This is a genomic window from Paenibacillus arenilitoris, assembly GCF_014705655.1.
Taxonomy (GTDB): Bacteria; Bacillota; Bacilli; order Paenibacillales; family Paenibacillaceae; genus Pristimantibacillus; species Pristimantibacillus arenilitoris.
Map to the genome: position 1 here is coordinate 173,014 of NZ_JACXIY010000010.1, position 115,343 is coordinate 288,356.

Annotated in this window: 90 protein-coding genes (1 of these 90 running past the window's edge); 70 read left to right on the forward strand and 20 right to left on the reverse strand. The window is 56.1% G+C overall.

Going from position 1 to position 115,343, the window contains the following annotated elements; translation table 11 throughout:
- Nucleotides 1-179: 179 nt before the first annotated feature.
- From IDH41_RS08280 to IDH41_RS08300, 5 genes are all read left to right on the forward strand, one after another.
- Nucleotides 180-1,166, forward strand: coding sequence for an ABC transporter permease (locus tag IDH41_RS08280; RefSeq protein WP_190859961.1), 987 nt, complete (start codon nt 180-182; stop codon nt 1,164-1,166).
- Nucleotides 1,167-1,194: 28 nt separating this feature from the next.
- Complete coding sequence (locus tag IDH41_RS08285; RefSeq protein ID WP_190859962.1) at nt 1,195-2,076, forward strand: carbohydrate ABC transporter permease; 882 nt, start codon at nt 1,195-1,197, stop codon at nt 2,074-2,076.
- 93 nt (nt 2,077-2,169) lie between these two features.
- Complete coding sequence (locus tag IDH41_RS08290; protein WP_190859963.1) at nt 2,170-3,756, forward strand: extracellular solute-binding protein; 1,587 nt, start codon at nt 2,170-2,172, stop codon at nt 3,754-3,756.
- 152 nt (nt 3,757-3,908) lie between these two features.
- On the forward strand, nt 3,909-5,678 hold the full coding sequence (locus IDH41_RS08295) for a sensor histidine kinase (protein ID WP_190859964.1): 1,770 nt from the start codon (nt 3,909-3,911) through the stop codon (nt 5,676-5,678).
- 4 nt (nt 5,679-5,682) lie between these two features.
- The gene (locus IDH41_RS08300) at nt 5,683-6,453 is read left to right on the forward strand and encodes a response regulator transcription factor (RefSeq protein WP_190859965.1); all 771 of its coding nucleotides are present in this window, start codon (nt 5,683-5,685) and stop codon (nt 6,451-6,453) included.
- A 192-nt stretch (nt 6,454-6,645) separates the two neighbouring features.
- Here IDH41_RS08300 and IDH41_RS08305 read toward each other — a convergent pair whose 3' ends face one another.
- Nucleotides 6,646-7,230: an NAD(P)H-dependent oxidoreductase gene (locus IDH41_RS08305; protein ID WP_190859966.1), complete on the reverse strand. Its 585-nt coding sequence runs from the start codon at nt 7,228-7,230 to the stop codon at nt 6,646-6,648.
- A gap of 167 nt (nt 7,231-7,397) precedes the next feature.
- Here IDH41_RS08305 and IDH41_RS08310 point away from each other — a divergent pair, with 167 nt between their 5' ends.
- Entirely contained in the window at nt 7,398-8,417 is a 1,020-nt protein-coding gene (locus IDH41_RS08310) for an AraC family transcriptional regulator (RefSeq protein WP_223829571.1), read from the forward strand.
- A 56-nt stretch (nt 8,418-8,473) separates the two neighbouring features.
- On the opposite strand, the gene IDH41_RS08315 is transcribed toward IDH41_RS08310, so the two are convergent.
- A complete protein-coding gene (locus IDH41_RS08315) occupies nt 8,474-9,325 on the reverse strand; it encodes an AraC family transcriptional regulator (RefSeq protein WP_190859969.1) in 852 nt (283 codons plus the stop codon).
- A 121-nt stretch (nt 9,326-9,446) separates the two neighbouring features.
- On the opposite strand from IDH41_RS08315, the gene IDH41_RS08320 reads away from it, so the two are divergent.
- The 4 genes from IDH41_RS08320 to IDH41_RS08335 all read left to right on the forward strand — a co-directional run bounded on the left by IDH41_RS08320 (nt 9,447) and on the right by IDH41_RS08335 (nt 16,343).
- Nucleotides 9,447-11,501, forward strand: a complete 2,055-nt coding sequence (locus IDH41_RS08320; protein WP_190859970.1) for a beta-galactosidase — start codon at nt 9,447-9,449, stop codon at nt 11,499-11,501.
- Nucleotides 11,502-11,571: 70 nt separating this feature from the next.
- A complete protein-coding gene (locus IDH41_RS08325) occupies nt 11,572-12,669 on the forward strand; it encodes a glycoside hydrolase family 88/105 protein (protein ID WP_190859971.1) in 1,098 nt (365 codons plus the stop codon).
- Between the two features lie 485 nt (nt 12,670-13,154).
- On the forward strand, nt 13,155-15,629 hold the full coding sequence (locus IDH41_RS08330) for a glycosylhydrolase-like jelly roll fold domain-containing protein (RefSeq protein WP_317890706.1): 2,475 nt from the start codon (nt 13,155-13,157) through the stop codon (nt 15,627-15,629).
- A gap of 90 nt (nt 15,630-15,719) precedes the next feature.
- Nucleotides 15,720-16,343, forward strand: coding sequence for a polysaccharide deacetylase family protein (locus IDH41_RS08335; RefSeq protein ID WP_223829554.1), 624 nt, complete (start codon nt 15,720-15,722; stop codon nt 16,341-16,343).
- Between the two features lie 36 nt (nt 16,344-16,379).
- Here the strand turns inward: IDH41_RS08335 and spoVB are convergent, their stop codons facing one another.
- From spoVB to IDH41_RS08355, 4 genes are all read right to left on the reverse strand, one after another.
- Nucleotides 16,380-17,930 carry a stage V sporulation protein B gene (gene spoVB / locus IDH41_RS08340; protein WP_190859972.1) on the reverse strand — a complete coding sequence of 517 codons (1,551 nt, stop codon included), beginning with the start codon at nt 17,928-17,930 and terminating at the stop codon, nt 16,380-16,382.
- 179 nt (nt 17,931-18,109) lie between these two features.
- A complete protein-coding gene (locus tag IDH41_RS08345) occupies nt 18,110-18,274 on the reverse strand; it encodes a hypothetical protein (RefSeq protein ID WP_190859973.1) in 165 nt (54 codons plus the stop codon).
- A gap of 75 nt (nt 18,275-18,349) precedes the next feature.
- Nucleotides 18,350-19,243, reverse strand: coding sequence for an SDR family oxidoreductase (locus tag IDH41_RS08350; protein WP_190859974.1), 894 nt, complete (start codon nt 19,241-19,243; stop codon nt 18,350-18,352).
- A 215-nt stretch (nt 19,244-19,458) separates the two neighbouring features.
- Entirely contained in the window at nt 19,459-20,346 is an 888-nt protein-coding gene (locus tag IDH41_RS08355; protein ID WP_190859976.1) for a helix-turn-helix domain-containing protein, read from the reverse strand.
- Between the two features lie 112 nt (nt 20,347-20,458).
- Between IDH41_RS08355 and IDH41_RS08360 the strand changes: the two genes are divergently transcribed.
- From IDH41_RS08360 to IDH41_RS08390, 7 genes are all read left to right on the forward strand, one after another.
- Nucleotides 20,459-21,589 carry a glycoside hydrolase family 88 protein gene (locus tag IDH41_RS08360; RefSeq protein ID WP_190859977.1) on the forward strand — a complete coding sequence of 377 codons (1,131 nt, stop codon included), beginning with the start codon at nt 20,459-20,461 and terminating at the stop codon, nt 21,587-21,589.
- A 201-nt stretch (nt 21,590-21,790) separates the two neighbouring features.
- A complete protein-coding gene (locus IDH41_RS08365) occupies nt 21,791-22,696 on the forward strand; it encodes an ABC transporter permease (protein WP_190859978.1) in 906 nt (301 codons plus the stop codon).
- A 10-nt stretch (nt 22,697-22,706) separates the two neighbouring features.
- Nucleotides 22,707-23,570 (forward strand): carbohydrate ABC transporter permease, encoded by an 864-nt coding sequence (locus IDH41_RS08370; RefSeq protein ID WP_190859979.1) that lies wholly within the window; start codon nt 22,707-22,709, stop codon nt 23,568-23,570.
- Between the two features lie 85 nt (nt 23,571-23,655).
- Complete coding sequence (locus IDH41_RS08375; protein ID WP_190859980.1) at nt 23,656-25,263, forward strand: extracellular solute-binding protein; 1,608 nt, start codon at nt 23,656-23,658, stop codon at nt 25,261-25,263.
- Between the two features lie 107 nt (nt 25,264-25,370).
- Complete coding sequence (locus IDH41_RS08380) at nt 25,371-27,140, forward strand: sensor histidine kinase (protein ID WP_190859981.1); 1,770 nt, start codon at nt 25,371-25,373, stop codon at nt 27,138-27,140.
- Between the two features lie 19 nt (nt 27,141-27,159).
- Nucleotides 27,160-28,776: a response regulator gene (locus tag IDH41_RS08385; RefSeq protein WP_190859983.1), complete on the forward strand. Its 1,617-nt coding sequence runs from the start codon at nt 27,160-27,162 to the stop codon at nt 28,774-28,776.
- 100 nt (nt 28,777-28,876) lie between these two features.
- Nucleotides 28,877-34,522 (forward strand): S-layer homology domain-containing protein, encoded by a 5,646-nt coding sequence (locus tag IDH41_RS08390; protein WP_190859985.1) that lies wholly within the window; start codon nt 28,877-28,879, stop codon nt 34,520-34,522.
- A gap of 58 nt (nt 34,523-34,580) precedes the next feature.
- On the opposite strand, the gene IDH41_RS08395 is transcribed toward IDH41_RS08390, so the two are convergent.
- Both IDH41_RS08395 and IDH41_RS08400 read right to left on the reverse strand, forming a co-directional pair.
- Nucleotides 34,581-34,739 (reverse strand): hypothetical protein, encoded by a 159-nt coding sequence (locus tag IDH41_RS08395; protein ID WP_190859988.1) that lies wholly within the window; start codon nt 34,737-34,739, stop codon nt 34,581-34,583.
- A gap of 25 nt (nt 34,740-34,764) precedes the next feature.
- On the reverse strand, nt 34,765-35,241 hold the full coding sequence (locus tag IDH41_RS08400; protein WP_190859990.1) for a YqeG family HAD IIIA-type phosphatase: 477 nt from the start codon (nt 35,239-35,241) through the stop codon (nt 34,765-34,767).
- Between the two features lie 255 nt (nt 35,242-35,496).
- On the opposite strand from IDH41_RS08400, the gene IDH41_RS08405 reads away from it, so the two are divergent.
- Both IDH41_RS08405 and IDH41_RS08410 read left to right on the forward strand, forming a co-directional pair.
- Nucleotides 35,497-36,972: an FAD-dependent oxidoreductase gene (locus tag IDH41_RS08405; RefSeq protein WP_190859991.1), complete on the forward strand. Its 1,476-nt coding sequence runs from the start codon at nt 35,497-35,499 to the stop codon at nt 36,970-36,972.
- Between the two features lie 70 nt (nt 36,973-37,042).
- Complete coding sequence (locus IDH41_RS08410; RefSeq protein ID WP_190859993.1) at nt 37,043-37,648, forward strand: TetR/AcrR family transcriptional regulator; 606 nt, start codon at nt 37,043-37,045, stop codon at nt 37,646-37,648.
- A 371-nt stretch (nt 37,649-38,019) separates the two neighbouring features.
- Here IDH41_RS08410 and IDH41_RS08415 read toward each other — a convergent pair whose 3' ends face one another.
- A complete protein-coding gene (locus IDH41_RS08415; protein WP_190859995.1) occupies nt 38,020-39,054 on the reverse strand; it encodes a LacI family DNA-binding transcriptional regulator in 1,035 nt (344 codons plus the stop codon).
- A 497-nt stretch (nt 39,055-39,551) separates the two neighbouring features.
- On the opposite strand from IDH41_RS08415, the gene IDH41_RS08420 reads away from it, so the two are divergent.
- From IDH41_RS08420 to IDH41_RS08445, 6 genes are all read left to right on the forward strand, one after another.
- A complete protein-coding gene (locus IDH41_RS08420) occupies nt 39,552-40,475 on the forward strand; it encodes an ABC transporter permease (RefSeq protein WP_190860166.1) in 924 nt (307 codons plus the stop codon).
- A gap of 16 nt (nt 40,476-40,491) precedes the next feature.
- Nucleotides 40,492-41,373, forward strand: coding sequence for a carbohydrate ABC transporter permease (locus IDH41_RS08425; RefSeq protein WP_190859997.1), 882 nt, complete (start codon nt 40,492-40,494; stop codon nt 41,371-41,373).
- An 88-nt stretch (nt 41,374-41,461) separates the two neighbouring features.
- Nucleotides 41,462-43,015, forward strand: coding sequence for an ABC transporter substrate-binding protein (locus IDH41_RS08430; protein ID WP_190860169.1), 1,554 nt, complete (start codon nt 41,462-41,464; stop codon nt 43,013-43,015).
- A 91-nt stretch (nt 43,016-43,106) separates the two neighbouring features.
- Entirely contained in the window at nt 43,107-44,591 is a 1,485-nt protein-coding gene (locus IDH41_RS08435) for a glycoside hydrolase family 32 protein (RefSeq protein ID WP_190859999.1), read from the forward strand.
- Between the two features lie 39 nt (nt 44,592-44,630).
- Entirely contained in the window at nt 44,631-45,524 is an 894-nt protein-coding gene (locus IDH41_RS08440) for an ROK family protein (RefSeq protein WP_317890707.1), read from the forward strand.
- Nucleotides 45,525-45,530: 6 nt separating this feature from the next.
- Nucleotides 45,531-46,409, forward strand: coding sequence for a phosphotransferase (locus tag IDH41_RS08445; protein WP_190860001.1), 879 nt, complete (start codon nt 45,531-45,533; stop codon nt 46,407-46,409).
- 68 nt (nt 46,410-46,477) lie between these two features.
- Here the strand turns inward: IDH41_RS08445 and IDH41_RS08450 are convergent, their stop codons facing one another.
- From IDH41_RS08450 to IDH41_RS08465, 4 genes are all read right to left on the reverse strand, one after another.
- The gene (locus tag IDH41_RS08450; protein WP_190860003.1) at nt 46,478-47,686 is read right to left on the reverse strand and encodes an MFS transporter; all 1,209 of its coding nucleotides are present in this window, start codon (nt 47,684-47,686) and stop codon (nt 46,478-46,480) included.
- 66 nt (nt 47,687-47,752) lie between these two features.
- Nucleotides 47,753-48,352: a TetR/AcrR family transcriptional regulator gene (locus tag IDH41_RS08455; RefSeq protein WP_190860005.1), complete on the reverse strand. Its 600-nt coding sequence runs from the start codon at nt 48,350-48,352 to the stop codon at nt 47,753-47,755.
- Nucleotides 48,353-48,769: 417 nt separating this feature from the next.
- Nucleotides 48,770-50,356, reverse strand: a complete 1,587-nt coding sequence (locus IDH41_RS08460; protein WP_190860007.1) for a response regulator — start codon at nt 50,354-50,356, stop codon at nt 48,770-48,772.
- Complete coding sequence (locus IDH41_RS08465) at nt 50,353-52,092, reverse strand: sensor histidine kinase (protein ID WP_190860009.1); 1,740 nt, start codon at nt 52,090-52,092, stop codon at nt 50,353-50,355. The genes IDH41_RS08460 and IDH41_RS08465 overlap by 4 nt, the downstream gene beginning before the upstream one ends.
- A gap of 276 nt (nt 52,093-52,368) precedes the next feature.
- Here IDH41_RS08465 and IDH41_RS08470 point away from each other — a divergent pair, with 276 nt between their 5' ends.
- From IDH41_RS08470 to IDH41_RS08510, 9 genes are all read left to right on the forward strand, one after another.
- The gene (locus IDH41_RS08470; RefSeq protein ID WP_397327646.1) at nt 52,369-53,304 is read left to right on the forward strand and encodes an ABC transporter permease; all 936 of its coding nucleotides are present in this window, start codon (nt 52,369-52,371) and stop codon (nt 53,302-53,304) included.
- A gap of 17 nt (nt 53,305-53,321) precedes the next feature.
- Nucleotides 53,322-54,224, forward strand: coding sequence for a carbohydrate ABC transporter permease (locus tag IDH41_RS08475; RefSeq protein ID WP_190860010.1), 903 nt, complete (start codon nt 53,322-53,324; stop codon nt 54,222-54,224).
- A gap of 59 nt (nt 54,225-54,283) precedes the next feature.
- Entirely contained in the window at nt 54,284-55,885 is a 1,602-nt protein-coding gene (locus IDH41_RS08480; RefSeq protein WP_223829576.1) for an extracellular solute-binding protein, read from the forward strand.
- 28 nt (nt 55,886-55,913) lie between these two features.
- Nucleotides 55,914-56,654 (forward strand): ThuA domain-containing protein, encoded by a 741-nt coding sequence (locus IDH41_RS08485; RefSeq protein WP_190860012.1) that lies wholly within the window; start codon nt 55,914-55,916, stop codon nt 56,652-56,654.
- On the forward strand, nt 56,651-57,700 hold the full coding sequence (locus tag IDH41_RS08490) for a Gfo/Idh/MocA family protein (RefSeq protein ID WP_190860015.1): 1,050 nt from the start codon (nt 56,651-56,653) through the stop codon (nt 57,698-57,700). Before IDH41_RS08485 ends, IDH41_RS08490 begins: the two co-directional genes overlap by 4 nt.
- A 681-nt stretch (nt 57,701-58,381) precedes the next feature.
- Nucleotides 58,382-58,732, forward strand: a complete 351-nt coding sequence (locus IDH41_RS08495) for a metal-sensitive transcriptional regulator (protein ID WP_190860017.1) — start codon at nt 58,382-58,384, stop codon at nt 58,730-58,732.
- A gap of 177 nt (nt 58,733-58,909) precedes the next feature.
- Entirely contained in the window at nt 58,910-59,110 is a 201-nt protein-coding gene (locus IDH41_RS08500) for a copper ion binding protein (RefSeq protein WP_190860019.1), read from the forward strand.
- A 26-nt stretch (nt 59,111-59,136) separates the two neighbouring features.
- Nucleotides 59,137-61,575: a heavy metal translocating P-type ATPase gene (locus IDH41_RS08505; protein ID WP_190860021.1), complete on the forward strand. Its 2,439-nt coding sequence runs from the start codon at nt 59,137-59,139 to the stop codon at nt 61,573-61,575.
- A gap of 28 nt (nt 61,576-61,603) precedes the next feature.
- The gene (locus IDH41_RS08510) at nt 61,604-62,515 is read left to right on the forward strand and encodes a hypothetical protein (RefSeq protein ID WP_190860023.1); all 912 of its coding nucleotides are present in this window, start codon (nt 61,604-61,606) and stop codon (nt 62,513-62,515) included.
- A gap of 44 nt (nt 62,516-62,559) precedes the next feature.
- Here the strand turns inward: IDH41_RS08510 and IDH41_RS08515 are convergent, their stop codons facing one another.
- Nucleotides 62,560-62,907: a hypothetical protein gene (locus IDH41_RS08515; protein WP_190860025.1), complete on the reverse strand. Its 348-nt coding sequence runs from the start codon at nt 62,905-62,907 to the stop codon at nt 62,560-62,562.
- A gap of 175 nt (nt 62,908-63,082) precedes the next feature.
- Nucleotides 63,083-63,238, reverse strand: a complete 156-nt coding sequence (locus IDH41_RS08520) for a hypothetical protein (RefSeq protein WP_190860027.1) — start codon at nt 63,236-63,238, stop codon at nt 63,083-63,085.
- Between the two features lie 112 nt (nt 63,239-63,350).
- On the opposite strand from IDH41_RS08520, the gene IDH41_RS08525 reads away from it, so the two are divergent.
- Nucleotides 63,351-63,725, forward strand: a complete 375-nt coding sequence (locus tag IDH41_RS08525; RefSeq protein WP_190860029.1) for a hypothetical protein — start codon at nt 63,351-63,353, stop codon at nt 63,723-63,725.
- Nucleotides 63,726-63,788: 63 nt separating this feature from the next.
- Here the strand turns inward: IDH41_RS08525 and IDH41_RS08530 are convergent, their stop codons facing one another.
- Nucleotides 63,789-65,087 carry an MFS transporter gene (locus IDH41_RS08530; protein WP_190860031.1) on the reverse strand — a complete coding sequence of 433 codons (1,299 nt, stop codon included), beginning with the start codon at nt 65,085-65,087 and terminating at the stop codon, nt 63,789-63,791.
- A 159-nt stretch (nt 65,088-65,246) separates the two neighbouring features.
- On the opposite strand from IDH41_RS08530, the gene IDH41_RS08535 reads away from it, so the two are divergent.
- On the forward strand, nt 65,247-66,122 hold the full coding sequence (locus IDH41_RS08535; protein WP_190860033.1) for an alpha/beta fold hydrolase: 876 nt from the start codon (nt 65,247-65,249) through the stop codon (nt 66,120-66,122).
- Nucleotides 66,123-66,199: 77 nt separating this feature from the next.
- Here IDH41_RS08535 and IDH41_RS08540 read toward each other — a convergent pair whose 3' ends face one another.
- Together IDH41_RS08540 and IDH41_RS08545 are read right to left on the reverse strand one after the other, a co-directional pair.
- Nucleotides 66,200-67,096, reverse strand: coding sequence for an RCC1 domain-containing protein (locus IDH41_RS08540; RefSeq protein WP_190860034.1), 897 nt, complete (start codon nt 67,094-67,096; stop codon nt 66,200-66,202).
- Between the two features lie 43 nt (nt 67,097-67,139).
- Complete coding sequence (locus tag IDH41_RS08545) at nt 67,140-67,958, reverse strand: helix-turn-helix domain-containing protein (RefSeq protein WP_190860036.1); 819 nt, start codon at nt 67,956-67,958, stop codon at nt 67,140-67,142.
- Nucleotides 67,959-68,158: 200 nt separating this feature from the next.
- On the opposite strand from IDH41_RS08545, the gene IDH41_RS08550 reads away from it, so the two are divergent.
- The 24 genes from IDH41_RS08550 (at nt 68,159) to IDH41_RS08665 (ending at nt 100,656) form a co-directional block, all read left to right on the forward strand.
- Nucleotides 68,159-69,226, forward strand: coding sequence for a Gfo/Idh/MocA family protein (locus IDH41_RS08550; protein WP_190860038.1), 1,068 nt, complete (start codon nt 68,159-68,161; stop codon nt 69,224-69,226).
- Between the two features lie 194 nt (nt 69,227-69,420).
- Nucleotides 69,421-71,178, forward strand: a complete 1,758-nt coding sequence (locus IDH41_RS08555) for a sensor histidine kinase (protein WP_190860040.1) — start codon at nt 69,421-69,423, stop codon at nt 71,176-71,178.
- Nucleotide 71,179: 1 nt separating this feature from the next.
- A complete protein-coding gene (locus tag IDH41_RS08560; RefSeq protein ID WP_190860042.1) occupies nt 71,180-72,634 on the forward strand; it encodes a response regulator transcription factor in 1,455 nt (484 codons plus the stop codon).
- A 154-nt stretch (nt 72,635-72,788) separates the two neighbouring features.
- Nucleotides 72,789-74,489, forward strand: a complete 1,701-nt coding sequence (locus IDH41_RS08565; protein ID WP_190860044.1) for a type 2 periplasmic-binding domain-containing protein — start codon at nt 72,789-72,791, stop codon at nt 74,487-74,489.
- 91 nt (nt 74,490-74,580) lie between these two features.
- Nucleotides 74,581-75,519 (forward strand): ABC transporter permease, encoded by a 939-nt coding sequence (locus tag IDH41_RS08570; protein WP_190860045.1) that lies wholly within the window; start codon nt 74,581-74,583, stop codon nt 75,517-75,519.
- Between the two features lie 12 nt (nt 75,520-75,531).
- Nucleotides 75,532-76,455 carry a carbohydrate ABC transporter permease gene (locus IDH41_RS08575; protein WP_190860047.1) on the forward strand — a complete coding sequence of 308 codons (924 nt, stop codon included), beginning with the start codon at nt 75,532-75,534 and terminating at the stop codon, nt 76,453-76,455.
- Between the two features lie 213 nt (nt 76,456-76,668).
- Nucleotides 76,669-77,052: a DoxX family protein gene (locus tag IDH41_RS08580; RefSeq protein WP_190860049.1), complete on the forward strand. Its 384-nt coding sequence runs from the start codon at nt 76,669-76,671 to the stop codon at nt 77,050-77,052.
- Nucleotides 77,053-77,175: 123 nt separating this feature from the next.
- The gene (locus IDH41_RS08585) at nt 77,176-78,363 is read left to right on the forward strand and encodes an NAD(P)/FAD-dependent oxidoreductase (RefSeq protein ID WP_190860051.1); all 1,188 of its coding nucleotides are present in this window, start codon (nt 77,176-77,178) and stop codon (nt 78,361-78,363) included.
- Nucleotides 78,364-78,420: 57 nt separating this feature from the next.
- The gene (locus tag IDH41_RS08590) at nt 78,421-79,284 is read left to right on the forward strand and encodes a sigma-70 family RNA polymerase sigma factor (protein WP_190860052.1); all 864 of its coding nucleotides are present in this window, start codon (nt 78,421-78,423) and stop codon (nt 79,282-79,284) included.
- A 320-nt stretch (nt 79,285-79,604) separates the two neighbouring features.
- Nucleotides 79,605-80,579, forward strand: coding sequence for an ABC transporter permease (locus tag IDH41_RS08595; protein WP_190860054.1), 975 nt, complete (start codon nt 79,605-79,607; stop codon nt 80,577-80,579).
- Between the two features lie 27 nt (nt 80,580-80,606).
- Nucleotides 80,607-81,476: a carbohydrate ABC transporter permease gene (locus IDH41_RS08600; protein ID WP_223829555.1), complete on the forward strand. Its 870-nt coding sequence runs from the start codon at nt 80,607-80,609 to the stop codon at nt 81,474-81,476.
- 76 nt (nt 81,477-81,552) lie between these two features.
- A complete protein-coding gene (locus tag IDH41_RS08605) occupies nt 81,553-83,133 on the forward strand; it encodes an extracellular solute-binding protein (RefSeq protein WP_190860056.1) in 1,581 nt (526 codons plus the stop codon).
- 181 nt (nt 83,134-83,314) lie between these two features.
- Nucleotides 83,315-84,823, forward strand: a complete 1,509-nt coding sequence (locus tag IDH41_RS08610) for a response regulator (protein WP_190860058.1) — start codon at nt 83,315-83,317, stop codon at nt 84,821-84,823.
- Nucleotides 84,824-84,826: 3 nt separating this feature from the next.
- A complete protein-coding gene (locus IDH41_RS08615; RefSeq protein ID WP_190860060.1) occupies nt 84,827-86,563 on the forward strand; it encodes a sensor histidine kinase in 1,737 nt (578 codons plus the stop codon).
- Nucleotides 86,564-86,585: 22 nt separating this feature from the next.
- Nucleotides 86,586-88,157: a DUF3502 domain-containing protein gene (locus IDH41_RS08620; RefSeq protein ID WP_223829556.1), complete on the forward strand. Its 1,572-nt coding sequence runs from the start codon at nt 86,586-86,588 to the stop codon at nt 88,155-88,157.
- Between the two features lie 94 nt (nt 88,158-88,251).
- Nucleotides 88,252-89,694 (forward strand): glycosyl hydrolase family 28 protein, encoded by a 1,443-nt coding sequence (locus IDH41_RS08625; protein ID WP_190860062.1) that lies wholly within the window; start codon nt 88,252-88,254, stop codon nt 89,692-89,694.
- A 149-nt stretch (nt 89,695-89,843) separates the two neighbouring features.
- Nucleotides 89,844-90,860 carry a response regulator transcription factor gene (locus IDH41_RS08630; protein ID WP_190860063.1) on the forward strand — a complete coding sequence of 339 codons (1,017 nt, stop codon included), beginning with the start codon at nt 89,844-89,846 and terminating at the stop codon, nt 90,858-90,860.
- Nucleotides 90,857-92,707 (forward strand): sensor histidine kinase, encoded by a 1,851-nt coding sequence (locus IDH41_RS08635; RefSeq protein ID WP_190860064.1) that lies wholly within the window; start codon nt 90,857-90,859, stop codon nt 92,705-92,707. Before IDH41_RS08630 ends, IDH41_RS08635 begins: the two co-directional genes overlap by 4 nt.
- A 91-nt stretch (nt 92,708-92,798) precedes the next feature.
- Nucleotides 92,799-94,361 carry an extracellular solute-binding protein gene (locus tag IDH41_RS08640; RefSeq protein WP_190860065.1) on the forward strand — a complete coding sequence of 521 codons (1,563 nt, stop codon included), beginning with the start codon at nt 92,799-92,801 and terminating at the stop codon, nt 94,359-94,361.
- Nucleotides 94,362-94,517: 156 nt separating this feature from the next.
- Entirely contained in the window at nt 94,518-95,471 is a 954-nt protein-coding gene (locus IDH41_RS08645; protein WP_190860066.1) for an ABC transporter permease, read from the forward strand.
- Entirely contained in the window at nt 95,471-96,349 is an 879-nt protein-coding gene (locus tag IDH41_RS08650; RefSeq protein WP_190860068.1) for a carbohydrate ABC transporter permease, read from the forward strand. Before IDH41_RS08645 ends, IDH41_RS08650 begins: the two co-directional genes overlap by 1 nt.
- A gap of 33 nt (nt 96,350-96,382) precedes the next feature.
- On the forward strand, nt 96,383-98,440 hold the full coding sequence (locus tag IDH41_RS08655) for a glycosyl hydrolase 115 family protein (protein WP_317890708.1): 2,058 nt from the start codon (nt 96,383-96,385) through the stop codon (nt 98,438-98,440).
- A 90-nt stretch (nt 98,441-98,530) separates the two neighbouring features.
- A complete protein-coding gene (locus IDH41_RS08660) occupies nt 98,531-99,955 on the forward strand; it encodes a family 43 glycosylhydrolase (RefSeq protein WP_190860070.1) in 1,425 nt (474 codons plus the stop codon).
- A gap of 35 nt (nt 99,956-99,990) precedes the next feature.
- Nucleotides 99,991-100,656, forward strand: a complete 666-nt coding sequence (locus tag IDH41_RS08665) for a rhamnogalacturonan acetylesterase (protein WP_190860071.1) — start codon at nt 99,991-99,993, stop codon at nt 100,654-100,656.
- Nucleotides 100,657-100,678: 22 nt separating this feature from the next.
- Here the strand turns inward: IDH41_RS08665 and IDH41_RS08670 are convergent, their stop codons facing one another.
- On the reverse strand, nt 100,679-101,572 hold the full coding sequence (locus IDH41_RS08670; protein ID WP_190860072.1) for an AraC family transcriptional regulator: 894 nt from the start codon (nt 101,570-101,572) through the stop codon (nt 100,679-100,681).
- Between the two features lie 146 nt (nt 101,573-101,718).
- Between IDH41_RS08670 and IDH41_RS08675 the strand changes: the two genes are divergently transcribed.
- Together IDH41_RS08675 and hisJ are read left to right on the forward strand one after the other, a co-directional pair.
- A complete protein-coding gene (locus IDH41_RS08675) occupies nt 101,719-102,873 on the forward strand; it encodes a Gfo/Idh/MocA family protein (RefSeq protein ID WP_190860073.1) in 1,155 nt (384 codons plus the stop codon).
- 332 nt (nt 102,874-103,205) lie between these two features.
- Nucleotides 103,206-104,042, forward strand: a complete 837-nt coding sequence (gene hisJ, locus IDH41_RS08680) for a histidinol-phosphatase HisJ (protein WP_223829557.1) — start codon at nt 103,206-103,208, stop codon at nt 104,040-104,042.
- A 68-nt stretch (nt 104,043-104,110) separates the two neighbouring features.
- Here the strand turns inward: hisJ and IDH41_RS08685 are convergent, their stop codons facing one another.
- Complete coding sequence (locus IDH41_RS08685) at nt 104,111-104,893, reverse strand: aminoglycoside adenylyltransferase domain-containing protein (RefSeq protein WP_190860074.1); 783 nt, start codon at nt 104,891-104,893, stop codon at nt 104,111-104,113.
- 185 nt (nt 104,894-105,078) lie between these two features.
- Between IDH41_RS08685 and IDH41_RS08690 the strand changes: the two genes are divergently transcribed.
- The 8 genes from IDH41_RS08690 to IDH41_RS08725 all read left to right on the forward strand — a co-directional run.
- Nucleotides 105,079-105,696, forward strand: coding sequence for a DNA-3-methyladenine glycosylase family protein (locus IDH41_RS08690; RefSeq protein WP_190860075.1), 618 nt, complete (start codon nt 105,079-105,081; stop codon nt 105,694-105,696).
- Nucleotides 105,697-105,717: 21 nt separating this feature from the next.
- The gene (locus IDH41_RS08695; RefSeq protein WP_190860077.1) at nt 105,718-106,386 is read left to right on the forward strand and encodes a DNA alkylation repair protein; all 669 of its coding nucleotides are present in this window, start codon (nt 105,718-105,720) and stop codon (nt 106,384-106,386) included.
- A 131-nt stretch (nt 106,387-106,517) separates the two neighbouring features.
- Nucleotides 106,518-107,915, forward strand: a complete 1,398-nt coding sequence (gene hemG, locus IDH41_RS08700) for a protoporphyrinogen oxidase (RefSeq protein WP_190860078.1) — start codon at nt 106,518-106,520, stop codon at nt 107,913-107,915.
- Between the two features lie 143 nt (nt 107,916-108,058).
- Nucleotides 108,059-109,270, forward strand: a complete 1,212-nt coding sequence (locus IDH41_RS08705; protein ID WP_223829579.1) for a serine hydrolase domain-containing protein — start codon at nt 108,059-108,061, stop codon at nt 109,268-109,270.
- A 1,521-nt stretch (nt 109,271-110,791) separates the two neighbouring features.
- Nucleotides 110,792-112,528 carry a CocE/NonD family hydrolase gene (locus IDH41_RS08710; RefSeq protein ID WP_190860080.1) on the forward strand — a complete coding sequence of 579 codons (1,737 nt, stop codon included), beginning with the start codon at nt 110,792-110,794 and terminating at the stop codon, nt 112,526-112,528.
- The gene (locus tag IDH41_RS08715; protein WP_190860082.1) at nt 112,489-113,703 is read left to right on the forward strand and encodes an isochorismatase family protein; all 1,215 of its coding nucleotides are present in this window, start codon (nt 112,489-112,491) and stop codon (nt 113,701-113,703) included. The genes IDH41_RS08710 and IDH41_RS08715 overlap by 40 nt, the downstream gene beginning before the upstream one ends.
- A gap of 71 nt (nt 113,704-113,774) precedes the next feature.
- The gene (locus IDH41_RS08720) at nt 113,775-114,578 is read left to right on the forward strand and encodes a creatininase family protein (protein ID WP_190860084.1); all 804 of its coding nucleotides are present in this window, start codon (nt 113,775-113,777) and stop codon (nt 114,576-114,578) included.
- Between the two features lie 13 nt (nt 114,579-114,591).
- Nucleotides 114,592-115,343, forward strand: partial view of an ABC transporter ATP-binding protein gene (locus IDH41_RS08725; protein ID WP_223829558.1) — the 5' portion only. The gene runs 52 nt beyond the window's last position; the window shows 752 of its 804 coding nt (coding positions 1-752); its start codon is at nt 114,592-114,594; its stop codon lies beyond the right edge, outside the window.

Genomic DNA, 115,343 nt, shown 5'->3' on the forward strand with positions numbered 1-115,343 from the left:
GTGGAAGGAGCTCGATGCTCCTTCCTCTTTTTTTTTGCCCATGAACCGTTCTTCCGCATGGAAACTTCAGAGCCTTAATGAAAACGATCTTAAAATCGAACAGTCTTAATCCGATTTATGATCAGTTTTCAGGTTGTGTAACCGCTTTTATAATGAGATTCAACAGGAGGTGCTGCTACATGAAAGAGGCAATAACCGTTAATCGGATAAATTCCGCAGCCGTACCTACGCAGGATACGCTTGCGCGTAGATTCCGCAAACAGATTTCCCTGCAGACCTTCGTCCTGCTGGGGATGGCGTTCCTGCTCGTATTCTCCTTCGCTCCGCTATTCGGCATTCTGATGGCGTTTAAAGATTACAGCATCAGCACCGGAATCAAAGGCATCTTCACGAGCGAATGGGTCGGGCTTCGTTATTTCCACGAGATGACGGGCGACTACATGTTTCCGACCTTGGTGCGGAATACGATCGTGATCAGCTTGCTGAAGCTCGTCATCTCGTTTCCCGTTCCGATTCTGCTCGCCATCATGATCAACGAGGTACGGAATTCGATATTGAAGAGGTTCGTTCAGACGGTCAGTTATTTGCCCCATTTTATTTCGTGGGTCGTCGTCGTCGGTATGTCTTACGCGTTCTTCTCGACCGAATACGGACTCTTGAACAATGCCCTGATGTCGCTCGGTCTTATCGGTCAACCGCTCGACATCCTTACCGACCCGAATTCGTTCTGGGGTCTTGTGGTCGGCTCCGCGATCTGGAAGGAAGCCGGATGGTGGACGATTATTTTCCTTGCCGCCATCGCGGGCGTCGATCCGATGCTCTATGAAGCGGCCGAAATGGATGGAGCAGGACGTCTTAAGCGGATTTGGCATGTGACGCTTCCGGGGATGAAAAGCGCCATTATCGTCGTTCTGATTCTCTCGATCGGCAGCATGCTGGGCGGCGGCATGGTCGGTTCGAACTTCGAGCAGTCGATGCTGCTCGGCAACAGCATTAACAGCGAGAAGTCGCAGATCATCCAGACTTACGCGTTCAACGCGGGACTGGCGGAAGGCCGATTCGCGTTCGCGACGATGATCGACCTCGTCCAGTCGGTCATCTCGGTCATCCTGATCCTGTCAAGCAACTTTATTGCCCGGCGCGTGTCCGGCACAGGTCTCTATTAATGGAATTTTGCAATAGGAGGTTCACGCCATGAGGAAACGGAGAAGCAAGGAAGATGTTATAGTGGACGCCGTTAACTATACGCTTCTGACGATCATTGCCTTGGCTATGTTATACCCGTTCTACTATGTTCTGATCGCTTCCCTTAATCTGGGCAGCGACACGGCGCGAGGCGGACTCTATCTGCTGCCCAGAGCGTTTACCTGGAACAATTACGCCTTTTTCTTCAAAGATCCGAATTGGACGAATGCCTTCTGGATTACGATTCTTCGGACGGTCTCCGGCACATTGCTCAGCATCGTGTTCACCTGCGTGGTTGCCTATGGGTTGTCCAAGCCCTATCTGTTGTTCCGGAAAGCGTATTTCCTGATTATCGTCATCGCGATGAACGTAACCGGCGGATTGGTTGCCTATTACGTGGTCCTGCGCAGCATCGGGCTGTTGAATACATTCGCGGTTTATATTATCCCGACGATGCTGAACCTATTCTTCCTGCTGATCGCCGTTTCGTTCTTTCGGGAAATTCCGGAGGAATTGGCGGAATCGGCACGGATGGACGGCGCTTCCGAAACGACCATTTTCGCCCGCATCATTATGCCGGTCTCGCTGCCTTTGCTTGCAACGATGAGCTTGTTTATCGGCTCCGGCCAGTGGAACTCCTGGCTTGATTCGGCTTATTTCGTTCAGGGACAGACGCTGCGGACGCTGTCTTACCGCATGATCGAAGTCATGAACCAAACGCTCGTCAGCTCCGATACGGCGGCGGCGCAGTTCATGACCAATCTACAGCTGACCCAGTTTTCCGTACAGGCTACCGCGATGATTATTTCCGTATTCCCGATCATGTGCGTGTATCCGTTTATTCAGAAGTATTTCGTGCAAGGCATGATGCTTGGTTCCGTAAAGGGTTAAGTTGACGATAGTGACCGGTCCGGCAGGAAGGGCTTGAATAGAACCGCCGGCTGTCATATATGCTAAACTTACAATAAAGGGGATGGATTCAGCATGAATAAGAAAGCGCTTAAAAAACCGTCGATTCTCGCGACGACCTTGCTGGCGACAACATTGCTCGTATCGGCATGCAGCGGCAATAACGGAGGTTCGAGCAGCAACACCGGCAATTCCACGGCAACACCGACCAATACCGCCGAAAACACAGGCAGCGGCAGCACAACGGAACCGGTCACGCTGGATCTGTTCGTCGACCAGACCTGGTGGCCGCTCAAGGATTGGTCCGGACAAGTGCCGGAGGAAATTACGAAACGAACCGGCGTCAAGCTCAACATCACGGTGGCGACCGACGACAAGCAGCTGCCGCTGATGATTGCTTCGGGCGATCTGCCGGACCTGGTAGCGACTGCTGCCCAGCATGCTCGCATGGCGGATTCGAAGCTTTCATTCGACTGGAACGGCCTGATCGAGAAGTACGCTCCGGACTTTAAGATCGATTCGGAGAATGTCGCCGTGAACACCGCTTCGGACGGCAAAATTTATACGGTCAGAAACAATTTCTCGACGAAAGAAGAATGGGCGGCCAATAAAGAAACGGCGCTCCTGATGGGTGCGGGCATCTCCGTCCGCGAAGACATCTTAAACGAACTGGGCAATCCGCAGCTCAAGACGCTTGACGATTTGACGAATCTGTTCCAATCGGTGAAGGATAAATATCCGGATATGATTCCGCTTGTCTTGAATCCTCCGAACTGGCATCGCGGCTATTTCGAACAAAATTTCGGGGCCGCTTCCGGCCTGAATGACGTCGACGGCAAGCTGGTGCACGGCCTGCATCTTCCGGCCAATAAGGAGATGTACCTTTACATGAACGGGCTGTATCGCAAAGGCTTCATCAAAGCGGAAAACTATGCGTATAAGAGCGAGGATCAAGGCAAGCAGCTGATGTACAGCGGCAAGGGCTTCGCGTACGCTTGGACGACCCAGGGCTCAGACCGGTTGACGCTGGACGCCAAGGACAGCGGCTACAAGTTCATTAACCTTCCGATGAAATTGAGCGACAACTACAAGTCCGTCAACACGGGGGTAGGCTGGCAGGGCGTATATATTACGAAAAACAATAAAGATCCGGAAGCTTCCATTAAACTGATGCAGTTCCTCCGCTCGGAGGAAGGCCAACGATTGGCGATGTGGGGGATCGAAGGCAAGAATTGGAACATGTCGGCGGATAACAAGTATCCGGAATTTACGTACAATCATCTAGACGACAGCCAGCGCAAGGAAAAAGGCGTTTACTATTGGGGGCTGCTGGCGGGCAGCGCCACGACGGAATTGACGGGCAGCTTCGTGCCGGGTACCGATTCGACGAAGACCGGTCAGGAGTATACGGCATTGACCACCTTCAATTCGGCGATCGGCCTCGTCGTTCCGGGAGCCGATTCCCAGGAGCAGGTTATTAAGAACAACATCGATAATCTGGTCAAAAACGAAGAAGCGAAAGTATTGCTTGCTACGTCGGAGGAAGCCGCTTCCAAAGCTTACGATACCATGGTTGCCCAGGCGGACAAGATGGGACTCGGCAAGTATGAGGAGTGGGCGAATTCGAAATACGAAGAAGTGAAGAAGAACTTCCAGCAATAAGGATCGCAAGGCTGCGAACGATCGAGTGGGACGTCGGAGAAGATCATCCGGCGGCCCGTTCGTTTTGTACCGGCAAACGGCAATCGGGAGTCGGCGGAGGACGGGGGAATGCTATACTTAAAACGAAAACGCTTTTTTAGCAGGAGGCAAGCATGAGATTGCTTCGTAAAGCCACCGACGGCATCCGACATATGCGGATCGTGCCAAAGCTGATCATCGGCTATATTGTTCTCATTTTTATTCCGTTTACGCTGTTCGGCTTTTTCTTCTATAGGCAAATGTACAGCAATTTGCTCGTCCAGTATCAAGCTGATCGCGTGAAATTGATGGATCAGTCGCTTGCCAGTCTTGGAATCGAGCTGTCCAAAGCAGAGTCGACGTTTCCGTTGTTTCAGAACAACGATCAGCTTCTTGAGTATCTCGACGGCCAATATAGGGATGACTGGGAGATGGTATACAACTATCGCAAAGGCATCAGCCCGACGTTCCAGTTCATTGCGACGGGGAATCCGAATATCGCTTCCGCCTCCATCTATAGCTTGAATCCGGCTGTGCTCAGTTTAGAGCCGGATATTCGAAAGGCGGACGATTATTCGGGAGAGTTCGACCGGAATCAAATCGATGCTCTCGCGCCAAACGAAGGGGCATGGTTTTTCGAAAATGCGGATGCGGATAACCGGCCAATCATACACTATACGCGTATGTTCTACAACGATACCTATACCCGCGAGCTAGGATTTTTGCAAATCGAGATAAAAACCAGCGTTTTCGATTCCGTGTTCGATATCCTGCCGGCAGAGACAGGAACGTGGAACTATCTGGCCGATGGCGCAGGCAGGATATTCTCCGTCGAATCGTCTTCCGAATGGACGGAAACGGAGCTCGAATCGTTTGCCGGCCGTGCGCCGGCATCCGGCGTCAATAGCTTTTACACGGACAACAATCGCTATCTCGTGCACGTCATCGCGGTTCCGAAGCTCGGCGCCACGATGATCAAGATCGGGAAAGTGGGTCCGATTCTGACGCTTCAAGCAAGCGAAGGCTGGTCGATTGCGGGGGGAGTGCTGCTGCTTGCGCTTCTGTCGGTTTTATACTTTATGATCGCTTCCTCGCTGGGCAACCGGCTGCTGCGTTTCATGCGCCATCTCAAGCGCGTCGACCATCCCAAGCTCGCCGTTTACGACGGCCCGAGCGGAACGGACGAGATCGGCTTCGTGATCAATTCGTACAATGCCATGATCAAGCGGATGGACGAGCTGACAGAGGACATGCATCAGACGGAGATGCTCAAGAAGGAAGCCGAGATCAAGATGCTCCACGCGCAGATCAAGCCCCACTTTTTGTACAATACGTTGGAAACGATGCGGATGATGGCTCTCGTCAAGGAAGAGAAGGAGCTGGCGGAAGTGGCATCGTCGCTCGGAAATTTGCTGCGCTACAGTCTGGTCAAGAACGCGGATGAAGCGACTCTGTCGCAAGAGCTCGAGAATGTTCTCCATTATATTGAAATTCACAAAGTACGCATGGGCGAGAGGCTATCGTTCACGATGGACATTCAGGGGGAGACAGGCGGTTATGTCACGCCGCGCTTTATCCTCCAACCGATCGTCGAGAACTGCATTCTCCATGGTCTCGGTCAAATCCGGGGCAAGGGCATCATCGAACTTTCGGTGCGCGAAGAGAGGAATGTCGTGCTGATTCGGGTGATCGACAATGGCGCAGGCATGTCGCCGGAGAGGCTTCAAGCCGTGCGTACGGCCCTGACGACGGGCCAGCCGGTTGACGAATCGGCCGGCATTGGACTACGCAACGTCAATGAACGGATCAAATCGTTCTGCGGGGGAGAATCCGGCATCACGGTCGACAGCACGCCGGGCAAAGGCACTACATTTGCGATTAGGCTGGAGAAGGAAAGGAGGTAACCGCATGCTTAAGCTGTTGATTGTGGATGACGAACCGATCATACTCGCGGGACTCGAACATTTGATACGCGGCGAGCGCTCGGCGTTCACCGATATCGAACGGGCTTCCGACGCTTTCGAAGCGCTGGACTTACTGGATACCTTCCGACCGGATCTGATCATTACCGATATTCAAATGCCGGCCATGGACGGTCTCGCTTTCATTCACGAGGCACAGCAGAAGGGAGCGAAGCGCTTTGTCATTCTGTCCGGGTACGATCATTTCGACTATGCCAGACAGGCGCTTCGTTTGCAGGTTAACGACTATTTGCTTAAGCCGATTCAGAAGAAAGAGCTGTCCGAGATTCTGAACCGCCTTACGTTAGAGATTATGGAAGAGCGGAAAGAGATGCCGAAGCCGGCTGACGCTCCGTCCTCTCCCGAACAGGAAACGAGCGTCCCGATCCGCAAATTTCAGGCGTATGTGCGAACCCATTTCATGCGGGATATCGCGCTTGACGAGGTCGCGGAACATCTGAACCTGCACCCGAATTATTTTTGCACGGTGCTTAAGAAAGAGACGGGCATGACGTTCCTGCAATATCTGCATACCGTTCGGATCGAGAATGCGAAAGAATTACTGGCGAATCCGGACCCGCTGACGATGGAGCAGATCGCCAAGAGCGTGGGCTTTGAGAGCCCGAGGCATTTCTATAAAGTGTTCAAGCAGTTCACCGGTCAGACGCCCGGCGCCTATAAGCAGCTCGTTATCGGTGAAACGACGCCTGAACCATGATCACTCCGAACACGCAAGGCAGAGGAGCGAATGACATAAATCCACAACGGATATACGTTATCCAGGCCGGCGGCCTAGTTTGTATGGTCGCGAGATGTCTAATAAGGAGCTAATTTGGCGAAAATAAACCCAAGCCGGAGCCAGGCTTGGGTTTTCGCATTGCATCTATTGATGCTCATCCGTTTACTACGATTAACCCCTGTTAGCACCGAGTCCCTCCGCTTTCCGTAACCATTTTTCCAGCACATCTTTCTTCTTAAACTTAAGCATGGCGAACTCGGTGATTTTCACGGGTTTGATCCCGATGTATTGCAGAATGTTGCGCTTCATAATAATGTGGTTGGCCCTATTTAAAAATAGTTTGTAGTACCAGAGCGGAGTATCCATCGTCACGATGAGGCGCGCCGTTTTCCCCTTAAGCAGCTGCTTGGGCACTAAAGAAGTAGGCGTATCGTATTTGAAAGCGAAGCCCGGCAGCAGCACCCGGTCGAAGAAGCCCTTCAAGATCGCCGGCACCGAGCCCCACCAATTCGGATAGACGAATACAAGATGATCTGCCCAGCGGATCGTCTCCTGCGCAGCTACCAAATCAGGCTCTAACTCCGTCCGCTTATGGTAACCGTACTTCAGAATGGGATCGAATTGGATTTTTCCGAGATCGATGACTCGTACATTCGCTCCACTGCTTACTGCACCCTTCTTATAGGCTTGTGCCAGCGAATTGCAATAGCTTTCCGGATTTGGGTGCCCGATAATTACAGCAATGTTATTCTTCATTTTAACTCCTCCGTGGTATGATGGTTATATGGCAATGATACATCCTGAAGAGGTTGCAAAAAATGACGAAAAACGCGAATAAAGTGATCATTCGCGCAATGGAAGGAAGAAGTTGAATGAACAGGGACGACGTATCCGTGTCTCTTTTGTTGCCAATATTGAAGACGATGGCGCTAGGCGGGTACGATTGGGATTCCTTTTGCGCTTACGCGGGGATGGATGCCGGTTTGCTCCGGACCCCGGAAGCTCGCATCGTTCAGGATGACTTTGAACGTATTGTTGTGGCAGCTGCCCGTTATACCGGCGACGAGATGTTCGGGCTTCATCAGAGCCAGCGCTTGAGCCTTTCTGATTTAGGTGTTCTTGGCTATGTCATGCTGCATTCCAAAACTTTGGGAAAAGCGCTGTCGGCTTATCAGAAGTATAACTTCATCGATTGCAGCGGATTCAACATCAATGTTGAGGTACAAGGCGAGGATGTCGTTATTTCCATATTTCTCGGCAACTCGCCGGAAGCTCCCGGCCGGCACTTCATAGAGTGCATGACGGCCTCCTTCTATCGGACGCTGCTTGCGTTAAGCTGTCGGCCTCTCCCCGTTAAAGCGATTAGTTTCATGCACGCCCCGCCGTCGCAGATCGAAGAGTACGAGGCTGTTTTTGGGATGATGCCGCTATTCCATCAGCAAGTGAATTCGCTGCGGTTAAGCAAAGAGATACTTGACTATTCGATTATTGGTTCGGATACGCGGCTATTCAATGTCTTTCAAGCGATGGCCGAGGAGGTTAGAGCCAAGCTTGCCTCAAGTTACTCCGAACTGACGAGCAATCTGAACAAGTGGATCATCGAATGCATGCCGTCCCATTTTCCGAACCTGCAGGAAGCGGCCAAGGAGTTCTTGATGAGCCCTAGAACTTTGCAATCGCGGCTTAAGGCGGAGAATACTTCGTATAACCGATTGGCCAATGAGGTTCGCAAGGAGCTCGCTATCCGTTATTTGGCACAGACGGAGTATACGATCGGAGAGATTGCCTATTTGCTGCATTTCTCCGAGCCCAGTGCATTCCAGACGGCTTTCCGGAAATGGACGAATTTGACGCCCGGAGAATACCGTCAGCGCGAGCGCGAGGAAGTAAGCCCGGGGGAGGGGCTGAGGCGTGGAATGAGTGTTGACTTCGCTTTGCGATAGGGCTTGCCCGTTCCGTTTCGAAATCGTTCAACCCCGGAGAGATCCTTATTTTCATGTTAATTGTGCGGGCGCTCCGAAGCGGCCCCCTCGCCGTACAGCTTCCGGTACGCGTCCGGCGTCATGCCTTCCTTCTGGCGGAACGTGGCCACGAAGTGGCTCGCGTCGCGGAACCCGACCGCTTCTCCGATGCGGCGCACGGTCCAATCCGGAAGGGAAGGCAGCAATTCCTTCGCCTTGCGGAGCCGCAGCTGAATCAAATAGGCGTACGCCGTCTGGCCGAACAGCTCGCGAAATCTTTCGTTCAGCTGCCTCTCGCCGATGCCGAGCTGCGCAGCCATCTCCGCCAACCCGATTCCCGGGTTGGCGAATTCTTTTTCAAGCCAATCCAGCAGCGCTTGAACACGCTCCAGCCGTTTCGATATGGACGGCCGGTTATCCGTGCGGGCATCGGTCCTAAGCAGCGTCAGAAACCGGTACAAATCCGCGGAGTACCGCCATCCCGACGGATCGCCGCCCGATTCGGCGAACGTCAGCAAGCTTTCCAGCTGGCCGGTGATCGGATCATGGCCGGCTTCCCACTGAAAGCGCTCGGCGACGCTCCAGCCGAACGATTGGACGATGCTCGCGGCCGAGCTTCCGTGAAAGGTGATGAAGCCGGTCCGCCAACGGCCGCCTCTGGCCTCGTATCGATGGGGCGTCCCCGGGGCGAGCAGGACGCCCGTCCGCTCCGTCATCCTCCAGGTGCGTCCGTTCATCGACAGCTCTCCTTCTCCTTCCAGCGTCTGAAGCCAGTGGTAGTAGGGATAGCCGTGCGGCCTTGCCATCGTCTCCTGATCGGGTTTGATGCCAATCGACTCCAGCTGCAGGGGCAGCAACTCCGCCGGGGAGGCGGGGACTACTCGGCGCATCGCATTGAACCTCCATATTCTTATATGCTATTTCTATTTTTTTATATTGGATACAGTCATTATAAGCCATAAAATGAAGTTATCCAATGCTGTTTTACCATATAAAATGAGGTGTGACCGAATGATTAACCCGAAAAAACCGAAAATTTGGTACGGCGGCGATTACAATCCCGATCAATGGGAGAAGCCGATTTGGGACGAAGATATACGCATGTTCAAGCTGGCCGGCATCGACGTGGCGACGCTGAACGTATTCGCTTGGGCAAAGAATCAGCCCGACGAGGACACCTACGATTTCGGCTGGCTCGACGAGATGATGGACAAGCTTCACGCGAACGGCATCGGCGTCTGCCTCGCGACGAGCACGGCGGCGCATCCCGCCTGGATGGCGCGCAAATACCCCGACGTGCTTCAAGTCGACTTCCACGGCCGCAAACGCAAGTTCGGCGGACGCCACAACTCCTGTCCGAACAGCCCGACCTATCGCAAGTACGCATCGCGCATGGCGGAGAAGCTGGCGGAGCGCTACAAGGACCATCCCGCCTTGCTGATCTGGCATATCAACAACGAATACGGCGGCGCGGGGAACTGCTACTGCGACAACTGCGAGGCGGCTTTCCGCGAATGGGCGAGGGCGCGTTACGGCACGCTGGACGAGCTGAACCGCGCCTGGAATACCGGGTTCTGGGGCCATACGTTCCACGACTGGGAAGACATCGTCCTGCCGAGCGGCCTCAGCGAGGAATGGGCCGGCGCGAACGGGCGGACGGAGACGAACTTCCAGGGCATCTCCCTCGACTACATCCGCTTCCATTCCGACAGCTTGCTCGACTGCTACAAGCTGGAGTATGAAGCGGTCAAGAAGCATACGCCGGACATTCCCGTCACGACGAATTTGATGGGCGCCTTCAAGAAGCTCGATTACCATAAATGGGCGAAGCACATGGACGTCGTGTCATGGGACAACTACCCCCGGTTCGATACGCCGCACAGCTACACGGGCATGATGCACGATCTGATGCGGGGGCTGAAGGACGGTCAGCCGTTCATGCTCATGGAGCAGACGCCGAGCCAGCAGAACTGGCAGCCTTACAACTCGCTCAAGCGTCCGGGCGTCATGCGGCTGTGGAGCTATCAAGCGGTGGCCAGAGGCGCGGATACGATTCTGTTCTTCCAGCTTCGCCGGTCGATCGGCGCCTGCGAGAAATATCACGGAGCCGTCATCGAGCATGCCGGCCACGAGCATACGCGCGTATTCCGCGAATGCGCCCGGCTCGGCGAGGAGCTCGGGAAGCTCGGCGATACGCTTCTGGATGCCCGGGTTCGGGCCAAAGCCGCGATTCTATTCGACTGGGAAAACTGGTGGGCGGTCGAAATGTCCAGCGGTCCGACGATCGCCCTTCGCTACGTGGACGAAGCGCATAAGTTCTACGATGCGCTGTACCGCTTGGGTATAGCGGCGGACGTTGTAAGCGTGGAAGCCGATCTGAGCGGCTACGACCTCGTTATTGCGCCCGTTATGTATATGGTGAAGCAGGGCGTAGCGGACAAGCTGGAGAAATACGTTCAGGCCGGCGGCGCGCTTATTACGACCTTCTTCAGCGGCATCGTGGGCGAAAGCGATCTTGTCCAAACGGGCGGATATCCCGGCGAGCTGCGGAAGCTGCTCGGCATTTGGGCGGAAGAAATCGACGCCTTGCTGCCGAGCCAGCGCAACCGGATTGTCGTACCGGACGGCGCCCCGGGCCTTCGGGCGGAATACGAATGCGGCATGCTCTGCGATCTGATCCACTCGGAAGGGGCCGAAGTGAAGGCGGTGTACGGCGACGATTTCTATCGCGGCATGCCGGCGCTTACCGTCAACAAGTTCGGGGCGGGCGAAGCCTGGTATTTGGCGACGAGCCCGGAGACGTCGTTCCTCCAGGATTGGCTGTCGCAGCTGTGCGCCTCCCGCGGCATCCGGCCTCTCGTTCGCACCGCGCCGGAAGGCGTGGAGACGACGCTCCGTTCCAAGGACGGCCAAGATTACTTGTTCGTGCTCAACCATAACGAGGATGCCGTTAGCGTCGAGCTGGGCGATCGTTCCGGCGTTGACTTGTTGACCGGCCGCCCGATCGATGGCGGCAAGGCGGAGCTTGCGGGCCGCGACGTATGGATTGTCAAGCTTCACTCGTAGATTTGTAATCCGTTCCACGGCCCCTGCTTCCGGCGGGGGCTTTGGACATGATGATGAGGAGATGAACGGGATGAAAATTCACGCTGATGCAAGCGATTTGAAGCAGGCCGTCGGACGCGTCGCGGCGTACACGTTCGACATGGATCTGACTTGGGATTGGCCGGGCGGAGTCGCCTACTACGGCGTCAGCCGGGCGTTCGAGGTAACGGGCGAGCAAGCCTACCTCGACCGGATGATCGCCTGGGTGGACGAATACATCGAAGCGGGCCTGCCGGGCTGGACGGTCAATACATGCGCGATGGGGCATATGCTGCTCACCCTCTACGAACAGACGAAGGACGAGAAGTATGCCGAGCTTATTTTCAGCAAAATCGACTACCTGGAAAATAAAGCGCTTCGATTCGGCGACCGGGTGCTGCAGCATACGGTATCGGCCAAAAACGATTTCCCCGAGCAGTGCTGGGCGGACACGCTGTTCATGGCGGCGTATTTCATGCTGCGCACAGGCATCCTGTTCGACAAAAAACATCTCGTGGAAGACGCGCTGCATCAATTTTTCTGGCATATCAATTACTTGCAGGACGAGAACGACGGGCTGTGGTACCACGGCTACAACCATATCAAGCAGGATCATATGTCCGGCATCTACTGGGCGCGCGCCAACGCTTGGGCGGCGTATACGATGTCCCGCGCGGCGAAGATCCTGCCGGAAGCTTATTTGTATCCGCCGATGATGCATATATGGAGTTCGTTGCGCGATCAGCTGGCGGCGATCAAGAAGCTGCAGAAGGAAGACGGCCTCTGGGGCACCGTGCTCGACTACCCGGAAGCCTACGGCGAAGTGTCGGCTACGGCGGGCATCGCGGCGGCGATGGTCACGCAAGGCAACCCGCTGCACGCGAAGTACGTGCAGAAGGCGCTTGACGGCTTGCTGGCGAACATCGCGGACAACGGCCGCGTGCTGAACGTATCCGGCGGCACCGCCGTCATGAACGATATCGCCGGCTACCTCGGCATCGACAGGAAGTGGGCCCAGGGCTGGGGGCAGGGGCTGGCGCTTGCGTTTTTGGCAGCTGTCCTGGAGAAGGTGAAGGGGAACGAGACGGAGTTAGAGAAGGAGACAGAGCAAGCGACAGCGAAGGAGACGGAACCTTCGATCGAGAATTGATCGCGTCTCTCCCGCCGGCTTAACCGATAACGCAGCCGATTCGGGCTGCGTTATTTTGTTATATTGACCGGATGGTCTATTAGGCAAAACTCCCTTTTTGTCTGATTGATCGAACAATCGCCCGCGCTTCTCTGTTACGCCCGCCTTCTTCGGCGATAACCGCGAAAGAGCAATGTTAATATCAAAAAATGAAACTAAATCGATCAAAACTTCGGTTGATTGCTGCTTAGTTTCAGTATTTGAAATTAAACGGTACAAATCGAGTGTTCGAGTTCGATACGATCCGTTGTTGTTTAAAATTTTGAAACTAATCTTACGCTCAGCTTCATTGTTTTTCGGTTAGTTTCACCTTTTGAAATTAATCCCGCCTCGACCGACGAGCGACAATAAAAAGAGCGGCTTTTATGCGAATCGGGCAAGGTTATGATCGAATGCAACCAAGGCTTGCGCTGTAGGATAAGAAGTTGGGAAGCGAGGTGTGCGACGTGAACAAACTGGCGTCCTTGAGAGAGAGGTTTGCCGATCCTCCCGCCGAATTCGGCCCGATTCCGTTCTGGTTTTGGAACGACGAATTGTCCATGGAAGAAATCGTTCGTCAAATACAAGATTTTCACGCGAAAGAAATTAGCGGGTTCGTCATTCATCCCCGAATGGGCCTGCCGCGCTCGATGCCGTACTTGTCCGACGCTTATTTTGATCTTGTGGAAGCTGCCGTCGCGGAAGCCGCCCGCCTTGGCATGAGCGTCATTTTGTATGACGAGGCCATGTATCCGTCCGGCGCCGCCGGCGGGCTGGTCGCGGGTCGCAATCCCGGCTATGCCAGCCGCGGGCTGAAGCTCGTCGAGTATCCGTGCGGGCAGGACGGGGGCCGCATACAGCTGGAGACGGGAGACGGAGATCGAATCGTCTCGGTCCAGGCGGCGCGCAAAATAACCGAGACGGCGATCGACCCGGACAGCGTGGCCTTGCTTGACTTCGACCAAGGCATCGCGGAATTCGTACCGCCAGATGACGGGAACTGGTCGGTGCTTCTCTTCGCGGAGACGGACTCGAAAGGTACGATTCGCGGCATCCACCGCGGCCAGGACGACGGGGAGCCGGGCGCTCCCCGGGCCGCGGATCTGCTTAATCCCGATGCGGTGGACACCTTCATTTCGCTTACGCACGATCGCTATTACAAAAGACTGAAGGACTACTTCGGAACCACCGTCATCGCCATGTTTACCGACGAGCCGGATTTGCTTGGCCGCAGACACCTTCGGGGCTTAAAGCCTTGGACGAGAGGATTCTTGGACGAATTCGTAAGCGGCGGCAACCGGGAACGCGATTTGCCCGCCCTATGGTTCGAAGCGGGGGAGGGGACGAGAGCGTGCCGGGACCGGTACGAATCCGCGATCCGCAGCCGTCTGTCCCGAACGTATTACAAACGTCTTGCCGATTGGTGCGAATCGCACGGCATCGGACTGACCGGGCATCCGGCGGCGAGCGACGACATCGGGCTTCTCGAGCATTTTCATATCCCGGGCCAGGATGTCGTATGGCGTTTTATCGCGCCCGATAACGGGAGCTCGCTGACGGGACCGCACAGCACGCTCGGCAAATGCTCGTCCGATGCGGCGCGCCACCGCGGCAGGAGACGGAATTTGAACGAATGCTTCGGCGTCTGCGGCAAAGAGAGCGGGTGGGCGCTCACCGCCGATAACATGAAGTGGTATTTGGACTGGCTGTTCGTCAGAGGCGTCAACCTGATCAGTCCGCACGCCTTCTACTACTCGATCCGGGAGGAGCGGAGAGACGAACGACCGCCGGATGTGGGGCCGCATAACATTTGGTGGCCGCATTTCCATGAATTCTCCCGCTATATCAAGCGGATGAGCTGGCTGATGACCGATAGCGCGAACGCCGCTCAGGTTGCCGTGCTTGCGCAGGCCGCGTACTTGCCTTGGCATATCGCGAAGCCGCTGTACGAGAATCAGATCGAATTCAATTACTTGGAAGAAGACCTTCTGGTCGACGCTTGCGAGTCGAAGGCAGGGACGGTCCGCATTGCCGGACAAGCCTATAAAGCGATTCTGGTCGAAGACGGAAGCCGATTCGGCCCCGCATGCCGGCAGGCGCTTGAAGCGTTCATCCGTGAAGGCGGATTGGTGATCGAGCTGCCTTCCGGTCGCGAAGGAATAGACGGGATCGGCGCTCGCCGCGTCGATGCGGCGGAAGAAATTCCCCGCCTTCTGGATCAGGTCATCGGACGCGATGTCGTGCTGCAGCCCGCAGCGCCCTCGATTCGAGTCAGCCGCGTGACGAAGGATGGCGCGAGCTTCCTGGTCGTGGCGAACGAAGGGGAAAGCCGATTCGAAGGAACGCTGCGCACGACATGGCTTGGAAGGGCGGAAATATGGCATCCTTGGTCGGGCGCGTGGGAACCGGCCTATAGCGAAGAGGCGACGGATGGCCATAGGATACCTGTGATCGTCGAACGCAGGGAATGCGTCATTATCGCCATCGACCCCAGCGAACGCGGCGTCTCGCGCCCGTACATTCCGGCCGCGCCGCCGGTAACGATCGATCTGTCGGAACGCTGGCAAACGGCGGAAGGCGCGCCAGGTACGGATCCGCAGCCTTTGACCTCTTGGACGGAATGGGCAGGAGGGGAGCGCTATTCGGGCACGGTTCGGTACGAAACAAGCTTCGAACTCGAGGCGTTCGATAACGGGCGCGAGTACGAGCTGAATCTTGGGCAGGTGCACGAAATGGCCCGGTTATGGGTGAATGGCCGGGAAGCGGGCGTACGGATGTGGCAGCCGTATTCGTACCGTATCGGCGCTCTCCTGCGGCAAGGAAGGAACGTGCTGACGGTGGCGGTTACGAACAGCTTGGCCAACCGTTACGACGGCCTGTCGCTGCCATCGGGATTGCTCGGGCCCGTGACGCTGACGGCAACCAAGCCTTCGAACGAATAAGCAATCGACGCGGGGACCATGCATTTGGTCCCTTGCCCGTTCGAGCCTGACGGATATGATTGACTAACATTTATGCAGGGGGGATGCAGGATGAACGGCGATAACATGTTTCATGAAGTTCCAACGTCCCGCAAAGCGATCGCGATGACATTCGATGACGGCCCTAATCCGATATACACGCCGCAAGTTTTGGACATTTTTCGGGAGGTGTCCGGCCGGGCCACCTTCTACATGATCGGGGAGCAGATGCTGAAGGCGCCCGAGACGGTGAAGGCGGTCGCGGCGGAAGGACATGAGATCGGAAACCATACGTACAGCCATCCCGCGTTGACCGACTTAAGCCCGGACGATGCCTGGCAGGAGCTTGAGAGGACCGAGCGGCTCATCGAGACGTTGACCGGCAGGAAGCCGTTAACCTTCCGGCCTCCGTACCTGCGTCATAACGAAGACACGCAAACCGTCGTCGACCGGTTCGGCTACAGCGTGGCGGGGGCTTTGAACGGGGAGTCGAAGGACTGGGAGATGCCCGGCGCGGAGCATATCGTTGACACGAGTCTGCGTCATGCCCGGCCGGGGAGCGTCTTGCTCTATCACGACGGCTTCGGCGACCGCTCCCAGACGATCGAGGCCGTGCGGCGGCTGGTACGAACGCTTACGGACCGGGGCTATCTGCTCGTGACGGTGAGCGAGCTGCTCGAGCTGGCGGAACGATGAAGAGCGTTGCAATAAATTAAAGGCCGCCTCCGCAGCCTACCAAGGGATCGCGATGCGAAGGCGCATGCTCCTCCACTTCAGCGTGCCGGTCAGCACGAGCGCGGCGAAATAGAGGAGCAAGGCGGCGACGATGGAAGCGGGCGTGCTCCAAAGCAGCGGCAGCCCTTGTTCGGTCAAATAGCCGAAGGTCCAGTGACCGCCAATCCCCATCACCGCCATGCTGACGCCGACCTGGAGGTAAGGACGGATATTCCAATAGAACCCGATCGAGCCCGAAATCGACAGGAAGTTGAGCAGCGCCTGCATGACGATGCCGATGCCGATGCCGTACGCGACGCCCTTGATGCCGAACTGGCTGCCGAACACGAAGATGGAGACGGCCTTGAACAGCGAGGCGATCACGTAGTTCACGAGCGTGTCCTTCGCCCGGCCGAGCCCGAGCAGGATCGCGTGCAGCGGTGCGTCGAAATAGTGCAGGAAGAACATCGGCGCCAAAATTTTGAGCAGCATGCCCGCATCCGGCGCGTCGTAGACAAGTGTCGTCAGCGGCGTCGCCCATTCGAACAGGATGACGGTCGCCGGCGCTCCGATCAACAGCCCGAGGCCCATCGCCTGGTTCATCCGCTCATGCATGAGAAGGCCGTTCTTGTTCGCCGCCGCCTCGCCGATCGCGGGCACGAGAGCGGTGGACAACGATTGCGTGATGAAGCTCGGCATAAAAAGCAGCGGGAACGCATAGCCGGCCAGCAGGCCGAATTGCTGCGTGGCCACCGCCGTGCTGATGCCGGCCAGCGCCAGGCTCGACGTGATGAGCAGCGGCTGGAACGAGAAGTACAGCGATTGAATGACGCCGTGACCGGTCGTCGGTAATCCGATCTTGAGCAGCTCGGAGAGCGTGCTTCTTCCATGCTTCAGGTGGTTCGCCCATGTCTCCCCGGGCGCCTTCGCTTCGCCGCGCAGCTTGTAGCTTGCTAGCAGGAACGAGAGGCTGATCGCCTCGCTGACGACGGAGGCCGCCATCGCGCCCGCGGCGGCATACGCGATGCCGTAGGGCAGCAGCAGGTGCACCATAGCGAGCACGCAGGCGATCTGCACCGTATGCTCGAGCACGTCGGAAGCGGCGATCGTCTTCATCTGCTGAATGCCGCGGAAATACCCCTTCAGCACCGCGGAGACGGCGACGATCGGCGCGATCGGCGTTATCGCGAGCATGGCGTAGTACGCGCGCTGGTCGCTCAGCAGGATGGAGGCGATCCACTCGGACCCGATCAGCGTCACGCTCGTCAGCGTCACGCTGAGGACGCCGGTGATGGCTAGCGAGACGTGCAGGATGCGCCGCACCTTCAACCGCTCGTCGCGGGCGTAAGCCTCGGCGACCAATTTCGAGATCGCGACCGGCAAGCCAAGCTCCGTTATCGTAATGACGAGCGGCACGAGCGGGTGCGCCATCATAAGCAGGCCGATTCCTTCCGCGCCCAGCACGCGGGCGATATACATGCCGCTGACGAAGCCGAGAATGCGGTTGATGAAAGCGGCGACCGACAGGACGAGCGTGCCTCGCATAAACGATTGCCCTTGTTGTGCCATTTCTTAAATCCTCCCGTTATCGAATACTTAAGTGTATTCAATAATTGGAAAAGAATGCGAACAAGCCCGAGGGCGGGGCGGGGGCAGGCATGGCCGGGCGCAGGCGCAGGCGCGGATTTGCAAATGAAAAGAACCGTCGACGGGACGGTTCTTTTGATAAAATACAAGAATTTATAAAGTTACTTTGGCTTTGCCGATTGCAGCAGATCTAATGCTTCCAGAAGCGTTGGCTTCGGTTTCTTCCCGGGATGGAAGTCCAGATGCTTCAACTCATTGTAGGAGCTGTTGATGACCTCTCCATGCAAGCGGAAGCTGGATTTTGCCCGCTTTGATCTCTTTTTCATGCCGCGCGTAGGCCTCCTGTATTTATTAGATATAAGAGTATATGTCCGTGCGGCAATGTTGGCCTGTATATTCGTCTAATGACCGGATGCCGGCCGCGAGCCGGCCGAGGCGATTTCGCCCGCGAGCCGGGCCAGCGCTTCGCGGATCGGCACGGCCGGACGGCCGAGCAGCTTGTCGAAATCGCCGCTTTCGATCTCAAGCGCGCCTTCGCGGATGCCCTGCTGAATGCCGACAAGAATAGGGAGGACGAATTCGGGCACGCCCGCGCCCTTCATGATGTCGGCGTAAGCGTCGTCGTCGACCTGCCGCACGGGCACTTCCTTGCCCAGCACGTCGCCAAGGGCGGACGCCAGCTGCTCTTGCGTAAGCAGCTTGCCGGACAGCTCGTATATGGTGTTCTCGTGCCCGACGCCGGCCAATACGGCCGCGGCCGCTTCGGCGTAGTCCTGCTGCAAGGCCCAGCCCACTTTTCCCGATCCGGCGGACGTTACCCATGGAGCGCCGGCGATGACGCCTTGAATGCCGCCGAGCTCGTTCTCCAGGTACCAGTTGTTGCGCAGGAAGGAGTAGGGGATGCCCGTCTTCGCGATAGCCTCTTCCGTGGCGCGGTGCACCGGAGCCAGAAAAATGCTGCTCTCGCCGGCATCGGCGAGGCTCGTATACGCGATAAACCGAACGCCGGCGCGCGCGGCGGCGGCTACGGCATTGCCGTGCTGCCGGATTCTCGTATCGTTGTCGCCGTCCGCCGAAATGATCAATAAGCGGTCGATGCCGGCAAAGGCGGCATCCAGCGTTTCCGGCCGGTCGAAATCCCCGTGCCGAACGTCGACGCCGCGGGCGCGGAGCCTTTCCGCTTTGTCCGGATTGCGGACGCTGACGGCCAACTGGCTCGCCGGTACCGATTTTAACAGCGCCTCTACGATTTTCGTTCCTAATTTCCCTGTCGCGCCCGTAACTAGCATTTTCATTCTTTGTTCCTCCCAATCGTTTTTTTGCCAACCTATAACTGTATAAGTTACAAGTTGGTTGAAAATAAAAGCTATCGGACTTGCTCCGCTAGCTTCCGTGAAAAGTTATTCTTATGATGCATCCGGTATCCTGTAACTATTATAGTTACTACTTAGGCGTAAGTCAATATGCGTGGTTATACCGTGGTTATACCGTCGTACCGCCGAAAGTCCGGTCAATTCTCTTCCTCGTTCGTCTCCTGACGGCTGCGAATCGCCTTGCGATAGTTTTCGGGCGTGACGCCTTTGTTTTTTTTGAACATTTGGCAGAAGTAAGCCGGGCTCAGCCCGCCGACCTCCCGCGCGATTTCCCGGACGGGCATGGAGGTGTTCGCCAGCAGCTTGCACGCTTCCCGGATCCGGCGAAACGTCAGATGGTCCGACAACGAAATGCCCGTGCAGGCTTTGAACACGTGAGACAGATGATAGGGAGAGAGGAACAGGTCGCTTGCGAGCTCTTCCAAGCGGAAGGGGCGCTTATAGTTGGTCTCGAGCCAATCCGTTATGTTCTCCACATGCTTCAGCGCCCGCGGATTCGCTTGGGACCCGGGCGGGCTTTCCGGAAATACGCGGCGCTGCAGGAACTGAAGCAATCGAAGCATATGCAGGCCGAAGCCCTCCTCCCGTTCCTCGGAAGGCTCGCCGCGAAGTCGATGCATGTCCAGCAGGATGGCGGAGAGCTCGTCTTCCGCATCGCGAATCGAAAACACCTGAATCGGCAGATTTCCCTTCCACAGCCGTTCGTAGAACCGCCGGAGACCGGGGAACGGGGTCAAATAAGCGGCTGGCAGATGCGGATCGAACGTCAGATTCGTGCGCACGTATACCGAAGCGGGACCGGACGGCACGTCGACGAGATGCAGCTGGTAAGGCTGGACCCAGATCAGCGTCCCGCCGGATAACGGATACGATTTGCCCTCCAGCATCGCTTCGCCTTCGCCTTCGTAAATATACAGCATTTCAATGCCCCGATGGGCATGAAACCAGTGGGCGCCCTCGGACATCAGCTTGTGCGTGCAGAAAAAAGAGTGATGCCCGAATTCAACCCGATCGAACGCAGCCATGCGGCCGTTCCCTCCCCGAATCGCAATTTACCTATATAATAACACAACAAATCAACGTTCGTTTGCTCCTATAATAGAGGCAGATAGCAAAACAAAACAATAGGAGGCAATCATGAACTGGTCATCCGCCATCGAGCAAGCGATTGAAACGACAAAGGCGAATCTATCCCGCTTTAAGGACAAGTTTCCTCACGTCAGCAACGGGGACGGCAAGTACCGGCTTGTCGATCATACCGATTGGACGGAAGGCTTCTGGGCGGGGATATTATGGCTGAGCTACGAGTACGGCAAGGACCCCGCCATTCGCGAGGCGGCCGTTCGAAGCGCGGCTTCTTTCCAGAAGAGGGTTGCGCAGCATAGTCATCTGGAGCATCACGATATCGGGTTTCTCTATTCCCTGTCGGCCAAAGCGCAGTGGATATTGGAGAAGGACGAGACGGCGAAGGCGGTTGCGCTGCAAGCCGCGAACGTCCTGATGAAGCGGTGGAGGGAGAGCTCGCAGCTGATCCAGGCATGGGGGCCGAAGGGCGATCCGGACAACGGCGGCCGCATCATCATCGATTGTCTTATGAATCTTCCTCTGCTCTACTGGGCGGCCGAGCAGACCGGCGACCGCAAATACGCGGACGCCGCCCGCATCCACGCGGAGAAGAGCAGACGCTTCCTGGTGCGGGGGGACGACTCCTCCTACCATACGTTTTATTTCGACCAGGAGACGGGCGATGCCGTACGCGGCGGGACGCATCAAGGGTTCAGGGACGGATCGACGTGGACCCGCGGGCAAGCATGGGGCATTTACGGCTTTGCGCTCGCTTACCGCTATTTCAAGGAACCGCAATTCATGGAAGCGTCGAAGCGGCTGGCGCGCTACTTCATCGCCCATCTGCCGGAGGACCATGTCGCCTATTGGGATTTCGACGCCCCTCAGGCCGAAGGCACGCCGAGAGACAGCTCGGCTTCCGCGATTGCCGCCTGCGGCATGCTCGAGCTTCTTGAGCATTTGCCGGACGGGGATCCGGATCGCGAATGGCTGGATACGGCCGTCCGGCAGTCGATGTCCTCCCTGGTCGACCGCTATTTTACGGCCGGCGACGCATCCGAGGAAGGTTTCCTGCGGCACGGCTCGTATTCCGTAAGGGGCGGCATATCGCCCGACGATTTCGTCATTTGGGGCGATTACTTCTTCCTTGAAGCGCTGCTTCGGCTCGAAGCCGGCATTCCCGGATACTGGTACGAGCGTTAACATCGACAATTGCAGGACGAAAAGCCGGGAAAGCGTACTTCCGCTTTAAGCCCCCTCTCAGGAGGGGGTTATTTTGGTTGCCTTGGAAGCGGTCGATCGCAGTAGAATTTCCCCCCTCGGATGCTAGGATTTCGGGTACCTTTGCCGGCGCGCTTCCTATACGATGAAGACACGCCAAGAATTCAGCAATTGGAGGTTGTTATGAAAAGGGCTCTATCATCCTTGAAGCGGGACAAATTTTTGTATGCGCTGCTCGTTCCGTTCCTGCTCTGGTACGCCGTGTTTATGTTCAAGCCGATGTACGGGCTGCAAATCGCCTTTTTGGACTATAGCGTGTTCAAAGGAATCGATGGCAGTCCATGGGCAGGACTGCATCATTTCGAATTGTTTCTGCAAAGCGATTATTTCATCCGGGTGCTGAGGAACACGCTGTTGATCAGCTTGTACAGCTTGCTGTTCGCCTTTCCCGCTCCGATCCTTCTGGCGCTGCTGCTGAACGAAGTGAAGAACGCGGTATTCAAGAAATCGGTGCAAACGCTCACTTACTTGCCGCATTTCATCTCGATCGTGGTCGTTTGCGGGATCGTTACGAATTTCCTGTCGCCTTCAAGCGGATTGGTAAATCTCGTGATGGAGAAGCTGGGCTTGGAGAAAATTTACTTTTTGGCGGTTCCCGAATATTTCCGGACGATTTTCGTGTCGATGAACATTTGGAAGGAAGCGGGGTTTGCGGCCATCATCTATATCGCCGCGCTGGCGGGCATCAATCCCGAATTGTACGAAGCCGCGGTCATGGACGGCGCGAGCAAATGGAAACGAACGCTTCATATTACGCTGCCGGGCATTCTGCCCACGATTATGATCATGCTTATTTTGCGAATCGGAGACTTGCTGGAGGTCGGTTACGAAGCGATCATTCTGCTCTATCAGCCGGCGACGTATAACGCGGCCGACGTTATCAGCACTTACGTTTACCGGGAAGGCATCCTGAACGGAAGGCACGATATGGCGACGGCGGTCGGACTGTTTAATTCGCTCGTGGGACTCGTTCTGATTATAGCCGCCAATCGGCTCAGCAAGAAATATACCGGAAACGGATTATGGTAGGTGATTACAGATGACCGAAAGCCGCGGAGAAAAAATTTTTTATGCCGTCAACTACGTCGTTTTGTCGATTTGCGCGCTCGCCGCGTTGTATCCTTTCTTATATGTCCTGTTCGCCTCGATCAGCTCGCCGGAGGCGGTGGTCACGGGCGAAGTCGTTTTTCTTCCCCAGGATCTGACATGGGACGCCTACGCGGCCGTCTTTAAGGAGCAGGCGATTTGGACGGGCTATGCCAACACGGTCTATTACACGGTCATAGGCACGCTCGCAAGCATGGCCTTTACGATTTGCGGCGCTTACGCCCTTTCGAAGAGGAGACTGCTCGGCCGCAAGCTATTCAATATGCTGATCGCCTTTACGTTGATCTTTCAAGCCGGAATGATTCCGACCTATTTGAATTTCAGGTCGATGGATATGCTGGATACGCGTCTTGCCATCGTTCTCGGATTCGCGATTACGACCTTCAACGTCATCATATTGCGAACCTTTTTCCAGGAGATCCCCGAAGAGATGGAGGAAGCCGCCCGCATGGACGGGGCCGGCGAGGCAAGCGTGTTGTGGAGAATCGTGCTTCCACTTTCCAGGGCGGCGCTCGCGACGATTGCGTTATTTTATGCGGTTGCCAGGTGGAACGGTTATTTATGGGCGATGATCCTGCTGAAGGACCCCGATAAAATTCCGCTGCAGGTACTGCTGAACCGGCTGGTCGTACAGATGAAGCCGACCGATACGATGCTGGCCGATTCGGCCTTCACCGTGGGGGAGACGATCGTCTATGCGACGATTATCGTTGCCGTCGTTCCGATCGTGGCGGTATACCCGTTTATTCAGAAATATTTCGTAAAAGGCGTCATGATCGGTTCCTTAAAGGGCTAGCCCTGCCGGTGATAGCGGGGCGGCGAGAGCTGCCCGACGATCACATAGAGTAATGCGCGAACGACATAAAAGGGAGGAAATGCATGTGAAAAAGAGATTTAAGCCGTCCATTGCGGCAATCGCGCTGCTTGCGGCGCTGATGGCCGGTTGTTCAAACGGCAGCGGACAAGGCGAAGCGGAGCCAAACGCCCCGGCGCAAACGGACGAAGCGCGGAACGCGGCGAATTCGGAAGAGGCGGGGAGCTCCGCCAAACTAAGCGGCGAGCCGGTTGCGTTAAGCCTGTTCTATTATGACAAAAGGTTTCAGATAACCGGCGACATGCCGGTGTTCAAGAAGGCCGCGGAGCTGACGAACGTCAGCGTGCAAAATGTAGCGCCTCCCGGCGGCGAGGATCAGCAGGCCTACAATTTGATGCTCTCTTCGGGCGAGCTGCCCGACATTATCGCTTACAAAACGGCGGATCTTAACACGGTCGCGCTGGAAGGGGCGCTTCACCCGCTGAACGAGCTGATTGAAAGCCATGCGCCGAATTTCAACAAGTTTCTGGAGGAGCGGCCGGATATCAAGAAAGCGATTACCGCGGCCGACGGCAATATTTACGTCGTTCCGTTCGTTCAGGACGGAACCGGCAAGGAAGGCTGGTTCATCCGCAAGGACTGGCTGGACAAGCTGAAGCTTGCCGAGCCGAAGTCGGTGGACGACTATTATGAAGCGTTGACCGCCTTCAAGGAAAAGGACCCGAACGGCAACGGCAAAAAGGACGAAATCCCGTTCTTCTCGAGAAATCCGTTGATCGGCGTGTACGCCCTGCTGCCTCTGTGGGACTCCTTCCACGATTTCTACCTTCAGGACGGCGCCGTACATTACGGACCTTATGACCCGGCTTACAAGGACGGCATGGCCAACATCGCCAAGTGGTATGCGGAAGGGCTGATCGACAAGGAGATTTTCACGCGCGGAAATACGGCAAGGGACGTTCTGTTCGCCGGCAATTCGGGCGGCTCCGTTCACGACTGGTTCGCGAGCACCTCCAATTTCAATACGACGATGAGCGGAAGCATCCCCGGCTTCAGTCTGCTTCCGATCGCCCCGCCCGCAAGCTCCTCCGGGAAAGTGCAGGAGGTTACGAAGCGGGATACGATGAACGGCTCCGGCTGGGCGATCTCGGCCGAAGCGAAGGATGCGGAGCTGGTTATGAAATATCTCGACTTCTGGTGGTCGGCGGAAGGCCGCACTCTGTTCAACTTCGGCGTCGAAGACGAGACGTACACCATGGTAGACGGCAAGCCGGTGTTCAAGGAGGAAGTGCTGAAGCAGCCTTCGGTCGTCGACTATCTGATTTCCGACTACGGCGCCCAGCTGAATATCGGAGCATGGCAGGACTTCGCTTACGAGGAGCAGTGGTCCAATAAAATTGCGATCGAAGGCATTAAGCTGTATCAGGACAATGGCTACATCAATACGGAGTTCCAGCTTCCCATACTAAGCTACACGGCGGAGGAGCAGAACCGGCTGAAGGAAATTCTTCCTCCGATTCAGACCTATGTGAGCGAGACGTCCCAGAAATGGGTAATGGGCGGCGAGCCGGTCGAGGCAAGCTTCAACGCCTTCCGGGCCCGGTTGAAAGAAATGAAAATGGATGAATTGCTGAGCATTTACCAGGCCGCATACGACAGATACAAGAACGGGTAATCCAGGTTCCTGTTCCAAGGGGGGAGCCAGGCAGCAGGCTTCCCCGCTTTCCTTCTGCTGTCTCCTATTATATGATACAGAAAAATCAGGCATCGGGAGCGATTGAATTGAAGTCCTGGCTATACGCAAGCTCGTTCAAAAACCGGATATGGCTGTCGTTCGTGTTATTCGTGTCCGCCTCCGTCACGATCGCGGGGGTGACTTCCTATTATGCCGCCTCCCGCATTCTGGAGAACAAGGCGATGGCGTTAAGCCAGAGCATGATCAACAAGTCGGCGCAAGCGCTGGAGGAGAAGCTGAGGAAGGTTCGGACTTCCGTGTCCACGTTCACGATGAGCGAGCCGTTCAACCGGCTGACCGATATTGTCCGCAACGGCGCAAGCTTATCCTCTTACGAACGTTTCGAGCTTAATACTTCGCTGCAGAACGCCATCTACCAAATGAAGCTGATAGAGCCCGCCATCGCCGCCGTCCTCGTCCATTCCCCGATCGGGGAATTTTACGTCGAAGCGGACAAGCGGATCGCCGGCGCCGCATTGGACGAAGGGATGACCGAGCTTGTAAGCCGCACCCGGACGCCCGTATGGATCGAATCGCATGAGGACCCTTACTTCGCCGGCAAAGCGAAAGTATTGACCCTGCTGTCAAGACCGGTGTCGTCATCGGTCTACGACGGCATATACGTCATGGCCAATGTGAAGGAAGAGTACTTGCGGAGCTATCTGTTGGACAATATCGGGGATGACAGCGGCGAAATCATCCTGCTCGACGCGCAAGGCGATCCGGTCATCGATCATGACACGCCGCTTGAAGCGCTCGCGATGCAAGCGGAATTCCAATCAAAGCTGGCGGCCGACCGGGACCATTTCGAAATCCGGTACCAAGGCGGCTCCTATCTGGTCAATTATGCGCGGATTTCCTTTCCCGACAATTGGATGGTCGTTAACGTGCAATCGATCGGGGAGCTGCGCAAGGAGATTCATCTGATCCAATGGATAACCGCGGGGACGGTCGTTCTGTTCGTGCTGCTTGCCGCCTTCCTCTCCAAAAAAATGACGTTGCTGCTGCTCCGTCCGCTGATCAAGCTGCAAAATCTGATGAAGCGGGCGGAGCAAAACGATCTGACGGTCCGGTATGAGAGCGCGTACAAGGATGAATTCGCGCAGGTCGGACAGCGGTTCAACCGGATGCTCGAGGAAATCGGCACGCTGATTCACGATGTGAAGCTTGCGGAAACGAACAAACGGAAAGCGGAGATCAAGGCGCTTCAATCGCAAATCGATCCCCATTTTCTGTACAATACGTTAAACACGATTTTGTGGAAGTCGGAGGTTGGCGAGCATGAGGACGTGAGGGAAATGATCGTGTCCCTCTCGCTGCTGTTCAGGCTCGGCCTGAACAACGGCAAGGAGCTGACGACCGTAAGGCAGGAAATCGACCACGTGACGCAATATTTGCGGCTTCAGCAGCAGTGCTACGAGGATGTGTTCGATTTTACCGTGATCGTTCCGAATGATGACATGCTGAGCCGTCCGATCCTAAAGCTTCTCTTGCAGCCCTTGGTCGAAAATTCAATTCTCCACGGGTTTAAGGATGCCGTCGGCAACGGAAGCTTACGGATTGAGGTCGGCGCGTCGGCCACCCATCTCGAGCTGATCGTCGAGGACAACGGCAAGGGCTTCGACGCGGCGGCGGTCATGCGCGAATTGACCGTCGGCCCGTCAAGATCCGGCGGTTACGCCTTGAGAAACGTGTATAACCGATTGCTGCTGTATTACGGGAACGACGCGCGAATGACGATGGAAAGCGAACCTTTCGAGAGGACCGCAATCAAGCTGTTCCTTCCGCTGGAAACCGGTATTGACCGTCATGAATAAAAAGGAGAGTGCTTCAAAGATGGACCAAACCTGCTCCATGGTTGTCATTGACGACATCAAGACGGTGGTGAACGGGATCGTCAATCAATTGAATTGGGCGGAGCATGGCATTGAAATTGCCGGCACGGCAACCGACGGCGAGGGCGGACTTGCGCTGCTTAGGAGGACGAAGCCGGACATTATCGTAACGGATATTCGGATGCCGAAGCTGAGCGGCATCGAGATGACCCGGCAAATAACCGAGCTGCTGCCCGGAAGTAAAATTATTTTCATCAGCGGGTACAGCGACTTCGACAATGCGCAGCAAGCGGTCAAGCTCGGCGCCTTCGATTACGTGCTCAAGCCGTTTACCTCCAAGCAATTTCTGAACATTGTGCTGCAAGCCAGAGATTCGGTCCTGAAGGAGAGGGCGGATCAAGTCAGGCTGGGCGACATGGAGCGCAAGCTGAAGGAAAGCATACCGCTGCTCAGGCAGGAATATTTGAACCTGCTCGTCCGTTATGCAGCCGATCCGTCTACGCTGGCGCAGCGTTGGGATTTTTTGCAAATCGACCTGGACGATCGTCCCTTCGCGGTGTTTGCGATCGAAATCGACCGCCCGCCCGGCGCCAGCAACGAGCAGACGATTAAGGAAATCGAGCTGAACCGGTTCGCGGTGCAAAATATTGCGGAAGAAACGATACTCGCGTCTACGAAAGGCATCGTATTCCGGGACGGCGTAAACCGGTTTATCGCTATCGTCAACGTTCAAGACCCGGACGAGCCTTTGGCCGTCGCGGAAAGATGCCTCCGTAACGTCGCTCGGTTTTCCAAATGCACCATTTCGATCGGCGTCGGCCAAGTCGCGCGCGCGAAATCGGAAATTCCGCTCGCATACCGGCAATCCGTGGAAGCCTTGTCTTATAACTTCTATACCGGCGGCAACAGCGTATTCGATTTCAGGGACATCGAGCACGGGAAGCATCAGGCGCCTCCCGTCTATTCGGAGCATAAGGAAAAAGAGCTGCTCTACAGCATCCGTTCCGGAAATTCGGATAAAGCGGAACAAGCATTGGAGCAGATTTTTATGGAATGGGACGGCATGCACGGCTATCCGAGCCCCGACCAAACGAAGGTGCTCTATTTCGAGCTGGCCCTTGCGATACAGAAAGCGGCAGCGGACAGGATCGCCAGACCGGAGAAGCTGCCGTTCGAGGACAAAATAAACCGCCTGACGCATCATGCCTTGACGATTCGGGACATGCAGCGGCTGATCAAGGAATTGTGCAGCCTGGGCTGCGGGATCGTCGAATCGCGGCAGCGGGAGGAAGCGCAGCGCATTATCGACGAATCGAAGCGATACATGAAGGAGCACCTGCATGTGAACGAATCGGTCGCCGATTATGCCAAGCGGGTGCACCTCAGCCCAAGCTACTTCGCCAATCTGTTCAAAAAAGTGACGGGCCAGGCCGTCATGCAATTCGTATTGAACGAGAGGATGGAAAGAGCGAAGCTGCTATTGGCGGGGAACGATTCGATTCAAGAGGTGGCGGAAGCGGTCGGCTACGAGGACCGCTCCTACTTCAGCGAGGTGTTCAAGAAGCAGACGGGGATGACGCCGAAGGACTTCAAGCTGCGGTATGCCAAGAACGGATGAGCGGGTATTGGCTTGACCTGTCGGGCGAGCCAGTAGCCGCCCGAGTATAACCAATTAAAAGTAAGCGCTATCAAAATCGCGAGAGGAGCCGTTTTATACAATGATAAAGCATTGGCGTAAATCATTTGCTTTTTTGCTCACGGTTAGCTTGATTATGATCTCCTTGATGTCCCCGCTAGGGTCCTCTGCAGTCAATGGGGCCGGGAATGCCGGGACGTCCGAAAGATTCCCGCTTGCTTCCATACCGGGCTGGAAGGGACAGACCAGCGGTTCGATCAAAGCCGCGGCACGCGTTGACGAGAGCGTATCTGCGGAAGGGGAACGGTCGCTGTACGTAACGAACGGCACGGCGAAATCCGCCAACACCTATTACGTCATCCGGCAGGAGATGGCTGTCGAGCCGGATACGGACTATGTCGTGTCGGCACAGGCGAAGGGCTCGAACGTCGGCGATAACTGGTTTGGCCTGTCCGGCAAAAGCAATCGCGTCTACCTGCCGAAGGGCAATTACGATTGGACGCAGAAATCGATGACGATCCGTACGAATCAGGATCAGCATACTGCGGATTTTGTTTTTTACACGGAAAGTCCGACAGAGGAGCTTTGGATCGACGACTTGACGGTCATCAAGGCCGGGGACCACGTCAATTTGCTGCAAAACGCCGGGTTCGAGCAGGGCGAAAAGCCTGTGCATACTTCGTTCGAGTATGCGGCGCCCTGGACCGGAAGCCGGAGCGGATCTCCGGACATTAACGTGTCCGTCGTCGACAGCGTCTATGACGAAGGCAGCCGTTCGCTATACGTGACGAACAACACTTCCAAAACGGCCCATACGTTTTATGTGATCAGGCAGTCTCTTGCGCTCGAAGGGGATACGGAATATACGCTTTCCGCAAGCGTAAAAGGAGAGAACGTAGGAGATAATTGGTTCGGTATAAGCGGCAAAGGCGACCGTGCTTACGTGCCTAAAGGCAGCTATGATTGGAAGTCGAAATCGATGACGATCCGAACGAATCCCGGCCAAACGTCGGCGGATTTTGTTTTTTATTTCGAGGATTTTACGGCGGATTTATGGGTTGACCGGCTTTCGGTAACGAAGGCTGGAAGTACGGAAAATCTGCTGCAAAACGCGGGGTTTGAAGAGGGGGAGCCGCCGGGTTCGGAACCCGAGCCGGAGCCCGTCGGCGAAGCTCCCGTCGATATTAATCGTTTGATCGAATCATTGGGCGAAAAAAGCTATTTGCCGATATCCGAGGTTGCCGCAATAACCGTGGACGGCGATCTGGGCGAATGGGCGGCGATTCCGGCCATTTCACTCCCCGTTAATGCCGATAAGCACCTGCGTCTGCCCGGCTGGAACGGCGAGAATGACTTGTCGCTGAATGCCAAATTTGCTTATGACGACGAAAATTTGTATGCGAATTTTGTCGTTAAGGATCAGACGCATAGAGGTATCGCGGATGCCGCGATGTGGAACGGCGACAGCATACAGCTCGGGTTCAGCAGCGATGGCGTAACGTATGAAACGGAATACGGCCTGACCGTTCTCGAATCCGAAACGCCTAACGTATGGCGGTGGCTGAGCGGCTCCGCGACATTGCCGGCAAGCTCGGTAACGCTTAGAGCGGAACGGGACGAGTCCGCCAAAGAGACGGTGTACGAGGCCAAGTTTCCTTGGAAAGCGATATTTGACGAGAAGCCGGCGGATGATTTTCGGTTCACGATTCTTCTGAACGATAACGACAGCAGCGTAAGGAGAGGATATGTTCAGTGGACGGACGGCATCGGCATGGGAAAGGATGCAACGAAAATGGGGACGGGCCGTCTCGTTGCCGAAGACGCTGCCTGGCTCTCATGGCTGGACAAGCAGGAAATATTCCGAAGCAATGAATTATATAAAACGACATTGGATCTCATGAATTTCGGCGATTCGGACGTTAATTTGCAAATCGAGTCGCCTGAGCTTGACTTACGGCGAGAAATCGCAGTGCCGGCAGGCAAAGCCGTAAGGATAGCGCTCGAGAAGGCTTTTCCGGTTCCCGGCGAGCATGCGGTTGCCGTCACGGTTAAGAACATGGAAACGGGCGAATCGGCAACGCACGTGAACAGCTTCACGGTCTATGAATCCAATGACCAATTGAACAGCAGATTCGATGCCATTGCCTCACAGCTTCCTCAGCTTGATGCCAGGTTGGCGGAGGCTGCGGCGAAGGGGATAACGACGGACTATGAGACGGTTAACGCTACCGTAATCCGGCATTTTATCCAATACGGCAAAGACGATGTCAGTCATAATCTGATTGACCGTGCCGCTTATGTCGCCAATGAGCTCGAGCGGTTGTACGCCGAATCCATGACAAAGCTGAGCGGTTATTTGAACGGTTCTCTGGAACCGCAGCCGGTACCGCGTTATCGTACGGGAACGGAGCGGATCGGCATTAAGGATTACGGGTTTGAAGCGGATAAATTCGATCCTTCTACGGGAGGAACGACCCGCGGACCGGTCATCTTTACCGGTTACGGCCATTTCGACTCCGCACGAAGGGATATACCGGTTTTCCAGAATTACGGAACAAATGTGATCCAGGTCGAAATCGGTCCTAATTCGGTCATCGTGCCTTCGGAAGCATGGTCGGCTTGGTCGGCCAATAAAGTAAACGGGGTCAAAGCGAACCTCACGGTCGACCGCGAAGTGAAGCGCAGCGGCAAAGGATCGCTGCTTATCGAGAACAAGACTCCGATGGCGCCGAATACGTTTGCAACGGTTTCGCAAAACGTGCCTGTCGCCCCCAATACGCCATATATCATTAAAGCGTGGGTAAAAGGCGATCAAGCGGGCAAGGTGTGGTTCCCGGGAGGCCGCGGTTGGAGCAAGCGGCAGCCGGTTCCTGCCGGAACCTTTGATTGGACGGAGGTCACGGTCGAATATACGACCGGCGCGAACGAGACGTCGATGCCGTTCTTGATTCTGTCGGAAGATGCCGGAAAGGTATGGTTCGACGACTTGACGATGACGAAGGCCGGCGACACGGAAAATCTGCTCAAGTTCCCGGGCTTCGACGACGATGCGCCGGACGAATCGAAGGGATACGTCACGTCGGCAAGCAAAATCGAGAACGACATCCTGCAGGTGCTGGAGAGGTCGAAGCAGCATAACATTGCGGTTAATTTGCTGCTGTCGCCGCATTACTTCCCGGATTGGGCGAAGGAGAAGTGGCCGGAGCTCGACAGTAACGCGACGGAATTCATCCAGTTTAATTTCGATCATCCGAAGGCCAGAGAAATCATCGAAGACTATTTAAGGACGATTATTCCTCTGATCAAAGATTATCCCTCACTCCACAGCATTACGATGACCAACGAGCCGGTTTACGCCACGAGCGAGGATCGGGATTATCATACGCCGAAGTTTCGTCTTTATTTGAGAGAGCTATACCATAACGATATCGGGAAGCTGAACCAGGTGTACGGTGCGGGCTATGCCTCGTTCGATGAGGTCATCATGCCGACGGAATATGCCTCGACGCCTGAGTATTACGATTGGTTTATTTATAATAATCAGGTGTTCACGGGATGGCATCAATGGATGGCGGATATTATCCATGACGTCGCGCCGAACTTGCCCGTCCAGTCTAAGGTCATGAACGGCATACTGGGCGGCGACAGATGGGGCGTCGATTTCGAGAGGATGTCGGAGCTAAGTCAAATCAACGGCAACGACGCCTCCAGCTATTTGGATAACGGGAAGAAGGATTATATCAGAGAGTTCATGTTCTACGATTTCCAGACTTCCCTGAAGAAAGCCCCGGTGTTCAACTCCGAACACCATGTCATTCCGGACGGCGACGATTATTATGGGCCGGAGCAAGCGATGCACGTGAACACGCAGCTATGGCAGAGCTCTATTCACGGACGTTCGGGCTCGACGGTGTGGGTATGGGACCGCACTTACGACACAAGCAGCGTAATTGCAGGCAGCGTCATGCATCGGCCCGACGTTGCGGCAATTGTGGGCAAGACGAATCTCGATCTTAACCGTTTGGTCGACGAGGTGTCGGCTTTCCAGAACGACGATGCCGAGATTGCGATTTTGTACAGTCTGCCCGCCGTCCTCTACAATGTTCGGGACGATTACCCGGAATCCGTAAGGAAGCTTTACGAGGCGATCAGCCTAAGCGGGGTAAAGACGGGCTTTATTACGGAAAAACAGCTGAAAGAGGGAAAGACCGGATCGTATAAAGCAATAGTCGTCCCCCATATGCAGTATGCAGACGGAGAGACTTTGGAGCGTCTTAAAGCGTTTGGGGCTGCAGGAGGCGAATTGGTCATAGTCGGCGACGATTCCGTCGTGATGGACGAACACGGCCAATCGCTTGAGGGGGCAACCCGCGATGCCGTGTTCGGGATGGCGACGGTCTTGGAGGAGGCGTTGACAACCGATCAGCTCAAGGAATGGTTCATGGGCACCGGCCTTTACGACCGCCTGAACGAAGTGGTTGTGTTCGACGAAGAAACGAATAAGCCGGTGGCCGATGTCGAGTGGCGAAGCGTGCTCCATAATGGGAAATGGCTGCTTAACTTGGCAAACTACGGATCGGCTTCCCGGACGGTATCCATCTCTTGGAACGGGAAGAAGGTTGAGCAAGCGGTCGACTTGATCAACGGGTCGTTGTTGGAAGACGGCAAGCTGACGCTTCCTCAGCGGCTTCCGGTACTATTGCAATGGGAAATCGAAGATGGCCCGGATAGCCCGGGAAATCCGGGGAACCAGGGCGATACGGGCAATCCGCCGGCGCTTGACGGTCGGCTGTCCGTCGCGGCCGGAAGCGCGGGAACCGCAAACTTGAACAACGAAGCAAAAGTGGAGCTGCCGGCAGGCGCGATGCCAGGCAAGTACACGATTTCCATAACCAAGGTGGAAGACGAAGAAGCGCTAAATGAATGGACGCCAAAGGCGGGCTTCGTCTTAGCCAGCGAAGTATATGAGTTTTTGAAGGATGTACCGGGCAAGTTCCGGCAAGCCGTTACGGTAACGCTAACGATTAATCCGTCGCTGCATGAGGGGAAGAAGCTTGCTATCCATTACTACGATGAAGCGAAGAAAGTATGGGTCGAGCTTGGCGGCGAGGTAAACGGGAGCCGGATTTCGGTCATGACGGACCACTTCACGAAGTTCGCCGTACTCGCATCGGACGGCACAGAGATCAGCTTCAACGACATAACGGGACATTGGGCGGCGGAAGCGATCAAGCAGGCAGCCGCAAGCGGCATCGCGAGCGGTTTTCCGGATGGAACCTTTAAGCCGAATCGTGCGGTGACGCGGGCGGAGTTCTCCGTCATGCTCTCGCAAGCGCTGCAAACGGAAGAGAATGCCGAGGAGCTTCGATTCGCAGACGCCGATGCGATCCCTGCATGGGCGAAGGATGCAGTTGCGGGCTTATCGAAGGCGGAAATCATTGTAGGTTACTCGGATAATAACTTCGGAGCGAATCGGCCGATCAGCCGCTCCGAAATCGCGGTCATGATTGTCAGAGCGGCCAAGCTTTCGATCGATCATGCCGCGACAACCGATTTTGCCGACGATCGCGATATCCCCGCATGGGCGAAGGGGGCCATAGCCGCTGCCGCTCGCGAGAAGCTGATTCAAGGCCGCGACGGCAACCTGTTTGCTCCGAACGCCCTGGCAACGCGGGCGGAAGCAATCGCGCTGATTATGAGGCTGCGGAACGAGTTCAAAGCGCAATAATATCGAGGAGGGGGCTCTTAAGGAGCCTCCTCGAATTGCCTGTTGAAGCCTGGATATGTCAGCTTTGATTGCGGTTCACGAACGGAACCGTCGTCTCTTCCGGATGCTCGATGTCCGGATCCCCGTAAAACTCGCGATCCATTCGAATGTTTGCTTGTTCAATCTCCGATTTGTCCGAAAGCGGACGTTCGCTTACGGTTTCTTTCTCGCTATCCATCTTCATCAATCCTTCCTGCCGCCGTTTATATTCGAAGCGCTTTTACCAGTATCCGTTTCATTGCACCTACAAACCGGGGCTTCGTCCATGAAGGAGAAACAAAAATCGTATACATCCCGAGCCGGTTTCCGCCCCATAAATCGGTAATAATCCCATTGCCGATAACCGCCGTCTCGTTTTTTCGCGTTCCGAGTATATCCAATGCGGCCATAAATGCCTTTCTTTTCGGTTTACCCGCTTCGAACAAAGCCGGAATCTCATTGACCAGTTCGTTTCCTTGCGCGGGAGGCTTGCTGTTCGAGACGATAACCAGCCTCATCGCGTACCGGGACTTGAGGTCGTTTAGCCATTTTATCATCGAATCCGATGCGGACGCGGCATTCGACGGAATTAAAGTGTTGGACCAGTCTATGATTATTCCTTTAATCCCCGCCCTGCGCAGCGAATTCACGTCTATCTCATGGATGGAACGCGCAATTTGCGAAGGCTTGAATATGGTCACAAGGCTCCCCTCCTTACTTTTCGTAAAAAACATGTCCAAGTCGTAAATAGGTTTCCTTTATTTTCATTTTTCATTCCTTTTCTGTTGGATTGAGTTTGTAAAAATAGAGTTGACAGCGACGCGGAGACGTTATAGAATTACATTGACTGAACGAGTCAATCTAAAATCTAACGCAAATGAGCAACTCCTATCGGAACATTTTTTTGTACGATCATTGACTGACTCGATCAATCTATTATAAGGAGGAATCATGACATGACAACTTATTCCAATATGCGCAAGGCTATCGTAATCGGCGGAGGCATGGCCGGTTTAATGACGGCAAGAGTCCTCTCGGATCATGCGGAAGAGGTGCTTATCGTCGAGAAGGACGACTTCCCGGACGGGCCGGAGCTTCGCTCCGGAACCCCGCAGGCTTTCCATCCGCATCGCTTCACGGCTCGAGGCAAATCGATCACGGAGCGGCTCTTTCCGGGATACGAGGATGATTTGGCGACGCAAGGTTCTCCGTCTTCGCTGAACAAAGCCATTTATTTCATGAACGAGTACCGAACCCTGGAGATGAAGTATGACCGGGACGATCGGAAATTCAGCAGAGCCATGCTGGAGTGGGTCATACGCCAACGGGTGAGAGCGATCCCTAACGTGCGCTTCTTGCCGAGGCATGAAGTGATCCGGTTGACGACGACCGCGGACCGTTCGGCCGTTATCGGCGTTCAGGTTAGAAATCGCGACCGATCCGGAACCGGAGAGGCTGTAACGGCCGATCTGGTCATCGATGCGAGCGGACGCTCCTCGAAGCTTGCCGCTTGGCTTGCGGATTTGGGATACGAGGTGCCGAAGCCGGATCTGTTGAAGGTGGCTCTCGGATACAGCACAATGCGGTATAAAGTGCCTTCGCCTATGACTTCTATGATCGACAAATGGGACGTGATCAACCTTCAGGGGCAGCCTGCAAGCGGGAGCTTCACCGGCGTTCTGTCTTTTATCGAAAATCATGTAGCCGAGGTGCTGCTTTATCGCCCCGGAGGTATTTACCCGCCAACGGATGCCGCCGAATTCGAACGGGCGTTAGCGCAGCTTCCTAGTCCCATTATTTCGGAAATGGTGCGCGACCTCGATCCGATCGCCGCTCCCCGAGGCTTCCGCGTACCGGAATTATATTGCCATCGTTACGAGCAAATGAGTCGCTGGCCGGCTGGGCTGCTGGCTCTGGGAGACGCTTACTGCATCTTCGACCCGATTTTCGGCCAAGGCATGACCATGGCCGCGATCGAGGCGGAAATTTTGGAAGCTTGCCTTCGGGAACGGTGCGGGAGTGCCGGGCCCGATTGGGAACGCGGCGTTCTTAGGCGGATCAAAGAAGCGATAGAGCCCGCCTTTTGGCTGAACTGCACGGCCGATCTGCGGTGGGAAGGCGTCGAATACGAAGGCTCCGATTCCCGGGCGGGGGATGCGTTCAGCCGCGAATATATGGAGCTTTTTTTCAAGCATGCCGTCAGCAAGCCGGATTGGGAGTCGTATGGCCTTTATTGGGCTGTGAACACGATGTCCGTATCGCCCCGCCATATCCTTAACCCGCAGACGGCCACCCGAGTGCTGTCCGCCTCGGATGAAGGCAAGCGGCTGCTTGCATCGCTTTCGACGGCAGACGGCCGGCCTATCGAAACGATTCTGGAAGAGCTGCTGCCCCGTTTCTCGGAAGCGCCGTTTGAGCCCGCAGGGCAATAGCGCTTTTGTAGACCGGATTTGGTATACTGGTAGAATACATCGATAACATCCGGCAAAGGAGTGCGCGGCATTGGCACCGTTAAACGACGAACAATTGCATCAAATCCGCGATGAACGAAGAGAGCAAATTAAAACGGCGGCCATCCAGATTTTTGCCAAGAAAGGCATTATTAACGCCAAGATGAGCATGATTGCGGAAACCGCGGGGATCAGCAACGGACTGCTTTACCATTATTTCAAGTCGAAGGATGAGCTGTTCCTATCGCTCATACAAGAAGCGATGGCCGAAACGGAAGCCGCCCTGCGAAGCATCTATGCCTTTCCCGGCACGCCGATCGAGAAAATCAGGGCATTGACGGCCGAAATACTGGACGAAAGCGGCTCGCCGTACTTCATGCTCATCCATCAGGCGCGTACGTCGGACGGCGTGCCCGAGAAGGTCAAGCAGCTTCTGGAGAAGTATTCGATGAAAGTGTTTATCGATATTCTGCTTCCGGTGTTTCAAGAGGGTCAGCGTGCAGGGGAACTGGCGTCCGATGATCCCGCGGAGCTCATCGCTTGTTATTTGTCCGTCCTCTCCGGCGTCATGGTCGTCCATTCGAACGGCATTGACGATTACCGGATTCCGAAAGCCGATATGCTGCTGCGGTTGATTGAGGGAGCAAAGCGGGATTAACGTTTTCCCGATGTTCTTGAAGTTCGATACGACGGGGCTGTCTCAAAAGGTCGTGAAGCGACCTTTTGAGACAGCCTTGTTTGTACTTCGACGACGTTTTGCCGCGAGAGGCGATGCTAATTTCAAAAAATGAAACTAAATTGCTCTAAACTCCACTCATACCTAATTTAATTTCAATATTTGAATTTAAACGATACTGTTCACGATACTCTATTCGATATTAACCGATTTAGTATCAAAATTTGAAACTAATCGTCTATTTAGACCCCTTCTTTGGTTCTTAGTTTCGGTTTTTGAAATTAAAAAGGGACTGTCTCAAAACTACCATGGCCGTAAGGCCTTGGTAGTTTGAGACAGCCCCTTGCTTGCGATTATTGCCCGCCCGTCGACTCCCTAAGAATTGGCGCCGTCTTGACGTGGGTAATTTGAGGCGGCTTGTCCGGGTTCCGCACTCTGGCGAGCAGCATTTCGGCTGCCAGAATGCCCATCTCGTCCCGGTAAATATGGACGGTCGACAGGTGGGGCTCCACGATTTGCGATTCCGGCGAATCGTCGAAGCCGCATATTTTGACCTGTCCGGGAATTTGGACGTTCCTGTTCTTCAGGATGCGCATGACGTTAATGGCGATATGGTCGTTGGCGCACACGAACGCGTCCGGCAGCGTCTCCATCCGGTTCAGCTGCTGCTCCAGCCACTTTGAATCGGCGAAATGCCGGTCCTTCTCCGTAACGTTGAACGCTTCGTCAGGCCGGAGCCCAGCGGCGTCAAGCGCTTTGTTGAAGCCGATCCACCGTTCGTTGAAGCTCTTGCAATGGTCGGAATCCCCGATGAAGCCAAACGTGCCGCAGCCGCCGTCGATCAATGCCTTCGTCATCCAGCGGACGCTCTGTTCGTTCTCCATCAGCAATAAATCGCCGCGAAGCTCGGGGTAGAACAGCTCGGACGCGGAATCGATGAAGATGGTCGGAAGCCCCAGGGCGCTAATGAATTCGGTGTAGTTTTTGTCGAACAGCTCGATGCACACGATCCCGTCCACCTTGCTTTTATCGAAATTGACGGGAAGCACGAGCGCCTCGATCTCGGCTTCGCGAACGATATGAATGGACAAATTATACCCTTCGGAGCTGATTTTCTTCTCGAGCCCGCTGAGCAAGGAGGTGCCAAAGTGGGAATTGTTCGGCATGTTGGACGTGAGCAGCGCGATGTTGCCGGGGTTCTTCGGCGATTTCGCTTCCATGTCGACGAGAGCGAACTGCTTGTAGTTCAGCTCGATCGCCCGTTTGACGACCTTGTTGCGCGTTTCGAGCGGAATCGCGTCGCTTCCGTTCAGCGCCTTGGACACCGTATTCCGGGAAAGCCCGAGCGAGTCCGCGATCGATTGAATCGTTACTTTTTCTTTCCGCATTGGCTTATGACTCCTTTATGCATTCAGCCTCTATCTAACCTTAAATGTAACGCAATCCAAACGAAAGTTCAACAAAAAACTTACAAATGCGCAATAACATACGTGATTAATTGTGCATTTGCAAATGAAATGATTTTTCGAGGACAAACGGAAATTCAAGTAAACAAATGCACATTATCTTTTTCCTACTGCATCTATTCAACAATAATAATTAGCTTGAAAGAGGAATGAAAGCAAAGAAATTCAATCATTTTCACTCAATTAAATAAACAAACGAGCATTTTTATTCAAAATAATTTTGTGCATATGACAATTAAAATAAACAAAAAGTTGTTGACTTTTCGTTGAATGGATTGTAAATTGAATTTGCGGAAAGTCGTGTAAGCCTTTTCTTGAATCGTAAAAACAGATTATAATTTGTGCAAATGTAAATTTGGGCAAATTCATTAGGGGGGAAATCCTTGCAGCATTCATTAGAGGCGGAGCGGAGAGAAAGCATGCCGGAAAGCGGCGCGCTGAAGCGAAAAATCGATTATTTGAGGCGAAATCATTTTTTGTACTGGCTGATGGCGCCCGCGCTCGTTCTGACCATCCTCTTCAAGTACGTGCCGATGTACGGCGTCATTATCGCGTTTAAGGATTTTAGCTACAGCAAAGGGATATTGGGAAGCGAATGGGCGGGCTTCGAGCATTTCGAGAAGTTTCTGAACGCGCCGAATTTCGAGCTCATCTTCATGAACACGCTGAAGCTGAGCGTATACGGCCTGCTTCTCGGCTTTCCGGTCCCGATCCTGCTTGCGCTGATGCTGAACCAGCTTCGCAAAGCGGCGGTCAAGAAGAACATTCAGTTGATGCTGTACGCGCCGAATTTCATTTCCGTCGTCGTCATCGTCGGGATGATTTTCATATTCCTGTCCCCTACCGGGCCGATCAACAAGATCGTCACCCTCATGGCCGGACAGCCGATCGCGTTCATGTCGGACCCGGAATACTTCCGCTCGATCTACATTCTGTCCGGCATTTGGCAGGGGGCGGGCTGGGCTTCCATCATTTACGTGGCGGCGCTCGCGGGCGTCGATCCCGAGCTGCATAACGCGGCGACCATCGACGGCGCGAATCTGCTGCAGCGGATCCGTCACATCGATCTGCCGGCGATCAGGCCGGTCATGGCGATCGTGTTCATCTTAGCTGCCGGCGGGATTATGGCGATCGGCTTCGAGAAGGCGTATCTGATGCAGACGGCGATGAACCTGCCGGCTTCGGAAATCCTGCCGACCTACGTCTACAAGGTGGGCCTGCAGTCCGGCAATTATTCGTACTCCGCCGCGATCGGGCTGTTCAATTCCGTCATCAACGTCATTCTGCTGATCCTCGTTAATTTCATCGTCAAGAAATTAAACGAAGGCGAAGGCCTCTACTGACCGAAAGGAGCCGCGTATGAGCATCAAACCTGGCCGGTTAGACCGGATTATTTTGACTGGCAACTACATTCTGCTGACGCTCGCCGTTCTGCTTGTGGCAATCCCGTTAATCTATGTCGTCGTCGCTTCGTTCATGGAGCCGACGGCGCTCTTGAACAAGGGCTTATCCTGGAAGCTGTCCGACTACAGCGTCGAAGGCTATAAGCTCATTCTGTCCAACGACGCCATGCTCCGGGGCTTCGTGAACGCCATGCTCTACTCCGCGGCCTTCGCGCTCGTGACTGTGCTCGTGTCCGTCTTCGCGGGCTACCCGCTTGCCGTGGACGGCTTCGTCGGCCACAAATTTTTTATGACGCTGTTCCTTATCACGATGTTTTTCGGCGGCGGATTAATCCCGACTTACCTGGTCGTCAAAGATCTCGGCATGCTCGATACGCCATGGGCCGTCATCCTGCCCGGAGCCTTGAATGTCTGGAATATCATTCTTGCCCGGACGTTCTTCAAAGGCATTCCGAAGGAATTGAACGAGGCTGCCCGGGTAGACGGCGCAACGGACGCGCTTATTTTCCTCAAAATCGTGCTGCCGCTGTCCAAGCCGATAATCTTCGTGCTCGCCTTATACGCTTTCGTCGGGCAGTGGAACTCTTATTTCGACGCCATGATTTATTTGGAAAATGCGAAGCTGCATCCGCTGCAGCTGGTGCTGCGGTCGATCCTGATCCAGAACCAGGTAACCCCGGGCATGATCGCGGACCAGCTTGCCATGGCGGAGCTGAAGCGCTTGTCCGAAATTATCAAGTATGCGTCCATCGTCATTTCGAGCCTTCCGCTCATCGTGATGTACCCGTTCTTCCAGAAATATTTCGAAAAAGGTGTCATGGTCGGTTCCATCAAGTAAGGAGCTTGGCTGGCATAGATGAGGTTGTCCAAACAAAAGAGGAGGGTTCAATTTGAACAAAGCAAAGAAATCGGCCTTGTATCTGTCGATGGCCACAGTCTTGGCCGTTACGGGCTGCAGCGGAAATTCAGGCGCAAAGGAAGGCGGGTCCGGAGGGGAGGCGGACGGAAAGACGACGCTGCAATTTATGACGCAAAGCTCCCCGCTCGCGCCGGCGGATCCGAACGAAAAGCTCGTATTTCAGCGTATGGAAGAAAAAACCGGCATCCATATCGAATGGAAAAACTATACGAACGACGTGTTTGCCGAGAAACGGAATTTGGCGCTGGCGACCGGCGAGCTTCCGGACGCGATCTTCGACGCGGGGCTCGGCGATTACGACTTGCTTAAGCTGGCCAAGGACGGAACCATTATCCCGCTTGAAGATATCATCGAGAATCATATGCCTAATTTCAAAAAGGTGCTGGACCAGGCGCCCGAGTACCGGTCGATGATTACGGCCCCGGACGGCCATATTTATTCGCTGCCGTGGATCGAGGAGCTTGGCGCGGACAAGGAAAGCATCCACTCCGTCAACAATATCCCTTGGATTAACGTCGAGTGGCTGAACAAGCTCGGCCTCGACATGCCGACGACGACGGCGGAGCTGAAGGACGTGCTGCTCGCCTTCAAATCGGAGGATCCGAACGGCAACGGCAAAGCGGATGAAATTCCGCTGTCCTTCATTAATTCCAACGGCGGCAACGAGGACGCCGGCTTCCTGTTCGGCTCGTTCGGCCCGGGCTACAACTGGGATTTGACGCTGGTCGGCGACGACGGCAAGGTGGGCTTCGCCGCCATGGGCGACGGCTTCAAGGAAGGCGTCCGCTACCTGCACGAATTGTACAAGGAAGGCTTGATCGACAGCGAGTTCATTACGCAGGATTGGAATACGTTCATCGCCAAAGGGAAGGAAGACGTGTACGGCCTGTATTTTACGTGGGACAAGGCGAACGTGACCGGCATGAACGACCGGTTCGAGCCGATGCCGGCGCTAGCGGGGCCGGGCGGGAGCAAGAACGTGGCCAGATCGAACGGCATGGGGCTCGACCGTGGCCGGATGGTCGTGACGAAGGACAACAAAAACCTCGAAGCGACCGCCAAATGGATGGATCAGCTTTACGATCCGCTGCAATCGGTGCAGAACAACTGGGGTACTTACGGCGACGACAAGCAGCAGAACATCTTCGAATTCGACGAGGCCGCGCAAATGCTGAAGCATCTGCCGCTCGAAGGAACCGCGCCTGCCGAATTGAGGCAGAAAACGAGCGTCGGCGGACCGCTGGCGATATTGGACGAATATTACGGCCAAGTGACGACGAAGCCGGACGATGCGGCATGGCGGCTCGATATTTTGAAGAACGTGTACGTGCCGGATATGAAGGCGCAGCATATTTATCCGAAGGTGTTCTTCTCCCTGGAGGAGCTGGACCGGCTGTCCACGATCGAGACCGACCTGTTCGCCTACGTGCTGCAGAAGCGGACGGAATGGATTCAAGGCGGGAAGATCGACGCCGAATGGGACGGTTACTTGAAGGAGCTGGACCGCTTGGGCTTGCAGGAATGGCTGGCCATCAAGCAAGCGGGCTACGACAGAAACTAAAAGCAAATAAGCAGGGCAGACAAGCGGCGGAGCGCGGACTCGCGAAGCAAGGGCCATGCTCCGGCCGCAACTTGATTAGGGAGTGGTAGAAATGCTGGATTATAGAGAAAAGTATCGCCCGCAGTTTCATTTTTCGCCGCCGTCCAAGTGGATGAACGATCCGAACGGCATGGTGTATTTCGAAGGGGAATATCATTTGTTCTATCAGCATCACCCGGACGGCACGACGTGGGGACCGATGCATTGGGGACACGCAGTCAGCAAGGACCTCGTGCACTGGGAGCATTGCGGCATCGCCTTAAAGCCGGACGAACACGGCGACATCTTCTCGGGCAGCGCCGTCGTCGATTGGCATGATACGACCGTTTTTTTCTCCGGCAAGCCGGGGCTCGTCGCCATCTTCACCCACTCCGACCACGAACCGGAAACGAACAAGCTGAGGCAGCGCCAAAGCCTTGCCTACAGCGCGGACAAAGGGCGCACATGGACGATGTACGAGGGCAATCCGGTGCTGTGCAGCGAGCTGCTGACCGATTTCCGCGATCCGAAAGTATTCTGGCACGAGGCGGGGCATCGCTGGGTCATGGTGCTCGCCGCGGGAGACCGCGTTCAGTTCTATACATCGGCGGATTTGAAGGATTGGAGCTACGCAAGCGAATTCGGGGCGGCCGAAGGATCTCATGCCGGCGTATGGGAATGTCCCGACTTGTTCGAGCTCCCGGTGGACGGCGATGACGGCCGGACCAAGTGGGTATTGATCGTCAGCATCGGCGACGACCCGGCGTACAAGGAAGGCTCGCGGACGCAATATTTCGTCGGGGAATTCGACGGAGACGCTTTCGTGAGCGACGCTTCCCCCGATACGGTATTATGGCTTGATCACGGCCGGGACAATTACGCCGGCGTCACGTGGTCGGACGCGGAACGGGAGGACGGCGGCAAGCTGTTCACCGGCTGGATGAGCAATTGGAAATACGCGAACGTCACGCCGACGGTAAGCTGGCGAGGCGCGATGACGCTGCCGCGCGTATTGCGGCTGAAGAGCAGCCCGTCCGGCATCCGCCTGACGCAGGAGCCGGCGACCGAGCTCGGCCGGCTTCGCGGGCAGGCGCAAAGCTGGACGGAGGCGGCCGTTCGCCCGGGCGTCAATCTGCTGGCGGGCGTCGGCGGCGACCGGTATGAGCTCGAATGCGAAATCGAGCTCGGCGAGGCGCGCGAGGTCGGCTTTAAGCTTCGGAAGTCCGAGCGGGAGGAGACCGTCGTCGGCTACGACGCGGCGGAGGGCCAGCTGTTCGTCGACCGCCGCAATGCCGGGGAGCACGCGTTCCACGAGGCGTTCGCCTGCAAGCACGGCGCCAGCTGCGAGCTTAACGGAGGCCGGCTGAAGCTGCGGCTGTTCGTCGATCATTCCTCTATCGAAGTGTTCGCCGGCGACGGCGATATCGTTCTGACGAATCAAATTTTTCCCGATCCGGCCAGCACGGGCATCGAGCTGTATGCCGTCGGCGGAGAAGCGAAGCTCGTCTCGCTCACGCTTCATCCGCTCGATTCGATCAATTCGGCCGTAGGCGTATGACGGGATGGCAAAACTTCGCATAGGAGGAGAGGACGCGACATGTTGATAGGAGCGATCGAAGGCGGGGGGACCAAGTTCGTGTGCGGCATCGGCACGGAAGACGGGAAGATGCTCGAGCGCGTCTCGATTCCGACGAGCAGCCCCGAAGCCACGCTTGACGAGGCGATGGCTTTCTTCGAAGGCAAAGGGATCGGGGCAATCGGGATCGGCACCTTCGGTCCGATCGTCGTCGATCCGCGCAGCCCGGACTACGGATCGGTAGCCGCCACGCCGAAGCCCGGCTGGAGCGGGTATCGGATCATCGATCATGTGAAGCTGCGCTTCGACGTCCCCGTCGGCTTCGACACGGACGTGAACGCCGCGGCGCTCGGCGAAGCGACGTGGGGAGCGGCGGCCGGTCTCGGCAGCTGCCTCTACATGACGGTCGGCACCGGGATCGGCGCCGGAGCGGTCTCGGCCGGGAGGCTCGTGCGCGGGCTTACCCATCCGGAGATGGGTCATATCACGGTACGCAGGCATCCCGAGGACCGGTTCGCGGGGAGCTGCCCGTTCCACGGCGACTGCTTCGAAGGGCTTGCGTCAGGTCCCGCGATCGAGCGGCGCTGGGGAATGAAGGCGTCGGAGCTGGCCCTCGATCACCCCGCATGGGAAATGGAAAGCGATTATATCGCGCAGGCGCTCATCCAGTACATTCTGATTCTGTCCCCGGAGAAAATCATGCTCGGCGGCGGCGTCATGAATCAATCGCATTTGTTTCCGACGATCCGCGATAAGGTGCGCGCCAGGCTGAACGGGTATGTCGAGCATCCCGCCCTTGCGGCGGACATCGATTCCTACATCGTGCCGCCCGCCCTCGGCGGCAGCGCCGGCTTGTCCGGGGCGCTGGCTTTGGCGGTGCAAGCCGCAAGCAGTCCGCTTGCAAAGGGACGGTGATGCCCGGTGTCCATCGAAGCGATCATCCATGAAATCCCGCAGCTAAGCCAGGATTTCGTAAGCATCGAACGGTTAAGCGGCGGGCTGTGCAATGAAACGTATAAAGTTCGCACCAAGCATGATGCGTATGTGCTGCGCGTGAACGGCAAGCAGAACGAATATTTGAATTTGACGCGCCGCTCCGAAGTCGAAGTTATGAAGAAGGCGAGCCGAATCGGCATGAGTCCTTCCGTTATCGCGGGCGATCAGCCGGAGCGGTACGTCGTCACGGCATTCGTCGAAGGACGGATGCCCGTGCAGGAAGACCTGCGGGATCCGGCGATAAGAGTGAAGATCATGGAGCGCCTGAAACAAATCCACCGGATGGAGGGAAACGGTCGGCAGTGCTCCCCTTATCAGTTGATTGACGGGTACCTGCGAGGGGCAGAACGGCTGCGGGTGAAGCATCCGGCCGGTCTCGGCCGCTTTCTGCGGCTGGCCGAGGAGATCGCGCACCGGCGCGGCGGCGACAAGGCGTATAACGGCAGGTTCTGCCACAACGATTCCTTCCTGTGCAACATGATCTATACCGGCAGCGACCTGCAAGTTATTGACTGGGAGCTATCGGGCCGCGGGGACGTTTTTTTCGATTTGGCCATTATCCCCTTCTCCAGCCGGTTTGCCGAAGCGGAGGAGAAAGCGTGGCTGAAGCTGTATTTCGGCCATTACGAAGACGAGCAATATGCGATCCTTCAAGATATGAAGATGATGAACATGCTCCGGGAGGTTGCATGGGGACTGCTGTACAGCGGCTTGAACAAGGCTTCCGGGGCGCATGATTTCGATTATTACACGCATGCGGAATACGCGCTGGAACGGCTGGAGCAAGGACTGTATTTTTTATAGGACGGACATGAACGCCAATAACCGCGACGCGAACAAGGATTGAACGCGCCGCGGTTATCGGCGTTTGGTCAGATTGCCGCTTTGGCATCCGGCAGGCCGCTTTTTTGCCCTCTTATCGACAAGGCGAAACATACAAGCAGAATGAGGCAGGCGAGCGTATACGGGTAGTTGATGTCCACATCGAATAAAAATCCGGCCACGACAGGCCCGGCAATGTTGCCGAGACTGGTGAAAGCCGAGTTAAGGCCGGCAACGTAGCCTTGCTGATCCTTGGCGACCATCGACATTTGCGTGCCGATGGCCGGGCGCAAAATATCGATCGCCAGAAAGACGATAAAGGTGACGGCGAAGATCATCCAATATTTGTGAACGAACAGCGTCAGGAAAATAAACAAGCCGGCAAAGAGCAAGCAGACCGAGATGACGCGTTTCTCGCCGAAGCGCTTCAAAATCCAGCTGAAGGCCGTAACCTGGACGACGGCGCCGGCGATCGAGCCGAACGTAATGATAAAGGCAATGTCTCGGGGCTCGAATCCGAACTTATGATCGACGAAAAGTCCGAATACCGTTTCGAAGTTGGCCAGTCCGAAGGACATGACGAATACGATGATCAAGCTTAAAAAATAAGGCTCCCTGTACGCGTACCTCAGCTGGGTCAGAAGTCCGCTCCGCCGCTTCGGCGGGGGCTCGGAACCCGCCGAAGCCTCTTCGGCCTGCCGGGATTCCGGAAGGATAAACAAGTTGACGCAAGCCGCGGCGACTCCCGCTATGGCTGCGGCATAGAAAGGAACGCGAATTCCGAATTCGGCGATGTATCCGCCAATGCCGGGCCCGATAATGAAGCCGGTCGTAATCGCCGCGTTAATATAGCCCATCCCCGCGGCCCGCTGCTCCTTGGTCGTAATGTCCGCGGCGTAAGCCATGACGGCGGGCATGATCATCGCGGCGCTGACGCCCCCGAGCAGCCTGGAGACGAACAGCAGGGCGGGCGAGCTGGCGAGTCCGAACAGTCCTTCCGAGAAGGCGAACACGAACATGCCGATAATAATCATTCGTTTCCTGCCGAACGAATCGGCCAATCGGCCGGCCAGCGGCGAGAACAGCAGCTGCGTCAAGGAGAAGGCCGCAACGAGAAGCCCGATCATGCCCCCCGTAATGCCGAGGCTTTCCATGAACTTCGGCATAATCGGGATGACGAGCCCGATCCCCGTAAAGACGAGAAAAAGATTAAACATCAGGATGAGCAGCGCTCCCCGATTTTTTAAAAATAACGACATTGCTGATTCCTCCAGTTGCCATAATAATACTGAATTTTCATTCTAGATTAATGCAAAAAAAAGGAGCTAGCGGGTCGTCTTCGCAATGCCGTGCAAAAACACGTCGATCGCGAGCCGATAAGCCGCCAGCGCTTCCCCTCGTTCCATTCTTCGCGCATGCCCGTTCAATCCGACCATCAGACTGTCCAAAATAACGGCGAGCCCGGTTACGTCGGCGATTTCGAATTCGCCGTTATCGATCCCCTTCTGGAGCAGCCGCCGATTAAAGTCGATATACCCGCTCAGCATCTCGTTAATGCGCTCCTCCACGTCCGTAGGCTGCCCGGGATCGTTGAAAAACTCGTCGACGGCTCTGGTCAGCGGATGGTTCAGTTGATCGAGCGCCAAATGCTCGGCCAAGCCGTATAATTTATCGACCGTGGTCGGATAAAGCGGCTCCTTGGCCAGCCAATTGTCCTCCCATTCTTTATTCCAATCGTCGATCAAATGCAGGAACAGCCCTTCCTTGCTCTTGAAATGATAATAAATGTTGCCGGGGCTGCAGCCGGTCGCCTTCACGATATCCTCGATCGAGGTGGCTTTGTAGCCTTTTTGCCCGAATAAAGCTTTGGACGCGTCGGCGATCTTCTTCTTCGTCTGCTCGGTTTGCTGCTTCTTCTTGTTCACACGGGTCTCACCTCGAACACTGAACATTTATTCAGTATTGTATACGATCGAAGCCGGATTTGCAATCTGCATGATGGAATCCGATTCGAGTGGCCGGGGGAAAGGGGTGCTCAAGTTTGGCTTCAACGATGGTCAGCTGCGAGAGGGCGATGCTAATTTAAAAAAATGAAACGAAATGGCTCAAATCCCCACTCACGCCTGAATTCGTTTCAATATTTGAAATTAAACAGCACCTTTCGCGCCACTCCTTTCGATGTAAGCCGGATTAGTATCAAAATGAAACTAAATGCCCGCTTAACCTGCTTCCTTCGCTTTTAGTGTCAGTTTTTGAAATTAAAAGAGAGGCTGCCTCAAATGTTCATAAAATGACCCGAGGAGACAGCCCTGTTTCTTGGCTCTGGATCTATAAAGAAGCATTCACCGGTTCTTCCGGTATTCCACCGGCGTGCAGCCAACCTCCTGCCTGAACAGCTTCGCGAAGTAGGAATAGTTGGTGTAGCCGGTCTTGCCCGCGATCGCGTTCACGGACAGCTGGGTCGTCTCGAGCAGATGCCTCGCGACCTTGATGCGGGCCTGGATGATATAGTTGCCGAGCGAAATGCCCGTCTCCTTCTTGAACAGCCGCGCCAAATAGTCCGGATTAAGGTAGACGATTTCCGCCAGGCTCGTTCGCGACAGCTCGTCGCCGCAATGGGTGCGGATGTGGTTTTTGATTTCGTCGACGACCGATTTCGGCTGCTCCGCGAAGCTGCGGTATTCCGTCGCGGTCGTGACCAAGTAACGGAGATAGCTCTCCATGTCCTCGATCGAATGGAGCGACTGCATGAACAGCTGGTCGTTCGTCCTCCCCGTGTACATTTTGTGCGCCAATATTTCCTTGCTCTTCAGGTAGGCATACACGAGCTGGACCATGTCGAGCCGGAACAGGCTGAGGACCGAGGCGTTCAGCATCCGGCTGCGCGAAATATGGCGCAGGTAGCGGCCCGTCTCCTCCAGGAAGGCGTCCGGGTTGTTCTGCTCCAGCAGCCGCTCCAGCAGCGCCAAGTCGGGCGGCGAATACGCCGCTTCCGACTGGCGGTAATGCTCGAGCAGAAACGTCTGGTTGCGGTATTTGATAATTTTCTCGTTCAGCCCCAGCAGGTCCCGCATGACCTGGCTCACGTCCTCCAGCTTCCCCGTCGTGGCGACCATGCAGCAGGCGTCGCATTTCAAATAGTGGTTCGCGCGCTGAATGAACGTGGCGCAGCCGCTCTCTACGAGACGGGAATCGGGCCGCTCCTTCCATTTCAGCACCGCGACGAAGTTGAATTCCTTGATCTCCAGTATCGCTTCCGCCGTATACGCTTCGTCCTGGAACAGCTCGTGCAGCACGTTCAGCAGCGCGAAGTCGAACAGATCCTTATCCTTCTTCCCGAGACTCTCCTCGTAAGGGAAAATATGAAACAGCACCGGCAGCACCTCGTCGGCGAGGCCGTAGGAGAGATGCTGCTCCGCGATCAAATGGGCGATGTTGGCGGGGTTCGAATAGGCGCTTTTTCCCGTCATCAGCTTGCGCCAGAAGTGCTCCTGCACGTTTTTCCGGTTTTTCTGCCAGTAATAGCCCTCCTGCGCCGCCTTGGCCTGGTCCTGCTGCTCGCTTACTTTGGCGATCGCCTTCTGGATAATGAGCGTCAGCTTGTCGAACTCGATCGGCTTCAAGAAATAGTCGAAGCTTTGCAGCTCGATCGCCTTCTGCGCGTAGTTGAAATCGGCGTAATTGGTCAGGAAGATCGTCTGAATGCCGTCCTGCTCCTCCCGGATCCAAGCGAGCAGCTCGAGTCCGCTGCCCTGCGGCATCTCGATGTCGCAGATGAGGATTTCGATTGTGTGCCGCCCGAGCAGCTCCTGCGCCTGGGCGATATTGTAAGCGGTGTACACCTGATTGATCCCGAGCGCCGCCCAATCGATCTTCTTCTCAAGCGCCGCCACGACGAAATAATCGTCATCGACCAGCAGCACGTTCATATTGCGCCACTCCCTTCGGCTTGGTTAGGCGGAGGCTGCGGGAGCCGTATCGTGACGCGGGCGCCCCCGTCCTCGCCATTGGCAAACGCGATGTCCGCCTCGCGGCGGTACAAATGCTCCAGCCTCTTCACGGTGTTCATGATGCCGATCCGGTGCCCCTCCGATTGGTCGAGCGGCTCGCCGCCGGCCAGCTTCTCCAGTATATCGGCGGGAAATCCCGGTCCGGTGTCGGATATGCGGACGACGGCTGTCTCTCCACCGGCGTCCTCGGCTAGACCGACCTCCAGCCGGATGAGCACCGCGCTTACCCGCGATACGGCGTATTTCACCGCGTTCTCGACGAAGGTTTGCAGAACGAGCGGCGGAATTTTCAAATCGCCCGTTCCGTCCGCCCGCTCGATTTCGTAATCGAACGCGTCCCGGTAACGGTGCTTTTGAATTTCCAAATAAATGCGGACATGGTCGATCTCGTCGTCCAGCCGCACGAAATCCTGCCCGTTCTGGAACAGGTACCGGAAGTAATTCGACGTCGAAATGGCCATGCCCTGGATTTCCTCGAACATGTGCATCTGGGCCATGCTGTATATATTCGTCAAGCAATTGAGAAAGAAGTGGGGCTTGATTTGAAGCTTCATGTAATCGAGCTGGATTTTTTGCTTCTCGAGCTCGTGCTCGTAGCTGTCGATCTTGAAAATCCGGATTTGCTCGAGCAGGTTTTTGAACAGCTTGTTCGCGTATTCGAGCTCCACGATCCGGTTCATCTTCAGCTCCAGCGGCTTGTTGTCCTCGTTAAACTGCGTCAGGTTGTACGAGAAATTTTTGAGCGGCCTCAAGATCAAAATATTGAAATAGACCATGATGCCGCATACCGCGCAGGCCACGATAACGGCCAGCAGCATGATGAGCAGCTGGGCGATCATGATTTTTTCGAAATTGCCGAATTCGATATGCAGGTTGACGCCGAACGTCGCGTTCGAGAACTGACCGCTGACGTTGGTCTTGGACTGCGCAAACCCCGGAAGCCACCCCTTGCTCTCGGCTTTCTTCATAGCGGCTTCCTGGGCCGAGTTCGCGATCACCTCCCCGTTCGGATTGACCAGCGACACGAATCCGTTCTCGCCGAGATCGATCTGCCGCAGAGGCCCGATCAGGTTGTCCGCGGAGATGAGGCAGATCATGTAGCTGTCGTAATACGGAACGATATTAATAATGAAATATTTGTCGTTCAGCCGAATGGGCGTCCAATTCGAATAAAACTTTTCGAACAGGTCTATGTCCTGGACATAGGACATGATCTCGTTTTTGAGCGCCAAATAGTCCGGATAGATCAGGCTGATCGGCGAGGAGTTCAAAAAATAGTCCCGTTCCTTCAAATAAACGAAAAAATTGTATTCCTGCTCGTAATTTTTTTGCAGCTCGGAGAACCGTTTGTACAGCTCGTTGTTCGCCTTCAGAAATTCGGCGTCGACGGGCTCGTGCTTGTTCATGATTTTGACATTCGGATCGTTCGCGAGCGTCCAGCCCATATATTGATTGATGTTGGAGAAATCGAGATTGATCCGGTTAATGTACAGATTGGCCGTATCCTGCATATGCCTGGCGGTCTGCTGCTTCACGATCGATATCGCGGCGAAGCTGACGATGCAGTCGAGCGCGAGCACGCCAATCAAAATAACGAGCATGATTTTGACGTAGTGCCTGATCGGATACGATTTGTCCTTCGTTCGTTTCGCCATGGGTCTGCTCCCTGCTCCTTTCCTGCCGCATCTGCCGGTAAACCTTATTATAGAGCCAATCCGGGCCGTTAAGACATATAAGACGGACGCTTTTTCGGTCCAAAGTCCGAAAAGTGCGAGAAGAAGTCCGAAAACTGTCATCGGAGCCGGCCTCTTCGGTTGGCATCTCTCGCAAAGTCCGGATAAATGTCCGAATAACGGTCTGCGAAGGTCCGCCTGGCGGCGGCGGGCGAATCTATAATAAAGAGGCAGAAGAGAGCGACAACGAATGGGGGAATGATTTTGAAATCGAGCCAGTTAACCGTCGGCATGCGGCATTCGCTGGGCCGGATCGCGAGGAACCGGGGCTTGTACCTGCTGCTGCTGCCCGCGGTCGTCCTGCTCCTCCTCTTTTCCTACAAGCCGATGTACGGCGTGCTGATCGCCTTCAAGGATTACAGTCCGGCGCTCGGCATTATGGAAAGTCCGTGGGCGGGCTTCAAATACTTCGAGAAGTATTTCAACTCTTATCAATTCGACATTACGATCAAAAATACGCTGGTCATCAGCCTGTACAGCATCGTCACCTTCCCGATCCCGATCGCGCTGGCGCTCATGATCAACCAGATGCGCGTCAACCGGTTCAAGTCGTTGTTCCAAACGGTGACCTACATGCCGCATTTCATCTCGACCGTCGTCATGGTCGGCCTGCTCCTGATCCTGTTCTCGCCGGGCAACGGGCTGATCGGCAACCTGTTCCGCCTGTTCGGGGCGGAGGCGCCGAATTTGATGGGCTCGACCCAGTGGTTCAGCAGCATGTACGTCTGGACGGACGTCTGGCAGCATGCCGGCTGGGACAGCATCATCTATATCGCGGCGCTGTCCGCGGTCGACCCGAGCCTCTACGAAGCGGCCAAGGTGGACGGGGCGAGCCGCTGGCAGCGGATCCGCTACATCGATATGCCGATGCTGCTGCCGACGGCGATCACGCTGCTCATCCTGCGGGTCGGCGGACTGCTCGGCGTCGGATTCGAGAAGGTGTACCTCATGCAGAACAATCTGAACATCTCCGCCAGCGAGGTCATCGCGACCTACGTGTACAAGATCGGGATGCTGAGCAGCCAGTACAGCTTCTCCTCGGCCATCAACCTGTTCAATACGGTCATCAACTTCGTATTGCTGATTCTCGTCAACCAGATGGCCAAAAAATATAGCGAAAACAGCTTGTGGTAGCGGAAAGGAAGATTGCGATGAATAGGGTTGAAGCGGCGCCGCGCAAAGGGAGCAAGCGTTCCCTCGACGTTTTGGAAATCGTCGTTTACGCGGTTGCGGTACTGTTGCTGATTCTTATCATTTACCCGATCTATTTTATCGTGATGGCGTCGTTCAGCGATCCGGCCGCGGTCGCGAGCGGCAAAATGTGGTTTTTCCCCGTAGGCTTCACGCTTGCCGGGTACGAGGAGCTGCTGAAGCACGCGAACATTTGGATAGGCTACAGAAATACGATCCTGTATACGGCCGTCGGAACGGTCATCAGCCTGGCGGTCAACGTCTCGGCCGCCTACGCGCTGTCCCGGAAAGATCTTGCCGGCCGGCGGGTCATTACGCTGTTCTTTATCTTCACGATGTTCTTCAACGGGGGCCTCATTCCGACGTTCCTGACGATTCGCGACTTTCACCTGTACGATACGTTTCTCGTCATGGTGCTGCCGTTCTCGGTCGCCGTCTTCAATATTATCGTGGCGCGTACTTTTTTCCAGTCCAGCATTCCCGGCGACCTGTGGGAGGCGGCGCAGCTCGACGGCTGCGGCAATCTGCGCTATTATGTTCAAATCGTTCTGCCGCTGTCCAAGGCGGTCCTGTCGGTATTGGCGTTATGGACGGCGGTCGGCTACTGGAATTCGTATTTTAACGCGCTGATTTATTTGAAGGATCAGGATTTGTACCCGCTTCAGCTTATATTGCGGAACATCCTGATTACGAACCAGATGCAGTCGAGCATGGGCACCGGCGAAGCGGCGGTCATCGCCATGCGCCTGGCGAACCTGATGCGCTATTCGGTCATCATCGTCTCCACGCTGCCGATCATGTGCGTTTATCCCCTCGTGCAGAAGTACTTCAACCAGGGGGTGATGATCGGCGCCGTCAAATAACGCTTCGCAATCGCAAGTCCGCTGACAATACGAAGAGGGGGAACTTTCGAATGGCTATCATGTCAAATGCTATCGGAAAAAGATTGCTGGTTACAGGGGTTCTAAGCTTCACGATGCTGTTCAATCTGATCGGCTGCTCGGAGACGACCGAAGAAGCGCCGGCGGAGACCGGCTCCGGCTTCAACAAGGAAGGGCTGCCGATTACAAGCGAGCCGGTGACGCTGGACGTGCTGACCGTCCGCTGGGGCAATATGGGCGATACGTTCAAAGCGAATGCGTGGCTGCAGGAGCTGGAGAAATCGACCAACGTCAAAATCAATTGGCAGGTGATGTCCTCCAACGACTGGGGCGAGCAAAAATCGATCATGCTGGCCAGCGGCACGCTGCCCGACATTATTTTCGGCGACATCGTGTTCTCGGATTCCGATATCGTCAATAACTTATCCTATTTCCGCCCGCTCGACGACCTGATCGACGAGTACATGCCGAACTTGAAAGCCGCTCTGGAGGAAACGCCGGAAATGCGGAAGATCAGCACGTTCCCGGACGGCAAAATGTATTCCTTGCCCGCACGGCTTCCGTCGCGTCCGACGACGACGATGCAGCCGGTCATCAACAAAGCATGGCTGGACCGCCTTGGTCTTGAAATTCCCGATAACATCGACGATCTGTACAGCGTGTTCAAGGCGTTCAAGGAGCGGGATCCGAACCGGAACGGCATCGCGGACGAAATTCCGTTCAGCGGCTCGGTCGACATCAGCATGGACTTCCTGAACCCGTTCGGCATTACGGACCTGAACAACAACAGCATGATGCTGAAGGACGACACGCCGGTGTTCTTCCCGGCCACGAACGAATACAAGGAAGCGATCAAATGGACGCATAAGCTGTATTCCGAAGGCTTGATCGACCAGGAGCTGTTCACGCAGGACAACACGATGTCCACCGCGAAGCAGCAAAATCCGGACGCCGCCATCATCGGCTTCTCCAATCAATGGATTCCGGACGCCGTATTCGGCAAGTGGAAGGACGAATACGCGACGATTCCGCCGATTGCCGGCCTCGACGGCAAACGGTATCAAACCGGCGATCCGGTCGGCCTGAGCTTGAGACGGAACGAGCTGCTGATTACGACATCCAGCGAGCATCCGGAAATCGCCGCGCGCTGGGCGGATCAATTTTACACGAACGAAGCGAGCATCCAGAACTTCTGGGGCGCGATCGGCACGGTCATCGAGAAGCGGGACGACGGCACGTACGCCCTTATGTCGCCTCCGGAAGGAACGGGCGCGGACGCCTGGTACTGGGAGCAATCGGTCCGCGATTTCGGTCCGAAGTACGTCAGCCCGGATTTTGAGAAAAACATCATCCTCGACGAGACGACGGGCGACGGCCTGAAGCTGGTCATCGACAAGCTCGGCAGCGAGCATGTCACGACGCCGTTCCCGAACGTCATGTACAGCGCCGAGGAGTTCCAGGAGCTGCCGACGCTGACGACGGACATCGACAGCTTCGTGAAGACGACGCGCGCCCAGTGGATCACGAAGGGCAACGTCGATGAAGAATGGGACGGTTACATCAAGCAGCTGAACGCGATGGGGCTCGAGAGACTCGTCGAGATCCGGACGGAAGCGTACAAGCGGTATACGAACGTCGAATAATGAACAACTGCGAAGGAGCACTCAGGCAATGATTAAGGTAACGGTATGGAACGAGAACCGCCATGAGCGGAACAACCCGGCGGTCGGCGCGATCTACCCGGACGGCATTCACGGCGCGATCGCCGGATTTCTGGCGGAGGCCGGGTTCGAGGCGGGCACGGCTACGCTGGATGAGCCGGAGCACGGCTTGACGGAGGACGTCCTGAACCGGACGGACGTCCTCGTCTGGTGGGGGCATCTCGCGCATCATGAAGTCGAGGATGCGATCGTCCTGCGGGTATACGAGCGCGTGCTGAAGGGCATGGGTCTGATCGTGCTGCACTCGGGCCACGCGTCGAAAATTTTCGCGAAGCTGCTCGGCACGCCGACGGGCCAGCTGAAGTGGCACGAAGCGGACGAGAAGGAGCGGATATGGGTCGTCGATCCGGCCCATCCGATCGCCTCGGGGCTTGGCGAGTACATCGAGCTCCCGCAGGAGGAGATGTACGGGGAGCATTTCAATATTCCCGCGCCCGACCAGCTCGTCTTCGTCTCCTGGTTCGAAGGCGGCGAGGTGTTCCGCAGCGGCGTCACGTACCACCGGGGGCAAGGGAAAATTTTCTACTTCCGCCCGGGACACGAGACGTATCCGACTTATTACAACAAAGAGGTTCAGCGGGTTATCGCGAACGGCGTCCGCTGGGCGGCGCCGAGCCGTACGGCCGAACCGGCCTACGGCAACGCGGCTCCGCTCGAGCCGATCGGGGCGAAGAGGGGGAGCGGACGATGAGCAAATTCCGGATCGGACTGATCGGCCTCGGCGGCATGGCCGGCGAGCACATCCGCTGGATGAACGAGAATGGGCGCTTCGACGTCGTCGCCGTGAGCGACGTGTCCGAGAATGCTTTGGCCGCTGCAGGCGATCGGCTTGGCATCGCGGCGGGCAAGCGCTATGCCGACTTTGCCGGACTCATCGAAGATCCGGACGTGGAGGCGGTCATCTCGGTTACGCCCAACAACGTCCACGCGGCGATTATCCGGGCCTGCCTGCAGGCGCGCAAGCCGTTCATGGCCGAGAAGCCGTTCACCCTCGATTTCGAGGAAGCGGCCGGGCTGCTGGAATTATACGAGAATCGGCCGGTTCCGGCGATGATGGCTTTCACGTACCGCTACACGCCGGCGTACCGCTTCGCGAGGGAGCTCGTGCGGGAAGGGAAGATCGGCGACGTCCGCAGCTTCTCGATCCAGTATTTGCAGGGCTGGGGCGCGGCGCCGAACGACGTCCCGTATATTTGGCGGTTCGACAAAGCGGTGACCGGCACGGGAACGCTGGGCGACCTGGGCTCGCACATGATCGATATGGCGCGCTTCCTCTTCGGCGAATTCGAGGAGCTGTCGGCGCAGCTGCACACGATCATTCCGAAGCGCAAGGACCCCGCGACCGGGGAGCCGGTTACCGTCGAGGTCGACGATTTCGCCAGCTTCCAGGCGCGGATGGCGGACGGCGCGATGGGCGTCTTCCAGACGACGCGCAACGCCGTCGGTTCGGGCAACCAGCATGAAGCTTCGATTTACGGAGACACCGGCACGATCCACGCGTCGACGTTAAATCCGGACCGGCTGATCTGGATCCGCGAAGAGGCGCCCGGCCAGTTCGTCCGATCGGAGATCGACGTGCCGCAGCGCTGCAGGGTGAAGCAGTATGAGGATTTCGCGGCCTTGCTCGAAGGCGGCTCGCCGGACGGGCTGGCCGGGTTCATGGACGGCTACCGCAACCAGCAAGTGCTGGACGCCGTCGTCCGGGCAAGCGAAGCCAAGACTTCTGTTCGTTTATAATGATGTCGTTGATTAATGCCCGGTATGTCCGATCGTCGGATGTGCCGGGCTTTTTTTCAACTATAAGGATGTATTGGTTTCTCTATACTGGGTTTATATTTCAATGCGAAACGTGTGCTGTCCCGCCATAGGACGGCACAGAACAGAGCTGCGTGAATGCACAGCTAACGGTTCGTGCGGAGCGACAGCCGTTAACGCTTGGGCGAATGCGGCTTGCGTGCGATTATGATGGAAGGATAGGACCATCGGCTGCAGTCGCCGTATAGGATAGCGGGCGTAATTTCAAAAACTGAAACTATTTTCGTTTAAGTGGCCTTCCGCGGACGTTTAGTCGCAAAAATTGAAACTAGACCGCCTCATTCCGTCATTTGCGTCTGGTCATCCGGCGTTTAGGTTCAATATTTGAAATGATTACCTCTTTGAGGGCGGGCCCAAAGCGATTAATTTCGGTTTTTGAGACTAGGGGTGTCTCCCGAATGCTCCTCTTGGGTCGCTAGCTCGAATGGAGCTGGCTTTCACACGGACACAGTCTGCTGCGACAGCCGCTAATGGCAAAGCGGCCCTGAGACGCTCCGGTTCCTTGATCGGTCAAGGTTTTCCTTATTGCGCAAAAAACAATTTGACTTTTACACCGGGGGGGTATATTTTTTAAGAAGCAAAACCGAAAGGAGGCGGACGTCAATGAGCGAACATACGGATAGGCACGAAGCGGCCGCTCATGCGGATGCCGCATGCTGCGGGACGGAGGAAACGGGGAGAAAGAGCCATCACTCGGAGAAGGATAAGAGCAGCCTGATCAAGCGACTTAACCGGATCGAGGGGCAAATCCGCGGCGTGAAGGGCATGATCGAGAAGGATACGTACTGCGACGACGTGCTTAATCAGATCGCATCCGTCCAGTCCGCCCTGAACGGCGTCGGCAAGCTCCTGCTCGAGCACCATATGCGAAGCTGCGTGGTGGAACGGCTGCAGGAAGGGGACACCGACGTACTGACGGAACTGATGACGACGATGAATAAATTAATCAAATAAGGGCAAGTCTAAGAAACAACGGGAGGGCAGCGGCGATGCTGCCCTTTTTTGTCGTTTACCCATACGGTACGGGGGTATCCTAAAAAGTTGTTGACTCTATATAGGGGGTAGGGGTATAATTAGGTCACAAGGTTGAGCCATGCGATCAACCAATCGATCATAAGGAGTAGATGAATCATGAACCATATAACGCTGCAAGTGAAAGGCATGAGCTGCGGGCATTGCGTGAACGCGATCGAGGGCGCGCTTCGGGAGATCGGCGCGGAAGGCAAGGTCGATCTGGCGAGCGGCACGGTGGACGTTACTTACGAGCCCGCGCAAGTGAGCATAGAAGCCGTGAAGGAAGCGATCGAGGAGCAAGGCTACGACGTCGCGTAAACGGCGGCTTAAAGGAGTGAGCGGCAGTGGAAACGAGCGCAACGAACGAGAACAAGCAAGTGACCCTTCAAATTTCGGGCATGACCTGCGCCGCGTGCGCGAACCGGATCGAGAAGGGATTGAATAAGGTGGAGGGCGTCTACGCCGCGAACGTCAACTTCGCGCTGGAGAAGGCCAGCATCACGTACGATTCGAAGGTTGTCGGTATCGGCAAGCTGGAGGAGAGCATCGAGAAGCTCGGCTACGGCACGTCGAAGGAGACGGCCGATTTTCAAATCGAGGGCATGACCTGCGCGGCTTGCGCGAGCCGGATCGAGAAAGGGCTAGGCAAGCTGCCCGGCGTGACGGGCGCATCGGTCAATCTGGCGATGGAGACGGCGCGCGTGCACTATTCCCCGGGCGAAGTGACCGTTCAGGATATGGAAAACAAGGTTCGGCAGCTGGGCTATAAAGCGATTGCGAAGTCGGAAGGCGAGAAGGGCGGCGACCATCGGGAGAAGGAAATCCGGCATCAGAAGCGGGTGCTGCTGCTATCGGCGCTGCTGTCCCTTCCGCTGCTTTGGAGCATGGTCTCGCATTTCGCGTTCACATCGTGGATCTACGCCCCGGAGCTGTTCATGAATCCGTGGTTCCAGCTCTTGCTGGCCACGCCCGTCCAGTTTTACGTCGGCAGGCATTTCTACGCCGGCGCGTACAAGGCGCTTCGGGGCGGCAGCGCCAACATGGACGTCCTCGTATCGCTCGGGACGTCGGCCGCGTACTTTTACAGCTTATATCTTACGCTCGAATGGTTCTCGCAGGGCGCCCCCGCGCATCACGGTCCGTCCCTGTATTACGAGACGAGCGCGGTGCTCATTACGCTTGTCGTCATGGGCAAGCTGTTCGAGTCGCTCGCCAAGGGACGCACGTCGGAAGCGATCAAATCGCTCATGGGCTTGCAGGCCAGAACGGCGCTCATCGTCCGCGACGGCGGGGAGCTGTCCGTCCCGGTGGAGGAAGTCGTCCCAGGCGACGTCGTGCTCGTGAAGCCGGGCGAGAAAATTCCGGTCGACGGAGAGGTGCTCGAAGGCGCATCGTCGGTCGACGAGTCGATGCTGACGGGCGAGAGCATTCCCGTCGGGAAGAAGCCGGGCGATGCCGTCATCGGCGCGACGATCAACAAGAACGGCATGCTTCGCGTCAAGGCGACGAAGGTCGGCAAGGAGACGGCGCTTGCGCAGATCATTAAAGTCGTGGAGAAAGCGCAAGGGTCGAAAGCGCCGATCCAGCGGGTCGCGGATGTCATCTCCGGCATTTTCGTGCCGATCGTCGTCGGGATCGCCATTGCCGCCTTCGCGGTCTGGTTCTTGTTCGTGACGCCGGGCGACTTCGCCGAAGCGCTGGAGAAAGCGATCGCGATACTGGTCATCGCTTGCCCTTGCGCCCTCGGGCTGGCGACGCCGACCTCCATCATGGCCGGCTCCGGCCGGGCCGCCGAGCTCGGCGTCTTGTTCAAGGGCGGCGAACATCTGGAGACGACGCATAAGATCGACGCGGTCATTCTCGATAAGACGGGCACGGTGACGAAGGGCAAGCCGGAATTGACCGACGTGCTGACGGAAGGCGACGAAGAGGCGTTCCTAAGGCTAGTGGGCGCCGCGGAGAAAAACTCGGAGCATCCGCTGGCGGAAGCGATCGCGGCGGGCGTTCGGGCGAGAGGCATTCCGCTTCCGGAGACGGAAGCGTTCGAAGCGATTCCCGGCTTCGGCATCAGGGCGGTCGCGGAAGGCAAGGACCTGCTGATCGGCACGCGCCGGCTAATGGAGAAGTTCGGCGTGGACGCCGGCGCGGCCTACGAGGCGATGGCCCGGCTTGAAGAAGCCGGCAAGACGGCCATGCTTGTCGCAATCGATAACCGGTACGCGGGGATCGTAGCCGTCGCGGATACGGTCAAGGAGACGTCGAAGGCGGCGATCGGCCGGCTGAAGGAAATGGGCATCCAGGTTATTATGATCACGGGCGACAACGAACGGACGGCCAAAGCGATCGCGGACCAAGTCGGCATCGAGCATGTGCTGGCGGAAGTTCTTCCGGAAGGCAAGGCGGAGGAAGTGAAGAAGCTGCAGGCCGCCGGCAAGAAGGTCGCCATGGTCGGCGACGGCATTAACGACGCGCCGGCGCTCGCTACGGCGGACGTCGGGATGGCGATCGGCACGGGCACCGACGTGGCGATGGAGGCGGCCGACGTGACGCTCATGCGCGGCGACCTGTCGAGCATTCCGGACGCCATCTATATGAGCCGCAAGACGATGCGCAATATTAAGCAAAATTTGTTCTGGGCGCTCGGTTATAACACGCTCGGCATACCAATCGCGGCGATCGGTCTGCTCGCCCCGTGGGTCGCGGGCGCCGCGATGGCGCTCAGCTCGGTATCCGTCGTGCTGAACGCCCTTCGCCTGCAGCGGGTCAACGTACGACACAAATAGGGTTCAAGGAAAGGAATGGGCAATTCGGATGAAGAACAATAAATGGCTCCCGCTCGTCTCGCTTCTGCTGATCGTCGGCCTGTTGGCCGCCTGCGGCCGGGCTTCGGAAAGAAATAACGAGCCGGCAGCCGGGCATGAAGGGCACGGCGGGCAAGCCGCGAATAACGGCGATGGCGCCGGAAGCGCCGGAGGCGGCGGACACGGCGATCATGGCGGCGGTACGCAGGAAACGGGCGGCAAGGCAAGCGGCGGCGTAAATGCGACCTTCGGCTTCGTCTCCGGCGCTGCGAAGGCGAACGAGGAATCGGAATTAACGATTCGAATTACCGGAGAGGACGGCGAGCCGATCAACGATTTCGAGGTCAGTCATGAGAAGCTGCTTCATCTGATCGTCGTGAACCACGATTTGTCGTTCTTTAACCACATTCATCCCGATTACGTGGGAGAGGGCAAGTTTACGGTGAAAACTTCCTTTCCGGCGGGCGGGGCGTACAAGGTTTTCGCCGATTTTATCCCGTCCGGCGGCAGCAGCGAAACGATTAGCGAGTGGATCGACGTGGAAGGCGAGGAAGGGAAGCATGCCGCTATTGCGCCCGACGCGAAGCTGGTGAAGGAGGCCGGCGGCAAGGAGATCGAGCTCGCCATGAGCGGCGCGAAGCCGGGCGAAGAGACGAAGCTGACCTTCACGATTCGCGACGCGGCGACGAAGGAAGGCATCGACGACCTGGAGCCTTACCTCGGGGCCGTAGGCCACGTCGTCATCCTGTCGGACGACGCGGAGAGCTATCTCCATGTCCATCCGCTGGACGAGGCCGCGACGGGGCCGACCGCGGAATTCGCGACGGCGTTCCCGCGCGGCGGCGTCTATAAGATTTGGGGACAATTCCAGCATGAAGGAGAAGTGATCACCGTGCCGTTCGTCGTCGAAGTGAAATCCTAGGTCTCCCCATTGAACGAGAATGCTCCAACCCGACCTGATGGACCTTACTTCTGCTTGACGATTACAATTCCAACGGCAATAACGCCTAGTCCCGCCCAAGTTTTCCAGGTGGGAATTTCCTTCATGAACCAGTATCCCATCCATACGGAGATCAGAACTTCCATACATTTCGCGATGATTAGAACATACCCTAGTTGAGGGATGGCTTTTAAGCCGAATTTCACCCCATATCCGATGCACAAGTTAGCGGCTAAAAAGATAGGCAGCATCATGAGTTGAAATTTGAGCGTGGACCAAAAATGGGGATCGATATGTTTGCTTTGATAAGAAAAAATGATATTGATGCAGGCCAATCCGGCGAACATGAGTGCAAAGCTGTATATGTAAAACATAGCATCCTCCTCGGCGAAACGGTTGGCTTTAATGTTTCACGAAGCCAACAATTTTATCCGAGTGCAGGATGAACAAGCCTATGTATGGCCGGATCTTATTGACGGAGAAAGGAGCGAGGACTGACTCCGACGATCAACGAGGATCCGCCGGAGTCAGCCTTTTCCTTCGTGCATGCTACAGCTGGCAGGAGCCGGGATAGCCGTCGGTTTCGGCGGCTTCCTCAGGATCCTTGAGGTTTTTGTCCTGCGGCATTTCCGCTACGATTTTCGGTTGATCGGCGGCCGCTTCCGCGCCTGCCCCCGTCCCCTTGACCGTTTGCTCGTTTTCCATCCGAATCATGCCTCCTTTCGCGGGTGAATGGCGAACGGCTATAACCTTCCCGCATAAATCGCCCGGCACTCAGGTAAACTATGGCGGGTAGGATTGGAGGGAGATGGCAGCGATGGCCGAAAAAAGTATTTTGGCGTTCTTCAATAGTCCCGAGCAAGCGGAAGAGGCGCTTAAGCAGCTCAAATCGCTGCGGATCGTCGATACGTCGCTTACCCGATTTGACGGGTATACGGGCGACGGGAGCGACCATATCATGAATCCGATGACCGGCAATTTCGAGGATCTCGGCTACTTGACGCTAGGCGGGGATTTCATTGACCGCAATGCCGGCATTCTGGCCGCGGCCAGCGTCAGCGCAAGCGGGATGAGCGCGGGCGGGCCGGATAACCGGGTTACGGGGCGGGACATTTTGCTCACCGTCGTCATTAAGGAAGAGGACCATGAGCGGGCGATGCGGATCGTGCGCGATGCGGGCGCTTTGGTGTAACGCCAACGTCAAAAAAAAGGAAACGCGGGATTCTGGTTGCGGAGCGCGTTTCCTTTTTTGTCATCAACTGACCTCGCTGGGCGGTTTGATCAGAAAAAAGACGAGTCCGAGCGCAAGCAGCGACAGCGCGGACACGGTAATGAACACGACCCGATCCGACTTGTCCATCAACCAGCCGAACAAGGGGGGACCGGCCGCCACGCCGAGAAACCGCAAGCTGTTGTACAGCGACGTGATCATGCCCCGCTCGCTCTTCTGGACCGCGCCGGTAATCATCGTGTTCAGGCAGGGCAGAAGGAGCCCGGTGCCGATGCTGCTGACCGTCAGCAAGCCGATGAACACATAAAGGTTTTGAAAGAAGAAGATCGTCGCGCCGAGCGAGACGGTCATCGCGGCGAGGCCGATGTTCATGAGCCGGCGGATCAAGACGCCGTTTTTTTTGATCAGGCTGCCCGTCGTGTAGGACGTGATCACTTGGCCGAGCAGCGGGATGGCGAGCACGAGCGCCTTCCTCACGCCGTCGATCGAATAAGGCGCTTCTTCGAGAATGTTGGACAAATAAAACAGGACGCCGAACAAAATAAACAGGCCGAGCGAGCCCGCGAAAAACGAAGTGACCAGCCAGCTGCCCTTCTGCTTGAACAGCTCCTTGATCTTCCCGATATACTGCCCCAGTCCCTGCTTCCGTCCGCGCTCCGGCTCCTTGATCAGGAAGATGACGGCAAGCAGCGACAAGGCGCAAAAGGCGGGAAACGCGAAGAAGGAAGCGTACCAGGCGATTAGCGCCAGCAGCGAGCCGATGATCGGACTGAGCACCTTGCCCGTTCCGTTCGACGCTTCCGTCAAGCCGAGCGCCTTGCTCTCCGTCCCGCCTTCGTACAAATCGCCGACGAGCGCCATGGCGACCGGCGCGGTACCGGCGGCAGCCAAGCCTTGAATCGCCCTGGACGCGATGATGACGGCGTACGAGCCCCAGATCGCGCCGAAGCCCGCCAGAAGCCCGCCGCCTCCGTATACGATCAAGGCCGGAATGATGACGCCCTTGCGTCCGAACCGGTCCGACAAATAGCCGATGACCGGGATGAACAGCCCGGCGACGAGAGAGAAGATCGTTATGACCAGACTGCTTTGAAACTTGTTGATCCCAAGCTCCCTCTGCATATCGGGAAGGACCGGCACGAGCATCGAATTGCCGAATACGAGCACCATCGGAATGGAGGCCAGCGCCGTAAATTCCCAAAGCCGTCCCTTGGAACCGCCGCCGCTTTGCTTCGCTTTATCCGATTCGATTTCCTGAAATGCCGGCGCATCGATTTCGCTTTCGAATACGATGCTAAGCTTACGCGATTTGGTCTTCTCCATGTATTATACGGGCTCCCCTGATTTCAATAAGAATGTCGTTTTGTGCTCCATTCATTATTTGCACGGAGCCCGTTTCGTATCCCGTCCATAATTCGGACGATTATGGGCAAAATAGGTTGCGGAAGTCCAACTTAACCTTGCGATAAGAGGTGCGAAGCATTGCCGTATGCGACGATAAACGGAACAGAGTTATATTACGAGTCTAGCGGTTCGGGCACGCCGATCGTCTTCATTCATCCCCCGCTGCTCACGAGCGCCAATTTCAAATACCAGCAGGCGCAGCTTTCCTCCGGCTGCCGGGTCGTCACGTTCGATATCCGGGGCCACGGCAGAAGCCGTCCGTCGGAAGCTCCCGTTACGTACGAGCTGATCGTGAAGGATTTGAAGCAGCTATTGAACCATCTGGGCATCGAAAAGGCATTCGTGGCCGGTTATTCGACGGGCGGGTCCATCGCGCTTGAAGCGCTGCTGACGTATCCGGCGCTCTTCGCGGGAGGCATCCTCATCAGCGCGATGTCCGAGGCGAGCGACTTCGTCCTTCGAAACCGGATCCGCATCGCGATCGGCTTGTCGGGCTGGAAGCCGGCGATCGGCCTGCTTCGGCTGGGCATTACTTGGGGAAATGCCGACAGCCGGGCAACATTCCGAAATCTATTGAACGATTCGAAGAGCGGCAATAAGCGGAATATTAGGCAATATTACAAGTACAGCCTGCAATATCGCTGCACGGAGCGGCTGCCCGAGATCGCCGCGCCTGTCCTGCTGCTCTATGGCGACAAGGACTGGGGCTTTAAGCGTTACAAAAAAATACTTCGGCAAGGCCTTCCGAACAGCAAGCTGGTCATCTTCCGGACGGTCAAGCATCAATTGCCGACGAAGGCCGCGGACGGATTAAACGAGGCGATAAGCCGTTTTGTCGCGGAGGTTGCGAAGGAGAACCGGAAGGCGGCGGACGAGGCTGCCGGCATCATGGAAGTCATTCAGGAAGCGTACGTCGTCGATCCGGAATTCCATGAAGAACGGCCGCATCATTAGCGAGCCGGCTTACCAACCGTCGAACGCTGAACGCAACAACCGCGCTTCTCGTGTGAGAGGCGCGGTTCTATTGAAAACTAATTGCCGGGCAGTCGGATGCCGCGCCAGCCGCTTACCCCGCATTGGCCATATTCATTATCACCCGCAGCAACCACCGTGCCATCCGATTTAAGCCCTACGGTATGGGCGCAACCTGCCGCAATCGCCACCATATCGCGCCAGTCGCTTACCTTACATTGGCCGTACTTATTCCAACCCGCAGCCGCCACGGTACCGTCCGATTTAAGGCCAATGGTATGATAACTGCCCGCCGCTATCGCCACAACGCCGCGCCAGCCGCTTACCTCGCATTGGTCATCTTTATTCAAACCCGCAGCCGTCACCGTGCCGTCCGATTTAAGGCCGATGGTATGAAGGTATCCCGCGGCTACCGCCACGATGTCGCACCAGTCGCTTACCAAGCATTGGCGATAACGATTATTGCCAACAGCCGTCACCGTTCCGTCCGATTTAAGTCCGACGGTATGCCAATCACCCGCCGCAACCTCCACCATATCGCGCCAGCCGCTAACCTTGCATTCGCCTTCCTTATTTCGGCCCACTGCCGCCACCGTGCCATCCGATTTAAGCCCGACAGTACGACACCAACCCGCCGCAACCGCCACCATCTCGCGCCAGCCGGTTACCTCGCATTGGCCATGCTTATTCCACCCTGCAGCGGCCACCGTGCCGTCCGATTTAAGCCCGATCGTATGAGCATTGCCCGTGTTCGTCGCCATATGTACATTACCGGCCGCGACCGCCACGACATCACGCCAGCCGCTTACCTCGCATTGGCCATATTTATTATCGCCAACAGCCGTCACCGTTCCGTCAGATCTAAGCCCAACGGTATGACGGCGACCCGCCGCTATGGCAGGTTTAGGGCGCGGTTTCCCCTTTAACATCGCTTCTTTCGGTGAAAGGTTATCCATGTCTTACCTCCTCTTCCCTTCATACAATTTGGCGGCGCGGCCGCTATTCCGGGCGATTGACGGCCCGATACTTGCTCGGGCTCATGCGGAAGCGGGCGCGGAAGGCGCGGCTGAAGTACGGATAGCTGCGGAAGCCGGAAGCTTCCGCGATATCCTCGAGCCGCATTTCACTGTACAAAATACGGTCGCAGGCGATAGCAAGCCGGACTTCGACGGCGTACCGCATCGGCGGCTGTCCGAACGCCTGCTTGAACAGATGGGAGGCCGTGGACACGCTGACCCCGCATTGGGCCGAAATTCGCGCCAGCGTAAGCGGCTCCGTGGCATGAGCTTCGATATATTGCTTGAGCTTGTAGGCGACATGCCCGTCGTTTCGTTCCGCGGCGGCACGCGCCTTGCGCGCCAGCCTCTCGATTGTCAGACAAAGCAATTTGACGACGCAGGCCAGCATCTCCGAATTATCGCCGTGCAAATCGCGCTTCTCGTAAATGAGTTTTCGCCAGAACGATAGAAGCTCCTCCGTCATTTCAATGCGGATTTGATGGGGAATGTCGCTGTGCGACCTCCACTCGTCGACCCACTCTCCGCCGCAGGCGAGAAAATAGTCGGCGCTGTCCGGCGCTGCCGCTGCCGCTTCCGGCCGATTCGGTCCGATCGTCAATTGATACGTCTCGCCCGGCTTGACACAGACCAGATCGCCCGGACCGATCGCGTGCTCTTTGCCGCTAACGGCGATCTTGCAGAAGCCTTTCACCTGAAGGCGAAGCAGCAGGCCGTCGTGACGATGCTCGACGCCGGTTCGATAGGGAGAAGTATGATGGGAATAGCCGGCATACAAATAACGCAGTCCGTATGGATCCATAGCGACCTCCTATGATAGCTAGTTCAACCTTAAAAAATAATGCAAAATAAGTCAACCTCCGTAGAATCGGCAATTCACTTGCGATCCGGCTGTTCCTATACTTGATCATTAAGCGGGCAAGCCGGTCTTTCTGGCGCGCTTCGCGAAATAAGTCAAGCCGGCGATGCCGGCGTTACGAGAACAAGAGGAGGATTGGAACAATGAGCGGGAAACGGAAGCTGGGCGTTATCGGCGCGGGAGGTATTTTCAAAGCGGCGCATCTGAAGGCATGGATGGAGCATACCGAGGTGGAGGCGGTCGCGGTATGCGACATCAACGAAGGTCGGGCGCGCGAGATCGCTTCGCTGCTCGGCGTCGATGCCGTCTATACGGACTACAAGGAGATGCTGCGGCAGGAGGAGCTCGATATCGTCGATATTAGCACGCCGAATCTGTATCATTCGGAGATCGCGATCGCCGCGCTGAATCAGGGTATTCATGTGCTGTGCGAGAAGCCAGACGCGGTATCGCCCGCGGAGGCGCAGAAGATGGCGGCCGCGGCCGCGGCTAGCGGCCGGGTGCTGATGGCCGTTCGCAACAACCGGTTCACGCCGAGCTCGCAATTTTTGAAGCGCTATGCGGACGAGGGCGGTCTCGGCGAAATTTATACCGGCCGCTGCGGCTGGATCAGGCGGAGAGGCATTCCCGGCAAGGGCGGCTGGTTCACGACCAAGGAGCTGTCCGGCGGCGGGCCGCTGATCGACCTTGGCGTCCACTTTATCGATCTGGCGACGTGGATCATGGGCAATCCGAAGCCGGTGGCCGTCAGCGGCGCGACGTACGCGAAATTCGCGCACAACGAGCTTTCGGATTCGGCGCACAGCGCCTTCGGCGAGAAGCGGGAGGACGGCGTCTTCGACGTCGAGGATTTGGCCACCGGCTTTATCCGCTTCGAGAACGGGGCTACGCTGCAGATCGAATTCAGCTGGGCTTCCAATATCGAAGAAGAGACGAACTTCGTCGAGCTTCGCGGCACAAAGGCGGGAGCCAGCCTGCGCATGGGCGAGCTGAAGCTGTTCGGCGAAGCGGCGGGGCAGCTGGTCGACTTGTCGCCGGTCAAGACTTCGGGCTCGGCGAAGCAGCATCACGAAGGCAACATCGCGCATTTCGTCGATTGCGTGCAAGGGCGCGCGAAGCCGATCATTACGCCGGAGCACGGCGTCGACATGATCAAGATTTTGTCCGCGATTTACGAATCCGCGGCTTCCGGCAAGGAATTGCACTTGTAAGCGCAGAACTTGGCGACGCGGCGGGAAAAGGAATGCGCGTTAAGGTTTATGCAACGGGACGGATAGCCGTCCCGTTGTTTTTTGTTTATGCGAAACGTGATTCCGATCTTGCATTTTTGAACGGCGCGGATAATAATCGTATTCAGATTGCCGCGCCGCACGATATTGAGAGCTTCATAGACTGGAGGGATAGCGTGATTCGGTTTCGCAAGCTCAGCCTGATTCGCCAAATCGTTTACTTAAGCCTGTTCATGCTTTTCATTCTTCTCGTGTCGTACGTCATTTCGAGCCTGATCGCCAAACGGATCATCGAGGCGAAAGTGACCGAATCGGTGAGCCGGATCTTCCTGCAGGTCGAGGAGAAAATGAACAGCTTCGACTCCGACATGGAAGGCATCTCGACCTTCCTCTTCTACAGCCCGACCGTGCAGGCTTATTTGGGCTCGGACGACGTCCTGACCAGGATATTGAAAAACCAGGAGGTGCTGTCGGTATTCGCCAACACGATATCGTTAAAGGAAAACATAAGGGGCATCCAGCTCTACGACAAGGACGGGAGCTATATGGCCAGCGTCGGAATCGGCTCGATGCAGTCCGTCGACGCGCCGGTCGAATCGTTCGAGTATTCCAACCTGATCGATATTCCGATTTCGGACGCAAGAGACAGCAAGCGGTCGTTCTACGCCATTACGGCGCCGATTTACAAGCTAGACTCGAACCGTCTTGTAACGGGTTTCATGGGCGTCGGCCGCTTCTTCATGGACGCGACAAATTTCAGCCCGATTTTGAAAAGCGCGAAAGTTACGGCAAGCTCCCAGGTTATGCTGCTGGACCGGAATAACCGGACGATCGCCTCCGAGGGCAAGCTTGTGGACCAGGATGCGTTCGTGCCGGGCGAATGGCAAAATAACGGGCGCTATATCGTGCAGACGATTACGCTGCCGCGCTCGGGCTGGAAGCTGATCAGCCTCATTCCGCGCGGCGAATTGCTTGCCGATCTGGATACGGTCAAGCGCTTCAACATCTTTTCGTATGCCGTCATGATCTGCATCTTATGCTTCTTTCTGTTTATCTTTTTTACCCGGATCGTGAAGCCGATCAAGGAGCTGATGGATTTTATGAAAGCGTATCCGCGAAAAGGCGGGGAAAGCCGGTTCGAAGTGACGCATCACAACGAGATCGGCGTGCTGGGGACGAATTTGAACAAAATGCTCGACGATATCGACTCCTTGAGCAAGGAGGTTCAATCGACGCAGGCGCGGATGTACGAGATCGAGCTGACCAAAAAACAAATGGAAATTTCGGCTTTCCGCAACCAAATCAATCCGCATTTTCTGTATAACACGCTGGAGAGCATAAGAGCCGTCGCCCTCTACCACGACGTGGAGCCGATCGCCGATATTTCCGGCTCGCTGTCGAGCATGTTCCGGTACGCGGTCAAGGGCAGCAACTTCGTGACCGTCCGGGAAGAGATCGCGCATGCGGGCGAATACGCCAACATCATCGACTTCCGGTTCAGAGGAAGATTCAAAATCGTCATCGACGCCGAGGAGGACGTGCTGGAGGAGCGCATGCTCAAAATGCTGCTGCAGCCGATCGTGGAAAATGCCGTATTCCATGGACTTGAACGAAAAATCGGCAGCGGCGCCGTTCATATCAAGGCATGCCGGATCGACCGGGGCCGCCTCATGTTCTCGGTAAGCGACGACGGCTACGGCATGGACGAGCATCAGTACGCGAAGCAGCTGGACAAGCTGCGGCGATACAACGAGCCCGGCCATTGGAGCAGCGATGACGAGAAAGGCATCGGATTATTGAATATATACCGCAGAATCAAGCTCTTTTACGGGGATGAAGCCGAGCTGAGGCTGGAGAGCCGGCTGCATGAAGGGACGACGGTATCCGTCGCGTTCCCGGCCAGCGCAGACGACGAACAGGGAGAGGAGCGATGAGATGTATCGCGTATTGATCGTGGACGACGAACCGTGGGTCGCTTACGGCCTTACGAAGCTGATCGATTGGGAGGGGCTTGGCTTTACGATCGTCGGAGAGGCGCATGACGGCCTATCGGCGCTTGCGAGCATGAAGGAGCTGAAGCCGGACGCCGTCATATCGGATATCCGGATGCCGGGATTGGACGGCCTCGAATTGCTGGAGAGGATCGCAAGCGAACGGTTGGACGCCGAAGTCGTATTCGTCAGCGGCTATTCGGAATTCGAATACGCGCAGAAGGCGCTTCGGCTCGGCGCGTTCGACTACTTGCTCAAGCAAATCGAGAAGCCGAAGCTGATCGAGACGATGACGCGGCTGTCCGGGAAGCTGGACAAGAAGCGGGAGTCCTTCAAGGAGCTCGATCTGCTGCTGAACGACTTGTTCGAGCTGTTCGAGCCCGACAACAAAATCAAAATCGGCAATTTTCTGCTGAGCAAAGGCTATGCCTTCGATTATCCCCACTTCCGGTTTATTACCGGACTATGCGCGCATCCAAGCGCGCTTGCATCCAGCATGGGCGCGGAGGCATGCGAGGGCGTGAACGTCATCCGCTTCCGGACGGGACAGAACAAGCTATCCTTCCTGATCAACTACGACGAATACGGCGAACCGGCCGGCTTCCTAGATGGTAGGACGCGCGCCCTGTCCGGCTTCGAGGCCGTCGGGGTCAGCTCGATCGGGGCGTACTCGACGCCGCTCGGCAAGCTCTATCAGGAATCGGATATTGCCCTGTTCAGCCGTTTCGGTCAGGCGGACGCCCGCGTCATCGAGTACAAGCCGGCGGACGCTTCGGCCCTGCCGACGAAATCGATCCTCCCGATCGAGATTGCGATCAAGGAGCGGAAGCCGGACCTTATCCGCAGAGGGCTTGACGAACTCCATGCGGAATGCGCGTCCGGTCACCTCTATATCGACCAAATCGCGGGCGCCTACAATCAGATCGTGTCTCTCATTTACAAGCATTACGCGAACAGCCGGTCGCTGCAGGAAATCGAGTATTTGAACTATTATCAGATCGTTCGCCTGTACGGCACGCCCGCGCAGCTGTTCGAATCGCTCAAAGCGTTCTTCGAGCTGCAAACCGGCGAGGATATGGCCGTCTCGAACGAGCAGGTGGCGAGAATCATTGCCCATATCGACGCCAGCTTTACGGAGGATCTGCTGCTCAGCCGCTTGGCTGAACGGTTTAACTTAAGCCTTGGCTATCTCAGCCAGCTGATCAAGAAGGAGACGGGCACAACGTATTCGGAATACGTCACCGGCAAACGGCTTGGCCTCGCGAAGGAGCTGCTCGCCGATTGCTCGCTATCCGTGCACGAGATCGTCGAGCGGGTCGGCTACAAGGATTATTTCCACTTCAACAAGCTGTTCAAGAAGCATTTCGGCGTCACCCCGAGCAAGTACCGAAAAATTTAATTGAAAGCGATCAAAAAAGCGAAGCGGTCCATTTGAATCCGGAGAAGCGAACAAAACACCAAAATAAAAAAATCGGAACATATGGCTTGATCGGGATGCGGGATACGATAGAGACGTTCCATAACAATCGAAACAAAAGGGGAGGTTGTTCATCTTGATCAAAAAGCGGAAATGGCTGGCTGCCGTCTTTATGGCGTTCGCGCTCGTCGCGGCGGGCTGCAGCAACGGCGGAAATGAAACCGCTAACAATCCGGGCGGCACGGAGGCGTCGGAAGGAGGCAGCGGAGGGGACGCTGGACCGTCGAAAGCGGTCTGGTTCTCGTCGATCGACTTCTGGAATCCGCCTACGACGTGGAGCACGGATCCGAATACGGTGCAGGGCAAAATAACGGAGAAAACCGGCTTGACGTTCGAATTCAACATTCCGGCGCAGGACGGCGACACGAAGCTCAACCTGATGCTCGTCTCTTCTGGCGAAGCGTTCCCGGACGTCATTACGATTACGAACGACGTGCTCGGCAAAAAACTGATCGAGTCCGGCAAGGTATGGGATCTGGAAGAGTTTCTGAAACAATACGATCCGGATTCCCACCTGCTCACGGACTTCCCGGCCGACGTGAAGGAAGCGGTTATCGACCGCGACGGCGGCTTCTACGCCTATCCGAGCCATATCAACTCCGAGGACGCAAGGGCGCTATATCCGCCTTCCGGCCAATTCTATATCGACTTGGTCGATTACGCTTCCAACGGCGCCATCGTCGTGAACGGGAACCTGTTGAAGGAAGCCGGGCTGACGCTGGACGACATCAAAACCGAGTCGGGGCTGCTCGCGGCTTACCGGAAGATCAAGGATATGAATATGAAGGTCAACGGGGCGCCGGTCATCCCGCTTCTGGTAGACGGCAAGTCGTATCAAGGGCCTACGTTAGGATTTCTGCAGGATTCGTTCGGCGCCATGTCGGTCGACAAGGACGGAAATTACCGGGACAGGCTTCTCGCCCCGGAAACGAAACTTGCGCTGGAGTTTCTCTACAAGGCGAGCAAGGCCGGCTATTTCGAGCCGGGACAGATGACGGTGGATAACGCCGCGGTGAAGGCGGACATGGCCTCGGGCCGGGTATTTACCTTCATCGGCAACTCGGCGGACACCTCGTTCCAGAATAACGACTATTGGACTTCTTCCGGTCCGATCCTGTCGGACGCAGGCACCAAGCCCGTTCTGTGGAAGTCGAAGCGCGCCGGCGGCGGCTGGATGAAGACGTTTATTTCCAAGTCGGCGAAAGAGCCGGAGAAGCTGGCCAAATGGCTCAGCTACATGAGCAGCAAGGAAGGCATGATGCTTCACATTTACGGCTTCGAAGGCGCCGATTACAACCTGGATGCCGACGGGCATGTCGTGAAGACGGAGAAGGGCATCAAGGATGCGACGGATTACATGAAGACGGGGCTGAACGCGTTCTGGCCGTTCCACCATACTTCGTTCTCGTACAGCACGCAGCAGCCTCCCAACGAGGAGACCGACCTGCAAGCCGTTACGGCGAACCGGGTGCAGAGCGCATACGGAAAGGCGGAGGAAACGGTCATTTACGACGGCTCGCCGCTCAGCCTGCCTGCGGATCTGTTCCCTTCGGACGGCAAGCTCGCCAACGACGAATTGCAGATCAAGACTTACAAGGAAGCGCAAATCGCCAAAATCATTCTCGCCAAGGACGATGCCGAGTTCGGCAAGCTGTACGACGAGATGATCGCCCAGCTGAAGAAATTGGGCATCGAAGCGCTGGATGCGGAACGAAACAAATACGTGCAGGAGAAGAAAGCGGAATACGGCATCGACGTGTCGGGGATTAACTCCTAAGCGGACCGGCGGGAAGGAGCGGCATCAAGGCGCGGGCGGGCGATCGTCCGCGCTGCGGCGCCGCCCCTAGCGAAAATGGGGGAGAGAACGCATGGCTTCGAAGAAACAAAAAGCGTATAAGCTCGGCTATGACTTTAGAACGCAGCTTGAACTCAAAATTATGCTGCTGCCTGCCGTAGGCCTTATTTTTCTGTTCGACTTCACGCCGTTATTCGGTTTATTGATGGCGTTCAAAAATTACGAGCCCATCATGGGCGTGAAAGGCATCTTTACGAGCGAGTGGAACGGCTTTCAGCATTTTATCCGCGTCTTTCAAAACTTTCAGTTCTGGCCGATGGTCCGCAATACGCTCGGCATCAATCTTCTCGGAGCGCTTGTCAGCATTCCGGCGACGCTCGTGTTCGCATTATTGCTGAACGAAATCAAGCATCGAAAGTTTAAATCGATTGTCCAAACGGTGACTTATTTGCCTCACTTCCTGTCCTGGGTTATTTTCGGCGGCTTGTTCATTACGCTGCTCAATACGACCGGAATCGTGAATTTCCTGCTCATGAAGCTTCATCTCATCGACAAGCCCATTCCGTTTCTGGCCGATCCGAAGTACTTCTGGGGCGTCGCGATCGGGACGGGACTGTTAAAGGATATAGGCTGGGGCGCCATTCTTTATTTGGCGGCGATGGCGGGCGTGGACCAAAGCTTGTACGAGGCCGCCGCGATCGACGGAGCCGGCCGGTTCAAACGAATGCTGCATATTACGATACCGGGGATTTTGCCGACCCTGATGGTGTTGATCATATTTGCCGTGAGCGGCATGCTGAATAACAATTTCACCCAAATTTACGTGCTCCAAAACACGCTTAATTTGCCGGCCAGCCAAGTCATCGATACGTACGTGTATCAAACCGGCTTGCTGCAGTTCCAATTCGCCTCGGCGACGGCGATCGGCCTGATGAAAGCGGTATTTGCGCTGCTGCTGCTCGTCGGCGCCAACGCGCTGTCGAAGAAATTGACCAAATCAGGGTTGTTTTAAGGAGAGATCGACATGGTTGGAGGCAAAAGTATAGGGGAACGCGCATTTAATCTGTCAACCGTGGTGATCATGATCGTGTTGATGATCGTGACCTTATATCCGTTCTGGTTTTCCTTGATCAGCTCCTTGAACAGCGGGGAGGACCTGGCGCGGGGGCCGGTATTTCTATGGCCGAGGGAGCTGACGTGGGCCAGCTGGCGGACGGTGCTCGCGGATGACGGCATGCTCCAGGCGGCCTGGATTACGGCCTCCCGAACGGTCATCGTTACCGTCGTTTCCATTCTGTACACGGCGATGTTCGCCTACGCGTTCTCCCGCTCCTATTTGAAGGGACGGAAAATTTATATTACGGTCGGCTTTGTCAGCATGTATTTCAGCGGAGGGCTGATTCCTTCCTTCCTGCTCATGAATTGGCTCGGGCTGTACGATCATTATTTGGTCTATATTATACCCGCCCTGTTCGGCGGCTTCTGGAACGTCATCATCTTCAACGCGAACTATAAAGGGATTCCCGATTCCTTGTTCGAATCGACCAAGATGGACGGCGCAAGCGAATTTAGGATCTTCTTCCAAATCGTCATTCCGCTCTCCAAGCCGGTGCTGGCGGCGCTGTCCGTCTTTACGGCCGTTAACGTGTGGAACGATTACGGCGCAACGCTGTACTTCACGCAATCGGCCGATCTGCAGACGCTGCAGTACGTCATCCTGAGGCTGATCCAGTCCAACCGGGCGGTCGAGAACATGGTGAGCACGGTGGAAGGCTCGAGTCTCGCGGTTTCGAATTTATTGAACAACGCCCAGGGACAGGGGCTCGTGACGGCGCAGTCGATCGAGCTTGCGGCCATGGTCATCGCCTCGATTCCGATGATCGTCATGTATCCGTTCGCCCAGAGGTTTTTCGTGAAGGGCGTCCTTCTCGGCTCGGTTAAAGGGTAAAGGTTAAAGGTATTTTCGCACTGCATTGGAAAGCCTCCGCTCATACGCGAGGCCACTGAAAAAGTCCGCGTGATCTAAAAAGAGGTACGGCCCTCAAGATTATTGAGGATGCTGTACCTTCTTCGTTTATTATTAAGACATTAATGCAGAGCGCGGTCACAAATCTGAGCCTTACATTGTTTTATGTGCAAAACATAAAGGAGCTGAGGAAAAATGAACCTCGCACTTTGGATCGCAACCGGACTGCTCGCCGTAGTAGCCCTAGCCAGCGGCATTAACAAGACGTTCATCCCCAAGGAGAAACTGGGCAAGTACCCTGGCGGGGAATGGGTCGAAGACGTTAGCGTCGGCTTCCTCAAGTCTTTGGGTGTCCTTGAGATCCTGGCTGCGGTAGGCCTGATCCTGCCCGCCGTAATTGACATCGCGCCGATCCTGGTTCCGGTAACTGCTGTCTGCTGGGTGCTGGTGATGATCGGTGCGATCATCACCCACCTCCGCCACGGCGACAACAAATCAGTGGTGGCGAACCTGATCTATCTCGCGTTGGCAGTATTTATAGCGTGGGGCCGCTTCGGACCCGAGTCCTTCATGGGCTGATCGAACGCAGGGCGCGATGCTCTGTGACGCTTCAGTTGTGCTTTGGTTATTCGTTCGTTTCCGATGTCACAAGCCAAAGCCTCACATTGTTATATGTGCAAACCGTAAAGGAGCTGAGGATAAATGAACGACTTGACATGCATTATCATCGGAGGCGGCCATGCAGGGCTTCAAGCCCTCAAAGCAATAAAGGAAACGACCCAGGGCATGGTGAACGGACGGCGGATTCGGTTTCTTCTGATCGACAATCAACCCGGTCATGTGCGTAAAATGCTGTTGTTTCGGCCAGCTGTTGGTGATGAAGAGATTATAATTCCCTGGATGCATTGGTTTCCAGAAGGAGTTGAATTCATGCAAGGAACGGTTAAGTCCGTGGATAGTGGGGAAAAACGGATTCGTTACGTGGATACGCAAGGAAATGATGACCAAATTCATTATGACCTTTTGGTCGTGGCGGTCGGCAGCGTCGTTCGGCAACCGGATCCCGATCAGGGCGGCATCGCCTTGACCGATCCGTATACCGCGGCAGACATCCGGGAACGTTGGCGTAGCAATCTGCGGAAGGCTGCTTACGAGACGAACCTTGAAGAACGAAAGCGACTAATGACAGTCGCGGTTGGGGGAGCAGGCATCAGCGGCATCGAGACGACCGCCGAACTGGCACTCGCCATGCGGAATGAAGCAGCGGCACTTGGACTGAAATCGTCCGATATCTCCGTTTATTTGCTGAATGCGAAGGAGCGGCTGTTCCCGGAAGGGCCGGAAATAGTTGGACGGAAGTTAGAACTGACACTCAGCGGATGTGGAGTGTCCGTACTTCACAATCGTAAGGCTGTGAGGGAAGAAGCAGGAGTAATAACGCTTTCTAATGGCGATCGTCTACCTGTCAGCTTATGTATATGGACGATTGGTCTGATACCGAATCCGGCCCTTCGCAGTATGGGCTTGCCTCTCACTCCTGAAGGTCAAGTACTGGTGGATGAATGTTATCGCGTTCAAGGGGCGCCGGGCGTATACAGCATTGGCGACTGTGCGAGAATCTTTGACCCGAGAAACGGTAAAGCAGATCAGATGACGTGCAAGGAAGGTGGGATACAGGCGGATCGACTGGGGAAAATCGTGATGGCCGATTTGGAAGGTCGTCCAGCTCCTGTGCACAAAAAGGTCCCATTGGATTTCTACTGCATTGGCCTGGGGGAAAATCGCGGAATAGTGTGGGGACGCAAGTGGGGACTTAATATGATTATTACGGGGAAGCCTGCGTGGAGATTCAGGAATATTGCATGGAAAGCGGGCAGTAAGCTATTGTAGAAACAAAGAGGCCGAGTTTGCAGTCTGTTTAACAGTCCGGAGAAGGTGGGACGGCGAATGGAAGAACTGTACGATCAATATAGGGCGCTGTTGTTCACGCTGGCTTATCAGCTGACAGGATCTGTGGAAGATGCGGAAGATGCGGTGCAGGACGTGTTTTTTAAGTCGTTCGACGTACATCCCGAACGTTTGGAGAAACCGAAGGCATATTTGTGTAAAATGGTAACCAATCACTGCCTCAATCAGCAAAAGTCGGCGCGGAAGAGGCGTGTGGTGTACGTTGGTCCGTGGCTTCCCGAACCGATTCGGACGCCTGAGGCGGATATGCTCGAAACTACGGTCGTCCGCCGCGATCTGCTGTCTTACGGCATGCTCGCGCTACTCGAGCGGCTGACGCCGACAGAGCGGACGGTTTTCGTCCTGCGTGAGGCGTTGGAATTTGATTATTCCGAAATGGCCGAACTACTCGGCAAGCGAGAGGAGAATTGTCGCAAGCTGATGAGCCGGGCAAGAAGCAAGATGGGGATATCCGAAGAGGAGCCCCTAAGGGCCGATGCGGCCCAAATGGAATGGATAAGCTGCTTCCTCCTGTCTCTCGAGCAAGGTAATGTCGATCATTTGCTGTCTCTGCTGACCGAAGATGTCATGTTCGTCGCCGACGGAGGCGGCAAAGTACTCGCGTTCAAGCATCCGGTACAAACACGCGATCACGTGGCTCGAGTTCTGCTCGAAGGATTCAAGAGTATAGACCACTATTATCAAGGAAATTGTCACTTCGAAGTTGCCCCTCTGAACGGTGAGACCGGCATAATAATTCGTTCGGGGGACGAAACTCTGGCCGCTATATTTATACAACTCCGACGCGGAAAGCTTGCCAGCATGTATGCCGTACGAAACCCGGATAAGCTTGCCCGAGTTTAGGTAGTCGACTACAGATGATGACCCATTTGAGCAGGAATACTGATAGCAATGACAACAGCAGCAGTCTAAGACTTTATTTTTTCAAGTCTTAGTTCGCTGCTGTTTGTTTTTTGTCCAGTCTAATATTCTATTTTCTTTGGATCTGAAAATTACAAAAAAAACCCCGAAATTATTATATTCCGCGTAAATTGAGCCGCTTACAATTGAATTATGAAAATTGGTGCCGACGAACAAGACGGGAAAGCGAAACGTGCAACCTATAGACTTCGCGGCGCTCAAAAAAAAGTCTTCCCGTGGTTGTCGGAAAGGAATGTTTTACGATGAATAATTTGAATATTGCAAAGATTGAAAGCGTTGACAAACCGGTAGGGCGAAAAAGCTCGAAATGGGCCGCCACCTGGCGGGAGTACAGGAAGAGCAAATACTTGTTCTTTATGCTTATCCCCGTCATTGCCTGGTATGCGATCTTCCATTACGGCCCGCTGTACGGCATCCTGCTGGCGTTCAAGGATTTTAGCCCGAGGCTGGGCATTATGGGCAGTCCATGGGTCGGGTTGGATCATTTTAAATTTTTGTTCTTCCAATCGCCCGACTTTATGCGGATCTTCCGAAATACGGTGCTGATTAGCTGCTATCACATCATTTTCGGGTTTCCGGCGCCTATTATTCTCGCCTTATTGCTGAACGAGCTGCGGCTCGGATGGTTCAAGCGGATCGCCCAGACGATTTCCTACCTTCCTCACTTCTTCTCGTGGGTCGTGCTTTCCGGAATCGTTATCGTCATGCTGTCGCCGTCGGAGGGACCGGTGAATTTCCTTCTGCAGCTGGTAGGGATCGAGCCGATTTATTTCCTTGCCGATACCGACTATTTCCGCTCGACGCTGGTAGGGACGGGGATATGGAAAGAGGTCGGATTCGGAACGATCATCTATTTGGCCGCGCTGTCGGGCATCGACCCGGCGCTATACGAGGCGGCCGTCATCGACGGCGCCAATCGAATAAAACAAATTTGGTATATTACGCTTCCTTCGATATTGCCGGTCATTACGATTTTGTTCATACTTTCGCTGGGCGGCATCCTGAACGCGGGCTTCGACCAAATCTTCAACCTGTACAACCCTGCCGTGTACGAGGTCGCCGACATTATCGATACGTATGTCTATCGGGTCGGTATTCTGGGAGCTCAATTCGGGCTGACGACCGCGGTCGGATTGTTCAAGAACGTGATCGGCATTGCTCTGGTGCTGTCGACGAACTACGTCGTGAAGAAAATGGGACAAGAAGGCGTCCTTTAACGGGGCGCATGGAAGGGGAAAGAAACGTTGAAACCGACTACAGGTGAGAACATATTCCAAGCCGTACTGATCGTATTCATTACGCTGATGTGCGTCGCCATGATCTATCCGTTTGTGCATATCGCTTCTATATCCGTAAGCTCCCCGGCGGAGGCCAGCCGGTTCGGCATGCATATTTATCCGAAGGAAGTCGATTTCACCGCTTGGAAACAAGTGCTGGATCAGAAGAAAATATGGATCGGCTTCGGCAATTCGGTCTTTCGGACCGTTGTCGGGACTTTCCTGACTTTAGTCATGATGGCGCTCTGCGCCTATCCGCTGTCGCGCAAATATTTGCCGCATCGTAATGTTTACACGATGATTATTCTCTTTACGATGTTTTTCGGCGGCGGCATTATTCCGACCTACCTGCTTATCAGGTCGCTGGGTCTGATGAACTCGGTATGGGTGTATATTGTTCCGGGACTCGTGCCTACGTTCTCCATGCTCGTCCTGCGCAACTTCTTCATGTCGATTCCGGCTGAGCTGGAGGAATCGGCGAAGATCGACGGCGCCAACGATGTCCGCATTTTGCTCAGCATCGTCCTTCCGCTGTCAAAGCCCGTACTCGCCACTTTAGCGCTATGGAGCGCAGTCGGACACTGGAACTCCTGGTTCGATGCCATGCTGTACATTACCGATGAAAGCAAGCAAGTGCTGCAGACCTTCTTGCGTAATATCGTCATTACGAATACGGATGCCGAAACGCTTGGCAGATCCGCCGTCGCGAATATCCGATACGAAGCTTCGATTAAAGCTGCCACCATCATGTTTGCGGTACTGCCGATCCTGGTCGTTTATCCGTTCTTGCAGAAATATTTCGTCAAAGGGACGATGATCGGCTCGCTTAAGGGCTAATCCGGTTTATGCGGGGCGCCCCGGGCTTCCCGTTTAAATAAATTGCTGATCGATAAAAAGGGAGGAAGTAAAAGAAATGAAGAACAGCATGAAGTTTGGCACCGCGTTATTGTTATCGTTCTCATTGCTTGCGGCAGGATGCTCGTCGAACGGGGGAAATAACGGCAATGCCCCGGCCGCTGCTGGCGAGGCGACCAATGCGCCTGCCGCAGATGAAGCGCCGATCGAAATTACGTTCGCGGCATCGACGTGGGATGTTCCGAAGGAAGACAATAACTACGTTCAGAAGTATCTCGAAGAGAAGTATAATGTGAAGATCATTAATATGCGAGTGACGGACGAGAACTTTAAGCTCAAAATCGCAGCGAACGAAATTCCGGACATTTTCCCGCAAACGCCTACCGAGGTCGATATGGTGACCTGGGCTAAGCAAGGCGTCATCGCCAGCGTTTCGGTGGATGAAATTAAGCAATACATGCCGAAGTATGTCGCGGACGTCGAATCCGTTAATCCGAACGCTTGGGATATTGGTTTGGTCGACGGCAAAAATTACGGCATTCCGAGAGTCTGGCTGAACGGATCGACCGGATTTATTCCTACCTATAACAATAATTGGCTGAAAGAGATCGGCTACAGCGAGCCTCCTAAGACGCTGGAGGAGTTCGAGGACGTGCTGACCAAATTCCGCAACAACGATCCTGACGGCAACGGACAGAAGGATACGTACGGCATGAGCGGTCGCGGCAAAAACGCAAGAAACCAATTGTTCAATGAGGTTTATTCCGCATTCGGCGTTAACCCGTATATGTTCCTGGAAGCATCCGATGGAACGATTGCGTGGGGCGGTATTATGAATGAATCGCTCGAAGCGACGAAGCTGCTGAACAAATGGTATAATGCGGATCTGATCGATCCGGAATTTATGACGGACGATAACGGACTTATGGGCCAAAAGTTCAATAGCAAAAAAATCGGAATGATCGACACGAACATGTACCACCATCTGCATGGTCAACTGCAAACGTTTACGGACAACGGCATCGAACCGGCATTCGGCAAAGGCTTGATCGGTCCTGCGGGCAAATCGCTTTCCATGTCGAACGGCGCCTTGCAAACGCCGCTTCTACTGGGTGTGCAGGTTGAAAAGGATGAAAAGAAGAGAATCAAAATTTTGCAAATTCTCGAAGAAATTGCGACGAATGAAGAGACTTACCTGAATACGGCTTTCGGCGAAGCGGGCGTATCCTACGAGTTGAAGGACGGTGTCGCCGTTCTGAAAGCGCCGTACGACACGGATGCGGACAAGCGGTATGAGCTCGGAATCGGCGGTTTCTACAATCCGCTAATCGAAAGAGCCGTGTCGACATGGAAATTCCACATGCCGCAAGATAAACTCGATTTCAAAGCGGAATTAACCGATGGCAGCGAATTAATCGCTGACGTTCTCGGACCGACGGTATTGGAAAGCAAAGGGAAGTACTTTGCGAACTTGAGCGCGCTGCAGGATGAATTTTACACGAAAGCAATCATCGCCAAGAACGCAGGCGATGTAGACAAGCTGTTCGAAGACTTCAAAGCGCAATGGCTGAAAGCCGGCGGACAAGAAATTCTTGACGAGGCGAACAAAGTATATCAAGAGCGCCAGGCAGCGAAGTAATCTAACACGCCATAAGGAGCAAGCTCATTCTTCCGTCTGCCGGAAGGGTGGGCTTCTTCCTGGTATTGGCAGGTTTAACGCCTGCTGCGCCGCGTAGATTGGTTTGAAGTTTTCTGATATTCTAGTAATACAATTTGCAAGCGTTATCAAGAAGCTGCGCATGCCGAAGGTGGAAATTGTTATGCGATTGTTAATTGCGGATGACGACGATTACACGAGAGAAGGGCTCAAGGAAAACATCGATTGGGAGCTGTATGGCATTAACGACATTTTGCTCGCATGCGACGGGGCCGAAGCGTTACGGATATGCGCGCTCCAAAGGCCGGAAATCGTATTGACCGACATTCGGATGCCGAAGCTCAGCGGCATCGAATTTGCCGAGAAGCTGTCGGAAAAGTCCCCGGGCAGCCTGTTGATCTTCATGAGCGGCTACATGGACGTCGAATATTTGCGGAGCGCGATCAAGCTATCGGCCGTGGAGTATATCGAGAAGCCGATCAAGCTGGCGGAGGTCGAGCAAGCCATTCTCAAATCCGTCCGATCGCTTCAGGAGAAGCAGGCCCAAACGGATGTCTTCCGCCAGAAGAACGAACTGGCCAAGCAAAGGCTGGCAAGCCTGCTTAGGGTCGAGCATGCGGATCCGGATGAGATTTCGAGGTTATGCCGCGAAACCGGGTTTCCCGAGAATAAGCGGTACATGGGCTTCATCGTGCGCGACCGCACGGATTCGGAAGACGCTGAGACGGGATTGGAGGCGATGATGAAGTTTTGGAGCGGGCACGGGTTTACGGCGATCGGCGACCGGCTTGACCGCAAGCATTGCTTTATTATCGCAGCCTGCGAGAATAACGATACGAGACGGTTGTCGTATTTGATCGAGGCGTTCCTGTCGAGAAACGCGCATTGCGTGATCGGCATCGGAGCGGAAGCAAGCGGGATCAAGGCGATTCCGGGCAGCTACAAGGCGGCGCGAAGCGCGCTTGACCGATTCTTTTACAAACCGGATTCCCGCTGCCTGACGCATGAAGAAGAGAAGGAAACATCCAATGAACTGTACGTCGGCGCGCTCCCTTCCTTCTATAAGCTGAGCAAGGAAAGCCCGGAGAAGCTGCACGACTGGTTGAGGACGCTGTTCGCATCGCTGCGAGAGAAGCAGTATCCGGCAAGGGAGAGGGTCGTCGCGCTGCTCGAAACGATTGCCCATACGTTAATAAACGACGATCGCAAGCTGATCGCTGCGCTAGAGAACGAGCATGGCTTAACGGATGCCGGACATGACGTGAAGCATAGCTCGACGCTCGAGGAGGCCGAGTCCATAATGGAAGCGATCGCTTCGGTGTGGCTGGAACAGAAGCGGCAGGCATCGGGCTATTCGCGGCTCGTGCAGGAAGTCATGCGTTATATCGCTGCCAACTATCGCAACATCGATTTGGATCTGACCATGATTGCAGACCGCATGAATTTGTCGACGAGCCATATAGGCAAGCTGTTCAAGGAGGAGACGGGCATTTCCATCAAGCAGTATATAAGCGATTACCGGATCGATCTCGCCAAGAAGCTCGTGGAAAGCGAGCATTACAAGATGCATACGATTGCCGAGCTTTGCGGCTTTGCCAGCGCAAGCTACTTTGTCAAGGTATTCAAGGCTTCCACCGATATGTCGCCTTTGCAATACCGGAAGAAGCGCTAGCCCATGAAGCTTATCGGTTATATGAACGACATGTCCTTGCGCAAAAAAATCATGATCCTATTCGCGGTCGTCGGCATTGTGCCGCTGATCGTCACGTTCTTGATCTCCTACGGGGAAATACGCAAGCTTGCGGTTGACGGACAAAGCTATGCCGAGAACCAAAATTACGAGCAAATGCTGGCGGCATTGTCCAAAAAGTTCTACCACCTGGAAGAGCTGACGGCCATGATTATCGTCAATGAGGACTTGAATACGATTTTGTCCAGCAAGCCGTCCGAGATGAGTGTGCCGGAGCAGCTCAGCGTCTTCAACAACGTCGTGGCGTTTACGCAGATTATGGAGAGCAATTCCGAATTCGACCGCATGATTTACTTCATTAATGAAGATTACGTCTTGACAGGCGACGACACGCTGTTTCGAAGGCTGGGCGACGTACGGGATATGCCGTGGGCGCAAAGCGTCTATGCGAACAACGGCAGGTCGGCCTGGGTCATGAGAGAAGAGCAGGGCAGCGTTCCCAGCCGGTACTTGGCGCTTGGCAGGCTGCTCTGGAATCCCGCGAATTTAAGCGAGGCGGTCGGCATCGTGACCTTGAACATCGATATTAATCAAATCCGGCACAGCTTGACCAAATCGAATCCGCAGCAACTCGTTTATATCGCGACGGCGGCAGGCGAATTGATCGCCAGCACCGACGAGGAAGAATACGACGAGATGCATTTGCCGCGTCCCTTTGACAGCGGCGGCGCGTTTATGAAGGTAACGCTCGACAATAGCGATTATTTGGCGCGCAGCCAGAAGATCGGCAGCACGAACCTGTATCTGGTTACCGTCATTTCGAATAAGGCGGCGGCGGAAGCGATCGTCAGCATCCGGACGCAAATGGTCGCGATCTACTCGATCGTTGCGCTTATTATATTGATTTTTATTTTTCCCGCGACGAGATCGGTTACTCGCAGAATCTTCCTGCTTATGAACAGGATGAGCCAGGTGCGCCAGGGACGGCTTAACCAGCTCGATATCTCGCAGAGCAAAGACGAGGTCGGACAGCTCATATCCAGTTATAATTACATGATCAGCAGCGTGCAGGAGCTGATGGCCGAGCAGTTCAAGCTCGGTCAGGAGAAGAACGAAGCGGAGCTGAAGGCGCTGCAGTCCCAAATCAATCCCCATTTTTTGTACAATACGCTGGATATGCTGAACTGGATGGCGCAGAAGGGCGAGCGCGACAATATTCAACAGGTCGTATTCGCGCTCTCGGGCTACTACAGGCTAATCCTTAATAAAGGAGAAGATTTCGTAACGGTCAGAGACGAGCTTCGCCTCAGCGAGATCTATATGGACATTCAGATGAAGCGGTTCAGGAACCGGATTCAAATCGAGTTTGACGTCGACGAGGAAGCGATGGACTGCCTCATTCCGAAAATAACGCTGCAGCCGCTCGTCGAAAACGCGATTATTCACGGCATCTCCGAGAAACCGGAAGGCAAAGGCATCATTCAAATAACGGGCGGAATCGCGAGCGGAAGGCTTCTGCTGGAGGTGCGGGACGACGGCGTCGGCCTGCAAAGCGAAGGCGGGGAAGAGCGCAAGCACAAAGGCAGCGGATACGGCGTCAACAATATCCAGAAGAGGCTTGAGCTGTATTTCGGCCTGCCCGCGAGCTTGCGCTTCGGCAGCCGGGACGGGGGAGGAACATGCGTAACGATCGACGTTCCGGCCGTAAGAAGAGAACCGTAAATGACGGGAGGAGAGGGATCGATTGAGGCCGGCAAAGATAATCGAATGGAGACGGACAGCGCTGGCCTTCGCCATCATCCTGCTGCTTGCCGCATGCGCGAGCACGAATGCGGGCGAATCGCCGGGCGATGCCGGCGGCATGGAGAAGGTATCTGAGGTCGTGCGGCTTAAGGCGATTACGATGGGGACGGAGCCCGCCGGCGGCATGGACAGCTTCTACGAGCGACTTGACGCGCTGACCGTTAGCGATCTCGGCATGACCCTGCGCTTCGATTTCATTCCGTGGGGCGAGGAGAAGGCGCAGATCGGCAAAGCGATCGCGACGAAGGAATACGATTTCTACGTGGGAGGCTTCTGGAGCGATTTCAAGCAATACGCGGGCAGGAACGCGTTCGTCGACCTGGCGCCGATGCTGGACCTCGTGCCGGCTCTCGCGGACCGTTACGGGGACGCGCTCGAGAGGGCGAAGCTCGGCGGCAAGCTGTACGGCATACCCGCCGTCGGCAAGCCGGGCGCCGGACTGTACGGCGTGCTCTACCGCGAGGATTTGAGAAAGCGGTGGAGGCTGCCTGAGATCAATAACTTTGACGCGTTGGAGCAATATTTGTACAAGGCCAAGACGGCGTACCCGGACACGCCGATGATCAATGACAAGCGGTTCGGCGACGTGCTGTGGGATTTGCTCGCCGGAGGCCGCTATTACGCGATCGGCAACGATTACGCCGTCGCCCCGTTGGGCGATCCGTACAAGGTGATGAGCAAATACGAGACGCCGGAATACGAGGAGGTCGTCCGCAAGGCGAAGCAATGGTTCGAGGACGGGATCGTCGCCCGGGACATTCTCGCGTCGCAGGGCAACGAAACGACCAAGACGCTTGCCTTGATGAAGGCGGACAAGAAGCCGCTCGAGTTCAGCAATCATTTCGGCGCGGTGTCCGGCTATTATATTCCGGTGCTGAAGGCCCTCCACCCAGACCATGAGTTCGGATGGCTCGACATTAAGTTCGATCTGTATCCGGACACCGTCTTCCTTCCGAAAATATCGGCGGACGCGTCGACGTATATTTCGATCGGCTCCCATTCCAAGCATCCGGACATCGCCCTGAAGTTTCTCGAGAAGGCGCACACGGAGGATGACTATTACAATTTGCTCTATTACGGCGTCGAAGGCGAGCATTACAGGCTCGAAGGCGGGACGGTATCTTACGACGGAATACCGGGCGAGAACCGCAAGCCGGCCTGGACCGGGCTAGGCAACGGCTACATGGGGTATAAGGCCGAATCGCCCGGCGAATGGCAAGCGATCGTCGATAAGCTGACCTTGACGGAAGGCCCCCGGCTGGCCGAATCGAACGGCGTCGATCCGTATGAAGGGTTTAGGTTCGACGCGTACGGGCTCGAAGACGAATTGGAAGGCCTGGAGAAGGTGAGGGCGACTTACGTGCTTCCGCTCTCGGCCGGGGTCAGCGGCGATATCGGCGAGGAGTTGGCCGCCGCTAGGCGGCAGCTGAAGGAAGCGGGGCTGGACCGGTACTTGAGCGCGCTGCAGTCCCAGCTCTACGTTTATGCGGCATCGAGGTCGGCGAGCCGTTAAAATTACCATTTTTCCTCCGAATTTGCAATAGGAACGGAGATGCCGCTTCCGTATGCTGGAGAGGACAAGCAGCGGAAGGGGAGGAAACGAAGGAATGGAACAGCAAGCAAGGCTGGTTGCTTATCCGGCGCCGGAAGGGGCGGCGGGGAGCGGCGATTTTTCGGTAAAGGTTCGCACGGCGGGCGGCGAATGGCAAGACCTGTTCGTGTATGCGGTTCGGGTCGACATGCACGACGTCCGCGAGGCGTCGATGGCGACGTTCGATTTCGAAGGGGTCGTCGAAGTCGAAGTGACCTATGAGAGAGAAGCCCTCGCGGATGCGGTCGTTCGGCCGCTGTCGCGGGGGATTGCGTACGAGGCGAACGACGGCAAAATAACGTTCAGGCTCGATCGCCCCGCCCAATTGAGCATCGAAGCGAACGGCGACCGGTTCCGCAATTTGCATTTGTTCGCGAACGGCATGGAAAGCCGGCTGCCCGATCTCCGGCGGCCGCAGACGCATGCGATCGAGCCCGGCGTATACGCCGCGGCAGATCGGATTCGGCGGCTCGAGAAGGAAGAGGCGAGCGGGCGCGGGACGGAAGTCATCTATTTCGCCCCCGGCATGCACAAGTTCGAGGACGGGCTCTTCCGCATCCCTTCGGGAATAACCGTCTACTTAGCGGGCGGAGCCGTTATCGTCGGCTCCTTCGTCTGCGACCATGCGGAGAACGTGACGATAAGGGGGCGCGGCATTATCTGCATGCGGGACATCGAGAAGACCACTTACCTTCGCTCGGTCCAAATCGATTATTCGCGCAACGTTACGGTCGAGGACATCATTTCGATCGATCCGCCCCATTACAGCATCCATCTCGGGCAATCGGACGATGTCCGCATCCGCAATTTCAAGGCGTTCAGCTGCCGCGGGTGGTGCGACGGCATCGACATGATGTCGTGCGGCAACGTAACGATCGAGGATGTGTTCCTTCGAACGTCGGACGATTGCATCGCCATTTACGGAAGCCGGGGAGCGTTCGCCGGCCATACGTCGAACATCCGCGTCAGCCGCGCCGCGCTTTGGGCCGACGTCGCGCATCCGATCATGATCGGCGTCCATGGCGATCACGCGGGTGAAGGCGACGTTATCGAGAACATCGCCTTCGACGAGATCGACATTCTGGAGCATCATGAGCCGCAGGACGGGTATTGGGGCTGTATGGCGATTAACGCGGGCGATAAAAACACGGTGCGGGACGTGACGTTCCGCAACGTCCGCATCGAGCGGTTCGAGCTCGGACGGCTATTCGACATCCGGGTGTTCCATAATCCGAAATATAATCCGCATCCGGGCAGGCGCGTCGAAAATATCCGCTTCGAGAACATCGTGTACGACGGCGAATGCGACCATCCGTCCGTTATTGCCGGCTACGACGCGCAGCGCGTCGTGGACGGCGTCCATTTCCGCAATCTTCGCATCAACGGGCGATTGATCGACAGCGCGGAAGCGGGCAACTTCGAATGCAACGAGTTCCAGCGGAACGTCACTTTTCAATAACGAATCGTAAATAAAAGATATATCCAGGCCGGCCTATACCGGCCTTTTGGCGTTGCCGCGCGATCCGAATAAAATCGGATAACAAATCGGAAATTCAGACAACAATTATCGGTTAAAATAAAGAAATCACAATCGCCGAGGTGAGAGCTATGTATCATATTCTAGTGGCCGAGGACGAGCCATGGATTCGAAGCTCCGTCGTCGAGATGGTGAGCCGGATCGGAGAAGAGAGGTTCACCGTGTCGGAAGCGACGAACGGAGAGGAAGCTTGGGCCTTGATTCAGGAGCTGTGGCCGACCGTACTCATAACGGACATCATGATGCCCAAGATGGACGGCCTGTCGCTCCTGCACAAGATTCATGAGCACGGCATTCCGATGAAGTTCATTATTATAAGCGGCTATGATAATTTTCAATATGCGCAAAAAGCGATCCGCTACGGAGTGACTGAATATTTGCTCAAGCCGGTAGACACGGAGCAGCTTCGGGAGGCGCTTCGCAGATCCGAGGAAGGGATGGGGGATTTGAAGGATATCAGCCCGTATATGTCGCGCTTCCGGCAGCTTGTGAACGCCTTTGGCGATATGTCCCCGCAGACGGCGGGGAGGAAAATGTCCGACCTGATCGATTCGGTTCTGAAGCTTAAATATATTAATCCGGCTGCGAGATTGAATCTGCTTCGCATCTTCGATTGGAAGCTGAACGGCATGATCAAGGAATCGTCCCTGGAGCAGCACGTTCCATCCGTCCCCGCTGACGCGGAGGATGCGGTCATCATCCGGTATTTCAACCAGCTGGCCGACCATCTGATCCTTCATCTCTCCCGGCAGAGCATGACGAACACTCATCCGATCATCAAGAGAGTATGCGACTACATCGATAATCATTATAAGAAGGATATTTCTTTGACGGAAATGGCGCAGCTGGCGAACATGAGCATTTCCTACTTCAGCACATGGTTCAAACGCTGCACCGGCCGAACGTTGGTCCAGTATATACAGGAGGTAAGAATCGAGAAGGCGAAGCGGCTTCTGCTCGAAACCGAGCTGAAAAATTACGAGATTGCCGAACGGGTAGGCTTCGCGACGCAGCCTTATTTTATCCGGGTATTTAAAAATGCGGTAGGCGTTTCCCCCAATGTGTTTCGTAAGAGGATGGGGCTATGAATCGAATCGTACGTTACTGGTACCGGTACTCCATCAAGCATAAAATGATCGTCGCTTTTCTGACCGTCAGCCTGCTTGCGGTGGTCACGATCGCGTTGTCCGCCCAGCATTACTATACCGAAGCGACCACCAAGGACTTCTTCAACATCGCGAGCGGCTCCTCCGCAAGTCAAAGCAATCAGATCGACCGGTATTTCAAGCAATTGATCCAGTCCACCTCGACCGTCATCGCCGGGCCGCTCCCTGCGGTCGGAGGCAGGCTTAACGCGAATAATGAAGCCGGAGCGATTCAAGCGTGGCTGACGGGGAAGACGCCGCTTACCTCGTCGAACAAGTCGATTATCGAAGATACGCTCAGGAGATATATCGCGATCAACTACTCGGAAATCGAGAGTCTTGTCCTCATGAAGCCGGACGGCGAGCTCGTTTCTTCGAACGGAAGAGTGGAGTATCGATCCGATGAGCCCTGGCTACGCCTGCCGTTTTCCGATAAGCCGGTCGTGATCCCCACCTACCCGTCTTACCCTTATCAAATCCCGGTTGTATCCCTTGTTGTCCCTGTGTTCAGCATTGAGAATACGGGTATCGTCGGGAGATTGGTCATCAATCTGGCGTTATCGGAGCTTAAGGAAATTATGGGCAAGACGACCATCGGGGAAACCGGAACGTTCGTCATCGTCTCCGATTCGGATACGATCGTCTACCATCCGGATGCAAGCCTGGTCGGCAAGCCGATCGCTCAGACGCCGCTGAACGATTTTGATTTGACGGAACCGGACACGGTCCAGGAGGTAGGGAAGCTGGATTATTTGATCACGTTTACCCGATCGGACTTTACCATGTGGCGGAATGTTGCCGTAGTACCGCTGCAAGAGATGGCAACCGGATTGAACTTGGCGACGCAATCGATGCTGATCGTCTCGCTCTTCCTGTTTCTGTTCGTCATTCTGGTCGTGCCGATCCTGACCAGGTTCCTTATGCAGCCCGTCATTCGGCTGAAGAAGGTCATGCATGAGGTGGAGCGGGGGAACTTGAACGTTCGCGTCGAGTATCACCCCGGAAAAGACGAGCTGCAGAGCCTGAGTCGCAGCTTCGGTCAGATGATCGGACGGTTGAATGCGTTAATCGACGATGTGTATCGGTACCAATTGCGGGAGATGCAGCTCGAGGTGCGTCAGAAGGATGCGATGATTAAAGCGCTTCAAGGGCAAATTAACCCGCATTTTCTGTATAATACGCTGGACATTATCCGGAGCATCGCTTTCATGGAGGAGGTTCCCCGGATCGAGAAGATCGCCGGCAATCTGGCCTCGTTCTTCCGTTATTCAGCCAAATTGGAGCCTCTGGAAGTGACGCTTCGCGAAGAGATCGAGCATTTGAGCAAGTATTTGGAGATCGTTGATATCCGCTTCATGCAAAATTTTCAAAGCAAGGTGTACGTGAACGAGAAATTTATGCCGGCGCGCATCGTCAAGCTGTCCCTGCAGCCCATCGTGGAGAACGCGGTGAAATATGCGGTGGAGCCGAGGAACGGCAATGCCAGCATCCTGGTCAATGCGTTCGACGAAGGAGACGATCTTGTTCTTGAAGTGGCGGATAACGGTCCCGGAATGCCCGCGCACAAGCTGGAGGACGTTCGGCGTTCTCTCATCCAGGTCGCTGCCGAGCATCAGGCGGCCGGCCATTATGCCGCCCGGGAATCGCTCGGCCTCGCCAATGTGCATGCGCGCCTGATCTTGCAGTACGGATCCGGGTACGGGATCGCCATCGATTCCTTCCCGGAGAGAGGGACGGTCGTCTCCATCCGTATCCCCTACAGAAAAGTAAGATCGGATAACAAAGCTTAAAATGTTGAAAAAACAAAGGGCTGCTTGTAAATTACAATCGGATTGAGGCCGCTAAGGCAGCAATTTCAAACTTACAGGAGGGGTCACAGAAATGAGAAAACCAATAGCCGTTCTGCTGGCGATGGGTCTGGTTGTTTCCGCACTTGCCGGCTGTTCCGGAAACGGACAATCACCTGCAACGAACCATACCGCGGGAGAAACCGGCGGACAGACGGACAAGTCCGGAGCCGTCGATGACGGCTCGGAGAAGCTGACGTTAACCTTCATGCCGGAATCGTGGAGCGGGGGGAAATGGAGAGAAGACCATCCAACGATCAAGTATTTGAATGAAAAGTTTAATATTGATCTCAAGCTTATGTGGACGGACGGCCCGACCTACGCCGACAAATTGAATGTTATGGCCGCTTCGGGCAGCTTGCCGGACTTCTACAGAGTGAGCGCGGACAATTTCGGAAAGTGGCAAAATGAAGGAATCTTTATGGACGTGGCTCCTTATCTGGATGAATATCCGAATCTTGCGAAGGCGTTCCCCGATGAACAATGGAAGATGCTGAACCCGGCGGGGAAAATCCTCGGGATGCCGTCGTGGGGAATTGAAGTCCGGGACAGCTATCAAATTCGGGCCGATTGGATCCGCAACGCAGGACTGCCGATACCGAACGAAGAGACATTCAACGTCGATGAGTTTTATGAAATAATGAAGGCGTTTGCCTTGAGCGATCCGGACCAGAACGGGAAGAAGGACACGGTCGGCTTCGCCACAGACAACACGCTAGGGGCGAATACCGCGCAATTAAGGGCTGCCTTTGGCCTCGCAAACGGCTGGAAGCTGGTGGACGGCAAACTGACCCCGCAGTATGTTCAGTCGAAGGAGCAGAAGGATTTCCTTGCTTACCTGCGCAAGATGTATGAGGAAGGCATCATGGACAAGGACTTCCTCAGCAAGACAGGCGCCAATGTGTACGAGATATTCCAGGCCGGCAAGTTGGGTCTTTGGACGCATCATCCGCTTGGCCTGAGAACGGACACCGAAAAATTGAAAGCGATCGACCCGAATGCGGAATTGATCCAGCTTGCGCCGCCGATCGGTCCTACCGGCCTTCGCGGCAATCCAACAGGATTAGTCGGGGCCAATAAAGTCGTCATTAACGGCAAGATCGATCCCAAGAAGCAGCAGCGTATCCTGAAGATTCTGGATTGGTGGGTGACCGACGAAGGCACGGATATTATGAAAAGCGGGATCGAGGGCGTCCATTACACCAAAGAGGCCGACGGCACATATAAGGAAACGGAGTTAGTCGAAACCGACCTGCCCCGCATTCTGAACAACTGGTTCTTCCTGCGGGCGGACGCGAATCTTGGCGCGTTCCGCTGGACCGAACCGGAAATTGCGGAATTCGACAATACGTACAATGAGAACAACGCCAAATATCCTTGGAAGCCGGAGTCCGGCGGCTTGGAAATTTATTCGGAGACCTACTCGAAAAAATGGAATGACCTCGCGACGAAGTTTTCAGAAGCCCAGCTCAAAATTGTCATCGGCGAGGAGCCTGTAGACAGCATCGACCGGGCGATCGAGGAATGGAGAGCCGGCGGCGGCGATCAGATCATTCAGGAAATGAACGAGGCTTACGCGAAATCCGCGAGCGAATAAGGCAAGGCCGGTCGGCCGCATCCGCTGCGGCCGACCGATTTTTCGAAACGAGCTTATGCCGCCAAAGGACAGCACAGAACCGAGCTGCGCAAGATGCTGCTAGCGGTTCGTGCGGAGCGTCAGCCGTTTACACTTGATAAAGGAAGGTGGCACAGCATGAGGGCGTCCGTAACGGGAACGAAGGCCGCTAGCCAATCGAGGACTTCTTCGGCCGCGGCCCAATACATCAAGCGGTCTTTTCCCATCTACTTGATGGTTTTACCCGGGCTCTTATTGATTATCCTCTTTAAATATTTGCCCATGTTCGGCATTGCCATTTCGTTTCAGCAGTATAGTCCGTTCCGGGGAATTTGGGGCAGCGAGTGGGTGGGGTTCGATCATTTCGTGCGCTTGTTCACCGAGCAGCAGTTCGTCACCCTCCTCAAAAACACGCTCATCCTCAATCTGATCGACATTTGCTTCTTTTTTCCGGCGCCGATCGTATTCGCGCTCATTCTGAACGAAGTTCGATTAAGATGGTTCAAGGCGACGCTTCAAACGGTGGTGTACTTGCCTCACTTTATCTCGATGATTGTCGTTGTCGGCATTACCGTCATCCTGTTCGCGAGCGAGTTCGGCGGGATCAATCAGTGGCTGGACGGCCTCGGTCTGCCCAGGTACGAAGGGCTGAACGACCCCGATCACTTCCGCTGGATATGGCTCCTGCAAAATATTTGGAAAGAGGTGGGCTGGAGCGCCATCATCTATTTGGCTGCGCTCGCGTCCATCGATCCGACGCTGTACGAGGCCGCCAAGATGGACGGGGCGAACCGCTGGAGACAGATCTGGCACATTACGCTGCCGTCTCTCACTCAGGTCATTCTCATTTTGTTCATTCTTCGCCTCGGCAGCTTTATCGATATCGGCTTCGAGCATATTTTCCTGCTGCAGAACCCGCTCAATCTTGCGGTATCCGACGTGTTCGACACTTACATCTATCGGATCGGCGTTCAGCAGGGCGAATTCAGCTACACGACGGCGGTAGGCCTGTTCAAGTCGGTCGTCGGCCTCGTGCTGGTGCTCGCCGCGAACGCCATCGCGAAACGGTCGGGCAAGGAGGGCGTGTATTGATGCAAACAAGGCGTATTTCCGGCAACGAAAAGTATTTCGACGTTATTGTGTACGCGGTCCTCGTCGTGTGGGGACTGGCTATTCTGTTCCCGCTGCTCTACGTCCTTATGACGTCATTCGCGACCGAAAAGGAATATTTGACGCGAGGCTTCTTCATTATTCCGAAAGAGTGGACCTGGGACGCGTATATGTATTTGCTTGCGAACGACAGCTTCGCGCAAAGCTTCTTGAACGCCATCGTCATTACGGCCGTCGGAACCGCGATCAGCATTGCGGTGACGACGTTAATGGCATACGGCTTGTCCAAAAAATGGCTCAAGGGCCGGAGCGTATTCAACTTCATGGTCGTCTTCACCATGCTGTTCTCCGGCGGCTTGATTCCGACTTATCTGGTCGTCAAGGAGTTCGGGATGATCGATACGTTCTGGTCCTTATGGCTTCCGGGAGCCGTCGCGCCGTTCTATCTGATCGTCATGCGAAGCTTCTTCTCTTCGATTCCGCATGAGCTGGAGGAATCCGCGAGAGTGGACGGCTGCGGGGAATGGAGAATGTTTTTCAGCATTATGCTGCCTTTGTCCAAGGCGTCGATTGCAACCTTCGTGTTGTTTTATATGGTCGGGTACTGGAATACGTATTTTTCGGCGCTCATTTATTTGAACGATTCCGGCAAGTGGCCGCTGCAGGTGTTTCTGCGGCAAATTCTCGTCCTCAATCAGTCGATGGACGGCTCCGCTACCTTGATGGAACAAGTCATTACCTACACGCCGGGGGCGAAGATGGCGGCCATTGTCGTCTCGGCGCTGCCGATGATGATTATTTATCCGTTTCTTCAAAAGCATTTCAATAAAGGGATGCTGCTCGGTTCGTTGAAGGGCTGACGATACAGGGAACGATATATGGAGGAGATACAAGTGGCTTTTATCATCGATCGCTATACGGCTTATCGGATTCCGGACGATCCGAAATCGCCGATTCGATATGCTTGGGAGATGGTGCGGCGGGACCATGAAACGGTGTTCGGCGCCGCTCCGACGCTCGGGGATCAGGCGCATGCCGACGTCGTATTCCGCTATGCGAAGCCGGAAGACCGGTGTCCGGCGTATCCGGAATCGTTCTGCTTCCGCTTCAGTCGTGGCGGCAATGGAACGACCCTTCATATTGCGGCGGAGGACGATCTTGGCTTGGTGTTCGGCATGCTGGAATACAGCCGAAAGTATCTTGGCGTCGATCCGTGGTGGTTCTGGGCGGATCTTCCTCCCGCACCGCGCAGCCATGTCGCGGTACCCGCCGACGATTACGATTCGCCGGAGCCGTTCGTCCGATTCCGAGGCTGGTTCGTCAATGACGAGGTATGCCTCATCGGCTGGAAGGAGGAATATCCGCCTTCCCGCGAAGTATGGGAGCCCGTCTTCGAGGCGCTGCTGCGCTGCGGGGGGAATATGGTCATACCGGGCACCGACTTGCCGAAGCATGGGGTTCATGCCGATCTGGCGTCGGAGATGGGGCTGTGGGTATCGCACCACCATGCCGAACCGTTGGGAGCCGAGATGTTTCTGAGAGCTTATGAAGGAAAGAAAGCAAGCTATCAAGAGAATCCGCAGCTGTTCGAGAAGCTGTGGGAGGAAGCGATCGAGAAGCAGAAGGATCGCCGTATCGTATGGGTGCTCTCATTCCGCGGGCAAGGAGACCAGCCGTTCTGGATACAGGATCCCGCCTTCGACACGCCCGAGAAGCGCGGCGAGATGATCAGCCGAGTCGTGCGCAAGCAATACGATATGGTTCGCGCGAAAGTGGCCGATCCGTATTGCTGCGTGGCGTTGTATGGCGAAATTTCGGAATTGTATAAAGCGGGGCATATCGACATACCGGATGACATCATTAAGATCTGGGCGGATAACGGATACGGGAGAATGGTTTCCCGCCGCAACGGCAACGAGAATTTGCGCGTACCGGCACTGCCGCTTCCGGATGAAGCGGGCAAGCACGGCATTTACTATCATGTGACGTTCCACGATCTTCAGGCTTCCAATCATTTGACGATGTTCCCGGCGGATGCCGAGCTGATTAGAGGGGAGGTCGATGAAGCGTTCCGGGTCGGCGCGAACGATTACGTGCTCGTCAACAGCGGCAACATCCGCCCGCATCTTTATACGCTGGACCTGATGCGAGAGCTGTGGACGCGGGGAGAAGCGGATACGGAGGAGCATCTTCGAGCGTTTGTCGGCCGGATGTTCAATTCCAAGCAAAGCGAAATCGCGGAGCTGTACCGAGACTATGCGCGACGCACGATTCCATACGGCCCGAACGAAGACGACCGGGCGGGAGACGAATTTTATCACCACCCGGCCCGCCAAATCGTCGGACACTGGCTTCAGGGAAGATCGGAACAACCGGATCGCCGCTTGAATTGGGCAACTGGCGTCGTCGATTTCCCGGAGCAAGTCGAGTGGTTTCGGCGGAAGTGCGCCGATGCCGTCCCGGGCTGGCTCGAGCTGAAGGAGCGGATCGAACGGTTACTTCCGAAGCTGGCGGAACCGGATCAAATTCGGCTCAAGGATCATTTGCTTTTTCACGTAGAGCTGCATCTATCCGGCTGCGAGGGCTTCGATAAGCTGGGTCAATCGTATAGGGCTTACCGCGAGGGAAATTACCCGTTAGCCTTCGTTTATGCTACACAGGCGTTGTGGAAATATGAGAAGGGCCTTATCGCGTTAAAGCAAGCCGAACACGGGAAGTGGGCGAATTTCTTCCGGGCGGACTGGCTGACGAATATCGAGAGCACCGTGCAAAACATAGACACGCTCCGTCGCTGGCTTCGCATGCAGGGCGACAGCCCTGATTTCTTCGCGTGGTATAAGCATTTTGTGATGCCCGAGACGGAGAAATACATTTATTTGGAGAATACACACCGCAATCCTCTCCCGGATGATGAGCTGGCCCGGAGGCTGGCGGATAAGTTCGGCGTCTGAGAAGGAGGATGTTATAGGGATCAACCTGTATTCTCCCGGTTCCGCCATATCGCAAACAAGGAAGCTTCATCTGTGAGGTGAATACGGACCATGTCCCATTCGAAATTAAACGCAACCTATCCGATCCCTATTCTAAAAGGCGATTATCCCGATCCTTCCATCGTCCGGGTAGGTCAAGATTATTACATGACACACTCGTCTTTCATGTATACTCCGGGGCTTCTCATATGGCATTCCCGCAATCTGACCGACTGGGTCCCTCTCTGCCATGCTCTCCAGACTTATGTCGGAGATGTTTGGGCGCCGGATCTGGTCTATGTGAACGGACTTTATTACATTTACTTTCCCGCTAACGGAACGAATTATGTGATCTATGCAGAGAAAGCGGAAGGTCCGTGGTCCGTTCCAATTGATCTGAAGGTAGACGGGATAGACCCGGGGCACCTGCTGGCGCCGGATGGGCGGCGGTACCTGTATTTCAATTACGGAAGGGCTGTTTCCTTGGCACCGGATGGCCTTTCCGCTACAGGCGAATTACAAACGGTTTATGAAGGGTGGCCAATCCCTAGGGAATGGGTAGTGGACGGGCTGGCTCTCGAATCCCCAAAACTGCTGTTCAAAGGCGATTATTATTATTTGATTTGCGCACAAGGCGGAACGGCTGGTCCTGCGACGAGCCATATGGCGGTTGCAGCCAGGAGCAAACATCCTTTAGGGCCTTGGGAGAACTCTCCCTATAATCCTCTTGTGCATACCTGGTCGAAGGAAGAACGCTGGTGGTCCAAAGGGCACGGTACGCTCATCGATACACCTGATGGACAATGGTATTTCGTCTATCATGCCTATGAAAAGGATTATTACACGCTTGGAAGGCAAACGTTGCTGGATCCCATCGAGTGGACAGAAGACGGCTGGCCGATCGTACCGCAGGATATAGACGGAGAGATGAAGCCGATGCAAGGGAATGCTTCGGAGCTGTCGGACGATTTCCAAGACGCTGCGCTAGGTTGGCAGTGGCGATTCTACAAGGAACTGGATACAGAACGTTATGAAGCAGGCGGAGGCGTCTTGAAGCTGAAGGCCAAGGGGAATTCACCGGCGGATTCAGGACCGCTGGTCGTCATTCCGCCCGATCGGGCCTATGAAGCTGAAGTTGAGATTAAGGTCGGGCCTGAGGCTGAAGCAGGACTTATACTCTTTTATAACGAACGCTGTTATGCGGGAATCAGCTTTACGGAGCATGGAATTTATCGACATCGGCGAGGTGTCAAAGGCTATCCTGCACAAGGCCTAGGCTGCCGGCTTCATTTGAAGCTTAGGAACGACCACCATACGGTGACGATGTTTTACAGCACAGATGGTACGGGGTGGTATCGCTTTCCTTCAGCGATGGAAGTCTCAGGTTATCACCATAATACGTTTGGCGAATTTATTGGCCTTCGTCTGGGTATTTATGCGGCAGGCAACGGAGCGGTTGAATTTTCGCGATTTCGATACCGCAGGATTGAAGAGTGATTGGTGTACTTTATTGATAATCGGTGGTGGAGGCTTTGGGAAAACAAACGATTTATTTGGCCGGCGATTCGACAATGGCGGATTATCCGCCTGATTCGTACCCCATGCAAGGCTGGGGGAATAAGCTCCATTTATGTATTCCCGATTCCGTTCGGGTTGTAAATAAGGCAATGTGCGGGAGAAGCTCCAAGAGCTTTATCGAGGAAGGAAGGCTCGAAGAAATTTTGCGAATGATCAAGCCGGGCGACTGCTTGTTTATTCAATTCGGACATAATGACAGCAAGGAAGATGCCGAAAGACATACAAGTCCCTGGAGCACATACCATCAATATTTGAGGCAATATATAGACGGAGCGAGAGCGAAGGGGGCTCATCCCGTACTCATCTCGCCTCTTTGCCGCAGACATTTTGACGTTGACGGTCTTCTGATCAGTACGCACGGCGATTATCCCCGATCGATGGAAGCGCTGGCCGTTCAGGAAAAAGTCCCTTTCATCGATTTGTGCGGCCGAAGCGCCGTCGCATTCAAGGAAATGGGAGACGCCAAATCGAGAGAATGGCTGACCTGGCTGCGCCCGGGCGAACATCCGAATTACCCCGAAGGGATTGAAGACAATACGCATTTGAATGAGCAAGGCGCGGAGGCTGTCGCAGGAATGGTGGCCGATGCCATCACCAAGCTGAATTTGAAAATCGGTTGAGGAGTCAACTCGCTTTTTCGTATTACTCCCGCTGCGGTCCTCCGTGCCGAATCCATCTTTTGCGATATTGGTGCGGGGTCGCGCCCATGCGGGCTTTGAAAAACTTGCAAAAATACGAGACGTTCGCCATGCCGATCTCCTCCGCGACGAGGGCGATCGGCTTCTTGGTCGTGGTCAGCAGAAGGACCGCTTGGTGGACTCTGCGCGCGGCGATATATTCGGTGATGCTGACCCCGGTCGCGTCTTTGAAGAGATGGGACACGTGGTAGGGGGACAGATGCAGCTCTCCCGCCATGGCATCGAGCCGGAAGGGCTCGGCGTAATGCGATTCGATCCACTCCAATATTTTCTCCGCCTGATGCGTCTTCCGGGCGCCGAGCGGGGGCGCCTGCGCGGTCCGCTTCTGCCAGAGAGGCTTCAGACAGCGGAACAAAGCGACGAGGAAGAGGGAGATTTCTTCGAATTGGTCTTTTTTGGACAAGGACGGATACCGCTCATGCATGCTTCGGAACGCCAATTCCAGCTCGTCCGCTTCCTCCAGGCCGTAAATGCACGGAGCGGACAGCCGGTCCTGGCACAAATGCTTGTAGAAGGCGTGGAGCGCGGGCCATTGCGCGAAATAAGCGTCGAACATCGCAGGCTCGAAGATCGCGAGCGAGCGCTCGAAGGCGCTGCCGCCCGCATATTCGAGCCGAAGATGGTGGAGCTGGTAAGGCTGGAACACGCACAGCATGCCGGGTCTGAGCTCGTACCGGGTATGGTTGACGACCATCGTTCCTTCGCCCTGATGAACGTAGAGGATTTCGGTCCCTTGATGGGAATGGAACGTTTCCTTATGCTCGTCATTGCGATTGATGCGTCTATAGGCGAAATAAAGCGGAACGTTCCACAGATCCGCTTGCCGGACAACGGTCATCCTGCCCCATTCCTTTCCGTCGAGCTTGCGTTAATTTCCGCAACGCAGCGTTATTTTTCCCGCAACGGGCCGTAACTTTGTCCTTCTCATTATAGGTATAGTGGAGGGAGCAACGCAATCCATTCGGAACAGGGAGGCTTACTATTATGCTTAAAATTGCGATAATCGGCTCGGGCTCGATTGCGGGCGCGCATATCGGCGCTTATTTGAAATTCGGGGCGCGCTGCCGGGTCGTGGCGGTCGCCGATATATACGAGGAGAAGGCGCAGGAGCTGATCGACCGCTACTCGCTGCCGGCGAAGGCGGTCAAGGATTACAAGGAGCTGCTCGGCGAAGACATCGACCTCGTGTCGGTATGCACGCCTCCTTATACGCATGCGCCGATCGCCGTCGACTGTCTGCGGTCCGGCAAGCATGTTCTTGTCGAGAAGCCGATGGCTTCGTCGCTGGAGGAATGCGACCGGATGATCGAGGCCGCGCGCGAGAGCGGCAAGCTGCTGTCGGTCGTAGCCCAGAACCGGTTCAAAACGCCGATGATGAAGCTCAAATCGATCCTCGAGACCGGCCTGATCGGGCCGATCGTGCACGCGCAGGTCGATTCCTTCTGGTGGCGCGGCCATTCGTATTACGACTTGTGGTGGCGCGGCACATGGGAGAAGGAAGGCGGCGGCTGCACGCTGAACCATGCGGTGCATCATATCGATGCGCTGCTGTGGATGATGGGGCAGCCGAGCGAGCTGCTCGCGGTCATGAGCAACACGTCGCACGACAACGCCGAGGTCGAGGATTTGTCCGTCGCCGTGCTTCGTTATCCGGGCGGGGCGCTGGCGCAAATTACGAGCTCGGTCGTCCATCACGGGGAGGAGCAGCAGCTCGTGTTCCAAGGGGCGAAGGCCCGCGTGTCCGCGCCTTGGAAGGTAACCGCCTCGACCGCGCAGCCGAACGGCTTCCCGGTGAAGAACGCCGAGCTGGCCGAGCAGCTGGCGGCCAGCTACGACAGCCTGCCCGAGGTCCGGCATGAAGGGCATGCGGGGCAGGTCGACAACGTGCTGACCGCGATCGAAACGGGCGCGCCGCTTCTGATCGACGGCGAGAGCGGGCGGCGGACGCTTGAGCTCATCGTCGGCATTTACAAGTCGGCCAGCCTCGGGCAGAACGTCAAGTTCCCGATCGGGCCGGACGATCCGTTCTATACGCGCGAAGGTATTCAGGCGAATGCGATCCATTTCTACGAGAAGACGGCTTCCGTCGAAAGCTTCGCAAACGCGAAAATTACGCTCGGGAGCGACTATAAGGCGTGACCGGCGGCGCGGCGTCGCAGTGAGAGAAGGGCGGACGGCGTGACGCGCCGCTGCAACGGCGCTGGCGGCGCGGGAGGCTAGCGAGCGGCGTCGGCGGCGCGTTGAGCGGTCGGTGTGTCCGAGAGCGCGGTCAAGAGGGCGACCGTGAAAGGATAAGTCGCAAGCCGGGAAGAGAACTGCCTGAGATGCCGTGAACGCGGCGCAAGGGCAGTTCTTTTTTTGCCAAAACCGGCCGAGCGTCCGTCATCGCGTTATTTACAACCCGTCGAGGGTGGGATAAAGTAAGGGAAAGAATGCGCGGTGCTGCGCAGCATAGAGGAAAGAAGGCGTTCATGATGCGTTTCAAATGGGACGGGCACACTCACACGAACTTTTGCCGGCATGGCAGCGACGCCCCGATGGACCTTTATTTGGACCAGGCGATCCGCCTCGGCTTCCATCGTTATTCGATTACGGAGCATCCGCCGCTCCCCGAAGCTTATGTCGACGATCCGAGGCTGATGAAGGAGCTCGCCATGAAAGATGTGGAGCTGCCGCTATATTTCGAGGAGGCGAAGCGGACGAAGGAGCGGTATGAAGGCCGGATCGAGGTCGCGGTCGGGCTGGAACTGGATTATTTGCCGGAGGATCCCGACTTCGCGCTCCGGCTCGTGGACAAGTACGGCGAGAAGCTGGAGGACGTCGTCTTCTCGGTGCATTATTTGCCCGGCATCGGCGGCAACCAGTGCGTCGACTATACACCGGAGACGTTCTCGGAGAAGCTGATCAAGCATTACGGATCGATGGATAAAGTGGCCGAGGAGTACTACAATCACATCGAAGCGGCCATCGAGTGGGCCGCCGGCCTCCCTTGCCGCAAGCGCATCGGCCACATCAACCTGATCGAGAAATTTCGGCTCACCCTGCCGGAGCTGGACGAATCGCTTGTCCGGCGCCGCTTGAGCGGCATTCTGCCGAAGCTCGAGGCGGCCGGCGCCGGCGTGGACGTGAACACCGCCGGCTTCCGCAAGCCGACATGCGGCAAAGCGTACGTGCCGGAATGGTTCATGGCGGAGTGCGTCCGTCGCGGCATCCCGCTCGTCTTCGGCTCGGATTCCCATAAGCCGGAGGAAGTCGGCTCGGGATGGGACTGGTTCGAGGCTGCGCTCTCCGAGGCAGAGCGGGCTTAAGGCAGGGGGCACGCCGGCTGCCGGTGCGGCCAACTTCCCCGCTCGTTCGCCTGCCGGCTGCCGGTCGGTCAGCGGGGGCTCATTGACTCCAATCGGCCGACCGCGAATTCGATGAACCGGACCGTCTGTTCATAGGTACGCTCGTGGTCGACGTCCGCGTCACGGTACCGTTCGCGCCACTCCCACCCGTCGGTTACCGTCCGCGCATGTTCGGGATAAGCTTCCTTGAACCATTCGGCCGCCCGCCGCTTTGACGTCTGCTCGCCGTGCGCGACCGTGTACAGCGCCCTGCATAGCGTGAGGATCGCATAGCCTTGATACGGCCGGGAGAACCGCGTATGCGGGACATGCGTTCTCCACCGCATGGCGTATGTCCTCACGGCGGCGACGAAATCCGCCTTCGGTACGGGCGCCATGAACGCCGTTACGGCGGGGCCGTACAGCACGATGCCGTGCCGCTGGACGCAGTACCAATTTTGCAGCCATTCGGCGCCGGCATCCTTCGCGTTCAGCGGCTCGCCGGGGCTGATGACGACGATGCGGCTCCTTTTCTCCCGGAACGTCATCAGTCCTTCGACCGACAAATATTGCGTTTCGATCCGGTCGTTCCATTCCGGACAGCGGCTTGCCAGCTCTTCGTGCATGCCGCGCAGCGCCTCGATCTCGGCTTCGGTCGCGTCCGCCGAAAGGACGGCGAGCAGATCGATATCGCTAATCTCGCGGTCGAAATCGCCCCACGCCAGCGAACCGTACAAGTATAACCCTTCGAGCTTCCCTCCAAGCGTACTTCGGATGTCCCCGGCGATATTTTCAAGCAAAAGATTCATATCCTCGTACGGGGTAGGCTGCATCGGCAACGACCTCTCTTTCGGTTCAAGTATACAACGCTGCGCAAGCCCATGACTATCCGGCATGTTGAAATCTTGCGCTTTCATTCGGATTTCCCTGCAAAGTCGGCGCGGGTAGCGTATAGTAGGGAGCAATCCATTCAAACCATTTGATCCATTATGTTAATCAGGCAACGGAGTGATGAAGGATGGCAACGACGTTCACGAGGCATTTCCGCTACGGGCAGGAGGAAATCGACTATCTCTCGCGCGCGGACCCGGCGCTAGGCGCGGCGATGGAGCATATGGGCCGCGTAGAGCGGACGATCATGCCGGATCCGTTCGCGGCGCTCGCGCACGCGATCGTCGGCCAGCTTATTTCGGCGAAGGCCGCCAGCACCGTATGGGACAGGCTGGAGACGGCCGCAGGGGCGATCACGCCGCGCAATGTGGCCGGACTTTCGGCCGAAAACATTCGGCGCTGCGGCATGACGATGAAGAAGGCCGCCAGCATTCGCGATATCGCGCAGCGCGCGGAGCGGGGCGAGCTGTCGCCGGACGCCCTGCGGGAGCTGTCCGACAAGGACGTGATCGACAGGCTGACGGCGATTGACGGCGTCGGCAAATGGACGGCGGAAATGCTGCTGCTCCACGCTTTGGAGCGCCCCGACGTCGTCAGCTGGGGCGACGTCGCGATCCGCCGCGGCATGATGAAGCTGTACGGCCTGACGGAATTAACGAAGAAGCAATTCGACGAATACCGGGCCCGGTATTCCCCTCATGGTTCGGTGGCGTCGATTTATTTGTGGGAAATTTCATTTCAATAGCGGAAGGAGGCGCATCGCGGGATGAAGGAGAAGCTGGCGGCGCTCGCCGACGAGAAGTACCGGCAATTCGCCTCCTCGTTGATTCCGAATATCGATAATATGCTCGGCGTGCGGCTGCCGGAGCTGCGCAAGCTGGCGAAAGAAATCGCGAAGGGAAATTGGCGGGGGTATCTGGACGATGCGGAAAGCGATTTTTTCGAGGAAGCGATGCTGCAGGGGATGGTGATCGGCTACGTCCGGACGGATATCGACGAGCTGCTGCGGCATGTGGCCGCTTTCGTTCCGAAAATCGACAATTGGTCGGTATGCGACAGCTTCTGCATCGGCTTGAAATGGACGAAGTCGAACAGGAGCCGGGTGTGGGAATTTCTGCAGCCTTACTTGGCTTCGGAACGGGAATACGAAATCCGCTTCGGCGTCGTGATGCTGCTCGATTATTATGCGGACGAGGCCTACATCGACCGGGTGCTGGAGCTGCTCGACAGGACGAAGCGCGACAAGTATTACGTCCAGATGGCCGTCGCGTGGGCGCTTTCCGTATGCTTCGTTAACCAGCCCGGGCCGACGATGAGCTATTTGGAGCGCTGCTCGCTCGATGATTTCACCTATAACAAAGCGCTGCAAAAAATAACCGAATCGTATCGGGTCGACCAAACGACGAAGTCTCGGATTCGCGCCATGAAGCGGTGAGCGGGCGCGCGCACTCTCGAATTATTACGAAATCGTCACAGATGCGGCCCATCTCGTTTATCAATCGCGCTGCAAGTCTGTTATGATAAGAAAACGGAACTGCTCCGAACCACCGGATCGAGGTGTCAGACTTGAAAACGATCGTAATTGTCGGCGGCGGCATCACCGGCCTGTCCGCCGCTTATTTTATACAGAAGAAAGTAAAGGCCGGGCAACTGGACGCGAATGTCGTGTTGGCCGAAGCAAGCGGGACGCTGGGCGGCAAAATCCGCACCGTGCGCCAGGGTGAATTCATGATGGAGACCGGGGCCGATTCGATCGTCGCCCGCAAGCCGAACGTCGCCCCGTTCATCGAGGAATTGGGGCTGCAGGGCGAGGTCGTCTACAACGCCACGGGCAAGTCCTACATTCATACGGACGGCGTGCTGAAGCCGGTTCCCGACGACACGGTGTTCGGCATCCCGATGAGCATCCGGTCGCTCGCCGAGAGCACGCTCGTCTCCGCCGAGGGCAAGGTGGAGGCGCTGAAAGATTTCTATACGGAGAACGACTCCTTCACGAAGAACGATTCGATCGGCTTGTTCCTCGAGCGGTTTCTCGGGAAGGAGCTGGTCGAGAAGCAAATCGCGCCGGTGCTGTCGGGCGTATACAACGGGGAATTGTCGGGACTGACGATCGCGTCGACCCTTCCGTACCTGCTCGATTACAAGAATGAATACGGCAGTATCATCAAGGGGCTCGGCGAGAACCGCGGCACGTTCCAGAGGGCGGGCAACCGGAAGTTCCTGTCGTTCAAAGGCGGAATGTCCGCGCTGGTGGACGAGCTGGAGAAGCGGCTGGAGGACGTCGAGATCGTGAAAGGGAGCAGGGCCGAGCGGATCGCGAAGGCAGCGAACCGTTATTCCGTTTCGTTCGCCGGCGGCCGCGCGATCGAGGCGGACTGCGTCGTGCTCGGCGTTCCGCATCAGGCCGCGCGGACGATGCTCGGCAGCGAGGAGCTGGACGCCGATTTCGACCGGCTGCGCAGCGGCTCGATGACCAGCGTGTACATAAGCTTCGACGTTCCGGACGGTCTGCTGCCGAAGGACGGGACCGGCTTCATTAACGCGGGGGGCGGCGATTTGGTTTGCGACGCCTGCACGTGGACGAGCCGGAAATGGGAGCATACGTCGGCTGACCGGCGGTTATTGGTCAGGCTGTTCTACAAAAGCTCGAACGCCGTCTATGAATCGCTGCGGCGCTTATCGGAGGATGAGCTGCTCGGGACGGCTCTGCGGGATGTGGAGAAGTCGCTCGGCCTTGCGGAGAAGCCGCTCGATTACACGGTGACCAAGTGGAACGACGCGATGCCGAATTACGTGATCGGCCATCAGCGCATCGTCGAATCGCTGACGGAGAAGCTGGAGCGGCTTTTTCCCGGCGTGCTGCTGGCGGGATGCTCGTATTACGGCGTAGGCATACCGGACTGCATCGCCAGCGGCGAGCGGACGGCGGAGCGGATCTTCGAGCAATTGACGGCAGGCTTCTAATTCCGCAATCGAGAAGAAACCGCAGCATGCGCCTTATGCTAGAATGAGTGCATCTGACCCGAGTCTCGAGCTTAAGCGCCGGGATGTTGGGGCGGTTAATCCATATGGCGCGGGGAGCGGATGACGATGCAAAGTCGGAAGGTATGGTGCGGACGATGAGCGGCGGAGGTTTGTCGAAGGAGCGGCTTGGCCGCCTGCGCGGCGCAATGGCCGGTTACGTCGAGCGCGGGGAAGCGCCCGGCCTCGTGGCGCTCGTCAGCCGGCGAGGCGATACGCATGTCGAAGCAATCGGCATGCTGGCGGCCGGCGGGAGCATGCCGATGCGCCGCGACGCGATCTTCCGCATCGCTTCGATGACGAAGCCGATTACGGCGGCCGCGGCGATGATTCTGGTGGAGGAGTGCGCGCTGCGTCTGGATGAAGCGGTCGACCGGCTACTGCCCGAGCTGGCCGGCCGGCGCGTCCTGAAGCGGCCGGACGGACCGCTTGACGACACCGTTGCCTCGAATCGGCCGATCACTGTCCGCGATCTGCTGACGTTCCGGCTCGGCATCGGAGCGGTCATGGCCCCGCCGGGCTCGCATCCGATCCAGCGGGCGATGGAGTCCGAGGGGCTCGCCCCGGGACCGAACCCGCCCTTGCATGCGCCGGACGAGTGGATGAAGCGGCTCGGCCGCCTGCCGCTTATCCATCAGCCCGGCGAGAGGTGGATGTATCATACCGGCTCCGACGTGCTTGGCGTGTTGATTGCCCGCGCCTCCGGCCAGCCGCTGGAGCGTTTCCTCCGCGAGAGGATCTTCGAGCCGCTCGGGATGATGGATACCGGCTTTCATGTCCCGGGCAATAAGCTCGACCGGCTGCCGACGAGCTATCGGAGAGAGGCCGGGAGCGGAGTGCTCATCGTGCATGACGAGCCGGCAAGCAGCCGCTGGGGGAGCCCGCCGGCATTCGAGTCCGGCGGGGCGGGTCTCGTCACCACCGCCGACGACTATTTGGCGTTCTGCCGGATGATGCTGAACAAAGGCTGGTACGGCGGCGAGCGGATATTGTCCCGCCCGGCGGTCGAGCTGATGACGACGGACCACCTGACGCCGGAGCAGCGAGCGGACAATCGCGTTTTCTTCGGCGACCATAGCGGCTGGGGCTTCGGCGCCGCCGTCAACATCAGACGCGAGAGCCTGTCGACGGTTCCTGGCCGCTTCGGCTGGGACGGCGGCATCGGCACGACCGGCTACACGGACCCGAAGGAGGAGCTGATCGGCATCCTGCTCACCCAGCGCATGATGGATTCCCCGGAGCCGCCTGGCGTCTTCCTCGATTTCTGGACGTCGGCCTATCAGGCGATCGACGACTGAAGGCTGTCAGAACCAATAACAAAGCGCGGGATGCTCATCCTGCGCTTCGTTTTGTCTTCTTTTAACGGACACAGATGCCCTTATTTCGATGAAACGGGCATCTTTTTATTTTTAACGGACAGTAGAGACGTTATTGGCGCCAAATCCCATCATTAATGTCCTAACGAGGGGAATAAGGTCGCTCATGTCCGTTACATTTGCATAAGGCTCAATTTCGGGCCAATAACGGCTTTTGGGACCGTTAGGAACGGGCGACCCGGGGCTGCGCCCCAACCCCGCCGCCGCCCGGCCGCCACCTCGCCGCCACCCGGCCGCCGCTACCCTGCCGCCAACTCGCCTCAGCTCGCCGCCACTTCGTCGCCAACCCGCCTCAGCTCGCCGCCACTTCGTCGCCAACCCGCCTCAGCTCGCCGCCACTTCGTCGCCAACCCGCCACCACCTCGCCGCCACTTCGTCGCCAACCCGCCTCAGCTCGCCGCCACTTCGTCGCCAACCCGCCTCAGCTCGCCGCCACTTCGTCGCCAACCCGCCTCAGCTCGCCACCAACTCGCTGCGACTGCATCCGTCGCTCAGCCGCTCGGCTCATGCCGCCTTGTTTTAACGGACACAGATGCCCTTATTTCGATGAAACGGGCATCTTTTCATTTTTAACGGACAGCAGAGACGTTATTGGTGCTAAATCCCGTCATTAATATCCCAACGAGGCGGAATAAGGTCGCTCATGTCCGTTACATTTGCATAAGGCTCAATTTCGAACCAATAACGGCTTTTGGGACCGTTAGGAACGGGCGACCCGGGGCTGCGCCCCAACCCCGTTGCCACCCAGCCGCTACCCCGCCGCCAACCCGCCTCAGCTCGCCGCCACTTCGTCGCCACCCCGCCTCAGCTCGCCGCCACCGGTCCGCCACCCCGCCACCAACTCGCCACCGGTCCGCCACCCCGCCACCAACTCGCCACCGGTCCGCCACCCCGCCACCAACTCGCCACCGGTCCGCCACCCCGCCGCCACCCCGCCGCCACCCCGCCACCAACTCGCCGCCACGGAACGGGGGAGCGCGCGTGGCATTTCGACCATACGTGGAACATGGTTATTCCGCTGGCCGAGTAATGCATGAACCGGACGAGAATACAAAAACAGCTTGACGGGACGTTTAAGCCTGCAGGTTGTTCTTTTTGTGTTATTTATATGTTATATAAAATCACATAAATGGATTAAGTCAATAGATGTGCAGCAGTTACAGAGTAAAGTTGCGCTCAAATTTGAAAGGGTTTTCACATATAACTGTTCGTTTTAACATCAAAATTAACAATATTCGATCATAAAATAACAAATTAATGATTGCCAATCGAGAATTTGATGTTATAATACTTAACAAGAAGTTCATATCGAGAACTGAATTTATGTTATTTCCATGTTAGATAATATCGGATTGGCGGCTGCAGGCTGTTTGACCTTAAGGCATGCCGCTCGAACATTTCGGCGAATGGGATTTCGAAAACGAACAAGAAGAGGGTGCGGGCATGGGAGCGATTCGATTTGGCGGGTGTCTGCTTGAACGTGATCAAGCTTGCGCCATGCGCGACGGTACCGTGTTATACGCGGATATTTACCGGCCTTCGCAGGACGGCTGTTATCCGGTCCTGCTCATGAGACAGCCTTACGGAAAGATGCTCGCTTCCACCGTATCGCAGGCGCATCCCGTCTGGTATGCGAGGCAGGGCTTCATCGTGGTCATTCAGGACGTCAGGGGGCGAGGCGATTCGGAAGGGGAGTTCGATCCTTTTGCCCATGAAGCGGAGGATGGCTACGATACGGTGCAGTGGGCGGCCGCGTTGCCGCAATCCAACGGCTATGTGGGCATGTACGGCTTCTCCTATCAGGGCAGCACGCAGTGGGCGGCGGCTTCGCTGGCGCCGCCGGCGCTGAAGGCGATTGCGCCGGGAATGTGCGGAGCGAGCGCCTATCACGGCATGATCTACCCGCAAGGGAGGTTCGCGGCGGCCGAGCATGTTCCTTGGGCTTTTCAACTGGCGCGCGACGGCGCGCGCAGGGCGGGCGATGCGGAGAGCGAGGCGTATTGCACGCTTGTGCGCAAGAGCACGCCGGACGAACTGCTGTATCCGGTAATGGCCGACGGCTCGCATCCGATCCTTCAGCGCTATTTTCCGGCATACGGTCAGTGGCGGGAGCATGCCGATTATGACGCTTACTGGGAGCGGCGCAGCTGGATGAATGCCTTTCTGGAGCATCCGATACCGGCTTTCCTGATCGGCGGCTGGTACGATGTTTTCCTGATGGGGACGCTGGAGGATTACGATCGGCTGAGCGGCATCGAGCGGACGGACGATCTGTTCTTCAAGCTCATGATCGGACCTTGGGACCATATTCCGTGGGGTCGTCATTCCGGCGGAATGGATCATGGGCGGGAGGCGGACGGCGATATTCATGCCGAGCAGGCGGCATGGTTCCGTTACTGGCTCGACCCGCAGCGCAAGCCGAAGACGGAGGCCGAGCCGGAAGTGAGGGGTTACGAACGCGGCAGCGGCGCGTGGCGATCGTACGGACGGGAATCGCCGTTGTCTAGCCAGGGCCATCCCGTCCGGCTATGGCTGAACGGCGGGATCAAGCCGGCCAACGGAGCGCTGGGCGGCGGCCGATTGCTGCCGCAGCCGACGACCGGCAACGAATCCGCTCCGGACGTATTCGTCTATGACGCGAGAATGCCGATGACGCTGGACGGATTTCAACCGAAGGATAGGCGGGCCGAGCAGGACCGTTACGAAATATTGGTGTACACGGGAGAGCCGCTCGCGGAATGCGTGAGACTGTTCGGCGCCATTACGCTGCAGGCGCAGGTGCAGACGATCGGCGGGCCGACCGATCTGGTCGCGATCGCAAGCGTCGTCGGGCCGTCAGGGGAAGCGACCTTCCTGACCGCGGGCGTTGCCGAAGCGTCGGCGGAAGCCGACGAACAAGGGCTGGGTCAGACGCTGCAGCTAAAGCTGAGGCCGGTCGCTATTGAGCTTCGGCCAGGCGAGGCGATTCGTTTGGAGCTCACGGGAAGCGCGTATCCGCTGTATGCCCGTCATCCGAACGGCCGGAGCATAAGCGATGAGCGCTCGGCTGGACCCGGACAGCTGCGTATGGCGACCGTCTCGATTCATTACGAAGGCTCTACGATCGAGCTGCCCGTCAGGGTAAAGGGGGGCGAAGCAACATGTACCGGCTTGGCAATGGCAGAAACGACTGGCATGTAAACGAAGAAGAAGCCGACCTGCGAAGGAGTCGGCAGGGCGGCAGGACGGTCAGGCTGCCGGCGGAGCCGCAGCGCATTACGATCGATCTGGATCGTACGGCGGCGATCGTCATCGATATGCAGAACGATTTTTGCTCGCCCGGAGGCTGGGTGGATTATATCGGCGGGGATTACGCGCCCCTTAAGGCGCTGGCTAGTGCTCAGAACCGGCTGCTTGCCTCCTTGAGAAGGGAAGGCGTGCCCGTCATTTGGCTGAACTGGGGCAACCGGGAGGATCGGCTCAATCTCAGCCCGTCGATCCTTCATGTCTATAACGGCGCGGGCACCGGAGTCGGCATCGGGGAGCCGCTTCCGGGCAACGGATCGAAGGTGCTCGAGAAGGGGAGCTGGGGAGCCGCGATTATCGACGAGCTGATCGTCGAGCCGACCGACATTCATGTGGATAAATACAGGATGAGCGGTTTCTGGGACACGCCGCTGGACAGCATCCTGCGCAATTTAAGGGCGGAAACGCTGCTGTTCATGGGCGTCAATCTCGATCAATGCGTCATGTCGACGCTCGAGGACGCCGTTCATTCCGGGTATGACGCGGTGCTGATCAAGGATTGCTGCGCTACCAATTCGCCGGCTTACTGCGCGGATGCGGCTCATTACAATATTAAGCAATGCTACGGATTTATTGCCGATTCGTCGGATCTGTTAAACGTTGTTCCATTAAGCGAAACCCAGGAGGTGCTTCACATGACTCGACCCTCGATGTATGCAGGCAAGTACGATCAAAGCCCGGTTTACAAAATCTCGCCTAAGGACAGCAATAAATTCGTCCTGCTGTGCGACGGATCGCAAGTTCCTTTCGTTTCGGTCGTCGAAATTTTCGATGCAGGCGGCCAGACGCCTCCGAACGAACATGCGGAAGCTTACGAGTACTTCTATGTCCTGCATGGCGAAGGTATCGCGTCGGTAGGAAGCGACAGCATGCCGATCGGGCAAGGCTCCTACTTTATCGTGAGCCCGGGCCAGACGCACCAGGTGCGGAATACGGGGAAATCCAGGCTGTACGTCCTTACGACGATGGTGCCCGACGAGAAGTTTTCCGATTTGATCAAGTCCGGCGTTGCCGCTTCGCTCGATGACGAGGATTTGCGCATCCTCTCTTCGGCGCAGGCGCAAGCTTAGCCGCACCGAGAAGAGCCGCATCGGCCGATCGCGCCGCGTTCGTCCATTAGCCGGAGGAGGAGAGAGCGAAGATGAACAGATATACGGGAAAAGCATGGGATGAGCATTTTTTGCCGCGCCTGAGCCGCAAGCAAATCGCGGAGCTGGATAAGGAGAACGCGCTCGTCGTGCTGCCGGTCGCGGCGATCGAGCAGCATGGTCCTCATTTACCGACCTACACGGACACATTAATCAACGAGACGATGTTAACCTGCGCGTTCGAAGCGCTGCCGGAGGGCGCTCCGGTATGGCTTATTCCGCCGCTGGCGTACGGAAAAAGCACGGAGCATCTCGGCATTCCCGGCACCCTGACGCTCTCGGCGACGACGCTGATGGCGGTGCTGCTCGACATCGCGAAGAGTCTGCGGGCCAGCGGCTTTCGAAAACTCGCCTTCTATAATACGCATGGGGGAAATATTGACCTGCTGAACATGATGGCGAGGGAGATCCGGATCGAGACCGGTCTTGCCGTCTTCCAGGTCCAATTCGACAAGGAGGCGGACCCCGAGGTCGTCCGAAGGGAGCCGCTGATCGACATCCACGGCGGCGACGTGGAGACCTCGCTTATTCTCGCTTCGCGCGAGCATTGGGTGGATATGAGCGAAGCTCCCGACGAAATTCCGAACCTCCCGGCTTCGCCTACGCTGCAATTTAAGAACAAGGCATTCGCTTGGGTCATGGACGATTTGTCGGAATCGGGCATATGCGGCAACGCGAAGCTGGCATCGGTTGCGCTTGGGCGGCATCTGTACGAACGCGGTGGCAAGGCGATGGCGGCCGCGCTCATGGAATTGGTCTCGTTCGATATGGCCGGCTTGAGGAAGAAAGGACATTAAGGAGGCGGTTGGAATGGAAGCGATGCGAAACGGTCTGACCGGCCAGGGGCGCTCGGGGGAGGATCAAGCATTCGTCCGAATGAGCAATCTGTCCAAAGTGTACCCGAACGGCACGGTGGCGCTTAATGACGTGAACCTCGACATTTCGGAAGGAGAGTTTATTTCGTTCGTCGGTCCTTCCGGCTGCGGCAAGTCGACGATCTTCAAGCTGATCACCGGACTGAGCGGCCATACGTCGGGCGAGCTGTCGATTCTCGGTCTGACGCCGAAGGAAGCCCGCAAAGCGAACAATACCTCGTTCGTCTTTCAGGACCATACGCTGCTTCCCTGGAGCACCGTCATTGACAACGTCATGCTGCCGTTATCGCTGCGGGGAGATTCCAGGAAGGAGAGCCGCAAGGAGGCGGAGCGGGTGCTGGAGATGGTCGGACTGCGGGACTACACGAAGGCTCTTCCCCGCATGCTGTCGGGCGGCATGAAGATGCGCGTGTCCATAGCAAGGGCGCTCGTCTCGAAGCCGAAGCTGCTGCTAATGGATGAGCCGTTCGCGGCATTGGACGAAATTACGCGCCAATCGCTGCAGGATGAGCTGCTCTCGATCTGGCAGCAGGATCGCAGCATGACGGTGCTGTTCGTCACGCATAACGTCTTCGAGGCGGTGTTTCTGTCCAGCAGGGTGGCGGTGATGACGCCGCGTCCGGGTAAAATTTCGAATATCGTCCCCATAGACGTGCCGTACCCGAGAGGCGAGGACTATCGGACGAC

Coding starts and splice junctions, on each gene's coding strand:
- IDH41_RS08280 (WP_190859961.1), top strand. CDS start 180: ATGAAAGAGGCAATAACCGTTAATCGGATAAATTCCGCAGCCGTACCT.
- IDH41_RS08285 (WP_190859962.1), top strand. CDS start 1,195: ATGAGGAAACGGAGAAGCAAGGAAGATGTTATAGTGGACGCCGTTAAC.
- IDH41_RS08290 (WP_190859963.1), top strand. CDS start 2,170: ATGAATAAGAAAGCGCTTAAAAAACCGTCGATTCTCGCGACGACCTTG.
- IDH41_RS08295 (WP_190859964.1), top strand. CDS start 3,909: ATGAGATTGCTTCGTAAAGCCACCGACGGCATCCGACATATGCGGATC.
- IDH41_RS08300 (WP_190859965.1), top strand. CDS start 5,683: ATGCTTAAGCTGTTGATTGTGGATGACGAACCGATCATACTCGCGGGA.
- IDH41_RS08305 (WP_190859966.1), bottom strand. CDS start 7,230: ATGAAGAATAACATTGCTGTAATTATCGGGCACCCAAATCCGGAAAGC.
- IDH41_RS08310 (WP_223829571.1), top strand. CDS start 7,398: ATGGCGCTAGGCGGGTACGATTGGGATTCCTTTTGCGCTTACGCGGGG.
- IDH41_RS08315 (WP_190859969.1), bottom strand. CDS start 9,325: ATGCGCCGAGTAGTCCCCGCCTCCCCGGCGGAGTTGCTGCCCCTGCAG.
- IDH41_RS08320 (WP_190859970.1), top strand. CDS start 9,447: ATGATTAACCCGAAAAAACCGAAAATTTGGTACGGCGGCGATTACAAT.
- IDH41_RS08325 (WP_190859971.1), top strand. CDS start 11,572: ATGAAAATTCACGCTGATGCAAGCGATTTGAAGCAGGCCGTCGGACGC.
- IDH41_RS08335 (WP_223829554.1), top strand. CDS start 15,720: ATGAACGGCGATAACATGTTTCATGAAGTTCCAACGTCCCGCAAAGCG.
- spoVB (WP_190859972.1), bottom strand. CDS start 17,930: ATGGCACAACAAGGGCAATCGTTTATGCGAGGCACGCTCGTCCTGTCG.
- IDH41_RS08345 (WP_190859973.1), bottom strand. CDS start 18,274: ATGAAAAAGAGATCAAAGCGGGCAAAATCCAGCTTCCGCTTGCATGGA.
- IDH41_RS08350 (WP_190859974.1), bottom strand. CDS start 19,243: ATGAAAATGCTAGTTACGGGCGCGACAGGGAAATTAGGAACGAAAATC.
- IDH41_RS08355 (WP_190859976.1), bottom strand. CDS start 20,346: ATGGCTGCGTTCGATCGGGTTGAATTCGGGCATCACTCTTTTTTCTGC.
- IDH41_RS08360 (WP_190859977.1), top strand. CDS start 20,459: ATGAACTGGTCATCCGCCATCGAGCAAGCGATTGAAACGACAAAGGCG.
- IDH41_RS08365 (WP_190859978.1), top strand. CDS start 21,791: ATGAAAAGGGCTCTATCATCCTTGAAGCGGGACAAATTTTTGTATGCG.
- IDH41_RS08370 (WP_190859979.1), top strand. CDS start 22,707: ATGACCGAAAGCCGCGGAGAAAAAATTTTTTATGCCGTCAACTACGTC.
- IDH41_RS08385 (WP_190859983.1), top strand. CDS start 27,160: ATGGACCAAACCTGCTCCATGGTTGTCATTGACGACATCAAGACGGTG.
- IDH41_RS08390 (WP_190859985.1), top strand. CDS start 28,877: ATGATAAAGCATTGGCGTAAATCATTTGCTTTTTTGCTCACGGTTAGC.
- IDH41_RS08395 (WP_190859988.1), bottom strand. CDS start 34,739: ATGGATAGCGAGAAAGAAACCGTAAGCGAACGTCCGCTTTCGGACAAA.
- IDH41_RS08405 (WP_190859991.1), top strand. CDS start 35,497: ATGACAACTTATTCCAATATGCGCAAGGCTATCGTAATCGGCGGAGGC.
- IDH41_RS08415 (WP_190859995.1), bottom strand. CDS start 39,054: ATGCGGAAAGAAAAAGTAACGATTCAATCGATCGCGGACTCGCTCGGG.
- IDH41_RS08420 (WP_190860166.1), top strand. CDS start 39,552: ATGCCGGAAAGCGGCGCGCTGAAGCGAAAAATCGATTATTTGAGGCGA.
- IDH41_RS08425 (WP_190859997.1), top strand. CDS start 40,492: ATGAGCATCAAACCTGGCCGGTTAGACCGGATTATTTTGACTGGCAAC.
- IDH41_RS08430 (WP_190860169.1), top strand. CDS start 41,462: ATGGCCACAGTCTTGGCCGTTACGGGCTGCAGCGGAAATTCAGGCGCA.
- IDH41_RS08435 (WP_190859999.1), top strand. CDS start 43,107: ATGCTGGATTATAGAGAAAAGTATCGCCCGCAGTTTCATTTTTCGCCG.
- IDH41_RS08440 (WP_317890707.1), top strand. CDS start 44,631: ATGTTGATAGGAGCGATCGAAGGCGGGGGGACCAAGTTCGTGTGCGGC.
- IDH41_RS08450 (WP_190860003.1), bottom strand. CDS start 47,686: ATGTCGTTATTTTTAAAAAATCGGGGAGCGCTGCTCATCCTGATGTTT.
- IDH41_RS08460 (WP_190860007.1), bottom strand. CDS start 50,356: ATGAACGTGCTGCTGGTCGATGACGATTATTTCGTCGTGGCGGCGCTT.
- IDH41_RS08465 (WP_190860009.1), bottom strand. CDS start 52,092: ATGGCGAAACGAACGAAGGACAAATCGTATCCGATCAGGCACTACGTC.
- IDH41_RS08470 (WP_397327646.1), top strand. CDS start 52,369: ATGATTTTGAAATCGAGCCAGTTAACCGTCGGCATGCGGCATTCGCTG.
- IDH41_RS08475 (WP_190860010.1), top strand. CDS start 53,322: ATGAATAGGGTTGAAGCGGCGCCGCGCAAAGGGAGCAAGCGTTCCCTC.
- IDH41_RS08480 (WP_223829576.1), top strand. CDS start 54,284: ATGTCAAATGCTATCGGAAAAAGATTGCTGGTTACAGGGGTTCTAAGC.
- IDH41_RS08485 (WP_190860012.1), top strand. CDS start 55,914: ATGATTAAGGTAACGGTATGGAACGAGAACCGCCATGAGCGGAACAAC.
- IDH41_RS08490 (WP_190860015.1), top strand. CDS start 56,651: ATGAGCAAATTCCGGATCGGACTGATCGGCCTCGGCGGCATGGCCGGC.
- IDH41_RS08495 (WP_190860017.1), top strand. CDS start 58,382: ATGAGCGAACATACGGATAGGCACGAAGCGGCCGCTCATGCGGATGCC.
- IDH41_RS08500 (WP_190860019.1), top strand. CDS start 58,910: ATGAACCATATAACGCTGCAAGTGAAAGGCATGAGCTGCGGGCATTGC.
- IDH41_RS08510 (WP_190860023.1), top strand. CDS start 61,604: ATGAAGAACAATAAATGGCTCCCGCTCGTCTCGCTTCTGCTGATCGTC.
- IDH41_RS08515 (WP_190860025.1), bottom strand. CDS start 62,907: ATGTTTTACATATACAGCTTTGCACTCATGTTCGCCGGATTGGCCTGC.
- IDH41_RS08520 (WP_190860027.1), bottom strand. CDS start 63,238: ATGGAAAACGAGCAAACGGTCAAGGGGACGGGGGCAGGCGCGGAAGCG.
- IDH41_RS08525 (WP_190860029.1), top strand. CDS start 63,351: ATGGCCGAAAAAAGTATTTTGGCGTTCTTCAATAGTCCCGAGCAAGCG.
- IDH41_RS08530 (WP_190860031.1), bottom strand. CDS start 65,087: ATGGAGAAGACCAAATCGCGTAAGCTTAGCATCGTATTCGAAAGCGAA.
- IDH41_RS08540 (WP_190860034.1), bottom strand. CDS start 67,096: ATGGATAACCTTTCACCGAAAGAAGCGATGTTAAAGGGGAAACCGCGC.
- IDH41_RS08545 (WP_190860036.1), bottom strand. CDS start 67,958: ATGGATCCATACGGACTGCGTTATTTGTATGCCGGCTATTCCCATCAT.
- IDH41_RS08550 (WP_190860038.1), top strand. CDS start 68,159: ATGAGCGGGAAACGGAAGCTGGGCGTTATCGGCGCGGGAGGTATTTTC.
- IDH41_RS08560 (WP_190860042.1), top strand. CDS start 71,180: ATGTATCGCGTATTGATCGTGGACGACGAACCGTGGGTCGCTTACGGC.
- IDH41_RS08570 (WP_190860045.1), top strand. CDS start 74,581: ATGGCTTCGAAGAAACAAAAAGCGTATAAGCTCGGCTATGACTTTAGA.
- IDH41_RS08575 (WP_190860047.1), top strand. CDS start 75,532: ATGGTTGGAGGCAAAAGTATAGGGGAACGCGCATTTAATCTGTCAACC.
- IDH41_RS08580 (WP_190860049.1), top strand. CDS start 76,669: ATGAACCTCGCACTTTGGATCGCAACCGGACTGCTCGCCGTAGTAGCC.
- IDH41_RS08585 (WP_190860051.1), top strand. CDS start 77,176: ATGAACGACTTGACATGCATTATCATCGGAGGCGGCCATGCAGGGCTT.
- IDH41_RS08590 (WP_190860052.1), top strand. CDS start 78,421: ATGGAAGAACTGTACGATCAATATAGGGCGCTGTTGTTCACGCTGGCT.
- IDH41_RS08595 (WP_190860054.1), top strand. CDS start 79,605: ATGAATAATTTGAATATTGCAAAGATTGAAAGCGTTGACAAACCGGTA.
- IDH41_RS08605 (WP_190860056.1), top strand. CDS start 81,553: ATGAAGAACAGCATGAAGTTTGGCACCGCGTTATTGTTATCGTTCTCA.
- IDH41_RS08610 (WP_190860058.1), top strand. CDS start 83,315: ATGCGATTGTTAATTGCGGATGACGACGATTACACGAGAGAAGGGCTC.
- IDH41_RS08615 (WP_190860060.1), top strand. CDS start 84,827: ATGAAGCTTATCGGTTATATGAACGACATGTCCTTGCGCAAAAAAATC.
- IDH41_RS08625 (WP_190860062.1), top strand. CDS start 88,252: ATGGAACAGCAAGCAAGGCTGGTTGCTTATCCGGCGCCGGAAGGGGCG.
- IDH41_RS08630 (WP_190860063.1), top strand. CDS start 89,844: ATGTATCATATTCTAGTGGCCGAGGACGAGCCATGGATTCGAAGCTCC.
- IDH41_RS08635 (WP_190860064.1), top strand. CDS start 90,857: ATGAATCGAATCGTACGTTACTGGTACCGGTACTCCATCAAGCATAAA.
- IDH41_RS08640 (WP_190860065.1), top strand. CDS start 92,799: ATGAGAAAACCAATAGCCGTTCTGCTGGCGATGGGTCTGGTTGTTTCC.
- IDH41_RS08645 (WP_190860066.1), top strand. CDS start 94,518: ATGAGGGCGTCCGTAACGGGAACGAAGGCCGCTAGCCAATCGAGGACT.
- IDH41_RS08650 (WP_190860068.1), top strand. CDS start 95,471: ATGCAAACAAGGCGTATTTCCGGCAACGAAAAGTATTTCGACGTTATT.
- IDH41_RS08660 (WP_190860070.1), top strand. CDS start 98,531: ATGTCCCATTCGAAATTAAACGCAACCTATCCGATCCCTATTCTAAAA.
- IDH41_RS08670 (WP_190860072.1), bottom strand. CDS start 101,572: ATGACCGTTGTCCGGCAAGCGGATCTGTGGAACGTTCCGCTTTATTTC.
- IDH41_RS08675 (WP_190860073.1), top strand. CDS start 101,719: ATGCTTAAAATTGCGATAATCGGCTCGGGCTCGATTGCGGGCGCGCAT.
- hisJ (WP_223829557.1), top strand. CDS start 103,206: ATGATGCGTTTCAAATGGGACGGGCACACTCACACGAACTTTTGCCGG.
- IDH41_RS08685 (WP_190860074.1), bottom strand. CDS start 104,893: ATGCAGCCTACCCCGTACGAGGATATGAATCTTTTGCTTGAAAATATC.
- IDH41_RS08690 (WP_190860075.1), top strand. CDS start 105,079: ATGGCAACGACGTTCACGAGGCATTTCCGCTACGGGCAGGAGGAAATC.
- IDH41_RS08695 (WP_190860077.1), top strand. CDS start 105,718: ATGAAGGAGAAGCTGGCGGCGCTCGCCGACGAGAAGTACCGGCAATTC.
- IDH41_RS08705 (WP_223829579.1), top strand. CDS start 108,059: ATGGTGCGGACGATGAGCGGCGGAGGTTTGTCGAAGGAGCGGCTTGGC.
- IDH41_RS08710 (WP_190860080.1), top strand. CDS start 110,792: ATGGGAGCGATTCGATTTGGCGGGTGTCTGCTTGAACGTGATCAAGCT.
- IDH41_RS08715 (WP_190860082.1), top strand. CDS start 112,489: ATGTACCGGCTTGGCAATGGCAGAAACGACTGGCATGTAAACGAAGAA.
- IDH41_RS08720 (WP_190860084.1), top strand. CDS start 113,775: ATGAACAGATATACGGGAAAAGCATGGGATGAGCATTTTTTGCCGCGC.